This is a genomic window from Acinetobacter sp. P1(2023) (genome assembly GCF_028367635.1).
GTDB classification, from domain to species: domain Bacteria; phylum Pseudomonadota; class Gammaproteobacteria; order Pseudomonadales; family Moraxellaceae; genus Acinetobacter; species Acinetobacter pittii_E.
Genome location: NZ_JAQNDD010000007.1, coordinates 1 through 115343 on the forward strand (window position 1 = coordinate 1; position 115343 = coordinate 115343).

Below are 115343 nucleotides of genomic sequence, written 5' to 3' on the forward strand. Positions count from 1 at the left end.
GGGGCGTCGCCAAGTGGTAAGGCACCGGGTTTTGATCTCGGCATCCGTTGGTTCGAATCCAGCCGCCCCTGCCATCTATTTCATTACATACCAACCGCCAAGGGTGCTTCATGCCCAATCTTGTCGTTTTTAGTGGAAATGCTCATCCACAGTTCGCTCAAAAAGTCGTAAGTCACTTACATATCCCTCTAGGTGCTGCATCAGTCGGTCACTTTTCTGATGGAGAAATTTCAGTAGAAATTACTGAAAATGTTCGTGGTAAAGACGTATTTATCGTTCAGCCTACTTGTGCCCCTACCAATGATAACCTTATGGAAATCTTGGTTATGGCAGATGCTTTGCGTCGTGCAAGTGCTGGTCGTATTACCGCTGTTATCCCTTATTTTGGTTATGCTCGCCAAGACCGTCGTCCACGTTCTGCACGTGTGCCGATTACAGCTAAAGTTGTCGCAGACATGCTTACCACTGTTGGTATTGACCGTGTCGTGATGATCGACTTACATGCTGACCAAATTCAAGGTTTCTTCGATATTCCAGTCGACAACATCTACGGTACTCCTGCTTTGCTTGCTGACTTACGTCAACAACAACATGACAACCTTATGGTGGTTTCTCCTGACGTTGGTGGTGTAGTACGTGCGCGTGCTGTTGCCAAACAGATGGGTGACATCGATTTAGCAATTATTGATAAACGTCGTCAAAAAGCCAATGAGTCGCAAGTTATGCACTTAATTGGTGACGTAAAAGATCGTGATTGCGTTATCGTAGACGATATGGTTGATACTGCTGGTACATTGTGTAAAGCAGCTGATGCACTTAAGCAATTTGGTGCACGTCGTGTAGTTGCGTATGCAACTCACCCTGTACTATCAGGTAAGGCTATTGAAAACTTACGTAATTCAGTTATTGATGAACTGGTTGTGACTGATACCATTCCTCTTTCTGAAGAAGCATTGACCTTAGGCAAGATCCGTCAGGTTTCTGTTGCTAGCATGGTTGCTGAAACGATTCGTCGTATTAATAACGAAGAGTCTATCAGTGCAATGTTCGATAGTTTATAATATTGCAGCTTTTTCTAAACCCTAGCCTTGGCTGGGGTTTTCTATCACTAAACTGGTCGCAAGTTTAGTCTATTTAAACTTTAATGAGGATTTACTCATGGCAAACTTCGTATTAAACGCTCAAGCGCGTGCTGAAGACAAACAAGGGAAAGGTGCGAGCCGCCGCCTTCGTCGCGAAGCTTTAATTCCAGCTATCATTTATGGTGGCAATGCTGAGCCTGTAACTGTTACTTTAGAACTTCGTGAGCTTGTAAAAGCTTTAGAAAACAATGCTTTCTTTGAAGAAGTTGTAGAAATCAAAGTGGGCGACAAAGTTGAAAACGTTAAAATCCAAGCGTTACAACGTCACCCATCTAAAAACACTCCTATGCACGCTGACTTCAAACGCGCATAAGTGTTTAAAGGCGTAGATTAGTGTCAAATATTTCGCTAATTGTTGGTTTGGGCAATCCTGGTTCAGAATATGCCCAAACCCGCCATAATGCAGGCTTTTGGTTCATTGAACAGCTTGCTGATAAATATGGCATTACATTAAAAAATGATCCGAAATTTCACGGAATCAGTGGACGTGGTAATATAGAAGGACACGATGTCCGTCTACTTCTACCCACTACATTTATGAACCGTTCTGGACAAAGTGTAGTTCCATTTGCAAAATTTTATCAAATTGCTCCCGAAGCAATTTTGATTGCTCATGATGAACTTGATATGAACCCTGGTGTTATTCGCCTTAAAACAGGCGGTGGTCACGGTGGTCATAACGGTTTACGTGACATTGTCCCTCATATTGGTCCAAATTTTCATCGTTTACGAATTGGGATCGGACATCCTGGCTCCAAAGAGAGAGTTTCAGGTCACGTACTTGGAAAAGCACCAAGTAGTGAACAAAGTCTGATGGATGCAGCAATTGATCATGCCCTTTCTAAAGTGAAGCTACTTGTTCAAGGACAAGTTCCTCAGGCCATGAATCAAATTAATGCATATAAACCCACTTAAATTGTTGAACAATCATGCTTGCTATCTTGCTTTTTTAGGAGCAAAATGCGCATCAGCCACTTTGCCAACCGCAAGAGCTAAAGATTTCACCATAAGATCTACATCTTAGGTCTACTCAGGAGACGCTAGCCATGCTATCTCGTTTATTAAAATGCAAAATTCACCGTGCAGTTGTAACCCATGCTGAGCTTCACTATGAAGGTTCTTGTGCAATTGATGGCGTATTGATGGATTTAGCTGGTATTCGTGAATATGAAGAAATTCATGTTTGGAATGTGACCAATGGCAAACCTTCACGACTTATGCGATTCGTGGTGAAGATAACTCTGGCATTATTTCAGTAAACGGCGGTGCTGCACATCAAGCGGATGTTGGCGATTTAGTTATTATTGCTACATTTGGTGATTTCACCGAAGTTGAAGCAAATGCTCACAAACCACGTTTGGTATATGCAAACCCAGATAATACAGTCAACCACACAGCGAATTGCATTCCTGTACAAGTTGCCTAATTTAAAATTTAAAAATAAAAAAAGCCCGCATCGACGGGCTTTTTTTATTTTTATAAATCCTAAATAGTTCCTTCCCACCAATTCTTTTGTTTTTCACAATTTAAAGGTTGAAGCCCTTCCCCTCGCAAATCAGATAGAATCGCTTCGCCTTTAGGATTTACCTTAAATTCAGCATATTTAGCTTTTTCATAACATTGGGCCAAGCCTTCTGCAAATAAGAAACTCCGCGAGGATGGATATAAAGCCTGTAAACGATTTTCAGGATTTTTTAAAATTAATCTTTGCCCAGTAAATGAATTATTAGTATCTAGAATTGTACCAACTACACGATTTTGTGAATCCAATATAACTTTTGCTAGGATGGAAGAATGATTAAAAATCACCTGATCTATAGCCTCACTCTCACTTCCTGAAAGAGCTTTAAGAGATTGTAAATGTAATTCATAAGCCAGTGCCATATAGTCGCCTTGTAAGATTGAACGAGGATCAACTGGTTTAAGCTCAACGAAAATACTTTTACTATGGTGCAGATGCCATTCATTTTTGGCTACTAACGTTGCGAAAAATAACATCGTGGCTAATGCAAGAATTAGAGAAAAATACTTCTTCATTCTTTCTCTCCTTTAATAAGACCATTTTTATTTTCACGGTGAAGCAACCACGACAGAGCCAATAGAAAAACACCAGAAATAAAAATAGATAAACTCTTAGCTAGAAAAGTTATTTGTAGGTTGTAATAGAGCTGCCAGAACACTAAAACGAATACAGCTAAGCTAACTCCATAAACAATCCGATCTTTACTTTTTAATGCCCACGTTAAAATAGTAAACAATATGAAGATTTCGAAGTATCCCAATACAATAAGCAAAACGCCAAAAATTAAAAAAGCGAAAAAAGTGATTCCCTGAAGTTGTCTATATAAATGAAAAACACTAAAGCAAAGTAACCAAACACTAGGTAGAAAATATAGAACCCACCTATGTTGATCTATTGAATTTTCTGGAACGAGTCCCATAAAAGTATCGAAAAAAGAAGCGACTAGAATGACGACTAGCACACATAAAAAAATACTACGCTCATATAGAGCTAGTGACTTTCTCTTAGGTAAGAGCACCAAACTAAAAACAAAATAATTGAGCAAAGTTAAATTTAAATAGGTTTGATTAGAATGTATTGACCATAATGAATGGTCCAGTTGTAGCAAATAGATAAAAGCTATGCCATACGTAGCAAGCATTTGAATTGAAATAAAGAACCAATGCGGTTTAAGGAAATAACTAATACATAGAATAAAAATCTGCGCAATTAAAACCCATAGCATCTGATCTGTTTCTGAACCAAGGTGAAATAAGAAAGCAGTCTGTCCACTGATAAATAAACAATAAGCAAATTGTCGAAAGAAATAACGTTGCGATTTTTTTAAAAGCACGATAGCGAATGCTACAAAAATAATTCCAATGACTAAAGAAATAGTCTCCCAAAACACGAGCGTAAAAGCTGCAAGCGCTAAACCCGCAAGCCAAGCACCAATTGCCATTGGAATGATATAAAAGCGGCTTTGACGAAAAATTTTTATTAAAAGATAGCTAATCAGCGCAAACCAAATAAAAATAATGCCCGCAATCAATAAGAAGATGAACTCATTAGAATCTTTAAATAGATGATTAATCTCATCTACAAGCCATATGGTAACCGTTACACCAAGAACAGCAGCCATTAAACTGGCACATAATTGATCATCTTTTTTGAAGAAATAGTAAAAAGCAATTATTCCTGAACAGAAAGCAGAGATCAGATAAGGAATATTCTCATTCGATAAATATTGAATCATTCCAATGATTGAAATAACTGCAAACCAAGCGATAAAGACAAATCTTAAAGCACGATATTTCTTTATACATATCCAAAATTCTATAAGGCTTAATAAATTTAGAATGAATAGGTATAAATACGGAAATTTTTCTAACCAAAAAGTCTGCTTAAAAAATAAAAAAAGTGTAAGTTGGCTGGTAATACAAATTAAAGCGAAGATGCCAATATTCGGACGATATAACCACGGTAATAAAAGCAATGTCCAAATTAAAAAAAGCAAATAACTGTCTGCCCCAGTTTGATAAACTTGTCCAATTACAGCCAGACTTAAGCCTATCATCAAACCACAAACGCTATGTAAGGTCTGCCTAACCCCATCGCTTGAAGTATCTTTTATGCTAAACCAAGCTGTGACAACTAATATAGCGGGCGGGATAGCAAGTTGAATACTGTCTGGAAGCATCAACCAGTTAGCAGCAATTAAGTACAGAATACTTACCGCCATAAATACATAACTGAAAATATGGAGATGCTGAATAAATAAAGTATTCCTAAAGGATAATCGTCTCTAATCTGCATGAAAAACCTATTTTATTTATAATTTTCTATAAAAAACATAGCATTCACTTTTAAAACCAACAAGTAAGCTCTTGTTAAAAAACCTATTTCAATTTATGAAAATGCTTATTCATAATGAGACTTAGCATTCTACAAAAGCATCTAGCCAATTTTGCCAAGCGCGCTATAATAAAACCCATCGCTTCAGGGCGGGGTGTAATTCCCCACCGGTGGTAAAGTTAATTTTCATATATAAATTAACAAGCCCACGAGCTTAAATTGTATAATTTGAGCAGATTTGGTGAAACTCCAAAGCCGACGGTATAGTCCGGATGAAAGAAGACGACGAACTGGGATAAATCCGTTTTATTTCAGTGCCAGCCTGTTTTTACATCAGTCCTGAAATGTTCAACCGTATTTTTACGAGAGCGTTTCATTATGTCTAGCTTAATTCAACCAGAACTTTTTTTCTCAGCCCTCTCTCCTGCTGAACAACGTATTCAACAAGCATTAGAAGATATCCGTCAAGGCAAACCTGTCTTGGTTATGGATGACTTTGACCGCGAAAATGAAGCAGATTTAATTGTTGCAGCCGAAACTTTAACAGTAGAAACAATGGCACGTATGATCCGTGATGGTTCGGGGATTGTATGTTTATGCCTTACAGAAGAGCTAGCAGATCATCTAGAACTCCCTCCAATGGTTTCTCAAAACTCAAGTCAGTTTCATACTGCTTTTACAGTGACCATTGAAGCAGCTCAAGGTGTAACAACCGGCGTGTCAGCTAAAGACCGTTTTACTACCATTCAAACTGCAATTAAAGACGGTGCTGTCGCAAGTGATCTTAATCGTCCAGGCCACGTTTTTCCTTTACGTGCACGTAATGGTGGTGTGCTTACTCGTCGAGGTCACACTGAAGGAACAATTGATCTAGCAAGATTAGCAGGCCTAAAACCTGCTGGTGTGTTATGTGAATTAACTAACCCAGACGGTACTATGGCATCAGGCATTCAAGTTTTAGCATACGCTCAAACTCATCACTTAACTGTGATTACGATTGAAGAACTTGTTCAATACCGTCAACAACACGGTATTTAAATAAAAAAGGTTTGGCTTTAGATCAAAGCCAAACCTTCAAATTAAAATTTAATAATATTTAAGATACTTTCTTTTGGGTTGCCTGCCCTTCAACGTATTCCAAAAGTTCAGAAAATTGCGTAATCATTGCTTTTGGTTGTGCTTGAGCGAGCTCTTCAGGTGTTCCATAACCATAAGTTACTGCTACCGCCTCAATACTATTATGGCGTGCTCCTAAAACGTCATATTGACGGTCCCCCACCATTAAGCATTCTTCAGGGCTTAGTTGCTCACACTCAAGAATATAATGGATAAGCTCAGCTTTATTGGTCCGTTCACCTGTTAACTCACTACCGTAAATATGTACAAAGTATTGGCTTAATTCAAAATGGTCCAAGATACGTTTTGCATAAATCGTTGGTTTAGCGGTTGCGACAAATAAGCGATATCCCTCTTCTTTTAATGCACTAAGTGTTTGCGCAACAGATGGATATACCTCATTTTCAAATAAACCCGTAACCGAAAAACGCTCACGATAAGCAAGTAAAGCTTGTTCAGCTAAAGCATCATCTTGTGTGTCTAGAAGTTTCGCTAATGAAGCTTTTAACGGGGGACCAATTGTCCAGTCAATATTTAAATCGGCAGCCAATGGATAACCTAACTTATCCATTGCATAGCGAATTGAAGTATGGATTCCAACTTTTGGGTCTGTTAAGGTTCCATCTAAATCAATCAAAATATGTTTTATAGCCATTCAATCACTAACCCAGTAAAGTATTTAATTCAATTGGTCGAGAGTTTAATCAAACTCTCTTATACTAACGTAAATTTAAATTGAAAAGGAAATAACCGTGCGTCCAACCGTACTTTGTTTCTCGGGTTTAGACCCTTCAGGTGGTGCAGGTTTACAAGCCGATATCGAAGCAATTGGACAAAGTGGTGCCCATGCAGCAATTGCATGTACTGCCCTCACCATTCAAAACTCACAACAAGTATTTGGCTTCGAAGCAACCTCAAAAGAACTTTTATTAGCACAAGCAAATGCAGTGGTAGGTGACTTACCAATTAAATGCGTTAAATCTGGCATGCTTGGCACTACAGATAATATTGCTGCTCTAGCTGAATTTCTTCGTGCACATCCTGACTACCAATATGTACTGATCCTGTTTTAGTCGCAAACAGTGGTGGTTCTTTAGGTGATCAGGCAACTCTGGTTAAAGCTTTCGTTGAGCTTATTCCTCTAGCAACAATTATTACTCCAAATACCGTTGAATTACGCGCTTTAACAGGTATTACTGATTTAGATCAAGCCACTCAAAAGTTATTTGAAATGGGTGCTAAAGCTGTTTTAGTCAAAGGTGGACATGAAGATACACCAGATCATATTAAAAATAGTTTATACATTAACGGTGAACTGGCAGCGACTAGTACCTGTCCTCGCCTTGAAGGTGAATATCACGGATCAGGTTGTTCATTAGCTAGCTTTATCGCAGGGCGTTTAGCTTTAGGTGATTCTTTAAAAATTGCGGTACAACATGCTGAAACATGGTTATTCGGTGTTTTAAAAAATGCGGATACCCCTATACCAAACGGACAAAAGATTCCAAAGCGATTTTAAAAAGCACAAAAAAGGCGCTTAAAGCGCCTTTTTATTAACCTCAATTATTGAGGAATACGTAAAACTTGTCCTGGGAAAATCTCATCAGGATCTTTTAGCATTGGTTTATTTGCTTCAAAGATTTTTGGATACTGATTTGCATCACCGTAAACTTCTTTCGCAATTTTTGAAAGGTTGTCACCAGATTTCACTGTATAAAATTTACTTTCTGGTTCAGGCATTGCAACAGTCATCTGATCATCTACTTGTGCCACATGATCAATGTTCCCAACAATAAGAATAATTTTTTCTTTATCTGCTTGGCTTTTTACCTGTCCTTTAATAGTCGCGGTATCGGTAGTACCGTTATAGGTTACAGATAAGCCCTCTACCCCTAAGCCTAAACTTTTAATTAAACCTAATAATTTATTTGCAACTTCTTGTGCAGAAGGTTCTGCTGGTGTTGCCGGAGCTGGTTGTGGTTCTGCTGGAGCGGTATTTTTCTTACCAATACCTTTTACAAAATCAAAAAGACCCATCTTTTAGTCCTCATATTATTGTTTATAGTAAAGTCATTAAACTGACCTCTATTGTTATACTTCAAAAAAGTCATGCCTCTGCTATCAATTGAGGTTGATCTTGTAAAAATATGTATCTCTTAATTTTTTCTCTCATAAAAAAAGCCACCTTACGGTGGCCTTCTTTTTATTCAGCAATATGCGAATTAACCAAGTTTTTTAGTTACATAGTCAATTGCAGATTGAACTGTAGTGATTTCGTTAGAATCTTCATCAGGGATAGTGATGTCGAAGTCATTTTCGAAAGACATAACAAGTTCAACTAAATCTAAAGAGTCAGCACCTAAGTCATCCATAAAAGATGCTTCGTTTTTAATCTCTTCAGCTTTAAGACCAAGTTGTTCTGCAACCGCTTGTTTAACGCGTTGTTCGATATCGCTCACAGGAATTCTCCTCATTGCTTGTGGCGTTTAATTTGCCACTAGTTTAATTGAATATAAAAATTTTTAAAAGTTTATACATCGGCGTTAGGCCATGTATAAACCACCATTTACATGTAATACCGTACCGGTAATGTAACCTCTTTATCACTTGCAAGGAAACTCACCGCATTTGCGATATCTTGTGGCTCACCTAAGCGATTTAAAGCCACTTGATCACTCATTTTTTTGCGAATGTCTTCACTAAGTGCATCTGTCATTTCTGTTGCAATAAAACCTGGCGCCACACTGTTTACAGTAATTTGGCGGCTGCCCATCTCTTTTGCAAGGCTACGGCTGAATGCTTCAATACCTGCTTTAGCAGCAGAATAGTTCGCTTGGCCTGGGTTTGCAAAGTGAGCTACAACAGAACTGATATTAATAATTCGACCAAAACGTGCCTTAGTCATTCCCTTAAGCACACGTTTAGATAAACGATAAACTGCTTTCAGGTGAATGTTGAGAATGTCATCCCAATCATCTTCAGACATACGAAGCAACAAATTGTCTTTCGTAATACCTGCATTGTTAACTAGAACAAGTACAGGACCATAGTTCTGTTCAATATGAGAAACGACTGCTTCAATCTCATCGAGATTGCGCACATCGAGCGCCAAACCTGCACCTTGCTCACCAAAGCTATCACTTAACTTTTGTGCACCAGATTCAGAAGTCGCAGTACCTACAACAAAATAACCGTCTTGAATAAGTTGCTGGGCAATGGCAGCGCCAATACCCCGACTCGCGCCCGTTACTAATGCAACTTTGCGTTCTTGTGTCATGCAATTTTTCCTTCTGCCACTAAAACAGCATTTAGGGCATCTTCCATTTTGCTCTTACTATCAATAGAAAAAGCTTTTTCGATATTTGGTAAACGCTTTGCGAGATTACTCAATACTGTACCAGGACCACATTCAACAATGTAATGTATGCCTTGGTTTTGTAAAAACTGCATCGTATCTGTCCATTGTACAGATTGGTACAATTGAGCAGTTAACGCCTGACGTAATTGAGCAACATCGGTAGCTATTCCCGCGTTGACATTTTGTATTACAGGAATGGTAGGTAGCTCAATGGCAGTTTGTTCCAAAGCTTCTGCAAATTTCTCTGCAGCAGGTTTCATTAAAGAACAATGCGAAGGAACCGATACAGGTAAAGCAATTGCTTTAGCAGATTGTTCTTTTGCCAATGCCATAACTTGTTGTACAGATGCAGTACTACCCGCAATTACAACTTGGCCTTGTGAATTATAGTTTGCAGCTTCGACAGAACCCTCACCTGACGCACTCACAGTTTGACAAAGCTCAACCACTTTTTCATCAGCCAAACCAAGAATTGCAGCCATAGCCCCTTCCCCTTGAGGAACGGCACTTTGCATCAGTTTGCCACGCAAGTTAACTAATTTAACTGCATCTGCCAAGCTCATAGAGCTGCAGCCACCAATGCACTGTATTCACCTAATGAATGTCCTGCAAGATACTTAGGTGCCAGACCACCTAAATCAAGCCATACACGCCATAAAGCGATACTGGCAGTTAATAACACAGGTTGGGTATTTTCTGTTTGGTCGAGACCTTCACCACTTTGCGCAATATGCCACAGATCAAATCCAAGAGCATCTGAAGCTTCCGCAAAGGTTTGCCCGACCCCACTAAACTGTTCAGCTAGTTCAGCAAGCATACCGACTTTTTGTGAACCTTGACCAGGAAACACAAACGCAGTTTTTGTGGCTAAAGCTACTTGTTCAAGACGTTTAGCAGACATAAGAAATCCTTTTTTGGGTTTTCACTCATTTCTGGAGCGGAAATTTAACATGTTATTTATATATTTATAATTGCGAAAAACAACAAAAAAAGGGAGCTTTCGCTCCCATTTTTTCTATACTTAAGCATCACGCTTAATGCATATCATGCAATTATTCAGCATCAGCTGCTTTAGCGAATAATTGACGACCACGGTAGAAACCGTCTTTAGTCACGTGGTGACGACGATGAGTTTCACCAGTTGCTTGGTCTACTGTTAATGCATTCTCGGTTAAAGCGTCATGTGAACGGCGCATGTCACGGCGAGAGCGACTTTTACGGTTTTGCTGAACGGCCATGATGGCTCCTTACAAAGATCGAAAAAATGGATCAGAACAAATTCAGTTGTCTTATCTCACAATTATAACACAAATTATGAGTTAAGTTTACCCTTCAAACCTGCCAAAACATCAAACGGATTATCCCGTTTTTCTTCGACAACATTTTGAATGGTAGGTTGATGTTTATGTTCACAAGCATCATGCTTGGGAGATAAAGGCATCAACAATAACAGTTCATCTTCTAGTAATGCGAGTAAGTTAATCGAGGCAGGCGTATCATAATCGCCTTTCGTCGAAGACTCACTTTCACCTAAAACGATGAAATCAGCATCCTCATCCAAGCGCTCTATCAGTGACTCATCATCCACTAATGCAATATGGAAGTCTAAGACAAGAGGCATTTCAACAGGTTCCAAACAACGTTGGCACTCCATTGGAACTTTCGTGTCCATATGACCGTCCATCCACACAATGCGATGATATGCATCCATTGATAGCTTACAGTCTATGTTGATCAATTGATTATCAATTGATCCAACAGCTTCACGAGCGATACGAGCAAAGCGAGACAAGGGCAGTTGACCTGACCATGTAAAGCCTTGTTCAGCCCATTTAAACGGCTCAATCTGTGCCGGAAAGGTATTTGCTGACATAATTAAGGCGGCAATTCTACAAATTCATCGGTACTCTGTCAAAGATTAAGATACAATTTTGCACTTCTTTAGACAGAACTCGGGGTAAATTAAGCAATGCACCTGTTGCAGCCGCAACCTGAAGTTAACACTTCATTACTCGTTTGCACCCATTCAACCCATCAGAACACGCTTGTACCTGACCCAGTGCAACTCTCACCATGGTCAAGCTCAAAATCGGAGTCTGAGCAAGTTGATTGGCTTATTTTACACTTTAATCACTGGTTTTCCCACCATAATGTGACATTAGTTCGTGGAGATTTTGAACCAGAATATTTCCCTGCAACAAATAAAGACCCTGCCAAGATTCAATTTGCTCATGGTTTCTTTAATAGTGCCTTACATGAAATTAGTCATTGGTCTATTGCGGGTGAAAAAAGACGTCTATTACCAGATTTAGGATATTGGTATGCACCTGATGGTCGTACCCAAGAACAGCAAAGTTTATTTGAACAAGTAGAAATTAAGCCTCAAGCAATTGAATGGTTATTTGCACAATCTTTTGGCAGAAAATTTAGAGTATCTCTCGATAACCTGACAGGTGATAGCGGAGATGGCAAACTATTTAAAGATAATGTCTATGCTCAAGTGCAACGTTACTTTTCGGGTGAAGCCAAGCTACCCCGTGATGCAGCAGCATTTATTGATTTTATTTGCCAATGCACACGTTCAGGTACACCTTTACAATTAAATGAATTTAAACGTGAACTCCTTGATTAATTGACAAAAAAACTACGTTAATTGCTTGCCTAGGATATTTAAAAAGCCTAATAATTATTTTTAACACTGGCGTGATGGAGTCTCTAAAATATGATGCATTTACATGTACATCCTGAAAATCCACAGCAACGCCTCATTTCCCAAGCGGTTGAACGTATCCGAGCAGGAGATGTTGTGGTCTACCCTACCGACGCAGCCTATGCAATTGGGTGTCAAATCGGTAATAAAAGTGCCATGGAACGTATTGCACAGATACGTGGTTTAGGACCTAAGCATCAATATGCCATTATGTGCTGCGACTTATCAGATATTGCGACTTATGCAAAAGTTGATAATGCAACATACCGTTTATTGAAAGCGAATACACCAGCGATTACTACGTTCATTTTACCTGCAACAAGTGAAGTTCCTCGTAGATTGATGCATCCTAAAAAGAAAACGATTGGTTTACGTATTCCAAGTAACCCGATTTGTCAGGCTTTATTACAAGAACTTGGTGAACCGCTACTTACCAGTACATTAATTTTACCTGGCCAAGAAGACCCTCTAGATGACCCTTACGATATTGAAAATCAGCTAGATAAACGAATTGATGTATTTATTGACGGGGGTTTTGGTACGTTAACAAGTACAAGTATTGTCGATTTATCGGGTGAACATCCTGAGATTATCCGTCGTGGTGTTGGCGATGTAAGTGCTTTTGAATAAGCACTTACATTTTTTACCAATAGTTTAAAAAAATATATTATCACTCAAAAAAATACTCTTTATTTATTTTGGATTTTTTTTACACTTTAGTCGTTAAGTAATTTATTAAAAGACATAATTCATTTAGAATGATTTTCACTATCTGCTGTTCTTCTACTTACAGCTGTCTTTGACTTGAATAACAAGTCTCATGCTTTTGAAAATTCGCGTGGCTTATAATCGTAATGAATCAATCACTTCATCAATCCATGGAAGACGCTCCACACATCCGTGTTTTAGATGAGTGGCATGACAAGATTCCTGAAGATCTCTATATACCTCCAGCTGCATTTGAGATTTTGCTCGAGCACTTTGAAGGTCCACTAGATTTTTTAATCTATCTGATTCAAAAAAACGGTTTCGATTTAATCCAACTCGATATTGCACCTATTGCGACTCAATATTTAGCCTATATGGATAGTATGAAGTCTTTAAATATCGAATTAACGGCAGATTATATGGTGATGGCTGCTCTATTAGCTGACCTAAAATCTCGCCTGCTTTTACCGAAACCTACAATTATAAGCATTGAAAAAGATCCTAAGCAGGAACTCATTGATCGTCTTGAAACTTATCTACGTATTAAGCAAGCAGCTGAGCGTTTGGGACAAATGCCAATTCTCGAGCGTGACACGTTTAATGCCAATGTAAGTTTAGGTCATATCGCTCCTATTTATGAAGGCTACGATATTTCAGCGTTACATGATGCTTTGTTCTGTGTCTTTAATCGCCCAGAACCCGTTACGCATGTCATTGCTCAAGAACCTGTTTTACTAGAAGAACGTATTGCATATATTGAAGAGAAATTAGAGTCTGGCGACGTGTTAAGTTTTAAAGAATTACTCAATCCCCAACAAGGTCGTATGGGAATGGTTGTTACATTTATGGCAGTTTTAGAATTAACCCGCCAACAGAAAATTAAAATTATTGCCACTGGTATTGAAGCTCCCTTAGCAATTCAAGGGTCTTCACTATGAGTAGTTTTGAACAAAATAATAATGATTTGTCATTAGCTGACATTCATCACGAAGTTTTATTACAACTTGAAGCAATTATTTTTGCCAGTGACGCGCCTGTTTCAATTGCCCGCTTAAAAGAAGCATTTAATAATCAGTATAATAAACAACAGCTTCGTCAGCTTTTACAACAGCTCGCGTTATTACAGCATGGCCGCTCTATTGAGCTGATTGAAACAGCGCAAGGGTTTCGCTTTCAGGTAAGATCTAAATATCGTAGTATTATTGCGCAAATTTGGCCAGAGCGACCAACAAAACTGTCGCCTTCATTACTAGAAACCCTGGCTGTCATTGCTTATCATCAACCGGTTACCCGAGCTGATATTGAACAAATTCGTGGTGTATCTAATAATAGTCAAATTCTTAGAACACTATTTGACTGGAACTGGATTAAAGAAGCCGGTTTTAGAGATTTACCCGGAAGACCTGCGTTGCTAATTACAACGCCTCAGTTTCTGAATGCTTTTGGTCTAGCTTCTCTAGGCCAATTGCCTCCCCTACAGAACGCCAAGGAAGCCTTTATGGCTCTCGATGCAAATGCACCGAAATCATAAAGAGGTGGACTGTTGATCATTATGTCTAAGGTTGTGCTGTCATGAGTGAAAAATTGCAAAAAGTATTAGCGCGAATCGGATTAGGTTCCCGCCGATATATGGAAGAGGTTATTGCCGCAGGACGCGTGAGTGTGAACGGTCGTGTTGCCCAAGTGGGTGAGCGCATTGAACCAGGCGATGAATTACGCATTGATGGCCGTAAAGTTCAGTTTCAGATTGAAGACGAAATTCGTCGTCGTGTACTGATTTATTATAAGCCTGAGGGTGAAATCTGTTCACGTAATGACCCTGAAAAACGCCCAACCGTATTTGATCATTTACCACAAATCGCGAATGACCGTTGGGTAATGGTAGGCCGTCTAGATATTAACAGTACTGGTTTATTACTTTTCACGAATGATGGTGAACTTGCTAACCGCTTAATGCATCCATCTAATGAAATTGAACGTGAATACGCAGTTCGAGTAATGGGTGAAGTAACACCAAAATTACGCCAAAACATGGTTAACGGAGTAGAGCTTGAAGATGGTCCAGCCAAATTCGAATCATTCTCTGAAATTGGTGGTGAAGGTATTAACCGCTGGTATCAAGTGGTAGTGAAAGAAGGCCGTAACCGCGAAGTACGTCGTATTTTCGAATCGCAAGATCTTAAAGTAAGTCGTTTATTACGTACACGCTACGGTACTGTTATTTTACCACGCGAATTACGTACTGGCCGTTGGATGGAACTCGACAAAACCGATATCGACAACTTAGCAAAATCAGTTGAGTTAAAACCACGTCAAGGTACAGGTTTATTTGGTATGGCAAAACGTCGTACTGACCGTATGACTGAAAAACCAATGGCAGCACGTCGTGGTGGTTACTTACGTCAACAACGTCGCGATGATGAAAAAGAAGCACCTGTTAACACGGGCAACCAACGTAAAGCAACTGGTTTTAACCGTGGTTCAAAGAAATTCTAAACATTCATAAGATGTAAAAAAAACCGCTCAAATTTGAGCGGTTTTTTTTAGCCTGTTGAACTTAATTCATTTTTGCCAGTTCGATCCATTCAGCTTCAGGAAAATGAACAGCTAAATAATCTTTCAAATAATTTGAAGTATCTTGAGAAATTAATGGATCTTTTGATTCATCTTTTAGGTTATAAACCAAAGCCTTTAATTTCAATCCACGAGATTTAAGTGCTTCAAGACTAAGTAAAGTATGGTTAATACTTCCCAAACGTCCCGAGGTTACTAAAATAACCGGAAACTGGTGCTGAGCGACATAATCAATGGTTAGCAGATTGGTGGTTAATGGCACCATTAAGCCTCCTGCACCTTCTAACAATACGATTTCAAAACGCTCTACCAATGTTTGGGTCGCATTTTCAATTTTTTGAAAATCAATTTCTCGGTTATCAAGACGTGTTGCTAAATGAGGTGAAGCTGGGTAACTAAAGATTTCAGGCATAGTGAGCTTGTCATGATCTTCTTGAAACCAGCCTTGACCCATAATTTCACGGTGCTTTTCGATATCTTCAGAAATATCAGCATTACCTGTCTGAATGAGTTTTTGGGTAATCACTTTTTTACCCTGCTCAGTCCATAATTTTGCTAAAAATCCTGTTGCGTAAGTTTTACCAATTTCGGTATCAATCCCGCTCACAAAATAGATCTGGCCACTCATTTACTTCACTCTCCGGGCAATACAATAAATCGGGTGATATGTTAGGGAATATCCTTCGGCATGCTTAAACCGATCATAATCTTGATAAAACTGTTGTAACGTTTGCTTAGTCCAACGATGTTGAGCAGTTGCCGTTACCCCTGTTGCCTTTAAATGCTGCAACACAGCCTTAGGCGAATCAAAATACAGTTGAGTTTCTGACTCTGACAAATGCAAAATCTCAAAACGAGCCTGAGTTAAGGCTCTATTCCAATTTTCAACTGACCAATAACTTAAACCCTGTCCTGTTAGCTCTTTAATCTCTAATAAGTTTTTAGAACCAAATGTTGAAAAGCATAACCAACCTTGATCAACTAAAGCCTCATCACAACGTTCGAGCAAGCGCGGTAAATCTTGCATCCACTGTAAAGCTGAACCGGAAACAATCATATCGAGTTGCGGAGGAAAATCTAACGCCTCAACGTCTCCAATCAACCATTTCAAACTTTCGTGAGAACTAAAGTGCTGCTGCACATCTGCATACAGATCATTCAAAATTAACTCTTCGATTTGAAAAGATGCAGTAATAAGACGAGTTAAATTGCCAGAACCACAACCAATTTCAAAAACACGTGGCATCGTCCTTGGGCAAAACTGCTGGAGTAACCGTGTTAAATTTTGGCAAATTTGTTTTTGAACAATTGCTTGTTCTGAATAGCTTTGCCCTGCTTTAGCAAAACGCTGGGCAACCAAGTCTTTATTCAAACTCACAGAAAACTCACCAATTCTTCAAGTTCATGTTGCTGCACCATTGACGTTAAAGAAATACGCAAACGCGAACTGTTTTTAGGTACTGTGGGTGGACGCACAGGCATAGCATAAAAACCACTTTCCTGAACTTGCTTCGCTTTATCGATAGCAGCCTGACTTTCTCCAACAATGACGGGAATAATATGGCTGGTCGATGGGCTTACATAACCCTTTTGCACGACAGCTTGTTGAAGATATTGGCTAATGCTTTTTAAATGTTCACGCTGAGATTGAGCGACTAATACTTTTTGAAAAATAAAGTTTGCCCATGCCATCACAATCGGGGGCTGTGCAGTACTAAAAATAAGTGGGCGCATTTTATTAATGAGATAATCTTTAATAATTGGATCGCAAATAATGTAACCACCGACTGCTGCCAATGCCTTACCTAATGTACCAACTAAAAAATCAATTTCTTGAATGACATTGTATTGTTCAGCACACCCTAATCCTTGCTGACCACGCACACCGATTGAATGTGCTTCATCGACATACAACATGGTTTTAGCAAAACGTTTTTTGAGCTGGACTAAAGCGGCTAAATCCGTTTCATCCCCATCCATACTAAAAATACTTTCTGTGACCACAATGATACGTTCAATCTTTTCATCATCATGATATTTTTGGAGAAGTTGTTCCAAATGCTGTAAATCATTATGTCGATAACGTACATATTGGGTACCAGACAAACGTATACCGTCAATCATGCTTGCATGGACTAACTTATCTGCCAAAATTAAAGTTTTGCTATCAGCAACCGCAGGCAAAATACCAAGATTCATATGGTAGCCACTATTAAATAATAGGGCCGCCCGATCACCAAATGCTTTACTTAGGCTATTTTCTAACTGTTCATATTCTTCAAAATTGCCCGTTAATAGGCGTGAAGATGAAGAACTAAAATAGCTTCTTTCTAATGGATAGCTATCTAGAAACTCTTGGCGAAGATTAATATCAGCCGCCAACCCAAGATAATCATTTGAAGCCAAGTTAAGCATCGTTTTATTTTGAATCGTAATAAAACGGTCATGCTGCACATTTTGAGTAAAGTGTCTAAAGTTACCTTGTTGTTTTAACTCATCTAACTCGGCAGCAAAATGATCGAGCAATGACATCTTAATACGCTCCCTGCATCGTTTGAACAACCTCAACTAATTGTTCAAGCAAATCATTTAACTCTTGATGAGTGATGACATACGGTGGCATCACATAAACCAATTTTCCAAAAGGACGAATCCAGATTCCGCGGTCTACAAATTGTTGCTGCAAAGTTTTCATAACAACATTAAAGGTGAGTTCTACTACACCAATTGCACCGATCACCCGTACATCGGCAACATAATCAAGCTGACTTAAAGGGGTTAAATATTGGCTAAGCTGTTGCTCAATTCGCTCAATATTGGCCTGCCAATCTTGTTCAATTAACAATTGCGTACTTTTTAAAGCAACCGCGCAAGCAAGTGGATTGGCCATAAAGGTTGGGCCGTGCATAAATACTCCAGCTTCACCGCGACTAATGGTTTCTGCAACATGCTTTGTGGTTAAGGTAGCAGATAAGGTCATATAGCCACCTGTTAGGCCTTTACCTATACACATAATGTCTGGCTCAACTTGGGCATGCTCCCACGCAAAGAGCTTACCAGTACGGCCAAAACCAGTGGCAATTTCATCGAAAATTAAAAGCAGGTTATATTTTTCACAAAGTACTTTGGCCTGACGTAAATATTCAGGATGATAAAAACGCATGCCCCCTGCACCTTGTACAATTGGCTCAATAATCAGTGCAGCAAGATTTTCATGATTTTGCTGAATAGCTTGTTCTAGCTCAGCAATATCTTTTTGGTTCCATTCTTCATGAAATTTGGTTTGAGGTGCTGCTACAAAAAGACGGTTTGGTAAGCTTGTGCCAAAAATCTGATGCATGCCTGTTACTGGATCACAAACAGACATCGCATTCCATGTATCACCGTGATAACCAGAACGTGTGGTAATAAAATTTGTTTTTTGTGGTTGGCCTTGTGCTGTCCAAAACTGCACAGCCATTTTCAAAGCAACTTCAACGGCAACCGACCCCGAATCTGCATAAAAAATTTTGTCGAGGCTTGGCGGTGTAATTTTTAAAAGAATTTTACCCAACTCAATGGCAGGGTCATGGGTTAACCCACCAAACATAATATGTGACATGTTTTGTAATTGATCTGTCACTGCTTGATTGAGTTCAGGGTGGTTATAGCCGTGAATTGCACACCACCAAGATGACATACCATCAATTAAAGTCTTACCATCGTCGAGTTCAATCGTTGCCCCATAGGCACGTTTAACTTTAAAGGTCGGTAAAGGTTGGGTCATTGAAGTATAAGGATGCCAAATATGTTCTAAATCAAAATTATCGGTCATCCTATTTACCCTTTTACAGCAATTAAATCTCTCATTTAGCACATGTTAAACCTGTTAAGAATGAAAGAAAATTGCGAGATCAATCAAAGCTTATTAACTTTGCTGATGAATTGTTAAAAATTGGCAGATTTCTTCAATTGTTCGGTCTACTTCGAGGTATGGAAAAGCATGAGTAGCACCTTTTAGCACTTTATAACTCATGTTTTCTGTCACGATTTCCTCAAATTTTTCGATAATTTTGCAAGGAATGACATTATCTTGCTCAGCAAACAGGTGAAGTTGTCGGCCAGAATAGTTTTTTAAGTTATCTACCAAGTTTAATTGTTCAAGCATTTGCAAACCTTCTATTAAAAGTTCATTTGTTGGCGGATTTGCTATATTTTGAATATTTATCCAATCTTGTTTCGCTTGAGATGAGCCAAGTGTAATCAAATAATAAAAACGCTTTAACGTAGCTTGCGGGTTGTGAAAAAAAGAAGATTTAAATTGAGTGAATACATCTGTAGGCATTGCAGGTTGCCAATTATCGTTGGCAACGAAACAAGGATTTGAAGCAAGTGTAATTAATGTTTTAGTCTGCCCTGCTTGCTTATAAAAAATATCGACCAGTTGAGTTGCTAACTGTCCACCTAAAGACCAGCCTATGACTACATCAGTCCTAGCCACCAAGTCCAGCTGTGCTTGAAAGTTACCATCTAAAATATTAAAAATATTAATAAGTTGTGTCTCAAACCCTACTTTTTCCAAATGCAATTTAAGAGATTGCAAAGGTTCCACTCCTACTCCCCAACCTGTAATTAATAAAATTTTATTTTGTAACTTCATATGCCTATCCAAAACCGATTTTATAAAGATTATATAATAATATTGATTTAAAATATCTTTTAAAATCAATATTAAAAACAATTTCCAAATCATAAAATCAAGTATTTATAATACGATAATATTCTGAAATATATTGATAAATAAGACCTGCATTATTCATATTAAATATACAAAACTTTAATTATCTAAACATTGAAGCCAATCAAAAAACAACATACTCCACACTTCGCCTATAAATCCATTATGCAATGTAATTAATGTTAATACTTATGTTTTTTTATTAAAAGAAATGACTCATCAATTCATTTTAATGTTAGAAGAGTAATTATTGATCAAAAAATATTGGGAAGGCTAATATGAACAGTCAAAATACAATATCTGATGGGAGAGAAAAATATACATATTTTGTTACACCCAATCATATTATAAGTAATTTATCTTTAGATAAAAATTATTGTTTATTTTTGGATATTGATGGGACATTAGCACCCTTTCAAATTAATCCTGAGCATAGTTTTATTCCAAACACCACATTGGAAATTATAAAAAAAATTATTCAATTAAATATACCTGTTATTGCCGTAACAGGTCGTGATGTCAATACAGCTAGTAAACTCTTATATCCTATTGAAGTTCCAATTGCGGGCTTGCATGGTTTAGATATTTGTCTTAATTCAGATCATTATATTCGGCCAGATTTAAGTCAGATTAATTTTAAACAATTAAAACAAGATATTCAAAAATCTTGCGAACAATATCCCGAGTTATTAATTGAGGACAAAGGTTATTCTATTGCTTTACATTATCGCAAGAACCCAGATTTAGAAAATCACGCTATTAATATTATGCAACAGATTAGCGCTGATTATCCTCAATTAAAATTAAATAATGGAAAATTTGTTATTGAATTAATTCCTCATCAAGCTGATAAAGGTAAAGCAATTAAAACCATCTTAAATCATATTAATTTACCTTCTGTTTTACCTATTTTTATAGGCGATGATTTAACAGATGAATCAGGTTTTGTATTTATTAATCAACAATCTGGTCTCACGATTAAAGTGGGGTCCGGTGAAACACAAGCTGAATATAGATTAAAAGATATTGATAGTGTCGCTAATTTTCTTTTTTTATTTCAAAACAGAATAAAAAGCTTATATGTCAAAAATAGCCAAAATCAGAATGGAGAAAAAATATGTCTAAATTAATCGTATTATCGAACCGGATAAGTATGCCCTCAGGTAAAGCTTCAGCTGGTGGCCTCGCCGTGGCTGTACAAGACGCTTTGAATGATAGTAATGGCATTTGGTTAGGCTGGAATGGCCAGCAAATTACCGATAGCGAAGCGCCAGAGTTTGAACAAGCCTCTTCTCAAGGGATTGATTACATTACCTGCCCTCTTACCCATCAACAATATGCGCAATATTACTGTGGTTTTGCAAATAAGGTTCTTTGGCCAGCAATGCATAGTCGCGAAGATCTAATTGAATATGATGCGCAAGAATATAGTACCTACCAAAAGGTCAACCGTTTGTTTGCTGAAAAGTTAAAACAGCTTGCTCAACCTGAGGATCTGATTTGGATACACGATTATCACTTTTTTAGTGTAGCGCGTTACTGCCGTCAATTAGGCATGCAAAATAAAATTGGTTTCTTTTTACATATACCATTTGCTAGCCTCAATATCTGGCGCAAAATTCCAGTGGGCCGAGAATTAATTCAAGACTTGAGTCAATATGATGTTATTGGTTTACAAACCCAAATCGATCAAAATGCATGTATGCAGACTTGTCTAAACTTACTCGAAGCTCAGAAAATACAAAGTAACAGTATTAGCTACAAGAAACGTCAAATATTAATTAAGTCATACCCAATTGGTGTTCAGCCCGAAATTATACAAAAGCAAGCCCAACAAGAGCTGGCGACCTCTGCTGTGTTTAATTTTGAGGAAATACCACGTCAAAAAACAATTATTGGGGTTGATCGTATTGACTATTCGAAAGGTTTGCTCGAAAGATTTAATGCATTTGCAACCTTTTTGGAAACCAGTCCTGAATATCATGGTCTAGTTCGTCATCTTCAAGTTGCAATACCTTCTCGTACCGATATTCCAGCTTATCAGCGTTTATTCCAACGTTTTAAAACTAAGCTCGAGTTAATTAACGAAGAGTTTGCCCATGAAGACTGGCGACCTGTAGATTGCTGCTATGACACTGTTCAACACCATAATCTTATGCACATTTATCGCCATTCAGATATTTGCTGGATCAGTTCACTACGCGATGGTATGAACTTGGTCGCTAAAGAATATATTGCAGCCCAAGACCCAGAAAATCCGGGCGTACTCATTTTATCTAAATATGCTGGTGCTGCTGAGCAGATGTCTCAAGCCTTGATTGTTGATCCGCAAGATAGAGCAGCGATGATGGATGCTTTAAAAATGGCTTTAGAAATGTCTAAAACTGAGCGTATTAGTCGTTACCAGCAATTGATAGAAGGATTAACATCATCTGATCTTACCCATTGGCGAAATAATTTCTTGGATGATTTAGAAAAGACACCAACTTTACTCATGAAACCTCAGCGATTATTACAAGATAGTTATCAATCGATCTATCAGGTTTTATAAATCTAAATAAAAGAACATCGAGGAATTAAATTTCTCGATGTTCTTTGAGGATCTCTATTATTTATAAATTAATTTGTCTTTATTAATGTAAAACGGTTAAGTAAAGCAATGACAAATAGCAATACAGCTACGCCTGTTAAAACAGTACTTAAACCCGTCCATTCACCAATTAAACCAATTAAAGCTGGGCCGCTTAAAGAACCCGTATAGGCAATCGTTGATACTAAAGAAAGTGCAGCTGCTTTTGGCATATTGTTTTGTCGACCCACCCGAGAAAACATCACTGGTACAATATTAGAACAGCCTAATCCTAACAGTGCATAACCTAATATAACTACTTGCCAGACTGGCGCAGTCACAATAATAGCCATACCAATCGCAGCCACAATTGCACTATAAGTTACAATATTCTTTTCGCCCCATTGCTTAAGCAAGACATGACCTGCAAAACGTCCAGTGGTCATGCTAAGCGCAAAGAAAGTATAAGCTAAGCCAGCAAAAGCAGGGTTAAGCTGATATTTACTTGTTAAATAAATACCACCCCAGTCCATTGCCGCACCTTCTGATAAGAAGGCGATAAAACACATCATACCAATAAGCAAAATAATGCCATCGGGACGATAAAATTTTTTCGGTGCTTGAGTTGTATCTTCATGTGGCTTTTCATCCTGTTCAAAAGACGTTAAACAAGATGGAATCGCAACACCACCAATAACAAGTAAAATCATAACAACTGATAACGTACTCATTAATGGAGAAAGACCTACTGCCAATAATGCAGTCACAAGCATAGCGCCTGTTAAGCCACCCAAACTACACATTCCATGGAAGCTAGACATAAGAGCTCGCAAGCTATGCTTTTCTACAACTACTGCTTGTAAATTGATAGCTACTCCAAGACATCCTGCTGCCGATCCAAAAATAAACAATGCTACAGCCATGGTCACAATGCTGCTCCACATCGTAAGGCTAGGCAATAAAACCATTAACAGCATCAATGCCAAAGCAATTAATGGACGACATCCCCAGCGCTTGACTAAAGCTCCGGTCGCAGGCATAGCAATCATTGAACCAATCCCCATACAAAGCAAAAGTAAACCAAAATCGGCATGATTTAGGTTTAAACGTTGCTGTGCAAAAGGAATAAGAGGTGCCCAAGCTGCAGTCGCAAAACCTAAGCTAAAAAAGCTTAGTCGTGTTGCAAGACGTTGTGTGCTTAAGAGTGTAGCTGTATCTAAAACAGCAGGTTTGGTAAATAACATATTTCGCGAACTCACCATAAAATCATGGGCGATCCATACCAACCGATTTTCCATAGAAAAACCCTTGCCTCATTAAATTTCTAGGCAAGGGTTTTGTTGGCGAAATTATATCCAATTTCATAAAAAAAACAGGGGGTGTGATACAATTTTTCTGACTTTTTTGTAACTACCAAAGCCTTATATAGTAAGGCTTTGAATATGTTCAATTTGACAAAACTAACATTTAAGCGATGAGTTAGGTTTATTAAAATAAGCCAATAAAAAACCCAGTCTGAGCTGGGTTCTTTTATTAAATTTGAGATTGAATATAATTTTGTAAGCCAATCAACTCAATTAAACGTAATTGCTTTTCTAACCAGTATGTATGATCTTCTTCAGTATCTGATAATTGTTGACGCAACATATCACGGCTAATGTAATCGCCCTTCTCTTCACAAAGTTTGATACCTGTCGCCAACTTTTCACGAACGTGATATTCAAGCGCCAAATCAGCTTTTAAACAAGATACAACGTCTGTACCAACGTTGATATCTTCACGGTGCATGTTTGGTTTAGCACCTAAAAATAATACACGGCGAATGATCGCATCAGCATGAGAAGCTTCTTCTTGCATCTCATGATCAATACGTTCATAAATTTTATTTAAGCCCCAATCTTCATACATACGAGAATGGATTAGATATTGATCACGGGCAGCCAATTCTCCGCCAATGAGCATATTTAAATAGTCTATGACTTCTGGATTGCCACGCATAATAAATCTCCTATCGTATGAAAACTATTATGGGCAATCTTAAAAGTGATTGCAAAACAAAAAATAGTTAAGTTTATGATTTTTATCAAATTAAAATGAGAAACATACGCATTTGCAGTTTAAGTTATTTAAATTTTCTCTGCAAAAAGAAACGCTTGTCCGATTTATTAGTTCAGACAAGCGTTAAAATAAAGCATAAACCATCAATTTATAAATTTGTAACTAAAATCAATGGTTCTTATTTCGGTAGTTCTATTCGCTTAAAGTCTGCCCATAGCTCGCCATAAGTGATAAGAAATCAGTCTCATTCATAACTGCAATACCAAGTTTTGCTGCTTTTTCTAATTTCGAACCAGCCTTCTCACCAGCAACAACACATTTGGTTTTACTCGATACACTACCGCTTACACGTGCACCTAACGCTTGCAGCATTTGGGTTGCCTGATCACGAGTCATTTGCTCTAAAGTGCCTGTTAATACCCAACTTTCGCCATTTAACGGTTGACGTGTTGGTGCTGTTGGCGCATCCCAATGAATCCCTGCTGCTATTAGGCGATCCAGCACTTCAATGTTGTGTGGTGCCAAGAAAAAGTCAGCAATCCACTCTGCGGTAATATCACCAACATCTGGAGTTTTCTTTAAAGCTTCAACATCAGCAGCTTTAAGCGCTTCCAAAGTTTGGAAAGTATTGGCTAACATTCTAGCTGTTGTTTCACCCACTCCACGAATTCCTAGAGCATAAATAAAACGTGCAAGCGTTGTCTTCTTACTGGCTTCAATGGCATCAATCAGATTTTGTACCGATTTCTCGCCCATTTTTTCAATACCAAGTAAAGTTTCTCGGTGTTCATGCAAATGATAGATATCGGCCACATCTTTAAGTAAATCGAGATGTAATAAAGACTCTACCCAACGATCACCTAAACCTTCAATATCCATCGCCTTACGTGATACGAAATGGCGAATCGCTTCAATCCGCTGCGCAGCACAATATAGCCCACCAGAACAACGTGCTAAAGCTTCTCCTTCAGGCATCACAACTGGTGAAGCACAAACAGGACAGCTTTCTGGTAAATGTACAATTTCAGCGTCAGGTGAACGAAATTCTGGCCAAACTTTTTCTACTTTAGGAATAACATCGCCTGTACGGTAAACACTGACTGTATCGCCCACACGCACATCAAGACGATGGATTTCACCAATATTGTGTAAGGTTACATTAGAAACCGTAACACCACCCACAAATACAGGGTTTAAACGCGCTACAGGAGTCAAAGTACCTGTCCGCCCGACTTGCCAATCAATCTGATCAACTGTAGTTAATGCAGCTTGTGCAGGGAATTTATAAGCGGTTGCCCAACGTGGCTCACGACTTAAGAAACCAAGTTGTTGCTGCTGTCTTAAGTCATCAACCTTTACAACCATTCCGTCAATTTCAACTTGTAGATCTGGACGTTCTTGCTGAATTTGTTCGTAGCGCTGCTGTACTTCTTGAATTGAATCACACAGATATTGACGTTCCGCAATTTCGAATCCAAGTTTTGTGAGCCATTGTAGGCTGTCATGCATGGTAGTTAAGCCATGATTAGGTTCACATTGAGCGATACCGTAAGCATAAAATGCTAAAGGTCTACCAGCAGCAATATTAGGATCGAGTTGTCTTAAACTACCCGCTGCTGCGTTACGCGGGTTCGCAAATGTTTTATCACCTTTTGCTTCTTGGTCGGCATTGAGTTTTTCAAAGCCAGACTTTGGCATAAGTACTTCGCCGCGTACTTCTAACAAACGTGGAATTTCAAAATGATCTGAATGCAACACTTTAGGCAAATTACGAATCGTTTTAACATTCTGAGTAATGTCTTCTCCGGTTTCGCCATCACCACGTGTAACGCCACGTACTAAGACACCATTTTCATACCAGAGTGAAATCGCAAGACCGTCAAGTTTTAATTCGACTTCATATTGTACTTTTTGATTAGGCAAACGCTCTTCAACACGACGAGCAAATGCGAACAAGTCTTCCTGATTAAAAACATTCCCCAAAGAAAGCATCGGAACTACATGAGTCACACTTTGAAATTTAGAGAGTGCTTGTCCGCCTACTTTGGTTGTTGGTGAATCTGATTGAACAAGGTCAGGATATTGCTCTTCTAAAGCTTTTAACTGGTGAAATAAATGATCATATTCACTGTCCGAGATTGTCGGCTGATCCATGACATAGTAGGCATGGTTATGCTTTGCAATCAGTTGAATAAGCTGACGCATCTGTTCGATCACGGAAGTTGTTGCCATTATGTTATTCACCATAAAAAAGGGTGGAAATTTCTCCACCCTGAGCTGCGACTAGATATGTTGCAATTATCGCAACGAACGTAAAAAATTAAAACTAGGCAGTCGCCTGTGCCGGACGATAATCAATCACATGATGACGCCAGTGCTCTTTCAACTGTGGCGTAAATTCAAGATTATTTTCATCGTAAACTTTGCCATCGATTTCGCGAGCAATTAGACCCGCAATACTCGCCATCATATCAAAACCTGTCACGGCTTTACTGTTTGGAAGCGCAAGGAAAAATGCCAACCCTTGAACTTGTTCGGTAGATAAAGTTTCAAGATCAAACCCAGCTGGTCCATTGTCTGTCATACGCAATACAGAGAACATGAGTACACTCGGCTCATCCGTATTTTCATAACGATGGAAACATGACATTTCGCCGTAACGTAAACCATATTTTAACAGCACTTTAAGGGCTTTATCGCCAGACAAAGCACGACGAGGGTTTGGATACACATTTAACGCAATAATCTGTTCAGCCATCGCTAATGCACTTTCATCATCATAGCGTTGCTGTTCATGTAAATGTACATCCAGAATATTGCTCTCGCCTTCAAACTCAGCAATTTTGGCAGTTTCAATATTCGGGTTTAAACTCAACTCAGGCTCAGCTTTTTCGCTTTCAGCTTCCAGACTCTCTTGTGCTAAAGCTTCAGCTTCCGGTTTCATAGAAACTGCATCGACCAACTCAACTGAACCATTTGTGGTAATAGCAGAGCTTGTTACTTCTTCTTCAGTTTTAATTTCTTCTACAGAAGCATTTTCAACAACTGCTGGGGTTTGTTCAGTTTGAATTGTTTTAGTGGGTTCTACAGACTCAATTTCTGACTGTTTTGTTTCAGGTACTTGTGACGGTGCAGCTCCGCTTAAAGTCGGTTCTACTCGCTCAGCACTCGTCACTGCTACAGATTCAGCTTCAGTTTTTTCAAGCTGATCTCTTACATGCCTAGGTATAACCGGTTGATTACTATCAGGATTAATATGTAAATCACTATCTAATGAGGGTTCAGCATGGTTTGGCTTTTTTAAAATCATTTTTAAGCCAATTAGCATAATTATAATGGCAACAACGATGCCAATAATCGTATTGATTTCCATTCTATGACTCCGAAACTAACCCGTATTCTTTTGCCTGTTCTAAATCGACAGTGACTAATTTTGATGTACCCGGTTCAGGCATGGTCACACCCAACAAATCAGTTGCCATGGTCATCGCCAGCTTATTATGTGTAATGTAAATGAATTGTACATGTTCAGAAAGCTCTTTTACCAAATTACAATATCTCTGAACATTCGCATCGTCGAGTGGTGCGTCCACTTCATCTAATACACAAAACGGTGCCGGATTTAATCTAAATATTGCAAATACCAATGCTAACGCTGTTAAAGCCTTTTCTCCACCGGAAAGTAATGCTAGAGAACTATTTTTTTTACCCGGTGGTCTTGCCATCAGTTTAACACCAGATTGCCAGTCATCTTCAAGACTTAAACTCGCTTCTCCACCATTAAAGACCTTTGGAAACAGATTTTGCAACTCTTGATTAATTTGATCAAAAGTTGTCATAAACAACTTACGGGTTTCCTGATCAATGCTTTTCATCGCATCTTTTAGTTGAGTTACCGTATTTTCCAAATCTTGGATCTGGTGGCTCAGCTCATCAAAACGCTGAGAAACTTCCTCAAACTCTTGTGAAGCAGCAAGGTTAACTGCACCGATTTTTTCGAACTGTTTCTGTACTTTTTCCAGTTTTTGCTGATGCTCGGTTAAATCTATTTGTAAGCCTTTTTGAATCTCGGCATTTAGTTCTTTAAGCTGTTCTTGATAATGTTCACGGTCTGACTTAGCTGCTTGCCATGCTAACCGTTTCTGTTCAAGTTGTTCTCTAAGCTGCTCATCTTTTTGTTGATATTGATGACGCTGATCTGTCAGTATTTGTTGCTTTTCCTGCACACTATTGAGTTCAAGCTGCCACTCATTCCAGTTCTTTTGCAACTTTTCAGTTTGAGCAAATTGCTGCTGAAATTCTGACTCAAGGTTTGGTAACTCTAACTGAATAGGGTCAACAAACTTTTTCGCTTGTTCCATTTGAGCTGCAATTTGCTGATATTGGCTCTGCAAGAACGAGATATCTTTTTCAAGCAACTCAATCTGTTGAGTAGTCTGCGTGCTATTACGGCGTAAAATTTCACGTTCTTGCTGCTGATGTTGTAGAGCTTGTTGCTGTTCTTCTAACTGCTCTGTTAACTCTTCTACCCGAAATTGCAAAGTTTTATAGTCAGGTAAGATGGTTTCGAGCTTGATTGCCAATGCATGCAAATCAATTTCAAGATCGTCTTTTTGCATGGCATCTTCTTCAAGCTGCATGTCTAACTGACCAAGTTGATCTTTCAATTGCTGTTTTTGCAATAAAAATGCTTGTGCTGCGGTTTGTTGTTTAGCAATTTGTACATCCAGCTGTTGCAAGTCTTTTTGTTTTTGTTTCATAACTTGCTGTTTGTGCTGCACATCAGCCTGTAACTGCCCTAACTCATCCTTTTGCTGTACTACAATTTGATCTAATGCTTGTAATTCAGGTTGTTGCTTTTCAAGAGTTTGTTCAATTTCATCTAAACGAATACGATGGCTCAGCATACCTTGTGCACTTTGACTCTCGTCATCATACATAAGGGCAATCACCCAATCCTGCCCAACATGATAGCCATCTAAGGTCAAAATAGATTGACCATGTTCCAGCTGGTTTTGCTCACTCAAAGCATGAGCCAAATCTTGCGCAATCGCTACATTTGAAAATATTGATAGCTGTGGCGAAGCAATCCAGTCATTTAAACAGGCCAAATTCCCCTTAAATTTACTTATTTGCTCGGAAGGTTTTAACTGACGAGCAATTCCTTCCTGAAAGGCTTGTTCAGTTTCAACAATATGCGCCTGCAACCATTTTGCTAAAAACTTCTCAACAATCTGCGCATGCGGTTTACCTTGCTCAGTTAACTGTAGAGCCTGCATTAAACGTAGCGCATCTTGATGTTGCTTTGGACTTTGCTTTGCAACCAGCTGACTTAAATTTTTCTGCTCTGATAATAAAACCTGAATTTCGGTTTTCAGGGTTTGTTGTTGATTTTTACTTAACTGATGTTGCTGTTGAGATTGCTCTAAACTTAGCAATTGTTGCTCAATTTCAGTTTCAAGCGTCGCTATTTCGCCATATAACTGTTGTTGTAATTGCTCAAGCTCACCCTGCTCATCTTCATGAACGTGTGATTGAATTTGGCTTGCTTGATGTTGCAATGTTTCTTTTTGCTGCTCAAGTCGCTGAACATTTTTGCCCAACTGCTCAATTTGAGCTGACATCTGCATTTTTTGCTGCTGTTGTTTTTCAACCTGAGCTTTGATTTGGTCAAACTGTTGTTGTGCTTGTTTTTGCTGAGATTGTAAATTAGCAAAGTTTTGTTCAGCTTCAGTAGCTGTATACTCAATTCCAGTTAAAGCTTCGGTTTGCTCTTCTAGCTGATTATTCAGTGTTTCAAGTTGCAATTCAGAAAGCTGTAAACGTTCTTTAGTTTGAAATTTTTGCTGCTCTAACTGAACGAGAGTCGTACTATTTTGCTGGTATAGACTCTGTTTTTGTTCTAGCGTCATTTTTAGTTCAGACAGCTTCTTTTCAGCTTGTTGCCATTCTTGTTGTAGCGGTGAAGATTGCTGAATAAGTCGCTGAAATAAAGCACTGGTTGATTCTAAATCATGTTCAATTGTACTTAATTCTGAGCGGACTAATTTAAAGGTTTCGCCCAGTTCATTCATTTGAACTGTATATTCTTCTTGTAGGCGTACACTTTTATCTGCCTGAAAAGACAAAATTTCAATTTTTAGGGTACGAATCTGGCTTTCTAACGTTTTATATTGAACTGCCGCTTCTGACTGGCGTTTAAGCGTTTTAAGCTGCGATTTTAACTCAAGCGCAATATCTTCTAAACGTGAAAGGTTTTGCTCGGTATGTTCAAGATGTTGCAAGGTTTCGCGTCGACGCGCTTGATAGCGTGAAACACCTGCCGCCTCTTCAATAAACACACGCATTTCTTCTGGCTTGGCGTCCACTAAACGGTTAATCATGCCTTGTTCAATCACCGCATAAGAACGCGGTCCTAAGCCTGTCCCTAAGAAAATATCGGTAATATCACGACGGCGGCAACGAGTACCATTTAAGAAATATTCGGACTTTCCTTCACGAGTAACCTGACGGCGAACGGCTAATTCATTATAAGCATTATAAGAGCCGCCCAATTTACCATAAGTATTATCAAAGCGTAGCTCAACACTGGCCACACCAATGGGCTTGCGCTTGGATGTTCCTGTAAAAATAACATCTTGCATGCTACCACCACGTAGCTGACGGGCATTTGATTCACCCATCACCCAGCGGATCGCATCGATTACATTGGATTTGCCACAACCATTTGGACCAACCACTGCTGTGCGGTTCGCCTTAAAATTTAAAGTTGTACTATCTGCAAAAGATTTAAAGCCGGAAAGTTTTAAACTGCTTAAACGCATAATGCCCTAACTAGCGGCGTGAGCGTCTTGCCCAGGCCAATTCAATCTGTTTCATTCGTGTCAGCGATTCCAACACAAGGTTACGTAAGTGTCGACAAAAATCTTCCATAAATAAAGCGGCTTGTTGTGATTTTCGGATTAAAATTGCATCAGTCACGAGTTTAAATAATGCAAATGCTTCTTGCAGTTCACGCTTAGAGGTATTTAAGGTCAAAAAATAACTACGACGTAATGAAGGCAACAGCTCTTTATAAAACTTCATTAGATAAGGATTACCGACCATATCTTGCTGTTCAGCTAAATATTGGAAGACGCCATCATAAAATTTTTCGATATCACCTGCTTTAACATGCTCAAGAAGTTGTTCTAACAATAACTGCAATTGATCAGCCTCATGTGCACGCCATGTTTCACTCATACGTTGTACAATATGCCCCAATATCATCATATTTGTATCAAACAGTGCCTTAACTTGTTGTGCAGACATTTCTGAGACAATTGCCCCGCGGCGTGGAAATATCTCAATTAAATGAGTACGCTCTAATAATAATAGTGCTTCACGAACTGACCCTCGGCTGACGTCAAGTTCTTTGGCAATACGAAGCTCTTGAATACGTTCGCCTTCAACCAGTTCGCCACTAATAATCTGTTCGCTAATATATTTGACAATTTGCTCAGAAAGACTTTCTGTCTCTTCGAGATTCATAAATCACCCGCTACTTTTTATATGCATTAATCCATGCTTTTCTTTCGCATCCTTGTTTTTAACTGATCCCATCGATTAAAAACTATGTCATTGTCTGACAATTTCATTGCATTTTAAGCCAACTCATTTAAAAACAATACTAAAATCAGATGAATAAAAGCTTCGAATATTCTTATATTTTATTAATAAAAAAAGCTCAAATTTCTAAAAATTCAAGCCATTACATAATCTTCTTACTGAAATCTAATAAGTTAGTTTCTAGTGCATAATACCTTTATAAACAAAATAACTGCCGACCACGACTAGCAAACAAGCAAAGCATTTTTTTAACATTTGCGGTGATAGTGCATGAGCAACCTTTGCTCCAAGCTTCGCTGTGACAAAACTCATGATACTAATGCCAATAAAAGCATAGATATGTACATAACCAATCGTATTAGGCACTGAAATTTGTTCTTTCGCACCAAACCACATAAATCCAATCGCTCCTGCAACTGCGATTGGTAAACCGCAAGCAGCAGAAGTCGCAACTGCTTTTTGCATTACCACGCCATGACGATTTAAATATGGCACAGTTAAGCTTCCGCCCCCAATTCCAAAAATTGCAGAGGCAATGCCAATGCCGCCACCCGCCATAAATTGCATGAGTGTTGAAGGAAGCTGACGTGTTGGGTCAACAACGACATGTGCTCCTTTAAACATCCGATAAGCCATAAAAACTGCAAAAACACCAATAAGAAGTTGCAAATGCTGACCAGACATCAAGTCGGCAATACCTGCCCCTAAAAATGAGCCGATCACTAACCCAGGCGCTAAATTACGAAAAACAGGCCAAAGTACCGCACCCTTTTTATGATGAGCCGAAACAGAACTAAAAGACGTCACGATAATCGTTGCAAGCGATGTTCCTACTGCAATATGCATGATTACCGCTGGGTCATAGTTTAGCTGGGTAAAAACCACATAGAGGATTGGTACAATAATTAGTCCACCGCCCACCCCAAACAATCCGGCAGTAAAACCAGCAATTGCGCCAATGAGTAAATATATGATTAACTCCATAAATGTTTTACCACTCTGCTCATATTCAACATGGATTTAGAGACTCGCCAACTACAACAACTTTTAAGCGCAAAAAACCAGCTTCCAGAAGTGGTTTTATTAAAAGCAACCACAACTTCGACCAATGATGATATTCGTGAAATTGCCCAAAAAGGCATTACAACAGGCTTGGTTTGCAGTGCTCAACAAACTCAAGGGCGAGGCCAACATCAACGGCAATGGATTTCACCTGAAGGAAATATTTATTTAAGCACATTGGTGCAAACTCGAACACCCTTAGATGGTCGCTTAGCACTTGAAGTTGCTCTAAATATTCTACAAATACCGCAGTTACAACCTTTGAACTTGCAAGTGAAATGGCCAAACGATTTATATAGTACTCAAGGGAAATGGGGTGGAATTTTAGTTGAACCTCTTTCTCAGCATCAGGCTATTGTGGGTGTGGGTATTAATTTAAAAACACCACCAGTGACAGATAGCGATCAACCGATTACCTCTCTAGAAGATTTAGGCTTAAAGCAAATGAGTCGTCTTGAGTTAATTTCAGAGCTTTATGTTGCAATTCAAAATGCTGCTCGCTGGTTTGATCATGGCTGCTACAATTTGGCAGGACGTTTTAACCATCATGCGGCATGGATTAATCAGTTAGTTCAGTTCGAACATAGTCAAGGACTGGTACATGGTCGTTTTGTGGGGATTTCCAATGAAGGTGCGGTAATTATTGAAACACCAGAACCACAGCAGTTTTATCAAGGTCGTTTAAGACCACAGACCACTCAGTAAATAGGTGTTTTCTCCATGAAAAGTTTATGGCTTGATATCGGAAACACTCGTCTAAAATACTGGATTACTGAAAATCAGCAAACTATTGAGCATGCAGCCGAGCTACATTTACAGTCTCCTGCCGATTTATTACTGGGATTAATCCAACACTTTAAGCATCAAGGTTTACATCGTATTGGAATTTCATCGGTACTCGATACTGAAAACAACCAACGTATTCAGCAGATTTTAAAATGGCTTGAAATTCCCGTGATCTTTGCCAAAGTTCACTCGGAATATGCAGGCTTACAATGTGGTTATGAAGTACCAAGCCAACTCGGGATTGATCGCTGGTTACAAGTCTTAGCTGTAGCTCAAGCAGATGAAAATTATTGCATTATTGGTTGTGGTACAGCGCTCACAATTGACCTAACGCAAGGTAAACAACATTTAGGAGGTTACATTCTTCCTAATTTATATTTGCAGCGTGATGCTCTGATTCAAAATACCAAAGGCATTAAAATTCCAGACTCAGCTTTCGATAACCTAAACCCAGGCAATAACACCGTTGATGCAGTACACCACGGTATTTTATTAGGCCTCATTAGTACCATCGAAAATATTATGCAGCAATCTCCCAAAAAGCTGCTGCTGACTGGTGGCGATGCTCCACTTTTTGCCAAGTTCTTACAAAAATTTAATCCTGTTGTAGAAACCGATCTTTTGCTCAAAGGATTACAACAATATATTGCGCATTATCCTAAAGACTAAAATACAGAAAAAATAAAAGGCGCTATATGCGCCTTTTATTTTATGGATTTATTTCTTTTGGTCATTGTTACCAAAGAGTGGTCCCATTCCGCCGCCACCGCCGCCGAATTGCTTTTGCATATTGCCTAAAGAACGCATCATTTTGCTCATACCAGATGGATTCGCAAATTTCTTCATCATTTTAGCCATTTGCGCTTGTTGCTTAATAAGTTTGTTCACTTCAGCAACATCCATACCGCAACCTGCCGCAATACGTTTTTTACGACTTGGGTTCATTAAGTCCGGATTACGGCGCTCTTTAACAGTCATTGACTGGATAATAGCTTCCATCTTCTTGACTTGTTTTTCAGGGTTCGCTTGCTCAATTGCTTGCTGAATTCCTGCACCGCTCATGCCAGGCAACTTATCTAAGAAGCCCATCATGCCACCCATTTTTTTCATTTGCTCAAATTGCATCAGCATATCTTCAAAGTTGAAGCTACCGCCTTTTTGCAATTTTTTCGCCATTTTTTCGGCTTTTTCTTTGTCGATTTTACGTTCAACTTCTTCGACTAAAGAAAGTACGTCACCCATGCCTAAAATACGTTGAGCAACACGGTCCGGGTGGAATGGTTCTAAAGCATCAAGCTTCTCACCCATACCCAAGAACTTGATTGGCTTACCAGTAATGGCACGCACAGAAAGCGCTGCACCACCACGTGCATCACCATCAGTTTTAGTAAGAATTACGCCTGTAAGTGCCAAAGCATCATTGAATGCTTTTGCTGTATTTGCAGCATCCTGACCTGTCATGGCATCAACCACAAACAAGGTTTCAGTCGGCTTAACTGCTGCATGTAATTCTTTAATTTCGTCCATCATGTCTTCATCGACATGTAAACGACCTGCCGTATCGACAATCAACACATCAGCAAACTGGATTTTTGCCTGTTCAATTGCACGATTAACGATATCGATTGGCTTTTCAGAAGGATCTGAAGGAATAAAGCCTGCGCCAACTTCATTTGAAACAGTTTCTAACTGTTTAATTGCTGCCGGACGGTAAACGTCAGCAGAAACAGTCATTACTTTTTTCTTTTGACGTTCTTTTAAGAAACGTGCCAACTTGGCAGCAGTTGTTGTTTTACCTGCACCTTGTAAACCAGCAAGTAATACTACAACAGGAGGTTTCGCACTTAAATCAAGTGTTTCATTCGCCTCACCCATCATCTTGGTGAGTTCGTCATAAACAATTTTTACAAATGCCTGGCCTGGTGATAACTGAGTCATCACTTCTTGGCCCAATGCCTCTTCCTTAACTTTCGCGATAAATTCACGAGTTACAGGTAACGCGACATCGGCTTCAAGAAGTGCCATACGTACTTCACGTAAGGTATCTTTAATATTGTCTTCGGTCAGCTGCCCTGAGCCAGTAACATTTCTTAAACTCTGTGTGAGTCGTTCTGTTAAGGTATCAAACATTGCAAAATCCGCTTAAAATGGCTAGTTGCAAAAAAATCTTTCTCGAAATAGAAAATTTATGCATAGAATGCTATAGGATACTTTAGTTCGCAGCGAATTTATATCTTATATAGATGAATTAATCCTGAAAAAGGTTTGACATGATTAGCCTCTCCTTGGTTTACACAATTTTGGCACTCATCGCATATACCACTTCTTTCTGGTATCTGTTTATTCGTTTAATGTCAAAACGTGAACCAAACCCATGGTTATTTGCATTTGTCGTAACATTGGCACTGCTACTGCACGGTACAGTTTTATGCCATGGCATGCTGACTCCAGCCGGAATTAACTATGATGTTTTTAATTTAGTCTCTTTTACATCATGGCTTATGTTGTTGTTAAGTTTAATTTTTAGTACTTTTCGTCCGATTGTACCGTTAAATTTATTAGGCATTCCTGTAGCGGCCATTGGTCTTATTTTAGGTTTTGCCTTTAGTCGACCAGATCAATTTATTGAGCAACATTCGCTAGGTCTTGATACTCATATTATTCTTTCACTTTCGGCCTATGCAGTTTTACTGATGGCAACCATACATGCGATCTTAATATGGTTCCAAAATCGTGAACTCAAAAAGAAACAAAAAAAACGTTTCTGGGTCAATTTACTCCCGCCGATTCAGGCAATGGAATCTTTACTATTTGATCTGATTATTACTGGTTTCATTTTATTAACTATTGCGCTTGCATTTGGTTTTTTAACAATTGATAGCTTCTTTGCTCAGCATCTCGCTCATAAAACCGTATTTAGTATTATTTCTTGGTTTATCTATGGCTCATTATTGATCGGCCATTACAAACTCGGATGGCGAGGTCAAAAAGCGATTCGCTTTACTTTAATCGGTTTCGTGCTTTTGGCGATTGGATTTATCGGTAGTAAATTTGTACTCGAGATGATCTTGGGTCGCTAGATAAATTAAAATTTAATCGATACTAGACAGCGTTATACATATACCGTATAACGCTGTTTTCGTTTTACTCAGGTGACACAGACTGTGAAACTCATACTCGCTCCAATGGAAGGTTTAACTGACCCGATCATGCGGGATACACTCACATCTGTTGGTGATTTCGACTGGTGTGTGACCGAGTTTATTCGCGTTACAGACAGTATTTTGCCAGACCATATTTACTATAGTTTTTGCCCAGAATTAAAAAATGACGGTAAAACAGCAGCTGGTACACCTGTTCATGTTCAGTTCTTAGGGAACAACCCAGATATGCTGGCAACAAATGCAGCAAAAGTTGTTGAATTAGGTGCACCTGCAATCGACCTTAATTTCGGCTGTCCTGCAAAAACCGTTAATCGACATCGTGGTGGTTCAGTACTTCTTGATGAACCAGATGTGGTACATCTACTCATTAAAGCTGTTCGAGATGCAGTACCTGCACACATTCCTGTTTCAGCAAAAATGCGTTTGGGTTATCTCGATGAAAACCACACCATGGAAAATGCCCATGCAGTTGAAGATGCTGGTGCAAGCTGGTTAACCGTACACGCTCGAACTAAAGCAGATGGCTATACGCCACCCGCTTATTGGGAAAAAATTCTGCCTATTAAAGAGGCTTTGAAAATTAATGTCATTGCTAACGGTGAAATCTGGACCAATGCTGATGCTAGGGCTTGCCAGCAACAATCTGGCTGTGAAGACCTCATGATTGGCCGTGGTGCGGTGACTACTCCAGATTTAACCCAATGTATTCGCCAAAATATGGATGAAGCACTATTTACTTGGGAACAACTCGTTGACTTACAAATTCGATTTTTAAACGGTCAGGCAAAAACAGAAATTGGAATGGTAGGTCGTTATAAGCAATGGTTAGGTATGATGACCAAAGCCTATCCACAAGCAAAAGAATTATGGGACCAAGTGAAACGTATTAAAGCTTTAGAGGAAATTGTTCAACAATTAGAACACACCAGATCAGACAATATTTAACTCGGTATAGCCATAAAAAAGAGGGCGATTATTTTCATAGTCGCCCTCTCGTATTTCAGGTTAAGCTATTTTTCTTTTTTAAAAGCCGCTTACTTTCATTTTAAAGTCAGTTACAGAAACGCCAGTGACACCAAAACTGCCCATTGAGCCATTAGGTAAATTATTAAATGTTGTTGTATTTTGGCTCCCTATATTTCCTAAAGTGACATTGTTAAGTGAAGCATCAAATTTACTAGATGCGCCTGTATTTCCAAAAGTTAATCCAGTCGAATCAACACCTGCATAAAACCCATCTAACACAAAACCGGTTGAGGTATTTGTTCCTGCAAATTTAAACCCAAATGTTGCACCTGTATTATCGGACACTAAAGTAATTGGACAACCCGCGATAGCAGAACAAATAGATTGAATTGCCCCACCAAATTTAACCATGACGGACTGCGCAGCATGGCCAAGTTGAATATTTAAGCGGGGTTTATTGGTTTGTACAAAGTTAATATCTAGATTTCCAGTAGAACGGATCAGTTCTTTTACACCCGTATTTACTGTCGTTCCCGAACTAAAAATTGATTTGGGTGCATAACTTGTTAATGCATAATCGGATGGGCTAGATAAAGATACACTTGGGGCTAAATAAACTGAAAAAGGTAAAAGTCGAATACCGTTTACATCATTCCCCATAGATATAGCTAAATTTAAAAACGGATTTCCACCACCAGCATCGGCATCCATTGCAATATTAAAAGAAGGATTACCCGATACAGCAGCCTTAATAAATTCTATGCCAGGAACTGGATTAGTAGAGTTTCCCGCAATGACAAAACCAGCTTTACTGTTATAAGACGTTGAGGCAATACCGTTAGTATCAATGAGAGCGACTTGATTAAATTTAACGCTATCGGCCTGAATGCCTAAGGTTAAGCCATTTTGGCCAGTCGCTGCTGCAAGGCTTTGATCATCCAAAGGTTGCATTGCAAAAACACTTGAACTACTGGCAAGTAGCAGCCAGAACCCTATATTTTTATTCTTCATGTCGCTCTAATCCTTAAGAGACAAACGCTTATTATTTGTTCAGACTATCAGAATAATATTCAAGTACAAAGCAATTATCTCTATAACCCGACGAATGCAAATCCAATCACACTAAAATAAAATTTATATAAAAAAGCAGCGATTAACGCTGCTTTCTTTAATTAGTTAAAAGCCCCATTTCTAGGCACAATACTAAAGCTACTATTTAAACGTCCACCAGTAATTGCAAGCTCACCTAAACGTGCTCCAGCTCCTGTTGAAGGCGGGTAGAAATTAATATCTTTAACACGTAATGCGCCATCAATACTCTTATCAGGGTTAAAATAAACCGCCGTATTTACCCCAACTTTACCTAAACCGCTTGTTGTATCTTTACCCACAACCAAAGCAGTATTAAACGCTAGCTTTCCGGTAATATTATCAAAGCCAATTGCAGAACCATCAATCGGATCACTAATTTGAACTGTATTTCCAGTTGCTGTCGCCGGCATTGTGAAATCGCCGAGTACAGTTAAAGCACTACCATCTGCAATAGAACTATTTGGAACGATCGATAAGTTAAGATCGCCACCTAAACGTAGTTTTAAACCAAATAAAACATCATTATTTTTGGCAAAATTATCGATAGGTGAAGTACATGAACCTGTCGCTGGACAAGTTTTATATTTAGCACCTGGTAAATAACCTGCTGCAATTTCTGTTGATAAAGCAAGTAGCATCTCTTTTAAACTAACATTTAGGCTACCATTTTCTAAACCAATAGTTCCATTGCCTTTGAGGAACATGTCGATATTACGTAAGCCCATGTAATAATCAGTAGGACTACCGCCATTATTAGCATTTGGAGAACCATCAATTAATAAAATTGAGGTTGTTTTGGTCCCAGTCGCATCACGTCCGGTAGTTCCAGCAGCAATACCAAAACCTAAACGCGAAGTCGTTCCAGATGTAGCCACAACATTTCGAACAGGCTTACCATTTGCATCTTTTGTATAATAATAAGCACTATTTGCAGGTGCATCTAAACCATATACAGCAGCGTTAGCATTCAAATTATAAAAAGGTAAGGCTAAGCCCCACTGGTTATTTGCACCGTTGTCTGCAAACTGATTGGCAGCAGCGACATTCGCACTTGTCGTAAAACGACCGCGTCTTGAAAATGCTTGAAACTCTGCTCCACGCATCGCAAGAATTAAGCTAAATGGATTAGTCACCGTATCACGATGAATATTATGCTGATAATCAGCAGCTGTAGTTAAAGTACCCGACCCTAAACGAATTGCATTTAAAGTCGCGTTGTTTGGCATTAATAACGTTTTTGTATCAGCGAGATTTAGATAAATATTTCCGCTGTCGAAATAACCGCGCGTAGCAGAATTAAGACCTGTTAAATTACCAAATTCGAACCCATAAGCATTCAGACCTGCTCCACCAATTTCTAACGTGGTTGCTTTACCATCTGAACCTAGCATTGAGTCATTATCTTTAGTGAACTCACCTTTCATACGAAAGGCAATTCCAGAATTACCTAAAATGCTATTACTTGAACTGGTACCTGAAGCGGTATTTGCCGTACCTAATATTGTTGTATCTGACGTACCATCCATACCACGGACTTGTAAATAACTATTTACCATACGTCCGCTAGCACCTAAACGAATCAAACCTTTTGCATTTTGTGGACTATTGGTTGCATCTAAAGCATAAGGATTAGTTTTATCGACATTGGAACTTAGCATGACCTCAATATTCAGGCCTGAATTAGTTACTTTCCCACTGCTATCTACATATGTACCTGCAGTTAAACCAGAAGCTGAATCTGCTACACGGTTAAAATCAACATAACCATAGGTACTATTCGGCGTTTGCCCTACGCTAGCGACGTTAGTTCCAGTATTTGTCTGTAAAACTACGCCACGAGTTGGGTCAATCAACATTGCCCCTTTACCAACAAAATTAAAGTTAAAATTTCTTAAAATTAATTGATTTAACTGGCTGCGCGCATCCACTTGACCTAGATAAATATTGGCATTATTAATACCGAGCGTCATGCTTGACTGACTATTTGCGTTAAATAGACCGTCTTGGGTGGTGAGTGCCAAATTTAGTGGAGAAGTTGTTTGAATAGCCAACTGCCCCATTGTCGGTGAGCAAGTAGCAGAGTTATTACATACTTTAAAACTATTTACAGTAATGAGTGATGGACTGCTTTGCATAGAAAAGTCGAGTCCAGTTTTACCCGTAGTTGGATTGCTCCCTACATCTAACCGATAATTTGTACTTAAAGGTTGACTAGATGCATTACTTTTTTGAACTTTTATCCCGCCTGCTTGTGCTCTTAAGACCTGATCAGCACTGCTAGATGTACCTGCATGATCATCCCAGTAAGCATTATCAATATTGATTTCATTGAACGTCGTTTGAATCGAAATTCCATCTTGTCCATTAACAGCACTCAAATCAGCATCTGTTAAAGCTTCTAAAGCAAAAACATGTCCGCTCACTAACAACATGCTGGTTGTTAATGCGTTTAAAATAAACTTTGAGCTGTGATTTTCTTTATTTTTTTTCATCACTTCAGTTCCTTTGAAATCTACATTAACCTTAACAACGAGGATGGCTGCCATCACAGCTAAAGACCATGACTTTTCCTTGAATAGCCAAGTTCCCATTCATCATCAAGCCCATAAAACCAGTTTCACGTCCATGGTCATATGCCGATGGTGTCGCTGTAGCAACTTGCTGGTTCGCACTATTAGCAGTCGCTGCATAAGTTGGCTTTTTGAAATATGCATAATCATACATATTTGCGCTCGACCCTTGCGCTGTTGTTGAGCTGGTAAAGTTATCTTGCTCAATTGATAAAGCATTAAAACCAAAGTTACGAATTAAAATTGGCTGTGCTGCACTAAAACTCAGTTGAATCGCAGGCTTAATCATTTCAGTATTGTTTTTATCCAAATACTTTAAATCAGCGCCATCCAAACCCATTTTTTGAATATTTAAAGTGCCTTGTACACCTTTAAATACAAGCCAAAGTTTATTACCACTATCACTATTTTCAGCCCAACCACTTGGTTTCGACGGATCTGCCTGTACAAAACGTTTGTTAATTGCCAACCCGATATGACAGAACTCTACATTCTCACAGACACCTCCACTACCGTTGTCAAATACACCGTTAGCCGTCTGGTTTAAATTAAGCATTAAAGATAAATCAGCACCTGCTTGGCCATTTATGGCCTGTAATGCATCATTATCTAAAGTTTGTAGCTCTGCATGAGTGACGGTTGCACAAAGAGCGAGGATTAAGGTACTTATTTTTTTCATATTACGCTCCTCCTCTTATAGGCCTTTAGTTGTTAATTTAAGGTGTTGAATTAATACACCATCAATAACAGCTGAACCTAAATTATTTATTGGGCTAGAATTTATAACAGGAGTTGGCGCCTGATTTAATGTTGGAAAAGTTGTACCTGTCATTCCATTATTAGCGCCAATTAAATTATTTACTTCGTTATTTGCTGCGGTTAACCAAACAGCTGAAGAGTTTGCCCAAACACGGTTTGCTATTGAACCATACATAGGCGTAGTTCCAGAAGTGCTACTACAACCAATAGTTGTAGAGCAGGTAGCATCAGCAGGCTTTGTTGTTGGAGCTAAAATTGCCCAAGGTGTAGAACCATTATTATATTCCCACTGATATAAATATCCTGTTGTACCAGCACCACAAATAAATAGAGTACAACTATAAGACTGAACCCACGTCTGAGTATTTACTCCACGTTGTTTATAATGCACTTCAGTCATCTGATTTGAAGAAGTTGTTCGTGAAACCGTACCAGAATTTAACTTACCAAATGAAATACCCACTGCTCCTTCATCTGTTGAAGCTCTTAGAGTTTTTCCACCATCCTCACTAAAGGCAGTACCAATGGTAATACTACTGTGTGTCGCATTATAGCCTTGGTAATTTTTACCGCCTAAAGTTAGTTGGTCACCACATTGATAAACATTACAAGTTGAGCCTTTATAAGAGGTATCCGCACCGCTATAGTCTGTATAAATTTGTTTATAAATTTCTGGCTTATTCGCAATACGGGCAATTTCTAAACTAAAGTTTTTACCATCAGAACCTAAAATCAAAGGCTGATATAAAGTACCTAATACAAGATTAATATTTGGGTTATAAAGGTAAACACCCTCGTTAGCATCAAAAGTAGGTGCTACGCCACCATTAATTGCAGGTGTAATAAGATTTCCACTATCGCTCGTTTCACGTGTACTCAAACGTAAAACTCCAGCATTCGATAAACCTGAAGCATCCCACGTTTTTGTGGCGGTTTTACTATCTGTACGTGTACGTTTTTCTACATAATACCGACATCCCGCTGAGGTACCAAAACTTCCTGTTCCACCATTATTACAATCACCTGTTGTGCTTGTACTTAATGTTGAATTGGCGCCTGCATGAATAAGAGTCCACGGAGAAGTAGTAGATCCCTCTGTTAGAGAACTCGTAGTAATAGCCTTAACATCCTTGCTGTCCCCGCTATTCAAACGTATAACTCCAGCAATCCCCAAAGTATTATTATAAAAAGGGCTCATGCCTCCACTAGTTGTGGCTCCACCTAAAGTTTGAAATACCTGTAAACGACTACCATTTAGACTAAAATTATTCCAAATCCCCTGTAGACGAAGACGATTTGCCCGTGTTGCATCAGTACTTGTACCAATTAAACCATTTGAGTCGCCATAATTAAATTGATCTGCTGCCCCATTTATTTTATTCGGATTTCGAACGAAGATATCGGACCATAGACCTAGCTTCAACTTATAAGCATCTATACCCGCCGTATCTTTTGTTCCAATCTCATATAAAGGCGCTTCCAAAGCTAGATAGGTTAATTGACAAGTAGGATCAGTCGCACCTGTACAGTTATTTGCACTAAAATTCGGCACTGAATTTTCAGTGGCAACTTTAAATATCCAAGGGTTAACAGCTGTACCCCAACTTGAAATTGCGGCAGCCGCATCAGTAGAGGCAATACGGGTGTTAGTATTATTATCAGATTTAGAAAGAGCTAAGCCATAAAGATAAATATCAGCTTTACCCACTGCACGGTCACCTGAATCAACCGAACCGTTTTTATTGGTGTCTGCCGAAGTCATACTTAATGGACCTACAGGTACATAATTGATATAACCCGTATCTTTAGTGCGGTCGGTTAAAATTTGGTTTGTAGTTTCATTCGCTCCAGCTCCACGAAATACCATATAAGTATTTTGAGGCAAAATAGCGATACCTTCACCAGTGGTTTCACTTAAACCTGCATCAGAAAGTTCTTCAAGAGCAAAACTTGGCTGGCTTATACAAAGCCCGATTAAACTTGCCAAAACGGTTTTTTGAAACCTTACCGTATAATTAAGTGTAGTCATCTTGACCTTCCTGTTTATACGATGCCGCGCACCATATTTATTTTTCTTTAACAATCCTTGATGCTAGGTGAATTTTTCCTTTTCCCCCTAGACTAGAAGGCAAATCTAAATAGATATTGCCAACCCTTCCACATTTCCATTATGCGCAATATTTGCACGAATGCAAAAAAAAGAGCTTAAAAACTTACTTTTCCGATGAATGCAAAATTTAAACTACACATTCATACTTAGCAGAACTTTAAACTTCCGTAGCAGTTTGGAGCAAAAGACTGGTTAGCCAATTGTAAATTCTGTAATTCTAGTACTGCTGGTCTCGCGTTTGATAAATCCCTTGTTCCAACATTAAAATCACCACCAATACAATTTACAGCCAAGAAACCACAGTTTAATGGATTCTGGGTTAATTCTTTGCTCACCTCAGTAAGGGCATCTCTAATAGTATCTGTTTTAATAACGACACTATTAGTCGGGTCAATTCGACCAATATCTATTGGATTTGATAACTCTAGCCACCAACCACGCATTGCTGTTGATACTGTTCCAGGCCAACGTATATCCTGTCCCTGCATCGATAATGATAATGGACTACCACTCAAATTAATTTTATGGATATAACCTAAATTTTCTAACAACGGCACTGTTACAGGTAAATTATTAATGGTCCCGCGAAGATTACCATTTAACGTAATTCCTCCAAGGATATCAACATCAGCTGCCAATGTACCCGACAAGTCAATCCCATTGACTATAGCAGAGGCTAATAAATTTACACTGCTCATCCGTTGTCCGGATACGATTGATTGTGGTAATGATAACTGTGCTTTTTGTGTAGGAGACAGTGTTATATCATAAGATTTAGTCTGGAAATCAAGATTAAATCCTGCTCCCAATGCAATTTCACCTCTAGCTTTACCTGTAATTGCCTGATTAACACCACAACCCGCAGGAGATGGATAGACGCCACAAGCAGGACTACCTGTTTGGGTAATGCGTGCAGCCTCAACAGTCGCCGCACCAACTTGGGGTGCTACTACCATATAACCACTTAAACTATTAATACCATTTGGTGTAGCTGAGTTTTCTGAACCAATAGTTAAAAGCCCCTCAACTGCTTCAGCACTCAAGCGAATACCAGCTACTTCACGAGTTGATGCACTATTTGGGTTTTTTATTGCCAATTCGAAAAAAGGATTTGTCAGTTTAGCATCGCTTGCCACCCGGCCCTCGCGTGTATCTGCTATACCACTTAAACTAACATTATCAAAATCAATATCACAGCCGCCTGCACCATTTACCCCACCACAACCTAACTGTAGTTTACGAATATTGGCATTAATTTCTAACTCGGCCTCTAAACCTAATTTATAAAATCCTACATTACTATTGCTATCACGCAATTTTTCCAGATTTGCAGAATCATTAGGTGCAATATAAGACATACTCATCAAGGCTTGGCCCCGAGTTGCTGATAGTTCCGAATCTGACATAGGAACTAATGTCGAAGCAGCATAAGCTGAAGAAAAGCATAAGCTTCCGAGTGTTAAGAGCGCTACTCGAAGAGACGTAAACTGTCGCATGGCCGACCTCCGTATCCGTGGGGGCATAATCCTGTTTAATTTCTTTTTATTTGGCCTATCTACATTTGATTATGTATTTAACTAAACATTATCAAAGAGAGCCTATATCTACTCTATTTGCTTTTAAATTCTGTGATACAGAGCAAAAAACAAATCAATCATTGATCATTTTATATCATTTTTTACAAAAGAAAACTGTCGTTTATCATAATTCCGATAAACGCTTCTCATAAAAATTTTATGTATAAAATTGGGCCACCTCAGTGACCCATCATTATCAAAACTATTATTCAGCTAAGAAAATTATGTTTTAGGAAGTGTAACACCTGTTTGACCTTGGTATTTACCACCACGGTCTTTATAAGAGGTTTCACATACTTCATCACTTTCAAAGAATAGCATTTGCGCTACGCCTTCCCCTGCATAAATACGTGCAGGTAAATTAGTCGTATTTGAGAATTCTAAAGTAACGTGACCTTCCCATTCAGGTTCTAAGGGAGTCACATTTACAATAATACCGCAGCGAGCATAGGTCGACTTGCCTAGACAAACAGTCAATACATTGCGAGGAATACGGAAATATTCAATTGTACGTGCTAGAGCAAAGGAGTTTGGCGGAATAATACAAACGTCAGATTCAATATCGATAAAACTTTTGTCATCAAAATTCTTTGGATCGACAATTGCAGAATGTACGTTTGTAAAAACCTTAAATTCACGGGCACAGCGTACATCATAACCATAGCTAGAGACCCCGTAGGAAATCAACTTTTCACCATTTTCATCAAAACGGACTTGATTCTCTGCATAAGGTTCAATCATGCCGTGTTTTTCGCTCATCTCGCGAATCCAACGATCAGACTTAATAGCCATGTATTTTCTATCCAAAAGGTAATTTCATTGATTGCGACGTACTTTAACGTAAAAAAGCAATTATGAAAACAACGCTTGAGCTACTCTTCTCGATAAGAATAGCTCAGCTGTACATTTAAAGGTTCAGTAAGGCAGAATAACTAATTGGAATTGAAAAGCTGACCAAAACAAGAGAGGCCGTTCTTTGTAAATTAGTTTGATTTAACCAACCCACTTTCTTAGATGCTAAAACCGATCCCAAGAAGATCCAGAACAATGCAATTGGGGTAATAAGTGCTAAATAAGCCATCATATGAATTAAATAAATATGAAAATTACTCCATGCAGCTACCGGAAAAATAGCTGAAGCAAAGAGTAAGGCTTTGGGATTTAATAAAGTTGCACAGAATAATTCACGAGCACGAATCGTAGGCTGATTTAATTCAACTTCTTGATTTGCCGTATGCCATAACTTAATGGCTAAGAAAATAATATAACAAGCACTCAATAGCTTTAGAATAGGCGGCAGCATTGGTAGTGTGCTAGACACTTTTCCAATCAACATTCCCCATGCAGAAATAGAGATCACGTAACCCAAAACTTCTGCTGGAATAAGTTTTACTGACTTCCTTAAACCTACTTGCACGCCCGAAGAAGCGAGTAGTGTATTGGTTGGACCAGGAGTAAGTAAAATTGTGGCTACTAAGCCAATAAAAAGCCATGAAATCATTGAATGACCTCACAATATAGTCATCTCAGATTAATAGATATCCTGTTACAAGGCAAAAGGTAATTGTAAGACAAAATTTTTAAAATTATTTTTACTATCTCAATAAAATTTATAAAAACAAATATTTATAAAATTATTTCAAAAAGTAGAAAAGAAAACTTTACGGTCAGTTGTGATGCTTTTCAAATAGATTACGCATTAAGTAACATAAGTATTTTTATTTTAAGTCTATTTTTCCATCAAAAGTCTTTATAATAAAAAATATATTGTAATGGTAAGTTTAAATTTTAAGCTTTTAATAAGTTTCAATTCTTATATTATTTCTGATTTTTTATATAGAGCACCGCGCTCTACTACCTTAATGATTATGGCAAAGCACTTTTTTCAATCTTGGCTTCCCTCCCCCGAGAAAGTTTCGAATATGAAATTTCTAAGGATTTTTGGTCAAAAGACCCTTAATCCTGTGCTTTGGTATGTCAATCGAAAATCGATTACACGAGCTGTTTTTGTTGGAACTTTTTTTGGTTTACTTCCTATTCCTTTTCACAGTGTATTTATTGTGATGGCGGTCTTATTATTCGAAGTCAATTTACCCATTAGCTTAATGCTCGCTTGGTTAAGTAATCCTCTTACTCTAGTTCCGATTCTATATATTGGTTTTTGGTTTGGTGCGCATATTTTTCATGTGCATATGATCAACAAGGAAATGTTACTAGGTGTATTACATCAAATTTCTCGCTGGATCACTCATTTCGGCCATGGTCATATTGATTTTAGTCTCGCGAAAATCTTGATGACAGGTCTAGTCGTAGAAGCTTTTGTATTTGCCGTTATTTTATATATATGCACAGAAATTTTCTGGCGTTGGATGGTCATAAAAAACTGGAAAAGTAGATATCGTCATAAAAAGCAAGAAGAGGTTTTATAAAAACCCCTCTCTTCTTGCATAAGTTTAAATCATCATTTTGGTAGTTTTGATTTCATATACTCTTCAGCCACATTAAGTACATACTCTTGGCAAGCCTCTCCCGTACCTGGGTCATAAGCTCCATTATTGGTAATATTATTAGATAAGATTCGAATACCGAGGAAAGGGACATTAAATTGACTTGCGATTTGTGCAACAGAAGCCGCTTCCATTTCCTCAACAGAAGTGCCATAACGCTGATGGAAAAATTGAATACGATCTAGCTCATTATTCCAAACATCTGCTGAACCAATCGTTCCTTCAACAACCTCGCCTTTATCATAACGAACTTTATGGGCCGCCATTAATAACTCTTGGTCACCTTCAAATTTGCGTATTGCAATAGGCTCTGGATCAGATTCATCTGTTGGCAAAACATCAAAAGCCTCATTCCATGTGAGTGAGTCTGAACCAGCACCTACTGGCTGTTTAGGCGTTCTAAATGCTCCAATATTGGTTGCATATTTTCCTAAAACAATATCGTAAACATGTAGATCTGGGTCGTGTCCACCTGCTGTTCCCTGATTAATAATCGCAATCGGTTTATAACGTTCAATAGCTAAAGCCGTCGCAGCAGCTGAGTTACTCATCCCCATACGGGTTTTCGAAATAATCATTGGATAACCGTTATAAGTCCCCTTCCAGAAGGTCCATCCCCCTACTGTTTCAACAGTTTTATTTTCTAGCTTTGAAGCCATTCTTTCTGACTCTACTGGCAAAGCACCCTGAATAATAATCGGCTGTAATTTCTGTTTTTGTTCCTGAACGGTTGGTGTTTGTGAGACGGATGAGTTGTCGTCATTACATCCAACTAAAAATAAAGCGCTACATAAACTGATTACGCCAAAAGCACATTTAAATTGCATTTTTCACCTGTTTCTTTGAAAAAGAAGCGTAAAGTAGCAATCTGCATGCCAATTACAAGTTTAGCTTTGTTATTAGGTTTCAGTAATTTAATTTTTTATTTTAATCAGATGATAAAAAACCCGACTTAAAGCCGGGTTTTAATAAATTAGAAAATACGCTTATCATCACGTGCACGCTGAGGAACTTTCTCAATCTGTTGCCACACCGCTTTAGCAATATCGATATAGCTATCAGCTGCGTCATCCATTACAACCACACTCGGTTTGCCCTGATCCGCATGTTCACGTATTTGAGCATTTAAAGGCAAACGGCCTAGCAATGGAATATGGTATTGCTCGGAAAGCTTATCACCACCACCGATACCAAAAATTTGCTCTTCATGCCCACAGTTTGAGCAAATATGAGTCGACATGTTCTCAACAACACCTAATACCGGAATGCCAACTTTATTAAATAATTCAATGCCTTTAGTCGCATCAAGTAAAGCAACATTTTGTGGCGTAGTCACGATGATTGAGCCAGTCACTGGAATACGCTGTGCAAGCGTCAGCTGAATATCACCAGTACCCGGCGGCATATCAATCATGAGCACATCTAAATCTGGCCAAAGCGTTTGGTTAAATAATTGCATTAGAGCGCCTGTAGCCTTCGGTCCACGCCATGCAACAGGTGTGTTGTTATCGCCAGTAAGATGCCCAATAGAAAGTACAGCCATACCATAAGCATCTAACGGTACAAAGTTTTCACTTTCAATAAGTGGCGTTTTACCTGCATTGCCTAGCATTGTCGGAATACTTGGGCCATAAATATCAGCATCCAATACCCCAACTTTAAGTCCCATTTTTTGCAAGGCAAGTGCTAAATTAACAGTAGTTGTCGATTTACCAACACCGCCCTTTCCTGATGAAACTAAAATAACATTCTTAATGCGAGGATGAAGTGGAACATCTCTCTGTTGCGGAGCAGCTTTTTGAATCGGTGGATTATTTGGATCAGGTTCTGATTTAGGTGAAGCATCAAGTACAGGAGGTAAGTTCGAACTTCCTTGTGCAGGACGCTTTTGTTGAACTACGTGTAAGTTAAGTTCTTCTATACCGCACTTTTCTAATGCACCAGCTAAGTCATCATGGATTTGCTGCAAATGCTCTTTTTCATCAGGAAATGTATTAATCGTAAGTTGTAACACACGACCCTGAACTTGGAGCTGGCTAATGCGATCTTTTAAAGCATCTTTTGAATGCGGTAATAAATAATTCTGGAGTACGGTTTGGATTTCATCTTCTTTCACTTCTTGTGCGGGTGAAAAAACGGACTTTAATGAAGAAAGCCAAGACATATTGTTTACTCCAAAAACAGATCATTACAGCTTAATGGAGATAGTGTAACAGTATTGCTCCGCACTCGCTCACCTTGGGATGAATAATTACTAACTTCACATCTCATCTTTTAGGTAAGGAGTACGGATTTTAGTTTAAAACAACTTATTCAGCAGAATCATGATTCTTTAGCTTGTTTAATTTATCGGTTGCCGTTTTCTTTAACTCATCAAGTTTTGCCGTTGCTTGAGTTTTCAACTCATCCAATTTGGTAGCAGCTTCTTCCTTTAATTCCGCAGCTTTGGCTTTAGCATCGTCAAGTTTATGGGCTGCCTCTGTACGTAAATGATCAAACTTGTCTTGTAGAGTATGCTGAGCATCCTCAAGTTTGCCTTTCAAGTCGTTTGCTTTATCTTCAAGAGCCTCTTTACCAGAAGCTTGCTTCTCTTTTACATTTTCCTTTAAATCGTCCAAAGCTTTTTCACCTTGTACTTTTGCATCGGCTGCTTTTGCCTTTAATTGGTCTACTTTATCTTCAACTGCTTCTTTACCAGCAGCTTGCTTCTCTTTTACATTTTCTTTTAAATCATCCAAAGCTTTTTCACCTTGTACTTTTGCATCAGCCGCTTTTGCCTTTAATTCGTCTAATTTATTTTCAGTAGTCATCGTTGTTATCCTCATAGTTAATTAAAAAAATTACTTGAATAAGTTATTAGTTATACATCGTTATGGCTTATTTTCTGACCGTAACTGCAATTTGAAACAAAGACAATACAGGAAGATTCAAATATTTTTTGATTTGTTTATCTGTTCTAAAGAGAAACATTTCTGAGCAAAAATCTATTTTAGTCGAAACCTCTTACGCCAAGCCCAAGATTATTAATCTTTGCTTATCTCTGTGCATCAGTTAAAATCTTCCACCTTATAAATACGAATGAGAGAATGAAATCCGTGCGTAAAATTTTAGTCACTAATGCCCTCCCTTATGCTAATGGTCCAATTCATATGGGTCATTTACTCGGTTACATCCAGGCAGATATCTGGGTTCGTGCCATGCGAGCAATGGGTCATGATGTGACTTATGTATGTGCGGATGATGCTCACGGTACTGCCATCATGCTACGTGCCGAAGCAAATGGTATTAGCCCAGAAGAACAAATTGCGAATGTTCAAAAAGAACACATCCGTGATTTTGACGGTTTTGGCGTACATTTCGATCATTACGATTCAACGCATAGCGATGCTAACAAAGCACGCTCAACAGATATTTATATTAAGAATCGTGAAGCTGGAAATATTGCAGTTCGTCCTGTAACTCAATTATTTGACCCAGAAAAAGGTATGTTCTTATCTGACCGTTTCATTAAGGGTACGTGCCCCAAATGTAAGTCAGAAGATCAATACGGCGACTCATGTGAAGTCTGCGGTACCACTTATAATGCGACCGAGTTACTTAACCCTCGTTCGACTTTAAGTGGTGCAACACCAGTTGAAAAATCATCAGATCACTACTTCTTCAAACTTCCTAACTTCGCTGAATATTTGCAGAAATGGACCCGTGATGAAGGACGCTTACCTGTTTCGATTGCAAACAAACTTGATGAATGGTTTGAAGCTGGTTTAGCAGACTGGGATATTTCTCGCGATGCCCCTTATTTTGGTTTTGAAATTCCCGAGGCCCCAAACAAATATTTCTATGTTTGGGTAGATGCCCCAATCGGTTATATGTCTAGTTTTGAAAACTACATCAAAACTAAACGCCCAGATTTAAACTTTGATGATTTCTGGAAAAAAGATAGCCAAAACGATGTTTATCACTTTATTGGTAAAGACATTGTTTATTTCCATGCTTTATTCTGGCCTGCAATGCTTGAGGGCGCGAACTACCGCACTCCAACTGGCTTGTTTGTAAACGGTTTCTTGACTGTAAATGGCCAAAAAATGTCTAAGTCACGTGGTACTTTCATTAAGGCCGAGACTTACTTACAGCATTTAAACCCAGAATATTTACGCTATTACTTTGCTTCTAAGCTTTCAGATAAAGTTGAAGACTCTGACTTGAACCTTGATGATTTTGTTCAAAAAGTAAATTCAGACTTAGTTGGTAAAGTTGTCAATATTGCTAGCCGCTGTGCGAAGTTCATCAATAGCAACTTTAACAATACTTTATCTACTGACTGTGCAGAATCTGACCTAGTACAAAGTTTTATTGATGCAGGTGACTCAATCGCGGCTGCTTATGAAGCACGTGAATTCTCTACAGCTATTCGTGAAATTATGGCGCTAGCTGACCGTGCAAACCAATATATTGACGAGAAAAAACCTTGGGCACTTGCTAAACAAGAAGGTCAAGAACAACAAGTTCTTGATGTATGTTCGGTTGGTATCAACTTATTCCGTCAATTAGCTGTGTACTTAGCTCCAGTTCTGCCAACTTTAGCTCAGCAAGTTCAAGATTTCTTAAAACTTGAAAGCTTCGATTTCGAGTCACGTAAACAAGTTCTTTTAAGCCATGAAATTGCGCAGTTCCAACCTCTTATGCAGCGTGTTGATCCAAAAGCTGTTGCAGCTATGGTTGATGCTTCTAAAGAGTCTTTAGGTGCTCCTGCTCCACAAGCAACTAAAGCAGCGAAAAAAGAGAAATCTGCCGAGAAAAAAGCAGCTCCTACTCCAGCAGTGGGTGAAGCTGAAATTATTGGTATTGAAGACTTCTTAAAAGTTGACTTACGTGTTGCTCAGGTTGTTGAAGCAGGTACAGTTGAAGGCTCAGATAAATTACTTCAACTTACTTTAGACGTTGGTGAAGCTGAACCACGCAATGTATTCAGTGGTATCCGTAGCCAATACGCACCAGAAGACCTCAAAGGCAAATTAGTCGTGATGGTTGCTAACCTCGCACCACGTAAAATGCGTTTTGGTATTTCAAACGGTATGGTACTTGCTGCTGGAAATGGTGAAGGTATTTTCATTATTTCTCCAGATAGCGGTGCAAAACCTGGCGATAAAGTTTCTTAATCTAGATTCATAAAAAAGCTCCCTAAATTGGGAGCTTTTTATTTTGAATATCTAAGTTTTAAACAAGCACAAATAAACAAATTTAAATTACGACCATCGCCACCCTTCACAAGGATTATTAAACAAAACATGTATGTTTCCTAATTCCTCATTTGTTAAATAACCATTCTTATTTTCATCCAAATAATTAAATAACTCTGTTTGCTTGTTTTCACCTTGAAAGCGTTTATCGCTCGGCCAGTTGTACGGATAGAAATCTTCAACCCTTTGAAATTCTTTTAAACTATACATTCCATCATGATTTACATCGTATTTTTCCTGAAAAAGCTCCCAATCTAAAGAGGCAGGTTCGCAAGCACTTACCACATTAAAAATGCAATAAATGATACAACCTACCAATAACTTAATAATTGGATTGCTCACGATTATTGGCTTGTAAGTCGGAAATCTTATAGTCTTTTTCGTGCACAGGTGTACCAACAATACTCATGGTCCGTTCATTTGCTGGTTGCTGCTTGCTCATCGTTCTCATCTCACATCCTGTAGTTAAGATGAGAAAAACTACAGAAATGCTCACCATTAGTTTTTTCATAACGTGATCCTCATTTCTTTTTGTTTTATTTATTAAGTTACCACTTTTTAAACGTTTAAGTGCCAAAAAAGATATTTTAATTTGTATATATTTTACGCAAAAATAAAGCCAGACTTTAATTGTCTGGCTTTTTATCTTTTAGATATTTTAATTAAACTTTATTTACTTGAAAAAGATAAGCTTTAAACCTAGTAGAGTAACAATACTCCCAGCAACTCGATCAACGCCAGTTTTTGCTTTCAAATACATTTTTCTAGGTTTTTCTGAAGATAACAGCATTGCCACACATGAGTACCAACCAGCATCAATCATAAAACAAATCACTGGTAATGCGACGTAGTAATAATTTGGGATTTCTTTTGGCAACAAGGCAGTAAATACACTGGCTAATACAACAGCGATTTTTGGATTACTTAACTGGGTAATTAAGCCATATCGATATGCTTGTTTATAAGTCATTTTCGATTTGCCGTCGTTTTCCATCGCAATAGGTTCTTTGGCATGTTTAATAATTTTAAAAGCTAACCAAAGCAAATAAAGCCCACCACCAATTTTTAAAATTAAATAAGCAGAAGGTACCGCCAATAAAACTGCTTGTAATCCCATAACTGCTAATAAACCAAAAAGAGCTGCGCCAGTCCCCGTTCCTAATGCTGTAAACAACCCATGTTTACGTGATTTAGAAATTGAATTTTGTGCTACATAAATAAAGCTTGGCCCAGGACTTATTGCTCCAAGCATCAATGCCATAGCAATTGAAAAAAGAGGAATAAGGGACTCAAACATTGTATTGACCTAGCATCATGCAATTGCGCGGTATTCTAACAGCTTTTTATGACGCATATAAAAATAGCGAAGATATAAATGATGAAAATTGAATTTTCATGTTTTTACAATTTATATCTTCACAACGGACAAAAATGTCCGTTAAATATATAACCTTTAAAACTCTTCAACCAGTGACATGAGTAAACGTCAAAAAATTGCTGCCCAGAATCGGGATGAATTACTCAATGCAGCCGAAGAATGCTTTCGCATTCATGGTATTAACGTCCCTCTACAGGTTGTAATTGATCATGCTGGTGTCGGCAGAGCAACGTTCTATCGTAACTTTGGTGATCGTAAAGCTTTAATTAGCGCCCTTTTAGAACGTGCGATTACACAGTTAGAGCAAAAAGCAGCTTATTTTCAACAATTCGAGGATGGCTTATTTCGTTTAATTGAAGGACATATTGGACAACTTCCTAAGCTTGCAATTTTGCAAGATTTTTGGAGAGTGATTGATCGACAAGATCCAATTATGTTAAAAATTTATGAACGGCGGAATAATGCACTTAACCCACTGATTGAAAATGCGATAGAACAAAAATTGTGCCGAGCTGATCTAACTGCTGATGACTATGCAATGGTCACTGCAATGTTGGGTTCTTCATTTCAAGGACATGAAACAGAAGAACAGACTCGCTTAGCAAAACGAGCAATTGAATTACTGTTTCAAGGTATTCAAATACAAAAAATTCGAGGGATAGAATGAGTAAAACGCCTCGTTATTTAGAAACACCACCCGACTGGACGCCAGAAGAACAACCGACTTTACCAGGTTCACCGGCAGCTATTGCACATTCTGTACCTAAACGGTTTATTTATTTTTTTATCGGTTTATTTGTCGCTCTTTCAGCAAGCTTAAGTAATGGTTTTATTACGGCGAATTTACCTTTAATTCAAGGTGAGTATGGACTGACGCCTTCCGAGGCTGCTTGGCTACCTGCGGCCTATGTTATGGCAAACGTTAGCTCAAACCTGATTTTATTCAAAGCCAGACAACAGTATGGACTGAGAGTATTTTCAGAAATAGGACTCGTGATTTTTATTGCGGTTCTGGTCTTACATATTTTTGTGCATACCTATGAAATGGCGCTATTTGCTCGGGTTGTGGCCGGTTTAGCTGGCGCGCCACTGAGCTCATTAGGCATGTATTACACCATGCAAGCTTTTAAAAAAGCAGACATGGCAAAAGGAATATATATCGCCTTCGGCTTTCAGCAACTCGGCGTACCATTGGCTTGGATTATTTCTCCATTTCTTGTAAATACAGACAGTTGGTCTGTTCTATATACATTTGAGCTCGGCTTAGCACTTTGTTGTTTAGCCATGGTTGTTTCATTGAAGTTACCACGTAGCTTACGAATTTATGTTTTTGAGAAGCAAGATTTTTTTACCTTTGCTTTACTCGCTCCCGGCTTTGCCTGTTTATGTATTGTGCTCACACAAGGCCCAATTTTATGGTGGTTTAATAGCCAGTGGCTTGCTTACGTATTAATTGCAGGTTTTAGCTTAGTTGTTCTTGGGTTGCTCTATGAACACTATCGTGCCAATCCATTAATTATGACGCGTTGGTTAGGTGCTGCTTCAACCTTACGTTTCATTTTTGGTGCTTTTGCTATTCGGCTTTTAATGTCAGAACAAAGCTATGCAGCGGTTAACTTCTTAAAAACAATGGGGATGGGTCCAGACCAATTTGTTCCACTCTATGTTGTCATCTTGGTAGGAATTTTAAGTGGAACTCTTTTTAGTGCCCTGACTTTTTCACGCGAAAGGATTATTTTTCACTTACTTTTTGCAGAGTTTTTAATTTTAGTTGCCTGTGGACTAGATTATCACCTAACCAGTGATGTCCGACCTGTGAATTTCTTTGCAAGCCAATTTTTAGTCGGCTTTGCTGGTGGTTTATTTATTGGCCCATTACTGCTTATTGGCTTTGCACAGACACTTGCTAAAGGTCCATCTTATGTAGTCACCTTTATCGTATTATTTTCTGCAACCCAAACTTTCGGTGGTCTTGTCGGGTCTTCATTCTTTTCAACCTATCAACAACATCGTACGCAAAACTATCAAGCCGAGATAATTAAAGATTTAGAACAAGCAGACCCTCTAGTCGCTCAAAGACTCTCTACCTATCAACACAGTGCATCAGTTACTACGACTGACCCAGCATTACAAACCGCTCAATCCATGCGTTCGCTTAATCAAGTGGTCACTCGTGAAGCCCAAGTGCGTGCCTACAATGATGTAATCGCATTAAACGGTATTTTTGCTGTCGCACTACTCTTGTGGGGTGGTTTTAATATTGCACGAAGTAAATATTTACAACGTAGAGGAATTAGCCGTCCTTAATGGCTTTCATTATTGATGAAATAGAAATTGAGATTGATATATGTCAGATGATCAAAACAAACCGGAACAAACCCCTGCTCAGGCACCTACCAACGAGCCAACACCTGCACCTGCAAGTAAACTGATTCCGACAAAACGCTCAACTTTATTATGGATGTTAGGTGTTCTTATTGTCGGTATTTTAGTGATTTTATGGGCATGGAGAATCGGACCTTTCGCAACGAGTGTTCAGCAAACTGACAATAGTTATGTAAAAGGTAAGACAACGATTTTATCGTCACAAATTAATGGCTACGTAAAGGATGTAGTTGTTAAGGACTTTGACCATGTCAAAAAGGGTCAAGTCCTCATGCATATCGATGCCACTACTTACGACCAAAAAGTAGCGCAAGCGGCCTCAGGTGTTGAACAAGCTAAAAATACTTTAGCCAATCAAACCCAGTCCATTGCTCAAAAACAAGCTGATATTGTGGCTGCACAAGCCAAAGTTGAACAAGTTAGAGCTCAATATGATCTCTCTTTAGCCCAACTTAGACGCTATCAACAGTTAGGAAATAGCGGAGCGGCCTCTAAATCTGAACAAGATAAAGCTGCTGCAGATGCTGAAAATAACCTTGCAGCACTTAAACAGGCAGAGGCTAATGTTTTAGTTGCCAAAGAAGCGCTTAAAACGGCACAAGTTGCAGAAGCAGGTTTAGAAGCACAAGTTTCCAGCGCTAAAGCACAATTAGATCAGGCACAAACTACCAAGGACTACAGTGTCATTGTTGCTCCAATGGATGGACAACTTGGTGAGGTGAACCCTCGTGTTGGGCAATATGTAGCAGCAGGCTCCCAATTACTCTACCTCATCCCACAGCAAACTTGGGTAATCGCTAACTTTAAAGAGACCCAAATTGCTAATATGCGAATCGGTCAAAAAGCATGGTTCACAGTCGACGCCATGAAACATAAAAAATTTACAGGGCATGTTGAACAAATCTCACCTGCCGCGGGTTCTGAGTTCAGTGTGTTAAAGCCTGATAATGCAACAGGAAACTTTACCAAAGTGGTTCAACGAATTGCGGTACGTATTACCATTGATCCAAATCAGGAAGGAATGGAACATTTACGCCCTGGCATGTCAGTGGTTACTTCTGTCGATACAAGTTCGTAAACAGCTTTTTAAAGCTCTATTTAAAAAGCTACAATGTGATCAATCATTATTTTTCTCAATTTCTAATGTTTGATCACATTGCCCAGCCTATCTCCTGCCAACACATTGAACTCCCCTCATCTGTTCATCTCGACATTAAGCGATTAGATTTAGTTCATCCTCAAATTTCGGGTAATAAGTTTTTCAAATTGAAATACAATTTGCTTGCTGCAAAACAACAAAATTTATCAAGTATTTTGACTTTTGGTGGGGCTTATTCCAATCATATTGCCGCAACTGCCTATGCAGCTCATCTTTTTGGTTTAAAAAGTATAGGCATTATTCGTGGAGAAGAGTTAGCTGACAAACCTCTTAATCCAACCTTAGCAAGAGTCCAAAGCTTAGGAATGCAGCTACATTTTGTCTCACGCCATGAATATCGATTACGAGATGATGCCAACTATCTTCAACAGTTACACCATCAATTTCCTGAAACTTTCATTATTCCTGAAGGCGGTACCAATGAACTGGCAGTTCAAGGTTGTCAGGAAATTCTCAGTCAAAGTGATTTAGAGCAATATGATGTAATTTGCTGTGCAGTCGGAACTGGCGGAACGATTTCAGGGCTCATTGAGCGAAGTGCATCGCATCAAAAGGTTTTAGGATTTTCGGCTTTAAAAGGTGATTTTTTACAACAAGAAATTCGGCTGTGGACTAAAAAACAAAATTGGTCGCTCACAGATGCATACTGCTGTGGCGGATATGCAAAAACCTCACCCGAGCTATTGGCATTTATAGAAAATTTTGAAGAGCAGCATGCCGTACCACTGGAACCGATCTATACGGGAAAGATGATGTTTGGTCTGTTTGATCTTATAAAAAATAATTACTTTGCTGAGGGAACTCGCATTCTGGCAATCCATTCTGGTGGTTTACAGGCAGATATAAGAAATAAATCACATCAATAACTTACTTATGTTCAGGTCGTATTATTCCCCACAGCGGTAAATGTCTTTAGCATGACTAAGGCTCGGCATGATAGTATATGCCCCTTTTAAATTTTCACGATTAATCGAGAATCTCTTATGTCTAACAGTCATGTCGATGTCATTGTCTTAGGTGCAGGTGCTTCTGGACTCATGTTGGCCGCACATGCTGCTAAACGAGGACGCTCGGTTTTAATTTTAGAAAAAGCCAATAAAATTGGTAAAAAGATTTTAATGTCAGGTGGCGGTAAGTGTAACTTTACTAACTTGTATGTAGAGCCTGACAACTATATTTCTCACAATCCACACTTTGTTATTTCTGCCCTATCACGCTATAGCAACTGGGACTTTATTGGTTTGGTATGTGATTATAAAATTGCTTATGAAGAACGAAAACACGGACAGTTATTCACGCTAAATGGGGCTAAAGAAATTTTAGAAATGCTGGTGAGTGAATGCAATAAAACCAACAATGTTGATATTCAAACCCAATGCGAAGCTGTCCAGATTGATCCATTAGAACAAGGCGGTTTTACTGTACACACAAACCAAGGTCGGTTTAGTTGCGAGTCATTAGTGGTGGCTACAGGGGGCTTATCTATTCCGACTCTCGGGGGATCTGGGTTTGGCTATGAACTGGCACAAAAGTTTGGACATCAGGTTTACCCAACTCGTGCAGGTTTAGTGCCATTTACCTTTTCAGATCATATTAAAGAGGTCACTACACGCCTAAGTGGTAATGCTTTAGATGTGACCCTCAGTAGCTCGAAAAATAGCTTTACTGAAGCATTATTATTTACGCATCGTGGTTTAAGTGGACCAAGTTCTTTGCAGCTTTCAAACTATTGGAACTCGGGAGAAAGCTTCAAAATTGACTTTTTCCCAAGCCAAGATTTAGCAACTTATTTAAAAGATAAAAAGAAATCGCAACCCAAAGTTCTATTACGTACCCTTCTTAGCGAGTTTACCGCGAAAAGTATTATCCAAGAGTTACAGCAACTCATCTGGAGCGAGCAGAGCGAAACAGCGATTGGTAATATCAGTGATGCACTGTTAGATCATATTGCCGAGCAACTACATGGTTTTACTGTCAAACCATCAGGTACAGAAGGTTATCGTACTGCCGAAGTTACTTTAGGTGGAGTGGATACAACTGAAGTATCTTCCAAAACAATGGAAAGTAAAAAGCAAAAAGGACTGTTTTTTATTGGCGAAGTACTTGATGTGACTGGCCACTTAGGAGGTTATAACTTCCAATGGGCTTGGTCTTCCGCTTATGCAGCAGCACAATATGTTTAAATGACATAGAAGCTAATTTGATGCTTTCGAATCATTTGATGAATTTTCAGAATTACGCGTATGAGTTGTTGTCTGTTTTGATGAATTAGATTTGTTAAAGACAAATTTATAAGCACTTGCTAAAAAACCTACGGTAATTCCCGCAATGACAATCGGTGCTAAAAAACGACCTGGTTTCTTCATCGTATTTTCCTCACTTATTTGTTTTTATAACGGCCAAAAAAGGACGACCACTCAATATAGAGTGGTCGAACTTATCACAAAAATCAAAGATTTTTTGTACTGTTTATCTGAAAATTAGTTTCATCTACTAAATTTCGTCATTTTCTCCAGTAGAACCAAACGGTTTATTTACTGGTGGTTGTGCTGGATTTACTTGCGCAGAATCAGCGGGTTTTGCGTCAGATGACACCGTTGAAGGTGAAGTTGTAGTAGTTGGTGCAACTGTAGATGTTGACGAAGTAGTCGTTGCAGATGAACTACCAGCAGATGGAGTGCTCGTAGCAGTATTAGTAGAAGGTGGTTGATACAGAGGATTTGGTTCATTCGCTTCTTTTTTAGCTTTATCTAACAAATCACTCAATAGTCTTTCAGCTGGTTGACGACCACCTAAACCAAATGCAAGAGCGAAAGCAACTGCAACTGCGCCTAGAGTTAAACCAAATGCAAGATTAACGATTGAATCCGCAATACCCATCGCTCTTAAACCAAGCGCAAGTACTAGACCAATAATTAGCACACGAACTAAACTACCCAACCAACGCGAGCTATTATATTCACCACGTTGAACTACGTTTGCCACAACATTGGCAAGCCAGAAACCAATAACCAAGATTACTGCGCCCAATAGAATGTTTGCACCGAAATGGATAAACATTGCGATTAGACCACTAATCTGATCGAAACCAAGACGATCCGCAGCTTCAGAAACTGCAAACAGCATCGTAAAGAATACAATTAGCCAGCCAACTGCATTAGAAACTTTAGTTTCACCTAAAAAGCGTTGTACATCTAATTTTGCAGGAATTTCATCAACACCTGTACCTGCAATTAATTCAGCGACTAAGCGGCCAACAAAACGAGAAACAATATAAGCAACCAGTAGAATTAAACCAGCAGCAATAATATTTGGAATTGCCTGCAAGATTTCATTGAGCATTGCTGTCGCTGGCTGAGAAATTGTCTCAATGCCTAAAGCTTCAAACGCCACAATCAACGTGGTAATAATGATAATTGCAAAAACAAATGAACCTAAGAATTTGCCTACGTTAGAGCTTTTGAAAAGACCAATTTTTTCAGCTTGAGCCTGAACACCTAAGCTATTTACCAAACCTTCAACAATACCGCGTACAATTTTTGCCAAGATATAACCAACAAAAACGATAACGCCAGCAATAAAGATATTTGGTAAGAACGCTACGGCGTCATTTACCATATTTTGAACTGGAATCAGTAAGCCTGTTAATCCTAGTATTGAAAGAACAATCGGAAGGAAAAGTAACAATACAAGCCAGTAAAGAATTTCACCAATATTTTGGCTAATTCCACCTACACCCACTTCGCTGCTTAACTTATCATCGAGTTGAGTTCGCGATAAGACATTGGTCACCCCTGCTCGCACCAGTCGAGCAACGATCCAGCCAATAAAACCTACCACAACAGCAGCAATAATATTTGGAATATAGACGAGTACCTGATTCACCATATTGCTGAACGGGCCACTTACTCCACTAATGTTAAGCACATTGAGAGCTGCGACAACAGCTAAGATTAAAATAAACCAGAATACGACTTTTGAAATAAGGCCTTCTATATTTGGAGTACGCCCAGTCGCTGAAGATAATTTTGCATTGGTATTTACTTTTTGCAGAAGTTTTTTAACACCTGCCGCAACCAATAAAGCAATTATCCAGCCTACCAATAAGATGACGATTGCAGCTAAAATAGGATGAAACTGATCCCAGTAATACATCGCATCAAACTGAGCGCCGCGAGGCCCATCAAAAAATTCATTCATATTGTTATGTCCTCAATTGTTATGTTCTTTTCAGTGCTATCAATAATGAAAAACACTTTTCGTTGTTAAAAATGACGATGAATGCGGTCTATCTCACCTTATGTTTTGAATATTTTCTAATCAACACAGTTCTGCATAAATACAACAAATTGATGCAAAAGGTTGCAAAAAAAGCCTTCAGGTCACGTCCTAAAGGCTTTCTATAAAGATATACTGGTTAGCTTATTACCCTTTATAAATATTCAAATCTGAAGTGCTCTTAATGACATGTGGTGTGGCCTCATGTTGAAAAGCGGCTTCTTCTTTAGGTGTTTTGCTGTGATCAGCAACCATGTAGACGATCAATGCAATAAGAAAAAGCCCAACAATAATTAAAATGTAAACTGGCAATCTTCTTTTTTTCGCAGTTTCTTCAGGACTCGTCACATGAGGTGGTTTTGAAAAATCATGCATCTTCTTTCCCCTCTTCTTTTATCATTAACTTTATAATCATCATAGCAATTTGGTTTGTTGCATTGTGTGAAAAAGCATTATGCTAAGGTGTCTGTAGTTGCAAAACTCTACTATTAAAATCATAAAAACAGTATAAAATTTAGGCGAAATTATTTTAACCTTTAAAAATAATGATGAGTTATGCCCGAGCTTCTTCAATGTTCTATTTGTAATACAATATGTTTTAGCGCTCACTTTTTATAAAATAGGCTATAATAAGCCCCCTTGTTTTAAAGCTGCTCTATTTTATGATGTATCGTCAGCAAAACGTAACACTTGATCTCGACACTGACGTCACACATCAATGTTATTTACATCAGACGAGAGACGAACATCTCATTGGTATTATTGAATTTAATAAACCAAGTTATGAACTCAAATGGGGTGATTTAGAGTATTTTCGTCGCCGTACTGAAGAATTTTCCGTCATGCCGTTTCCTGACTGCATTAATGCCATGATTGTTGATATTCGTAATATCAATATTTTTTTGGACAATGAAGTTCCGATTTTACCTTGGCGTTTGCTTGAAGAAGACTGCCCTGTTCGCTTAGTTGTCCCTCAAGATCGTTTGGAACATTATGCAGGTCTTTTTGAACCAACTTGGCTTTCAACTGATGTAGATAGTGCAATCGCAGAAATTCGCGAATTTATGGATATGTTTGTCCACTAATAAACATATCCATAAAATTAATTTTTAAGTAATTCCAAAATAAGATTTATTACCAGTAATTTTCTACCGCAATATTTCCCTCACCTCGACGATTCATCGTCAAACCACGTCGTTTTAAAGCCTCTTTAGTGTCATCTACCATTTGCGGATTTCCGCAAAGCATGACATGGCTAGTGGCAGGGTTCAGTTCTATACCAGCAGATTTTTCTAGTTCACCATTTTCAATCAAAATTGGTAAACGCTCATGTAACGGTGCAGATGGATCACGGGTAATAATTGAAATAAATTTAAAACCATTGTGCCCTTCTCCAAAAGTTTCAGCAATCTCTTGAATACGATCGACATACGCTAATTCAGCTTCAGTACGGACACTGTAAACCAAATTAATCTTTTGATAATTAGTCCAAGTTTCAAAGTCTTGTAGCATCGATAAAAATGGAGCTAAACCTGTACCTGTTGCCAGTAACCATAAATCATGCGGTAGAGGTTGTTGATAGCGAGCTAAGGTCAAATAGCCATAAGGTATTTTTTCTAAGTAAAGCTCATCATCTACTTTTAGATGTTGAAGATTTGATGTAAATGCACCATCGGGCACTACAATTGAAAAGAATTCAAGCGTTTCATCAAATGGTGAGGAGACGACCGAATAAGCACGAACAACAAGCTCATCTCCAACTTTCAGCCCAATACGTGCAAATTGCCCAGCCGTAAATTTAAAATGTGCAGGGCGAGTCATGGTGAAACTGAAAAGAGTTGGGGTCCAACGGTGTACAGATAAAACTTTTTCTACGCTAAATTTTTCAATTGACATGATTTCAACGTGGCATGAAATAGTGCGCTCATGTTAGCATGACAGCCGAAATAATGAATACTTTTAAACGTTAAGGCTGTTTAAACATGCGCATGACATTACGCCAGTTGGCTGTTTTTGTAGCAGTCGCTCAAGAAGGAACTGTCACTAAAGCCAGTGATGCGGTCAGACTGACGCAAAGTGCAGCAAGTATGGCTTTAGCAGATTTAGAGGATGGCCTTGGTGCTCCTCTATTTGATCGTTTAGGTAAACGATTACAGCTTAATGATTTAGGTCGCTTTCTATTACCACAAGCCCTAGAAATATTAGGTCGCTGTGAAGCTTTTGAACAAGCTGCAAAAGGTGAATTGCAAAGCATTGATTTACGTATTGGGGCCACTTTAACGATTAGTGATTACCTCATGCCAGATTTAATGGCAAACTTTTTACAGCATCATCCTAAAGCGCATTTGCAATTACAGGTGGGCAATACACGCCAAATGATTGAAGCAGTTAATCAATTCCAACTTGATTTAGCTTTAATTGAAGGATCATGCCATTTACCTCAGCTCCAATGTATCCATTGGCGTGATGATGAGCTTGCAGTATGCTGTTCCCCAAATCATCCATTAGCACGTTTAAATAGACCTTTAACAGCTCATGATTTTCTTCAAGTCGAATGGATTTTACGTGAAGAAGGTTCAGGAACGCGTGAAGTGTTTGATAACGCTATATTGCAAGATCTACCAGACGCAAATATTCGCCTCACCCTAGGTCACAATGAAGCAATCTTAAAAATCGTTGCTGGCGGTTTAGGTATGTCATGTATTTCTAAACTTGCTATTGAACCCCTAATTGAAAAGGGACAATTAGTAATTTTAGATACACCATTCTGGCAGCTTACCCGTCCACTTTATATGTTGGTACACCGTCAAAAGTATCAAGGCCCTGGTCTGAAAGCATTCTTACAATTTTGTGAAGATCAGGTTTAAAACCTGATCTTTTCATTCATTAACGTCGAAAATTTGACAACAATTCGCTTGTGATCGCTTTATTGTGATCCGCAATTTTATTTTTCTTGGTTTTCGCAGGATTTGGGTCAACACGCTCAATTTTGATCGCTTTAAATTTGCCCTGATTATCCGCGGCAAGAAATCTTACTTTTTCATTTCTTTTCGGTTCGCCCTCTGATGCAGGGAAATCAGAAATATGAAAGAAAATATCTCCTTCAGTAGTTTCAATAAAACCAAACCCTTTATCAGGGTTATATTGTTTTACCCATCCAGTATAAAACTCTTGCTTCATGATCTTTCCCCTACTTTTCCAATCCAGTTGTTGCGGTAAATAAAAAAGAGACTCACGATTCCGTTTTAAAATTATACGGTTTAATGAAGTCTCTTTTTATTACGATTTCAAAAAATTAATCTTTTTGTACACTACCAAAAATTTTATCGCCAGCATCGCCCAAGCCAGGAACAATATAACCTTGTTCATTTAAGCCATTATCAATAGATGCTGTATAAATTTGCACATCTGGATGAGCTGCTTCAACTTTAGCAACACCTTCTGGAGCGGCAACTAACACCATAACACGGATATCTTTACAACCACTTGCCTTTAACACATCAATAGCAGCAACTAAAGAATTACCTGTTGCCAACATTGGATCAATAATCATCGCAAGACGGTTAGCGACATCTGGAACTAATTTTTTATAATAAGTACGAACTTCTAATGTTTCCTCATTACGCTCAAGACCTAAAACACTCACTTTTGCGCTTGGAATTAGGTTAAGTACACCATCCAACATACCAATTCCGGCACGTAAAATCGGTACAATCGTTATTTTCTTACCAGCAATACGCTGTGTAGTAACAGTTCCAGCCCATCCATCAATTTCGCAATCCACAACTGGTAAATCTTTTGTTGCTTCATACGTCAATAACATAGTCACTTCCTGAGCAAGCTCACGGAAGTTCTTGGTACTGATATCAGCACGACGTAACAAACCTAATTTATGACGAATAAGTGGGTGACGAATTTCTTGAATGGCCACAGATGTTACCTAAAAATATAAAAACGTATTTATTATAATCTTTTTTTAATGCTCAATAAAAAAAAGCCTCCAGTTTTGGAGGCTTTTTTGTACACCAGACTTACTGTTGTGAAAGCATGAAATGTAATGGAGATAAAATTTCTGCTTTTAATGCCAAATTAATCATTGGATCTGGGTAAACACCCAAAATAATAACCAATGCAGCAGCAGCCAATACCATTAAACCACCCACTTTTTGTCCCCAATGAGCATCTGCATCAATACGAGGAGTTTCTGGTGGTGTCATATACATTACAACCATCACACGTAAGTAATAGTACAAACCAATACCACTACCCACAATAATCATTGCAGCTAAGAACCAGTGTTGAGTTGTTACAGCTGCCATTACCACCAAGAACTTACCAATAAAGCCTGCTGTTAATGGAATACCAGCCAAAGACAACATCATGACTGTTAAAGTTGCTGTAAGTACTGGACGGCGCCAGAACAAACCACGGTAGTCTGCAAGACTTTGTGCTTCATCTACGTTGTTATATGGGCTAGACATTAACGCTACCGCACCAAAGGCACCGATAGTTGTTAATACATAAGACACCACATATACAGTTACACTGCCCAAGCTTGCATAAGTCATGCTAATTAAAGCAATTAACAAATAACCAAAATGAGCAATAGATGAATAACCAAGAATACGTTTTAAGTTAACTTGACGAACAGCGAGTAAGTTACCAACCAAAATCGACAATACAGCAATGATTGTCAAAATAGTTACTAACGAGTTCACCATCATTGCGCCCGAAGCAAGCATATAGCGCACGAATAAACCAATTGTTGCAACTTTAGCAGCAGTCGCTAAGAAAGTTGCCATTGGTGCTGGCGCACCTGCATATACATCCGGTGTCCATTTATGGAACGGCGCAAGCGACAATTTAAATGCAACAGCAAAGATAATAAGTGCTAAACCTAATAACACCATTGGCTGTTTGATTGCTTCAAATAATGCTTGTACAGAATCATAGAATGAAAGCGAACCAGTATATGCATAGATATATGCCATACCCATCAACAACATTGCAGAAGCTGTTGCTGAAAGTACAAGGTATTTAATACCCGCTTCAAGTGAATTACTACGTTGATACGTATAAGCAAGTAAGCCATACACAGGAATCGACATTAACTCAAGGCTAATGAAGAACGACGCGTAGTGAGAACTTGCAACCATCAACATTGCACCTGCTACTGAAGCAAGTAACAAAAGGTATAACTCTTCGCGGTTGTCTTTATAAGTTTCGATATAAGCGTGAGACAAAGTACAACAAGCCAATGCCGCAATCAAAATCATAAATTGATAGAACATGGTAAATGGGTCAACCATAAACATGCCCATCACATTTGCCGGTACAAATTTACCGCCAAATACTGCAAATAAAATATAAAGTGCAGCGAGGTTTAAACCAACAACAGAAGTCGTTGCGATTAAATTATGATTACGCTTAATAGAAATTAACAACATGACGACGATTGTTGTCAAAGCAACAATCATCACCGGAGTTAAAGGCATAAGCGTAGAGTATGATACTGTGAAGTTCATGATTATTGGATCTCCACATGGTCAAGTTGAGTAGCTGTTTGCTGAACAGTTTCAACGACTTCTTGTACTGGCACATAACTATTGACCAACCACTGCATGCTTGAATGAGATACATCCAAGAATGTTTGTGGGTAGATACCAAGCCAAACGAGACCAATCGCACAAATCATCAAAATACCAACTTCACGAGCAGATAAGTCTTTCAATGGACTAGTGTAATGTTGCTTTTGTTCAGGATTTGGTTCACCAAACAAAGCACGGTGAATCAAGATCAAGCCATATAAACCTGCGAATACGAGGCTGATAGAAGCAAGAATCGTGAAGACAGGATATTTATTAAATGAACCCATCAAAATCAGGAATTCACCAATAAAGTTACCTAGACCTGGCACACCTACAAGAGCAGCAACGAAGAACATTAAGAAAAATGGCAAGTACTGAAGCTGGCCACGAAGACCACCCATTAAACGTAAATCACGTGTATGTAAACGTTCGTAGATTTGACCAGACATAATGAACAATGCAGCTGATGACAAACCATGTGCCAACATCATGATCATTAGACCTTGGAAGGTCAAAATGTTACCTGCGTAGATCGCAAGTAAAATAAAGCCCATGTGTGAAATCGACGTATACGCAAGTAAACGTTTCATGTCAGTTTGCTGATAAGCACACCATGCGCCGTAGAAAATACCAATCAAACCGAAAATAATCGCAATGTCTGCAAATTGTGCAGAAGCTGTCGGGAAGAATGGAATAACAAAACGAAGTAAGCCATACGCCGCTGTTTTAATCAAGATACCCGCTAAGTCTACAGAACCTGCTGTAGGTGCTTGAGCATGCGCATCTGGTAACCAACCGTGTAATGGGAATACTGGTAACTTCACCGCAAAACCGATGAAGAAACAGATCATGAAACCGTATGCTAAGCCTGCAGGTAAGTGGTTAGCTACAGCTAATAAATAGTTGTAATCGAAACCGATCATGCCTGTCATCATGTAGCCATAAACCACAAGACCAAGGATACCGATTAACATCACTAGACCAGCAATCTGCGTGTAAAGGAAGAACTTAGTCGCAGCGTAAACACGTGAACGACCGTTTGAACCTTTATGACCCCATAACGCAATCAAGAAGTAGATTGGTACAAGCATCATCTCCCAGAAGAAGAAGAACAAGAACAAGTCAATCGCTAAGAATACACCGATAACGCCACCTAAACTCCATAAGAGGTTTAAATGGAAGAAACCAACGTTCTTTTGAATCTCTCCCCATGAACAACCAACAGCAAGTACACCAAGTAACGCTGTTAATAACACCATGAGTAAAGATAAACCATCCACAGCTAAGTGAATGCCAATACCGAGTGATTGAATCCACGGTAAATAGAACTCAGCAGACCAAGTTGGGATTTTAGAACCCAACTCGTAGCTATAAGTTCCACTTTGCCAAAGCGCAAGGCCTAAGCCCAAAGTAATGAGCATACCAATTAAGGCAATCCAGCGTGGCAAAGTTTTGTCGAGCTTATCGACTAACCAACAAATAAAACCGGCAATGAACGGAACAAGGATCAGCGCGGGTAAAATTAAATTGTTTTCCATTTTATTTCCCCACTACCTGAATAACGATCAAGATCATCAATAACACCACTACACCGAGTGACATGCTTGATGCGTATTCACGCAATGAACCTGTTTGACGTGAGCTTGTAAAACTGTTTCCGCCTTTCACAAGTGCAGGAAGAACCAACCACAAACCGTCAATCGGATCACGGCCAAAGATTTTGGCGAAGAATAAATAAGGTTTAACAAAAACGATGTCATACAACGCATCAAAACCAAAAGCGGTACGGCAAATATGTGCCAAACCTGAACCCAAACTTGTTTGAGCAAATGATTTCACTGCACCGTAAGCAAATGTAAATAATGCTATACCAACAACTAGACCAACTAGCGCAATACCTACCGCTAAATGCTCTGCCCCATGCATGCCTTCTACAAATTGTTCAGCTACATGGAATTCAGGAATTTTTGCAGTATTCAGAATACCTGCTACTGGTGCTTTTAAGATTGCACCTACAAAAGTAGACAATACAGCTAAAATACCCAATGGTGCCCAGTAAGTTGCACCTTTAATTTCATGGTAAGGCGTGTTTTCTTGACCAAAGAATACAACCCAGATTAAACGGAATGTATAGATTGAAGTCAGGAATGCACCTGCTACACCCACCCAATATAAGGTGTGATATAAAGCAACTGATTGACCTTGTACCCAAACTTCACCAAGAATCGCATCTTTAGAGAAGAAGCCGATAGTCAAGAATGGAATCGCTGCTAATGCACCGCCACCAATCGCGAAACAAGCAAACAGGAATTTGTTACGTTTGAACAAACCACCCATTTTGAAAATGTTTTGCTCATGATGGTAAGCCAAAATAACCGCACCAGAAGACAAGAATAATAATGCCTTAAAGAATGCGTGAGCCAACATGTGGAACAAGCCAGCTTGATAAGCTTCCGCACCTACAGCCATAAACATATAACCCAACTGACTCATTGTTGAGTAAGCCAAAATACGTTTGATATCTGTTTGAACAAGTGCAGCAAAACCTGCAACTAACAAAGTTACCGCGCCAGTTACTGAAATGAATTGCATCACTTCAGGAGCAAGTTCAAATACGCTGAATAGACGACAGCATAAGTACACACCAGCCGTTACCATTGTTGCAGCGTGGATCAATGCAGAAACAGGTGTTGGACCTGCCATCGCATCTGCCAACCATGTTTGCAATGGAATTTGAGCAGATTTACCGGCAGCACCTAAGAACAACATTAATGCAGTCCAGATGGTAAGTGATGAGCTCTTCGTCATTACTTCTGCTGCGTGTTCAACGATGTACTGAGTATTTAGCGTACCAAATTGTTGGTAAAGCAAGAATAGAGCAATAAGCAAGAATACGTCACCAACGCGGGTCACTGTAAACGCTTTGATCGCTGCCCAACCATTTGCAGGGTTTGCATAATAGAAACCGATCAGCAAGTAAGAGCAAAGACCTACGCCTTCCCAACCCAAGAATAACAACGCCAAGTTGTCACCCAATACAAGCACAAGCATGCTGGCAACGAACAGGTTGAAATAAGAGAAGAAACGCGCATAGCCCTCTTCACCACGCATGTACCATGACGCAAAGATGTGGATTAAGAAACCAACACCCGTGATCATGCCCATCATGAGTAAAGATAAGCCGTCTAGATGTAAGCTAATGCCAGGGGCAAAACCGCCAACATTGAACCATGTCCACAAGTTTTGAACAAAAACTTGCTGACCACTCGTGGTAAATGCCATTCCAGCAATGAGTGCAAATAATGCAGATAAACCTACAGAACCTACACCAATAACTGCTGCAACGTTTTCAGAGAGTTTGTCTCGTCCCGCCGCCAATAAAATAAAACCGATTAGCGGAAATAATACTGTTAGATATAAATAACTCATCCGCGCATCTCACTAGCAGCATCCACATCCAAATGATGGAAGCGATGATAGAACTGAAGGACAATCGCAAGACCGATACATGCCTCTGCTGCTGCAAGGGTCAAAATCAGGATGAACATTACTTGCCCATCTGGTTGTGCCCATACGCTACCCGCAAGAACAAATGCCAATGCTGCAGCATTCATCATGATCTCAAGGCTCATTAACATAAATAATAGGTTGCGTCGCACCATTACACCGTAAAAACCGAGTGCAAAAAGGATGGTTGCAACAATCAAACCATGTTCTAAAGGAATCTGGCCCATTATTCTTTTTCCTCTTCTGCACCTGGTTCACGTTTACCTAAGTGGTATGCTGCAACAAGGGCTGCTAGCAATAACATCGCGGCAACTTCAACCAATAATAAATAGTGAGTAAAGAGTGCTTGACCAACGACTTTTGGTCCAATCACTTGTGCCCCAAGCGGTGCTGAAATAGTAGTGTATTCACCACCAAGCATCCAAACTAAAAGCAAGCCGAGTAAGAAACTCATGAGTGCTGGATATGCCCAAGCATCTGAAGAAAGCCATTTACGTTCTTGTTCAACGGTGTGTTGACCTAAATTCAACATCATCACCACGAAGACAAACAGAACCATAATCGCTCCGGCATAGACGATGATTTCAAGAGCACCTGCAAAAGGCGCCCCCACGATCATGAAAATACCAGCAACAGCAAGCAATGAAACAATTAGACTAAGTAAAGCGTGTACAGGGTTCGTGTTAGTCACTACACGAACCGTAGAAACGATGGCCACGAGTGCCATCAAATAAAACGGCCACATCATGGTAATAGACTCCGTACATCGATTGGTGCACTTTCTTTTTGTGCTTGACCTTTCTCTTTACCGTTAATCGCCATACCCGTTACACGGTAGAAGTTGTAGTCTGGATATTTGCCCGGACCTGAAATGAGTAAGTTTTCTTTCTCATAAACAAGATCTTGACGTACGTATTCGCCTAACTCGAAGTCTGGTGTGAGCTGAATCGCAGTTGTTGGACATGCTTCTTCACACATACCGCAGAAAATACAACGTGAGAAGTTGATACGGAAAAACTCCGGATACCAACGACCATCTTCTGTTTCTGCTTTTTGTAATGAAATACAGCCAACTGGACATGCAACCGCACATAGGTTACATGCTACGCAACGCTCTTCCCCATCAGGGTCACGCGTTAATACGATACGACCACGAAAGCGTGGCGGCACAATCTGTTCAGCCGGAACTTCTGGATATAAAATCGTGTCACGTTTACGCGTTGCATGGCTAAATACCATGAGTAACGTACGTACAATTGATCCAAATCCAGCTAGAAATTTATACATTTTGTACTCCCTGCTGTCCTAGGCCTGATTCATCAGAATCACAGCACCAGTCACTAACAAGTTGACCAACGCCAATGGCAAACAAATTTTCCAACCAAAGTTCATGACTTGGTCATAACGTGGACGCATTAAAGAACCACGTGCCAATACAAACATCATTACAAAGAATGCTGTTTTAATCACAAACCAGAATACTGGCGGAACAAATGGAATTTCTAAATTGAATGGTGCTAACCAGCCACCGAAGAATAAAGTCACGATCAATGCAGAGATCAGTACTACGTTGACATATTCAGCAACGAAGAACATACCCCATTTCATACCACCATATTCAACATGGTAACCTTCAGCCAATTCTTGTTCTGCTTCTGGTTGGTCAAATGGATGACGGTGAGTTACCGCAACACCAGCAACCACAAAAATCAAGAAACCTAAGAATTGTGGAATAACGAACCAAACATCACGTTGTGCTTCAACAATTTCACGAAGGTTAAATGAGCCTGCAATTGCAACCACACCCATCAATGAGATACCCAAGAACACTTCATAAGAAATGGTTTGAGCAGCCGAACGTAAACCACCAAGCAATGAGTATTTGTTATTTGAAGCCCAACCACCAAACAATACTGCATAGACAGCAATACCGGCCATTGCCATGAAGAACAGCAAGCCGATACTCATGTCGGCAACACCCAGTGAAGGACTCACTGGGATTACCATGAACGAAAGAACCGCTGTTGCCATTGCAACAGCTGGTGCTAAACGGAATGTAAGTTTGTCAGCAAACTTTGGTGTCCAGTCTTCTTTGAACATGATCTTGAGCATGTCGGCAACGATCTGGAACATACCACCAGGACCAACACGGTTTGGACCATAACGGTCTTGCCACCAAGCAAGTAAACGACGCTCAATAAAAGACATCAACGCTGCAACTAAAACTACAACAAGCAAAATCACAACTGCTTGAACGACAGCGTAAGCAATCGGCCAGTTTTCAGCCCAAAGTGGCGTTTGACGTATAATTTCTTGATTCATGAATTACACTCCTAAAGCCACTGAAACAGGCTCAGCTAGTGACACCATTGGTGCTAAACCAACTGGGTAACCAATATAACCTGTAGGTAAATATTCAATTACTTGTACCGGCAAGCTCACAGTCGTTTCGCCTGCTTTTACCGTAATGCGTTGACCTTCTTGAAGGTTCAAACGAGTTGCATCTTGTTCGCCCACTGCAAACACAGCTTCAGGAATACGAGTTTCCATTGCAGGTGTTTTAATCGTGAATTCACCAGAACCAAAAATATGATGCATTGGTACTAAACGGAAACTTTCAGGGTTTGCAACAACCGGCACTGGAGCAACATAGCTACGTGCAGGGCGTTTTGCCAAGCGATCGAATAAACGAACACCCGAATCACCACCTTTTAAGTGACCACCGACTTCATCTTGGTATTTGTTCCAAGATTGTGGAGAGTTCCAACCTGGAGCCCATGCAAATGGTACTAATGATGATGCTTTTTGCGGGCCAACATAACCTTCCATTGAGAATGTTAATGCTGAATCAGGATCGGTAGGCTGTTTAGGCTCATGAACCGATAACGGCGCACGCATTGCTGTACGACCCGAATAACGACGTGGTTCACGCGCGATTTTTAAGCCATGTACACGGTAACCAGCATCAGGTGCTACATCTTGGATAGCTTCGAGTACTGGTACATTTTTCACGATGCTTTCAATTACATCGTCAAGCAATGTCCAATCTATAGCCTTACCTTTAATGCCAGTTTCAATGGCATGTAACCAACGCCATGATTCTTTAATTGCGTATTCAGGTTTGTAGTAACTTGGATCGTAAACTTGATAGAAGCGCTGTGCACGACCTTCTTGGCTTACAACAGTACCATCACCCTCTGCAAAGCTTGCTGCTGAAAGAACGATATCAGCCTGTTTCACAGTTTCAGTTTCACTGTGATCAAGCACAATTACTGTTTCAGCTTTATCTAATGCAGCTTTTACTTGTGCAGCAGGTAAACGACGGAACAAGTCATTTTCAACAATAACCAGTGTGTCGTAGTCTTGAGCAAATGCTTGTTCAAGGCTTAAACCACCAAACAATGCCAAGCCCATAGAGTTCACTTCAGGAACTACAAGACTTAAACCAGCTTTAGAACCTAAGTTCTGAGTTAACTGTGCAGCAGCTTCCATAATAGAAGCATCTTGCAAGCTTGTACCCGCAATAATTAATGGTTTGTTTGCTGCTTTTAGAGTGTCAGCAATGGTTTGAGCAAATGCTTTTGCATCTTCATCTAAACCACTTACAACTTCACCACTCACTGCCGCAGCAACTGCAAAGCCTAAACGCGCGATGTCATTTGGAGAAGCAACAACTTCACCAGTTGCAATGTCAGCAAGACGAGTTTGAGTTGCAGCTAAAATGTAAACCGGAGATTTTGCTTCTTGACCAATACGTTGTACAGGCTCAGCTAACCAATCTGGTGTACGTGTTTTTGCAGCCATTTCGCGTGCTTTGTTTTTCGCAGCTTGGCGAACAGACAATGCCATGCGAGGTGCAGTTTGAGTTAGGTCTTCACCTAAGATCAGAACAGCATCATAGCTTTCAATTTCACGCATGTTCGGGTTGTAAATACCCTCGGTTTGCATGATAGATGCAGCAAGTTCAACAAGCTTTTGCTCTTTTTGTGCAATACCAGTTGAGTAATTTGCCTGACCTACGAGCTCACGTAATGCGTAGTTTGATTCCAAGCTTGCGCGAGGAGAACCAATACCCAAAACTTTTTTGCCTTGAAGCTTCGCAATCGCTTGATCGAGAGCTTGATCGACAGAAACAGTTGCAACAGTTTCGCCATTACGGAACTGAGGCTGACGTGGACGGTCTGCACGGTTGACATAACCTGTGCCAAAACGACCTTTGTCACAAAGGAAGTATTGGTTAACCGAACCATTAAAACGGTTTTCTACACGACGAATTTCACCATAGCGTTCACCCGGAGAAATATTACAACCAGAAGAACAGCCTTGACACACGCTTGGTGCATACTGCATGTCCCACTTACGGTTATAACGCTCTGAATGAGTCTTATCAGTGAATACACCTGTTGGACATACTTCAGTCAAGTTACCAGAGAATTCAGACTCTAAAGTACCTGATTCCGGACGACCAAAGTAAACACGAGATGCATTGGCATATACGCCAAAATCTGTACCGCCTGCATAGTCTTTGTAGTAACGAACACAACGGTAACAAGCAATACAGCGGTTCATTTCATGCGCAATGAATGAGCCGAGTTCTTGGTTGTAATGCGTACGTTTTGTAAAACGATAGCGACGACGGTCATGACCTGTCATTACAGTCATATCTTGTAAATGACAGTGACCACCCTCTTCACAAACTGGACAGTCGTGCGGGTGGTTGGTCATCAAAAATTCAACAATAGATGCACGGAAATCCGTTGCTTCTTTGTCTTCAATTGAGATATAGGTATTGTCAGATGCTGGTGTCATGCAAGACATGACCAAACGACCACGCGTATCTTCTGGATTCGCATATTGCGTAACAGCACATTGACGGCAAGAACCAACCGAACCTAAGGATGGATGCCAACAAAAATATGGGATGTCGATGCCCAGACTCAAACATGCTTGTAGCAAGTTTTCCGAGCCGTTGACTTCATACGATTTTCCATCGACATGAATTGTAGCCATAGTCGAATTCCTTAAGCTTGTTCTACGTTGCTGGTTTGCACGACAGGACGATTCGTCACTTTCGCTTCAAACTCACCACGGAAATGTTTGAGTGCGCCCATAAGCGGCTCCATCGCACCTGGTGCGTGGGCACAGAAAGTTTTACCGATCCATAATTTACGAGTTAGTTCTTGTAAATGGTCGATATCTTCTTTCTTACCTTCGCCTGCTTCAAGTGCTTTAAGCGCTTTAACAGCCCATGGCAAACCATCACGGCACGGTGTACAGAAACCACATGATTCACGCGCAAAGAACTCTTCTAAGTTACGAGTGAGCGATACCATACATTGAGTTTCGTCTACCACCATTAACAAACATGTTCCCAAACGAGAACCTGCTTTCATAATCGTGTCCGCATCCATTGGTAAATCAATGGTATCTGCTGGTAAAAAGTCAGTTGAAGCACCACCTGGCAACCATGCTTTGAGCTTTAAGCCCTCACGCATACCACCTGCATGATCTTCAATGACTTCACGTGCAGTTGTACCAAACGGCAATTCCCAAAGACCTGGGAATTTAACTTTACCCGATGCACCATAAATTTTAGTGCCTGGATCTTTTGATTTACCAGCTGATAAACCGATATACCACTCTGGTCCACGAAGCATGATTGCTGGCAAGTTGTTATAAGTTTCAACGTTGTTCACAATCGTCGGACGGCCCCATGCCCCTGCAACTTGCGGGAACGGTGGCTTAGTACGAGGGTTAGCACGACGGCCTTCAAGCGAGTTAATCAATGCAGTTTCTTCACCACAGATATAACGCCCTGCACCCGTATGTACATGCAGATCAAAATTCCAGCCAGAACCTAAGATGTTTTCGCCTAAATAACCTTTAGCACGAATCTGTTCTAACGCTTCATTTAGATATTGAGCAGCCTCGATGTATTCACCACGGATAAAGATATAACCTTGTGTTGCTTCTAAGGTATAACCCGCAATTAACATGCCTTCGATCAATTGATGTGGAAGTTTTTCCATCAACAAACGGTCTTTAAAGGTACCCGGTTCCATTTCGTCGGCATTACAGATCAAGTAACGTGGACCACCATCATTTGGTGCCATCAATGACCATTTAATACCCGCTGGGAAACCCGCACCACCACGACCTTTTACAGTTGCAGCTTTAATGACGTCTAACACTTCAGCAGGTTTCATGCCTAATGCTTTTTTAAAGCCTGCATAACCTTCAAGTGCTTCGTAATCATCAGCACTACGTACCGCTTCTTGTTTGCTTAAACGCCAAGTGAGCGGATGAGTTTCCGGATTACCGTCGCCATAAATTGGTTTTGGTTCAGTATTCATACATACTTCTCCAATAACTGTTTAATTGATGTCACTTCGACTAAACCGTGAGTATCTTCATCAATCATTAAAGTTGGGCCTTTGTCGCAGTTGCCTAGGCAGCAAATCGGAAGCAGCGTAAAACGACCATCTGGCGTCGTTTGACCATACTGAATTCCTAATTCGCGCTGGAATGCTTCAGCAAGTGTTTCTGCACCCATCAAGAAGCAAGCAATTGAGTCACAAAGCAAAATCACGTGACGACCTACCGGATGGCGATAGATACGGTTGTAAAATGTTGCAACACCTTCCAAATCAGCAACACTCATCGACAACAACTGTGCGATAGCATTCATCTGAGCGTCATCTACCCAACCATTACGGCGCTGTACGCATTTCAATGCATCCAAAGAGGCTGCACGAGGGTATGGATAGTGACCAATGTGATGTTCGATATCGTGGATTTCTTCTGCAGTCAAAATCCCTTCAACATTCACACGTGGTTTTTTATCAGTCAAAATCATCATTATGTGTTACCTCTTAGCGATCCACGTCAGCCATAACCACGTCAATGGTCGCCAGATAAATGATTAAGTCAGATACTAAACTTCCGTTAATCACTGACGGCATTTGCTGTAAGTGAGTAAACGTCGGTGTACGAATACGAGTACGATAACTCATGGTCGCTTTATCTGAAGTCAAGTAGTAAGTACTTGCACCTTTAACCACTTCAGTCATAAATGATGACTCGCCCGCTGGCATGACAGGACCCCATGAAACGCTCAAGAAGTGCGTAATCAAGGTTTCAATATCTTGTAATGTCTTATCTTTCGGTGGTGGAACAGCCAATGGATGATCCGCTTTGTATGGACCAGAAGGCATGTTATCCAAGCACTGTTGAATAATTTTTAGCGACTCGGTAATTTCACGGAAGTGAACAAGCACACGTGCATAAGCATCGCCTTCATACTCAACCGGCACATCAAAATCGAAGTTTTCATAGCCGCTGTATGGACGATATTTACGTACGTCAAAATCGATACCTGTTGCGCGTAAACCAGTACCAGTTACACCCCATGCGAGTGCAGATTTGGCATCGTATTGTGCAACATTACGCGTACGACCAATAAACACAGAGTTTTTCAATGCTGCTGTGTAGTATTCGTTTAAGCGTTTAGGCATCCACTCTAGCAATTCTTTAACAAGCTTTTGCCAGTTGTTTGGAAGATCGTGTGCTGTACCGCCAATACGGAACCATGCTGGATGCATACGGTAACCCGTAATTGCTTCAACAATGTCGTAAACTTTTTGACGGTCTGCGAACATATAGAATACTGGTGTCATACCACCGGCATCCTGAATTGCCGTACCACAGAATAATAAGTGGTTATTGATACGGAACAATTCGTTCAACATGACACGAATCACTTGCGCACGTTCAGGAACTTTAATACCTGCCATTTGCTCGACAGCCATCACATATGGCATGTTTTGAGCACAACCACCTAAGTAGTCAACACGGTCAGTATAAGGAATGAAAGAATGCCATGTTTGACGTTCAGCCATCTTTTCCACACCACGGTGGTGATAACCGATATCAGGTACACAGTCCTTCACTTCTTCGCCATCTAACTGCAATACAACACGGAACGCACCATGTGCAGATGGATGGTTAGGACCCAAGTTCAAGAACATAAAGTCTTCATCAGCGTTACCACGCTTAAGACCCCAGTCTTCCGGCACAAAACGTAAGTGCTCTTGTTCAAAGTCTTGTTTCGCTTTGTCTTGCATGTACGGCGTATATTCTGTCGCACGTGCTGAGTATTCTTTGCGAAGCGGATGACCTTCCCAATACGTTGGCAACAAAATACGACGGAGCATTGGATGCCCTTCGAAATTGATACCGAACATATCGTAAGCTTCACGTTCATACCAGTTGGCATTTGGCCAGATATTTGTCGCTGTTGGAATGTTAAGATCATTTTCGTTCAAGGCAACCTTGATACGAATGTCACTATTACGCTCAAGCGATAATAAATGATAGAACACAGTAAAGTCAGATGCTGGTAAACCATCACGATGAACACGTAAACGTTCATCCATCGCAGATAAGTCAAATAGCATTACATACGGACGTTCCACTTTACGTAGGAACATAAGGACTTCTTGCACGCGTGCGCGCTCAACCCAGACTGTTGGAAACTCTTCAAAAGTCGCCTGCACGTAAAAGTTCTCACCAAACTTGGTTTTGAGCTCTTCTACGATTGCAAATGCTGGGCGTGAATCAACTGCTGTTGACTCTGGCATAGCAATGTCAGTTTCAGCCATTGGCTTGGCTTCCTATTTAATACAAATTCTGTCAATTTTCTCGATGAACATATCAGTTAGATATGTCAAAACACCGTCAAAAAATTATTTAATCTCATCCATAGAGCGTAAGTTTTTAACGGCAATACGCTGTGCATTCTTACGGTCACGTTCTGGCATCATCTTTGGCTTATACACTGGCTGAAGATCATCACCGATCACGGCAGAAAGCGGGCGTCGCTCTAATTGAATCTGGTCTTGTAAAAGCATTAAAGCTTGAATTAATGCTTCAGGACGAGGCGGACAACCTGGGACGTACACGTCAACAGGAATAATTTTGTCTACACCTTGTACTACTGAATAGATGTCGTACATACCTCCAGAGTTTGCACAAGCACCCATCGAAATGACCCATTTAGGCTCTAACATCTGTTCATAAAGACGCTGAATAACTGGAGCCATTTTTACGAAACAGGTCCCTGCAACAATCATCAAGTCAGCCTGACGAGGTGAAGCACGGATAACCTCTGCACCGAAACGTGACAAGTCATGCACACCTGTTAAGGTCGTTGCATATTCGACGTAACAACATGAGGTACCAAAGTTAAATGGCCACAAGGAGTTTTTACGTCCCCAGTTTACTGCTGTATGCAAGACATCCTCTAAACGAGTCATGAATACGTTTTTATTCACTTCCTCTTCAAGTGGATCCGTCACAATTTGACGTTCTTGCAATGGGTATTGATCAGCATCCGGATTCGCGCGGGTCAGAGTATATTTCATCCCGACTTACTCCTTTTCAGATGACAATGCAGGTGTAGTTTTTGACTTAACACGACCTGATGATTGAGCTGGAATCTGGCCTGTAGGGTCAGTTACGAGCTCTTCAATAGAATTAAAGCGTGTAATTTCAGCAATGTTCATTGTTGGTGAACCGATTTTAATCGCCTCACCTGCTGATTTACGGCGATCTGCTGGCGACCAACTTAGAGCACCTACAGAGAAGGCATAAACAAGCGCAATCAATAAATCAACGACAAAGATCACAACAGTGGTATATCCCAACCACCCTACTTCACGCACAGAAGTAGACCATGCATAGAGGTAAAGAGCCTCTAAGTCGAAGACAACAAAGAAAATTGCGACTAAATAAAACTTTGCAGACAGGCGAATGCGAGCGCCACCAGCACTCACGACACCTGATTCAAACTGCTCTTGCTTAGCACGTCCCCACGATTTTCCCCCGAGAAGTAAGGGAACTGTGAGCATAAAGACGCAAAGAAATGTAACGCCGATCACGAAGGCGATAATCGCCCAGTCGTATGGAGTAATGGCACTCATGCGGGGATAACTCCTGGCAGGCCTATTTATTTAACAAAGAATGTATGTATTGGCCTTCAAATACACCAAACACAAAATTAATCCCGCCAATTGTACCTGATTTCTAATTTCCCATGCTAGTTGAAGCGTCTTAGTCTTTCGGATGATTTTCCCAACAAAACTATTCATCTATGTGTTGTAAGGGGGGTTTCACCGCACATAATCGGTTTATTTAATAGTTTCTTTATTTATGATGATTTTTTTCATTTTTTAATTTTAGAATATTTACACAGTTCATCGACTATTAAGTTTTAATAACTTACTTTTTTATAATATTAGTTTGTTTTTTATTGTATTCAACTTCTCCTCTGAATTATGATGAATGTTTAATCATGCATAATATTTTATTACTCTTAGATAAGAGTATTTATCATTAAGGGCAGCTGATGCCATACTCACTTCGTGAATTTTCACCTTTCTCCTTTTTAAAATATTTTCTCCTGTTTAGCATCATTATTGCAGTATGTTGTTTCATTGGCATCGCATCTCGCCCTTTAAGTTTTCTCGCGTTTTTTTGGCCTGCCAACTCGGTTTTACTTGGCTTGCTCATTCGCTTCCCTAACACACGTCGACTAGGCACATTTTTAGGTGCATATAGCGGCTATGTTATTGCCGATCTATTTCAAGGCACGCCCTTTGCTCTCACACTCGTTTTAACAACTTCAAATTTTCTTTATGTTGTTACTACGTTTGCGCTCTATATGTTTTTTAATCAGCATATTAAGGCAGCCTACCGAGGCTATTCTTACCTCTTTTTATTTGCTCTATGTGGAGTCGGTAGCGTAGTAGGCGGATTATTTGCAGCAACTTTCGTGCCTATGTTTAATACTAAATTTATGCTGGGCGGTTTGTTGGATGAATTCGGTTATTGGTTCACTTCTGAATTGCAAAATGCTTTGCTTCTTTTACCTATCATATTGAACCTACCTCAATATAGTCAGGTAAAGCATTACTTTTCGAGAAGTCGTGGGTTACAGGCAACCGACCTTTTACCTTTTGGGGCTGTTTTGATTTCCATCGCAGCCAGTTATTATGACTCCGGTCCCGGTTCACTACTCTATCCCATTGCTGCGCTTATCTGGTGCGCTATTCGCTATAAACCTATTGTTGTTGCACTCATTACGAGCCTCACCAGCGCCTATATTATTTATCATGTTTCCGGACATTACCTTTTGCTCTATCCGAATGAGTATTTCAGCAATACGATTTCAATTCGTATAGGGTTAATCATGATGACGATTGCCCCTCTGACGGTTTCGAGTATCAGTGTTTTACATTCAGAATTAATTCAGAAGCTTCAACATGCGATTGCACATGATGAGCTGACCTCTAGTCTTACTCGACGCCAGTTTTTACAGTCGGTCAGATTACTTCAAGAAAAAGTACAAAAAGAAAATAAAACCTCAGCTTTTTTCATGTTGGATGTCGACCATTTCAAACAAGTCAACGACAACTACGGTCATCAAATCGGTGATCGGGCGCTACAGACTTGTGTCACCACGATACAAAATATTTTGCATCCTCATGATTTGTTGGGCCGCTTGGGCGGTGAAGAATTTGCCATTTTTATTGCAGATACCAGCAAGGAAAGTGCTTTTGAACTGGCAGAACAAATCCGAATTAAAATTAGCCAGCAACCTATTTATATTTATGGCAAATTACCCATTTTCATACAGGTGAGTATTGGTATAAGTTTATATTCCCCATCGTCCCATAGAGCGATTGAGAGTTTGTTTAAAGAAGCAGATGACGCTTTATATCAAGCAAAACGCCAAGGACGTAATCGGGTTTTTATCTCTTTATAATTTTTTCATTTCATCATCTAGTGTAATGAATTTTATACAATAAGCTGTGTTTTGCCATGTATGCTAATAACAGATAATAAGGAGAAAAATGCATGACTCTAGAATATACGCACAAACCAAATTACTACTTGTTTGCACAGCTACTTGTGCGACATATAGAAAGCTATATTCACAAACATCCAGATGCTAATAATGCAATTTTTGACTTGCGGGATGTCTATGAAATATTTAGACAGGATTTTGCGTCAACCACAACAAACCTAGAAGGTATTTTGCATATTGCTGATGAATATAAAATAGAAACAATTAATGGAGACCAACCTCTTATTCAAAAATACCAGATTGATGCAAAAAATAATTCGTTACTGATCGACTTTAATTCCGATGCGTTAACCAGCTTAAGAAGCGGAAAACCTATTTTGGAACCAGATGCAACTCGACTATAAATAACTCAATAAAAAAGCACCTTATGAAGGTGCTTTTTTATTGGCTTTTAAAGGAGGCTGTTTAAAGCGTTTTGCTGGCCACGTCATGATAAAGCGAGCGCCACCCAAGCTTGGGCTTTCATCGACTTTAATTTCACCACCAAACCAATACGCAATACGACTTACAATAGACAACCCCAAACCATAGCCACCTGACGCACGCGTACGGCTATCATCTAGACGGGCAAAAGCTTCAAATACTCTTTGACGGTCTTGTTCAGGAATACCGGCACCATCATCTTCAACACACACAAACGCCATGCCATCGCTATGAATGCCACCGGTAATTCGAACTTTATTATCGCAATAACGAACCGCATTGCCTACCAAGTTTTGAACAACACGATGTAAATAACGACGCTCTGCATCTACTTTTACATAAAGAGGAGGAGCAACCAGTTCAATTTCTTTTTGCGTTTTTAAAGCTTCAGTTTCGACAGCAACCTGATCCAACACATCAAATAAAGTAATTTCATCGAAATCTAGTGAAGGTGTACCCTGCTCTAGTTTTGCATAAGTCATGATTTCATCAATTAAAGTATTGAGTGCTTCAATATCTTTATCAATCATATCGACCTGATGCATACGATGATTGTAATCATCTTCTTCAGCCAACATTTCTGTACCAAAGCGAATACGAGCCACAGGCGTTCTAAGCTCATGAGATACTGCCCTCATTAACTCACGCTGAGCTTCAATTAAACGCTGAATATGATCAGACATGTTGTTATAACTTGATGCCAAGTTTGCCATTTCGTCACTTCCTTCAATAGGAACACGCAATGACAAATCACCAGACTTCATACGGTTTAATGCATAACGTACTTGGCGAATTTTACGCTCTAGCGGCAAGATCAACCCATAAACGCCTAGACTCAACAAGAATAAGCTAAATAAGGTAATCCCTGCTGAAAGCTGCAAAGGCATCCAGTTAAACATCGGCACCGGTCCAAGCACGAGAACCTGTGTAGGATGATTCGGAATTGGAGATACGATTGAAATGGTTGTACCGCGAACTGTTGCACTATCTTTGTACAACATAACGCTTTGATCTTGGCGTAAACGACCAATTTGCTCAGAGTCCAAATTAACGTCTTGAATATTGTAGATATTAATTGGATAAGAGAAATGTTTTTGAATCTTGGCAAGATATTCTTGTTCTTGCCCCGGATAAAACATTAAATAATCAAGTACAAAAATAGGGAGAGCCTTCATTTGGCGCTCACTAATCTTGTCGACTTTTATAGATAGATAATGCTGTGGGTCGTCACGCAAGCCAATAATGATATACGCAATACTATTACTGGCATCGTAACGGACAACAGACTTTTGAGCTTCGATTCGTTTTTTCTCGGTACGAGATAACTCAACCTTGCTTGCATCAGTATAGTAAATTGGAAGTTCCAATAAATCTGATGCGTCTGAAACCCAGTCTATTTTCTGTTGTTTCCCCGGTTGTCGAGCCACCCCTTCACTAATGACATAAGAAATACCATCAGTTAAAGATTCTCGGTATTCTTGTGCCCGTTGATAATTGATGATTTGTACAAGCAAATAACCAAATACAGCAACCAAAACAACAAGAATTACCAGTCCCGCATAAATTCGCAGGAATATACTGTGTTTAAACACTCGATCAACCTTATAGGAAGTTTATTCCGACCTTATAACCCGTTGGTTTCTTTAACGAACAAGTAACCTTTACTACGTACTGTTTTAATACGCTTTGGATTTTCAGGATCATCGCCAATTTTTGGACGAATACGTGAAATACGGACGTCGATTGAACGGTCCTGACCATCGTATTCGATACCACGTAAACGTTCGAAGATATCTTCACGCGATAAGATACGACCAGCATTTGATGCAAGCAACCATAATAGGTCATATTCTGCGCTGGTGAAGTCAACAAGTTCACCATTTAGCGTTACAGAACGACCGCCATTGTCGATGACAAGGTCATCAAACTCGATACGCTGTGCAACTTCATCTTCTACAGTTTTGTCTGTGCGACGTAAGAGTGCACGGATACGCGCTAAAAGAACACGCGGTTGAACAGGTTTAGCGACATAGTCATCTGCGCCCATTTCTAAACCAAGTACCTGATCCATATCTTCTGTACGTGCAGTCAACATAAGAATCGGTTGATGATAATGTGGACGAACTTCACGGCAAACAGTTAAGCCATCGGCACCCGGCAACATGACATCCAAGACCACTAGATCTGGTTGTTCACTAATAATACGACGAATTGCACGGTTACCATCAGTTTCTACACCAACCTCTAAACCGTTGCGAATTAAATATTCTTGAGTTAAACGCGCTAAGCGCTCATCATCTTCAACGATCAGAATCTTTGGTAACTTTTCTTCTTGGCTCATATCATTGCCCCTATAAATCTCGTTTCATGCATCTTAAAAATCTTGCAGATACATTCGTTTATCATTTGCAATATACACACGTTTACATTGTAAACAAGTAGGCGTTCACCAAACTGATACATGACAATCGTATTTTGTTGCATTTTATTAGCCTTTGAATTTTCACGTGTTTTTAAGATTTATTTATTGTTATTAAATTTCATATTCTATTCATATTTCCAATGTATGAATATTAAACAAATTATTTCTCTGTTTAGTTTAAATTTATTTAAGTGTTTGTTTTTTGAGTTATCCACAAACTTATCTATAAGTGTTTTTTAACAGCTTTGCTATGCTATCTCCCATCAAATCATACAGATAAAAAATTACTAAAAAGTCAAGATTGATCTGCTATGAAAAATCCCGTATCTTGTGTTGAAAATAAACTTTAACTACTAAGTCTTGTGTTTATCCCTCAAATATCGTGGCATGTTTTTTGCTCGGTTCAAACGGTCTATGAACATAACAAAAGTGACAATGGAGCTATGCTGGCATGAGCGTAATTACTTCGACTCCCGGTCAAATTCAGGTGATTAAACGCACTGGAGATGTTGCTGCATTTGATGCAGAGAAAATTTCAGTTGCGATTGGTAAAGCTTTTCTTGCTGTGGAAGGTCAACAGAGTTCGGATTCTAGCCGTATTCACGACCGTATTACCCAGTTGACGGAAATGGTCTTAAATACTTTTACTCGCCGTTTACCATCGGGCGGTACGATCCATATTGAAGAAATTCAAGATCAAGTAGAACTTGCTTTAATGCGTACTGGGGAACAAAAGGTTGCCCGCGCTTATGTGATTTACCGTGAACAACGTGCTAGCGCTCGTCAGCAAACGAACTCAAACCACCACCCTACTTTACAAGTTACCGACAAAAACGGTCAGCTTCAGCCACTTGATTTAAGTGCCTTGCAAGCAACTGTTTCTAAGGCAGCTGAAGGTTTGGAAGGTATTGACGTTCAAGCCATTGTGGATGAAACCGTTAAAAACTTATATAACGGCGTAAAAGAAAGTGATATTGCCACAACAATGATGATGGCAACACGTACTCGTATTGAACAAGAACCAAACTACACTTACGTAACTGCACGTTTGCTTTGTAACGAATTAGTGAGCACTGGTTTAACGTTCTTAGGCTTATCAACAGATACACCTGAAAACAATGCACTTGAAGCATTCTTGAAAAAAGGTGTTGAGCTTGATTTGCTTTCACCTGACTTGCTTGACTTTGACTTAGAAAAATTATCAGCAGCAATTCAGCCAGAACGTTCTAATCAGTTTACCTACCTAGGTTTACAGACTTTATTTGACCGTTACTTCATTCACTCAAACGGCGTTCGCTTCGAATTACCACAATTATTCTTCATGCGTGTGTCGATGGGTCTTGCACTCAATGAGCAAGATAAAGAAGAACGTGCAATTGAGTTCTATAACTTATTGTCTAGCTTCGACTACATGGCTTCTACGCCTACCCTGTTTAACTCAGGTACATTACGTCCACAGCTTTCAAGTTGTTACTTAACAACAATTGGCGATGACCTTTATGACATTTATGGCGCAATGCGTGATAACGCGATGCTTTCTAAATGGGCTGGTGGTTTAGGTAATGACTGGACACCTGTACGTGCCTTGAACTCTTATATTAAAGGTACAAACGGTAAGTCTCAGGGTGTTGTTCCATTCTTGAAAGTTGCGAACGATACAGCTGTTGCAGTAAACCAAGGTGGTAAGCGTAAAGGTGCTGTGTGTGCATACTTAGAAACTTGGCACTTAGACATCGAAGAGTTCTTAGAGCTTCGTAAAAACACGGGTGATGACCGTCGCCGTACTCACGACATGAACACTGCGAACTGGGTTCCAGACTTGTTTATGCAACGTGTATTTGAAGATGGTGAATGGACATTATTTACTCCTTCTGAAACTCCAGACTTGCACGACTTAACTGGTGCTGAATTTGCTGAGCGTTATGCTTACTATGAGTCTGTAGCGAAAGAAACTAACATGCTACATAAGAAAGTACGTGCTAAAGATTTATGGCGCAAAATGCTTTCTATGTTGTTTGAAACTGGTCACCCGTGGATCACATTCAAAGATGTATGTAACTTACGTTCACCACAACAACATGTTGGTGTAGTTCACTCATCTAACTTATGTACTGAAATTACCTTGAACACAAATCAAGACGAAATTGCAGTATGTAACTTAGGTTCGATCAACCTTGTACAACACGTTCAAGGTGGTGTGTTAGACCGTGAGAAGTTAGCTCGCACAATTAAAACAGCAGTACGTATGCTCGATAACGTGATCGACATTAACTACTACGCTGTACCACAAGCGAAAAACTCGAACTTGAAACACCGCCCTGTGGGTATGGGTATCATGGGCTTCCAAGATGCTCTATATGAAATGGGTATTGCTTACGGTTCAGACGCTGCTGTTGATTTTGCTGATGAATCAATGGAAGTAATTAGCTACTACGCAATTGAAACTTCAAGCAACTTGGCTGTTGAACGTGGTGCTTACTCAACATTCAAAGGTTCATTGTGGGATCAAGGTATCCTCCCAATCGACTCTTTAGAAATTGTTGCGAAATCTCGTCCAGAGCGCATGTTCGAAGTTGACCGTACTCAACGTTTAGACTGGGACACTTTACGTGCCAAAGTTCAAAAAGACGGTATGCGTAACTCAAACGTGATGGCAATTGCTCCAACTGCAACCATCTCTAACATTTGTGGTGTTTCTCAGTCTATTGAGCCAACATTCCAAAACTTATATGTGAAATCTAACTTGTCTGGTGAGTTCACTGTTATTAACCCATACCTCGTTCGTGCATTAAAAGAACGTGGTCTTTGGGACACAGTAATGGTGAATGACCTTAAACACTTTGAAGGTTCAGTACAAAAAATTGCTCGTATTCCTGAAGAATTAAAAGCAATCTTTGCTACTGCGTTTGAAGTGGATACACGTTGGATCGTTGATGCTGCATCACGCCGTCAAAAATGGATTGATCAAGCTCAGTCGCTTAACCTTTACATCTCTGGTGCAAACGGTAAGAAACTTGACATCACTTACAAGATGGCATGGTTACGTGGCCTTAAGACGACTTATTACCTCCGAGCTTTAGGTGCAACTTCTGCTGAAAAATCTACAATCAACACAGGTGCTTTAAACGCAGTTAAACCTGCGACTGTTGAAGCAGCGGCGGTTGCTGCCCCTGTTGTAGAAGCGAAGAAACCAGAAGCAGCGGTTGAAGAAGAAGGCTTTACTCAAGCAGCTCCAGTACCAATGGCTTGTTCAATCGATAACCCTGATTGTGAAGCTTGCCAATAACATTCAATAAAATTGCTCTTTTTCACTAAAGAGCAATTTTAAAAGAGGTAAAGATTATGCTTTCTCATCTCAGCCATAACTATATGCTTGGTGTTGGAGTTTTAATCTTTGCCTTTATTTTCTTTTATATGCCGATGGTTTACGCATTTATCACAATACGTAAGCAGCAGCGTAAACAAAATAAGTTGTAGTGAGTAGAGACCAAAGGCCCAAAATTTGGTCATGCATCAATAAAACTTAATTTTGTTTACACATTAAAAGCGTATAGTAGGGACATCTTCGTTTAAGAGATGTCAAATATAGATATATACAACGAAGAGAGAACAAAAATGTCTATCCTTAGTTGGGACGATTTTGAAGATGATTCGCAAAAACCGACTGCACCTGAACACAAGTCTGCGCCCGTCCAATCGGAAAAAGCGTCAGATTCGCAGAATGTATCTACTGCGCAGCCATCATCGCCGAGCGTGGCAGCTCCACAATCCGCTGGAACCCATTCCGTGCGACCAACAGTTGCCTCCGATACAGTGGCTAGAGCCGCTCAAGCCTTAGAACATTTAGACGTTGCCCCTGGCCTTGAAGAGCTAGAAATGGGTGCTCAACGTGTTCAAGTTGACGACAAAGCAATGATTAACTGTCGTGCGGACTTGAACCAACTTGTTCCATTTAAATATGAGTGGGCTTGGCAGAAATATCTTGACGGGTGTGCAAACCACTGGATGCCTCAAGAAGTTAACATGAACCATGACATCGCGCTTTGGAAGTCTGAAAATGGCTTAACCGAAGACGAGCGTACTATTGTTATGCGTTCTTTAGGTTTCTTCTCGACTGCGGACTCTTTGGTTGCAAACAACTTGGTATTGGCGATTTACCGTCATATTACTAACCCTGAATGCCGTCAGTACATCTTGCGTCAAGCGTTTGAAGAAGCAATTCACACTCACGCTTACCAATACTGTATCGAATCTTTAGGTATGGACGAAGGCGAAGTCTTCAACATGTACCGCGAGATTCCATCTGTTGCACGTAAAGCAGCTTGGGGCTTGAAATATACTCAATCTTTAACTGACCCTAATTTCCACACAGGCACACCTGAAAATGACCAGCGTTTACTTCGTAACCTGATCGCATTCTACTGTGTACTTGAAGGGATCTTCTTCTACTGTGGCTTTACTCAAATTTTGAGTATGGGTCGTCGTAACAAGATGAACGGTGTTGCTGAGCAGTTCCAATACATCTTGCGTGATGAATCTATGCACTTGAACTTTGGTATCGACATGATTAACCAAATCAAGATTGAGAACCCACACCTTTGGACTGCTGAGTTCCAACAAGAAGTGGTTCAAATGATTGTTGAAGGTACAATGCTTGAAATCGAATATGCACGTGACACAATGCCACGCGGTGTATTGGGTATGAACGCAAGCATGATGGAAGAATACTTGAAATTCATCTGTAACCGCCGTTTATCTCAGTTAGGTTTACCAGAGCAATTTGCTGGTGTAACGAACCCATTTGCGTGGATGTCTGAGATGATGGACTTACGTAAAGAGAAGAACTTCTTCGAAACTCGCGTAACAGACTACCAGACTGGTGGTGCGTTAAGCTGGTAAGTCTAACTTATCAACGAAAAACGACAATTGAAATTTCCCTAGCGACAATTGAAATTTCCTTGAAAAAAAGCTATCTCACAGTAGATAGCTTTTTTCTTTGTTATTCGAAATGTGTAACTATATTACGTACTACTTATAATGCGTCAAACATAAAATCTGTAGGTAAATTTCGGATTTTTATCTTGGCTTAATATGAATATATCAATCTCTAAGATCGAAAGATTTATAAATAGATAGAATAATAAGTATCATATAAACCATTGAAATTAAAATAACTTTACTTAAATTTATAATTTCAATAATTTATTCTTGCTACCCACTCCTTCAACTATTTTAGAAACAATACTTGATATAATTGAATCCTCAGTATTCTTTTTATGGATAATAATAATTTCACGATAAAGATCTGGTTGTTTCAGATCAATAATATTAATATTTTTTTCTTTTAATTTATTCATTCCAATATCTGGAATCAAAGCTACACCTAAGTTTTTTTCTACCATTCTGATGATTGCTTCAATTTCATCTACCTCAATGATGTCATTTGTTTTTATTTGATTTCTATTTAAATAGTTTGCTACAACTTTCCCCCCAAATGAAGAATAGTCATAACGTATAAACGGATTATTTTTCAAAATTTCAACAGGGTGTTTTTCGTGAATATCAATTGGGGTAATAAGAAGAATAGGCTCTTTTTTTAAGGTGTAATAACAATAGTCATCGGAAACTTCAAAATTAGGCTTAATGATAATCGCGAGATCTATCTCATTTTTTCCCAGCTGATGGAATAAATTGAATGACACTCCTGGTATAAGTTTAATTTTTGCTTTAGGGAAATATTTGAATAGTTCTTCAAGTATTTCTGGCAAAATATTTGATTGGATTGAAGCGATTGCTCCTATCTTAATCTCACCTGTGAAATCTGCCATACATTCGGGTTGTTTCATCTTATCAACAAGATCAAAAACTTGTTCAGCTAATGCAAGTACCCGTAAACCTTCACTATTAAATTGAACAGTTTTCCCATTTCTTTCAAAGAGCTTAATCCCCAAATAAGATTCTAAAGATTTGATTTGTGCACTGACAGCTGCTTGAGTAAGCCCCACATTGTTACCTGTAGCACTAAATGAACCATATTTTTTAATTGCTATAAGGGTTTTGAGCTCATGAAACATACTATCTGCATTCCATTAAATGATAAAACCTATCCTTATTGAAATTATACACTTGTTAAATTTATATAGATAAGTATCACTTAGTGCGATACTTATCTTTGGCTTTAATTTTCAGTTACAGTATTAAAAGACTCTAACCTCTTCGTTTTCCACTTTGCTACAACTAGTGGCGCAATAGCATTTCCAAGAACATTTAATGTTGTAGTACCACTTTCAATAATTCTAAAAATACCAGCAATTAACGCAACACCTTCTAATGGTAAACCAGCTGTAGCTAAAGTCGCAGATAAAATCAAAATTGCAAAACCAGGAACACCTGCTGCCCCTTTAGATGTTAAGACCATAGTCACAACCAATAATGCTTGTTGGGAGATAGTCAAATCTATTCCATATAATTGAGCGACGAAAATTGTAGCTACACCTAGGAAAATTGATGCTCCATCTAAATTAAATGCATATCCCATTGGTACTACAAAACTTACAATACGGCGTGGAACACCATAGTTTTCGAGTTTCTGCATTAATTGCGGCATAACAGCAGCAGACGCACCAGTTGAGAAAGCTAGAATGAGCTCATCTTTAAAATATTTAATAAGGTGAAATAAGTTTTCTCTTATATACAAACACACAGCACCTAGAACAAAAATAGCAAATAAAGCTAAGGCTAGATAAACGACTCCAATTAATTTCAATAATGGTAATAAAGAACTGAAGCCAAAAGTGGCAACTGTCGCGCCGATCATACCAAACACACCAATCGGTGCATAAGCCATGACTAAACTTACAAGCTTGAACAATGCATCTGATATTCCCTGTAAAACTCTTATTACAGGTTGGCTTTTTTCTTCAGGAATTTTGTTTAATGCTAAGCCAAAAAGAATCGCAAAAAATAGAATTGATAGTAGTTTGCCTTCATATAGAGCTACCACAATGTTTTCCGGCACGATATTTTTTATAATCTGTAGAGCGCCTTTGTTCGTATCTGTATGTAGTACTACAGTTGAGTGTGCCATCCCAGATATATCTGTTCCAACCCCAGGTTGAAAAAAGTTGGCCAATAATAAGCCCCAAACAATCGCAAGGCTTGTTATTGTAAAAAAATAAAGGAGAGAACCCGCACCCATTTTTCCAAAAGACTTATTATCACCTCCTCCTGCGATGCCTAAGATCATGCAACACAATACAATAGGTACAACGACCATTTTCATCATATTAATAAAAATATCGCCTAACGGTTTTAATATCTCAGTGCTTACCCAAACTTGATGAGTTGGATTTACATTAAAATACCACCCGACTAAAATACCTAAAAGAAGACCAATTAATATTTGCCATACCAAAGAAATACTTTTCATAAATCATCCTTGTTTCTACATGTCCTCAAAAAAAGGGATACAAATAATATTCGTATCCCTCATTACTTTATTTTGCAAAAAGCTGAGTCATATCTTTAAATGCTTTAAATTCAAGCGCATTACCACACGGATCAAATAAAAACATAGTTCCTTGTTCGCCAACTTTACCTTTGAAACGTACATAGGGTTCAATCACAAACTTTGTACCTAACGACTTTAATCTTTCAGCTAAAGTTTCCCAATCTTCCCAATTTAGAATGATTCCGAAATGCGGAGCAGGTACATCATGACCATCCACAGAATTAGAAACAACTTTTTCTTGATAATCCATTTTAGGATGTTCATGAATAACTAATTGATGTCCGAAGAAATTAAAATCAACCCAGTGATCACTAGATCTTCCTTCTTCTAAACCAAAGACTTCACCATAAAAATTTCTTGCAGCGGGCAAATCATAAACTGGGATAGCTAAATGGAATGGTGCTAAACTCATAAGAACCTCTATTAAATTGACTTTTGTCTTAAATAAAAATTTAAAATAGAAAGGTTTTCCGAGTTAAAAATCTAAAACTTTAGATTCTGTCTTTACTCGTATAATCCTTTATACCTGAATAGGAATTTAAGATAATAAGAATATTTTTAATCTTATTTACTCACATCCTTTAAACAAATTAATGCTATATAAAAAAAAGCGTATTTAGAAACAAAAATATTTTCTCAAATTAACAAATTATTCCTATATGCAACCTAAGTTACTGTAATAAAATAAATTAAATAAACGATAATAATTATCAAAATCATACATGCATATAATATTTTTTTATCTATTTAATAAAAAAATATTGTTTATTATATTTTTATTTAAAAACTATAATTTAAAATTTAATGAACCACTATGACCTTATATACTTGGCTCTTATTCCTATCTACTATTTCTGCACTATCAGCAATACCAGGCCCCAATATGGTATTCGTTTTGAATACAAGACTAAGCCAAAATTTAAAAGAAACTATAATATCGGTTGCAGGGTGTTTATTCGGAGTATTAATCTCAATTACAGCATGTTGTATTACACTCTTATTTTTAAGCAATTTACAAACTATCTTTATTAAATTAATTAATTTATTTGGAATTATCTACTTATTTTTAATTGGAATAAAACACTTAAAGTATAAAACAGAAAAATTAGAAAATGATAATGTATCAAAATATAAAAAACGTGGAAATTTCTTTATAAACGGTTTTTTTATAGCTATCAGCAACCCTAAAACATTACTTTTTATTATTTCATTTTTTCCTCAATTTATTAATTCCAACTCACCTCTGCTTCCCCAATATTCAATACTGATTTTTACTTTTGTTGTTTGCGAATTTTCTTGGATGCTAATCTACATTTGGGGTGGTGAAAAGATTAAAGTGTTAATAAAAAAACCAAAATTCTTTTATTTATTTAACAAAATAATTGGTACCTTTTTTATTTTATTTTCAATATCTTTAATATCTCTAACTTTAACATGATTAAAATATTTACTGTATTGGTACATAAAATATGCCAATACAGTAAAATTACAGCTAGACTAAGGTCCTTTATTTACTTTAAGTCCTTGGCCTATAACATAAAACTGTCCACCAGCAATATAATGTAAAGTTTTCAGTTCTATCGGTACGTCATCAAATTGCCAGTGACCATCTTTAAAGACACGATCATCAGCCCAAGCACTAACCACCTCTCCAATGAAAAGATCATGAGCTTCTTGATTGTGTGGCTCTGGAATTAGTTTACAGAGTAGCCAAGCTACACAACCTTCGACTAAAGGAGTTTGAAAACCATCTTTGTAAAATAGCTTTACACCAAATTCATTCAATTTATTTGGGTAGTCTTTTAGACTTTCACTTCCAACATCTACAACCATTTGAGCCTGCTGTGCAACAGGAACTTGTAATGCAAACCATCCACTTTGTTCAACTAAAGAACGTGTAAATACCATTTTATCTAAAACCACTGTGACTTTCGCTGGAGAAAACTCCAATGCACAAGCCCATGAAGCAGCCATCACATTTTCAGTAGATTGATGTTTTGCAGAGACCAACACAGTTGGTCCATGGTTCAATAAGCGATATGCTTTTTCTAAAGGTACAGATTGAATTGCCATATTATGCTCAATATTTAAATATCAACTGTTTTCCACTCAAGGTCATCTTTAAGTGGAGGTAAATAGGATAAACGGCTCATATTTTGTTGCCACAGATTATTAGGAATACGATAACGATCAGCTTTATGAGGATCTATTGCTAAAACAATTTCGCTCTCGCGCCCATTCGCAATTAATGTTGCAAGATCAGGATTCATCATTACTGCTTTACCAACTGCAATAAATTCAGCCCATTTAGTTTCATATGCATCTAATATCTGATCTGCACTAAATAAACTTCCGACACCAATTAATGGAAGCTTACCTGCAATTCTCTCATGTAGAAGTTGCATACGAGTTAAGCTTACATCTGCTCCCCTACGTGCTTTTTTATAAAAATCCCAAAGAGATACGTGTAAATATTGAATTGGCTTTTCTACTAAGGCGTCAATTAGAGCAAATGTATCTGCCATTGTTAAACCTTGCTCTCCTGGTTCTTCTGGCGAAAACCGATACCCAATTATGAAATCATTAAATCCATGTTTCATTTTGACAGCATGTACAGCATCTATAATCGACAATGAAAAACGCATACGTTTTTCAATACTGCCACCCCATTCGTCTGTGCGACGGTTTGATTGTGCTGAGTTAAATTGTTGAATTAAATACCCATTTGCACCATGAATCTCAACACCATCGAAACCCGCTTGAATAGCTAAATCAGCAGCATTTGCAAATGCTTCGATTAAGTTATTGATTTCAGAATGTGTGAGTTCACGTGATCCAGATTGTAGATCTTCTGATGGAGCAACCATTTCTGCACCATTCAACAATTCATTAATGCTGAGCTTACCTCCATGATGGATTTGTAAAATTGCTTTTGCACCTTGAGATTTAATCAAATTAGCAACTGCTTTTAAACTAGGTAAATCTTTATCGCTAATGGCCTCAGGCTGACCTACAAATGCTTTACCCTCAGGTGAAACTAAGGTCGCTGCACTAATGAAAAAGCCAAAGTTTTCTGCACGTCCTTGAATAAAAGCACGCTCTTCTTGGCTCAGACTTCCGTCATCATTAGAAGCAAAATGTGTCATTGGAGCAACGACTAATCTATTTTTAATCGTTACCCCATTATTTAAAGTATAGGGTTGGAATAAGGGAGAGTATTTCGGATTCATCATATTCATCTTCAATTTAAAAAATCTTTGAACTTAATCTTTGCTTTAAAAGCATTAAACAGAAACGTAAAACTTTACGAGGAGACTTGATTGAGCGCATCTATAATTGGAATGTCACCATCAGCCATCGTAATTACCTGACCAATCGTATTTGGAGCATTTAAAATACCTGCAAGTGTTTCAACGACATTATCAATACTGTTACTAAGAGGCTCAGAGACATTAATCTTGATTCGGCCACTACCTAATTTTTCTTGCAATGCACCTGGTTGAAGGATAGTAAAATCCAAATTACTTTGATGAACTAACCAATGATCTGCGAAAAATTTTGCAATATTATAATCAGTGATATTCTGTAAGAATGATTCACCCCAGCGTTCTGGTTGTAGTGCAAAAACTGAGCTCAACATTATAAATCGACGAATACCAACAGCTTTCGCAGCTTGCATCACTTTCACTGCACCAAAAGCATCAACTTGAAGAAGATTTTTTCCTCTAGAACCTGCAGTGAAGTAAATTACATCTATATTTACAGATTCAAAACGTTGAATGATTTTTTGCAAATCAGCTAGCAAATCCAATTCAAAAAACTGGATAGAAGGATTCGTAAAACTCAATGAATCTTTGCGAGCTCCCGCATAAACTGAGTGCCCCATTTCTGCCAATGTATTGACCAAATGAGAACCCACTCTTCCATTTGCACCAACAACAAGAATATTCATAGATACACCTTCATGATAAAGTGATTAATATCCAACCCTGAGTAAAAAGCATCGCTTCTCCACCTCACTTCTTGTAAGAATTGGAAAAGCGAAAGATAGATAGTGATTACCAATTTTGACGCGTTGGAGAAATGATTAAATCATTCACAGTGACATTTTCAGGTTGATTAAGTGCATAGACTACAGCACGTGCTACATCATCTGGATCTATAGCAATTTTGTTGAGCTCTTGTGCTGCCTTACGGCCTTCAGGATCAGTGACTTTGTCTGCCCAGCCTGTATTAATAACACCAGGACTAACTGTATTAACTCGGATACCATGGTTAACACCCAAATCTTTACGCATTGACTCAGTCATCGCTTGTACAAAAAACTTTGTTGCACAATAGATCCCCGCTGCTGGATCTACTTGATGCCCAGCAACTGAATCCATATTCAAGATTTGTCCAGACTTTTGCTCAAGCATAATTGGTAATACGCCTGCTATTGCATTCAAATAGCCTTTGATATTGGTATCAATCATTTTGTTCCAATCATCAATTGCTAAATCGCTCCAATATGAAAAAAGCATAAGTCCAGCATTGTTAATAAGAATATCAACAGAGCCGTAAGTATCTTTAGCAAATTGAGCAAGCTTTTTAGCGTCATCAAGGTTGGTAACATCTGCTACAAAGCCTGTGATTTGATCACCATGCTTTGTTACTTCATTAACTAGTTCATTAAGACGTTCTTGATTTCTTGCAACCGCTATAACTTTAGCTCCTTCAGCCGCCAACATTTTGGCAGAAGCTTTGCCAATACCTGAAGAGGCTCCAGTAATAACGATTACTTTGCTTTCTAAATAATTCATGCCCCACTCCAAATATTAATTGGTTGAATGGGTATGATAAATTTTACTAACAACAGTCCACTTACCTTCTACTTTCAATAAGTTAAAGAAGTCTGTAAAGCAAAATCCTGAAATATCATTAGTATCTATACGTGCACTTGCAGCAGTGCCAACGATATCAATATTTACGATTACACCTTGGGCATCTGGTGATGGATTAAAATCACGATCAATCACTTCGAATAAACCTTGGATAGGACCACCAATAAGTTTATTGTCAGCATCAACACCAAAGATAGTTGCTTGTTCATTAAAAGCAGGTTTCATAATGCTGCTATCTGCTTGTTTACCACCTTGATTATATTTATTTAATACTTCAACAATTGCATTGTATTCAGTAACATATGTTGGTTTAGACATCTTATATTTTCCTACTTAAGTATGAGAGTTCAGTCGTGGACAACAACATTCGCTTTTAGAAAAGAATGCATGTTCAACTGTTATGAAAATACTAGAGCAACCACTGTTATAAATATAATTATAGAATCGTATATACAATATTAATCACATTAATATCTCTTACAGTTAATACTCTATACAAAGATCAATTAAGGGCTGTTATAGGGATTTGCTCACTGATGATGTTTTCGCTTTTCAGTTCTACCCAAAATTCATAAGGTATTATTTTCGAGAAAGATTGGATATTAGTAATAGTTTCTTCTTTATTTTTAGCACCGAAAACTAAAGATGTAATTGCTGGATGGCTTGCTGCAAATTGCAAAGCTGCTGTGGCAAGAGATACATCGTATTTTAGACAAATGGCTTGAATTTTTTGTATTTTAGAGACGATTTCAGCAGGTACTTTTTTATAATTATAACTAGCTTGTGAAGTATTACCTAAGGCAAGTACACCAGAGTTAAAGATTCCAGCAGCTAAAATTTCTACATTAGATTCGGATAGCTTTTTTAAATCTTCATATGAGTTTTTATGATCTAATAAAGTATATTGACCAGCAATCAATGCACAGTCAATTTTAAACTCTTTAGCTACTTCTAAAACAATTTCAGTTTCGTTTACACCTAGTCCAACTGCTGAAACATCCCTATTCCTACGCAATTCTTCTAAAGCCTTAAAGCCACTTTCACAAAATTGATTCCAAAATAGTTCATCTTTATCTCCATGCCATTTTTTCCCCAGATCATGCACTAACAATAAATCAATATGATCCAATCCAGTACGTTTTAAACTATCTTCGAAAGATGACATTACCCCATCATAAGTATAGTCATAGTAGTAATCAGGATAATTTAAGTACCAAGACGTATTTTTAGAATAAAAGCCTTGTGATTTTAAAACACGTCCAACTTTGGTACTGACAAGAACACTCTTTCTGATCTCTAACTCATGTAGAGCGGTACTCAATGTATATTCAGCGCGCCCAAATCCATACATTGGTGCACTGTCAAAGTATCGAACACCCTCATGATAAGCTGAATATATAATTTCTTTAGCTTGATCAAAGCTAATTCCGCGATCATAACCAATCTGAACTGTACCTAATGCAAGTTTACTCATAGGTAATGAACAATCACCAATAAATTTTGATGAGGTTTTTATCATTGTGGTGGCTCTTTAAAATTGGAGCTTTGCATAATAGAAAAGGCTTTGTTATAAATATAATTATCAAAATATATACATACTATAAATATGGCTAATATCAATAATCTCGATTTAAACTTACTTAAAGCTTTAGATGCATTACTAGATGAGAAGAATGTTACACGTGCAGCAGATAAATTAGCTTTAACCCAACCTGCTGTTAGTAGTATGCTCAACCGACTAAGAGATCGTTTCGATGATCCACTATTTGTTCGAGCACCATATGGCATGGTTCCAACAGATAGAGCTCTTGCTTTAGCTGAGCCTTTAAAAAAAATATTAAGTGAAATTGAACTATTAGTACAACCGCCTATCTTTAATCCAGCAGAACTAGAAACCACTTTCAGAATTGCTGCAACTGATAACGGTATGCATTGTGTAGGCGTACCCGTAACATTGGCTTTAAATAAGATTGCACCAAAAGTCAAAATAGCACTAATGTCAATTCATGGTCGGAATGTCGAAGCCATGCTGATGAATGGGGAACTTGACCTTATTATCGTAGGTGAACCAACAGTTCCTTCGAGCCTACGTTCACGGATAATCCATAAAGAAAACTATGTATGTATGATGCGAGAAAATCATCCATTAGCTAATCAAGAACTTGATATAGAATCATTTTGTTCATTCAATCAAGTATTAGTTTCATATGATGGAGGTAAATTTACTGGCGCTACAGATGTTGCATTAGAGAAGATTGGAAAAAAGAGAAATGTAGTAATGTCTATTACAAGCTTTCTTTTATTACCAGAAATTCTTAAAAATAGTGATTGGATTGCTGTCGCTCCCCATCATTTATTAGAGAAAGATTCGGGTATTATTTCAAAGAACCCACCTATTGAAGTTGGTGGTTATAATAAGTTAATGGCATGGCATGAACGAACTCATCATGACCCTATTCAACGGTGGTTTAGAGATTTCATTTTAGAAATATGTCAGTATTAATTTCTTAAACTATCTTTTCTTATTCTATTAAATTAATTAAAAATAAATTTTAAAATACGTCTTAACAAAATCTATTTAATAACAAGAATAATATTATTAGTTCAATTCCAGAAGGTAATTAATTTCATATTATAAACAACACTAAAATATTAATTTAACATTTTATTATTTATAATAAAAACATTTAATTAATATTAATAATTTCAATAACTTAGTTGACATTGATGTATTTTTAAACTAACTTTAAATTATCTCTATAACTTTATAGAACTGTAAGAGATGAAAACAGCAAATCAAATACGTAAGGAATTTGAATCAAGAGGTAAGAGTATTGCGGAGTGGTCAAGAGAAAATAATTTTTCTGAACATCTCGTATATCAAGTCTTACTCTCTAATCGTATACCAAGGCGCGGTAAAAGCCATGACATCGCAGTAAAACTCGGATTAAAAGAAGGGGAAACTAATGAGTAATAATAGTTATAAAAAACAAAACGGACTATAAAGTCCGCTTTGCCTAGTTAGCATCTAATGATACCACTAAGTGAGATTTTTAGTATCTCTAGATGCGACTAAATAGTCAAGTCTTCGCTTTAATTTATAGAGCGTATTTAACACATCTATCAAAAAGATGTATAGGAGATATTAAATATGGGGTTTAAACCAAATGTTCGCAGGAATATCAAGATTGAGAAAAATCTGTTTGAACAAATTAAATGTGCTTTTCACTCGCCTCCTTCGCTCTCAAATCAATTCTTTGCAGTTCGAAACATATATCACGGCAGCTTTGGCAAACGAACAGCATACTTCTCGAGTATAAAAAATAATGGGGCGTTATCACTTGAAAGCCAACTAGAACTTGGGCATGCAATAGAACTGGAAAGACTTAGCTCGATTATCGCATACCGCACGCAAGCAATAAAAATTGAACTGGGAAATAATAGTCATGCATTTCCAGATTTTTTGATATTGAATAATCTTAAGCAATATGAACTACATGAAATCAAAGAAAGTCTTGACTCACTGTCAGATGGACAAATAGAAAAATTTAATCAAATTAAAAAATACCTTAAAAAATTGGATATTGAATATAAGCTTTTGGATTACAGGCATATACCGACGTTAAGACAACGGCAACGATTGCTAGCAATGTATCAATCAATAAGAACACATCAACTATCAGATGAAAGAATTGAGTTAGCAAAAGAAATCCCTTTTCCTAAGCGTATGCCATTAGAGCATTTGTATTCTTATTTTGAAAATTATGATTACTCATATGAAGACCTAAACTATCTCCTTTTTTATAGACATATCGGCAGAAATAATATTAAAGAAATAAATATTTTGGAGAAAATCTAATGGATAGTTTATTCATATCTCCAACAATTGGCATGCGTTTTATCTATAAAAATAGAGAGTATGAAGTTACTTTTCTTTTGATAGATAAATTTCGAATTACAACAGTCCATGGTGGTATAAATAGTTACTGGTCGATAGATAAAATCAATTCACTTTACAGCAAAGGAGATATTAAAATAATTTATGAAAACAACTCTATTCTTAAAAATCCAAAAGATATTAATACAATAAAAAGAAGGCTTTCATATGTTCATGAATCTTTAAAAAAAGGAAGGAGATGTCAATCGAAGGAAAACTTAGAAAGAACAATAAATGTAATTTCAAAAAAGATCAATGATCCTAATCCTCCTACAACTCGAACTTTATCTAAATGGATTAAAATATATAGATCAGATTCGTATGATATAAAATGTTTAATTGACAATAGAAAAGGGAATTCAACAAAAAGAAAACCAATTTATATTATTGAAGCTTTATATCATGTATTAAAAAATGAAAATAATGCGGCATTAATTAACACTGCAAAAGATTTAGAAAGTCATATTTATGAACAACTAGATGAAAAAAATATAATTCACTATGAAAATGATCATTATTCAATTCGATCAATTCAAAGATATATGAAAAAATTTAGTGATCCATTTTTACAAAAATTGAGAAAAAATGGAAATCGGTATGCACAACTATATGTTCGAGCCTCAGCAATGAGTCAAATAAGCGATGGTTTATTACACGTAGTAGAGATTGACTCTCATAAATTAGACATCATTGCGTTGGATGATCAGACTTTTGAAGTTATTGGTAGAGCGTGGATAACACTTGCTATAGATAGATTCTCAAGAGTAATTGTGGGATTCTATATCTCGTATTTACCCCCTTCTGCTTTCAGCTCTCTTCAAACACTTAAAGATATGATTACACGCCCAGCGAAACATGAGATGGGCGGAATTCCTGCCGCCATAATTCCCGATAACGGCTCAGAAAATATTAATAATTCATTTTTTAGATTATGTTCATCACTCAATATTACTATTCTACCCGCTCAATTTCGAACTGGAAATAATAAACCGTTCGTTGAAAATTTTTTTAAAAATATGACAAATAGTTTGATTAAAAAAATTTCTGGCACGACTTTATCTGACCCCGATGAAAGGGAAGAATACGACTCAAAAAAATATGCAAGCGTAACATTAGAACAACTAAAGAATTATATTCCGAATTGGATCAATATATACCATAAAGAACTTCACAGAGGTATTAATAGAGTTCCTCAAGCTTTGTGGAATCAAGAAGCAAAAAAATATACCCCTAAAGGCATATCTCACGATGAAGCAGATATATTATGCCGTACTCTATATTTAAGAGATATTAACAATGGAAGAGTTTTATTCGAATATATCTATTATTATTCACACGCTTTAAAAACACATGAGTTAAAAGGTGTTAAACAGGCTCAAATTCTAGTAGATGAATCGGACTTAAGCTATGTTTATGTTCTTATAAACAATGATATTTGTATAAAAGCAGAATCAACTCAAAAAGAATATACTGACTGCTTGTCTCTTAGTGAACATAAAGCTGTACGTGAAATAAAAAATAAATTAAAGCTTAATGACTTAGAGGAATATCCAGAGAAGAATAATATATATGCACGAATTAAATTAAGACAATTTATTCAAAGCGATATAGAACTTAATAAATCAAGTAAAAAGAAAAGAAATCTAGCTAAAGTAATAAAAGAATCAAATATTGAGTTTAATCAAGAAGAAAAAATAGATACTAAAGATAGTTCTTTGAAAAACAATGAAATTATAAGTTTTGGGGATTTTGAAAGATTCGGATATGAAGAATTGGAGATTGATCATGAAATCTGATTTATATGAAAAGTTAGCAAAATTGGATAATTGTATAATTCAGCATAATCAATATAGAAATGCCGTGTCAGGAATTATTGATTGTTGGCAAAGAACAATTGCTTCACCGAACAAGGCAACAAGTTGCATGTTAATTGCTGAGGGTGGTCTTGGTAAAACTACAATTTGCAAAAAAGTTCTACAGAGTTTTAGTTCTAGTCTAGTCGAATATAGTGATTATTCTATTCGCAAGAATCCTGCATTTTATATACAAATCCCATCGGGAAGTACGATCGATTCACTTACAACATTAATGCTGCATAAGCTCAATGATATCAATCCAAGTAGCGGTACACGAAGTGACCGAGCCTTTCGACTAAAAACAAAATTAAGTGAGAGCTGTACTGAATTAATAATTTTTGATGAATTTCATCATATATATTCGACTCAAAGCTCCAAAATGAAGTTTAGTAAATCAAATGAAAATATTGCGAATTGGATCAAGACTCTGAGTGATGAAAATAAGATATGTATTTGCCTAGTTTCTTTACCCGATTATGTTGAAATCTTTGAAAGAGACAGTCAACAAAGTCGTAGATTCAAAAATAAATATTTCATTCATCCGTTATCAATAAAAATTAATTCAAAAAATGTTCATATGAAACCCTTCTTAACAGAAGTTGATGGATTTATTCATAAAAAACTTAGGCTTAGCTCTTTAAAATTATCAGATGATTCAATGGTTTTAAGAATATATATAGCAACGGCTGGTTATCATGACTACGTAATGAGTTTAGTAAAAGAAGCTATAAAATTTGCCCTAGAAGAAGGCAATAATACATTAAAAATTGAACATTTTTCGATGGCCTGGGAAATGGATATCACAGCTTATGTGCGGCTATGTGAACGAAACCCTTTCGAAATGCAAATCAAAGAACTAAACAATTTTATGAACTAATGGGAAAGATTTGGAAATGTCTTTAATTTACATCCCCATCCCGAATGAAGATGAATCAGCAGCAAGTTTAATTTTACGTGCAACAGAAAAAAACGGTTATAGAACCTCTACAAGCTTTATCTATGCTTATAACTTAAAAGTGCATACTAAAAGTTTAAATGCTTTCTTTGCAAATCGAGAAAAGTTCCGAGTTCTACTTAACCATCTTGAATTAGACTCTGACTATGAAAAACTTGCCCCTCTGAGTGTTGGCCCGACAAAAAGACATTTAAAAGAACTTACCAATCAACTGTTTCCAGAAAACTTTCTTAGCGCAGATGCAACAAAGCTCTGCCCTATCTGTATAGCTAATAAACATTATCTTAGAAAAACTTGGTTATTTAAGCACTTAACACTATGCATTGAACATAAGACAAAGCTCATATCAGAATGTCCGAACTGCGGCACACTCATGACAGCTAATAGACGTGCTGTACATTTGTGCTATCACTGTGAATATGATTTTAGAGAACAGAAAAGCAATGAATTAATTAATTCTGTTGAACTAAAAGCGAATGAATGGTTTATAAGTTGTTTAGAAGCAAAATCGTTAATTAATTTAAATAAAATCAATAAATTATTTAACACAATCAACTCAACCAGAATTTTATATTCGAATATTCAAATTTGTCTTCCCGATATTGTTTTAGCTTATTATTATTTTAATAATAAAATTGAATACCAGAATTCAATTTTAAAGATAGCTCTAGACAATATTAATATTATTCACCCTCGCTTACTTTTAATTTATTTCATTGCATTTGAAAAGAAAAATTCCGAAAGTCTCTACAATATACTTTCAGAATTATCTAAAATTAATTTTATTACAGATACTTCTGAATATTTCTTCTCTCGCCGATTAGCTTGTATTGCCTTAAATTTATCTGCATCTACTTTACATAGAAATTATCTACCAGACTTGAGTTCCACCTCAAAAATATCATCAAAGATTATTGAAGATATCCTAATAGGTAAGAAAAAAAAGATAAACCCCAGTGTAATTGAACATGATAAATATTGTGATATAAAGCAATTATCTAAGCTGTTAGCTATCAACTATGATCTGGCGAATAAACTATTTTATCATTCAAATATCTTTCAAGTTGAATCACTAAAACTTGGTTCTAAAACAATTAAAGTTATAAAACTTAAGGATTTATTGAAATTTAATAAGAAGTATATTTTAGCAAGTTGCTTTGCAGAAGCATTAGATATCAATCCAGCCATTATTTATAAGCGGTTAAAATTTATCAATATTCTTCCAGTATACGGTCCAGAAATAAATGAGATACCAATAAATATCTATTTAAGAAAAGATTTAGAAAATATTACTAAAGAGCAAATTTTAGATATCATTACTTATGAAAGAAGAACAGAGAATAAAAGTTTCATGAAATTCAAATTACAACTTGAAGTTCAATATATTTGCGACAGACTTAAAATCAATAAAATGCAGTTTAACAAATTAGTAAAATGTGGATTAATCGAAAAATGGGATTATAAAGAACATAAATGCTTCTTTAATCGAAGCAAAGTAAATAATATTTTTAGACTTACAAATAGTAATGATCATTTAACTATTGATGAGACTAGAGAAGTTTTACAAGTCTCTAAAAACTGGTTTTTCAAGTATTGGGTAACCACGGGTTTTATTGAAGTAATTGATCTTTGCATATGGCGACTCGTGTCAAAACAACAAGTAGAAGAAGTTCTAAAAATTAAAGAAATTTATTTCACTGGTGTAGAAGCGAGCAAATTTCTTGGTATGCAAAACTCGCATGTCACAAATTTAGCATCTCAAGAGATCATTACCCCTGTTTATCTTGGCAAAGGTCCTAAAATTAGGCTTTTTAAAAAAGAAGATATCTTTGCTCTTAAAGATGAATACTCTAAAACCAATTATCTAGATGATCTAGCAAAGACTTAAATCTTTACCAGATCACATCTGAAACTTTTATTTAGAGTAGTGCATAAGGAGGAACTGGATGTATTAAGCCTCTTTTTCTCCATCTATTCCCATTTACTAAACTATCAAATGACACTCCATTTGACAGAGTAAGATCATCCGCATGATCAGAAACAATAATCTGGGGCGAAAAACCTTCTTTTGCCTCAATTTCTTGACAGTAAATTGATAGTCTACTAAACAGATTCTCTACTGCTTTGATATCTTCATCAATCTCACGTTCACTCGCAGAACGATTTTGCTTATCTAGAGCTTTTTGTTGATCGAATGTCTCGGAATTATCGCGCTTAAAGTTTGGGAAATATACTTGTGTTGGCTGATCCAAAAATAAGATAGTTGGAATAGCACACTCATGACCTAATTCTGCGAAATATTTATGTAATGCTAAAAACAGTGTCACATGGCTGTAAAGCCAATTCGCTCCACTCCCCATTGATCTTAAATAAATCTTTTCATTATCAGTTTCATGGTAAAGGTCAAAAGTCTCAAACGAAAAGTGCAAGTTAATTGGTCTATAGCTATCCTCAAACTCGAAATATTCACCAATTTCCTTCATGTATTGATTTACTTTAGCTGATGCAGCCTCTAAATCTTTTTTTACATTGTATTTCTCTAATTTTTCCTCAACTTCTTTAAGCCTTTTACGTAAGCCTGTAACTTGTTCGTCTAGCTCACTTTCGTTTGTAGAATTCAGAGTTTCCAACATTACAATTAAATTGGCTTTAGTTTTTAAAATAGTTTCATACAAGCTTTTTTCTTTTTCAATTTGCTTTTCTGTAATTTCAATTTTTTTAACCTGATCACTTAAATAATTCACCTTCTCGGACATTTCTTCAATCTTGCGATTAACGTCTGCCAATGAAGTTTGAAATTTTGCTCTCATTGGTCGTAGTGAAGTTACATTATGAGAAATTTTAGTAATAGCATTCTGTAGTTTTTTAGCACTATCACTTAATTGATGTTGCTCAGTTTGACAAAAAGGACATGTAATTGTTGCGATATGAACTTTATCAGGTGCAGTAAATTTCTGACTATTCTCAATAAATCTATCTTCTTCTCTTATATGATGATTTATTGAAGAAGCTTGTCTTTGCAGTGCCCTTAGCTCGGCTGTCTTTGCATTCAAATGTTTTTTGAGTTCAATATAATACTCGGTAGAAGCATTAGAACTGTGAACAATACGTTCAGGTACAATTAGGCGCTCTAAAGTATGTATTGCTTGTTGAGGATTCCATAAAACTTGGTTAATTGGAATCAGTTCCTCACGACTTCCCATCAATGAGTATAAATAATCTAACATCGGAGCAATGTGTTCTTTATGCTTCTCTACTACCTTTTTCTTCGCGTCTTGTTCACGCTTCAAACCATTCAATTGAGATAATAATTGTTCGCGCTCTTGAGAAAAGATGAAGAAATCTTGATCAACGAATCCCAGAAACATTTTGATGTGATCAATAATCTGATCGCGTTTTTCTTTTTCATCAAATCGATAAAAAAGAGCATGCTTATTTGCAATCAAATTCTGATGTTGAAGCATAAATGAGGTAAAGCTACGTATTGTAGGTGTAGGTGATTTACGATTAGAACGTTTTTCTCTCCCAAATAATGATTCATCAACATCATTAATTATTATGAAATAACTACGGAGGCTCTTCTTAAAATCTTCAATCGGCCTAAAATAAGAGTCATCAAAATAGCCTTTATTTATAATTTCTGTATCGTAACCCTCTACTTTTCTTAGGAATGCTTTATTGTTCATCGCTGGACGACGAGCGATAACAATATGATGCTCTTCTATTTGTAAATATACATAATATGTATCAGCACTTTCAGTAATTACACCTTTGGGTACCGTATATTCACTACTTCCAAAGCAATAATCAAAAATTTCAATGAGAGCACTTTTACCCGTTGAAGATTTTCCTGTTACAACATTTAGACCCTGTTTAAATCGAACAACATGCTTCCGACCTAATTTGTCCAACACACCCAGTTCATGTATAAAAGTTTTCATCGTGGCTGAACCCCTAAAAAATCATAAATTTCGACAACTGAATAATCACTTAATAAACGAGCTAGAAGAGTTGCATTCTTCTGAACAGTAAAGGACTGAGTATTATAGGTATTGAAAATAAGCGTTAAATTATCACTATTAAAATCTAACCATTCATTGGCTAAACAATAATATATTGTTTGTTCTGTAAGATTTTTGAATTCATCAATTCGTTCTTGTAGATCAAAAAAATCCTCTCTTTTTTTAAAAATAGTCCAAAGCGTACTATTTTTTTTAATATTTTTTAATCTTTGAGAGAATATAGGGTGACTACATAACGGTATAACCAATTGAGAAAGCAAAAGATTATTTTCTTTAGGCTCTAAATTATTATAAAAACTAGCAATATAATCCCCATACTTGAATGGATTATAGTGAATGGTGTAGATATCATCAATAATACTACTCATGGTTCAACTTTCCATTTCAAAACTTGTTTCTCGTCATCCATAGCATCATGAATAAGACCATTTTTATATTCTATAGGAGGCAAGTGACCATCAATTGGTAGTGGAGTTTCTACCATTGTTTTATTATAAAAAAGCTTTGAAGATTTTAACAAATCAACTGCTTCTAACTGTGCAGTTGAGTAGTTAATTTTTAAAATTTTAATAACTTTTTTTTGATAATCCTTTGTTTTAGCCGCATATAAAGGATGTTCATGCAACTGTTCAGTTAAAGAGTTCTGTAGTTCAATATAATTACTAATTGCTTCATCAACACAAGAGTGATGATCAATATCATGTATCTTCTGAACGAATAATTTTGTTTGATGAACTTCTAGTTCAGTATCGGTAGCTTCATATCCAATAAATGGAGGAAATGTAAAATCCTTTTTACAGTAAGTTGCTGTAAGTTCTTCACATTTTGCATCAAAATCCTTTTTTCTCACTTCCCACGATGTTTTGCCCGCCAAATTATAAACAAAGCCGATTAGACCATCCAAATAACGTTCTTGATTATTCTTTGGAATACCTATAGGACGTTCTAAAATAGTTCTCTTTATTGCTTCATGATCATCGGCCTCTATATAAAGATTAACTTTCGCGATGACTTGAATTAGCTTATTAGAGTCCGTCTCCATCACTTCTTTTTGGAATGTAACTACTGCTTTAGGTTTTTTTGCCTCTAACTCATCTTTAGTACGTTCACTGTATATTTCTTGAAGTACATTAAAACGTTGTTGAGCATCTAAGGTATTCCAATCCTTAAATCGGGTTGTAACCCCAAATGGCTGTGTTGTATGAAGAACTAAAGCTCCATATTTTTCATGTTCAAATTTGGGGTCTAACCAGTTTTTTAAAGTTTTCCAAAAATTTTCATGATGATCACCTAGAGTATCTGCATAGTTTTTTACCTCAATTTGGACTGAATTTTCAGGTTTTTCACCCGACACACTCACATCCCCATCTCTTTCAAAAAAAATAGACTGATCACTTTCTAAAGAAAAACATTTATTAATTCCGATTAAAAATTGATAATGAAATGCTAAAGCTGTAGTCAATGCTGCATTTTTTGTAAGGCCTTTACTCATGCTCTACCCGAATTTAATCTCATGAATACACAATTAATATTAGCTAAGAATGATTTGTTTATTTTTAACTAGTCTGAATCTAGCTCAATCATTTTCTAAGCGCGAGTATACAATAGATTAAAAAAAAATCAGCTAAATTTTCATTCTCAGTAAAAATGAAGGTTCATTTATAAATATTTATCTAGAGATCAATATCATTCAATACAGATTTAATAAAAAGAACTTTAGTTTCCAGTTCAACTATTCTCTTAGAAATACATCGATCATATTTATGTAAGAAATTTTCAAAGTCAGGATGTTTATGGACAATATCCTGAATAAGAATTTGTTCTACCTTGTTTCTCTGCAATGATTTTTCAATAATATTTTGCTCGGTAAGTAATACTGCTTTTATTTTCTCTTGCTGAATATTTTCCTTATGTACTTTAAGTCTAAGAGCCTCACTATATCTATATATCCTATTGTTCTCGGCTTTCTTTTCACGCTTTAAATATTTACACTCAACCAAAATAGCTAGGCCTCTGTAGATTAACTGGCGGTCCTGATCTCCCATGTTTTTTCTTTTATCAAAAATGGCTTGGACGAAATCATTTGCTCTCCAATTCAATATTTCATTACTCTCAAGGATTTCAAAAAATTCATGGTAAAAGGGTAAAGTCAGTTTAGACATACAGATATAAGATCAACAAATGAAATAGAAAATGAACAATAGGCTACTTAGCCAAAGTATAGATAAGCGTAGGAAAGTACTAGTCTTTCCTACGCTTTATTAAAGTTTAAACCCTAGTAAATTAACGATATGTCCGAATTAAATTATTTTCCAAGTAACGATTGGTATAATTATTTTCAAACCAACGCATCATATCTGCACCAAAGTAAATATTGGTGTATATACGGCTATCGACTCCAATTGCTGAGATGGTTTGCCAAGAACGAGTCATAATCGCAACTGGACTACCCTTTTTATCAAATTCAATTAGAGCTGGATCTACATCATAACGATTAGATGCACCATTAAAGGCTGTAATCGCTTGTCTTAAATTATTATTCAATGATGCATTTACATCTTTTTTATATAAGCGAACTTCATTACCTCTAGCTAATGCCTGCTCAATAAAAAGTTGTGCAGCCAAGTCCTTTTCTGAAACATAAATACCATTATTAATTCTACGGTTTGCTTCTGAAAAATTAGCTTGGTGAGTAATATATTTTTCTAGAAAGATGGCATCGAAAGTTCGTTTCTCTAATTTGTACTTATCCTTTAATAAAGCTGAGTTTAGAGTGATGACGTTATTATTGCCTTGTGAAGAAAGTACCAAGAACTTATTGCGAATATTTTCATCTCGCATATCGTTCCAAACCTTAACTGTACCATTACTCACCCACCCATCATAAGCTTGAACTCCTTTTGAAATAGTTTTTACGGTTGAATTTGCAGCTTCCTGCATTTGTTGGCAACCAACTAAAGTCAAACTGAAAAAGGTAATTATACTTAATGGAATTTTGCTCATTTTTAATTCACTTATAACATTAAAAATGAGGATTATAATCCGTGGACTATTAATCCGCAAAAAATAATAGTTCTATTCTTTATGTGAATAGAATTTATGCAAGATTTATCTATAAAAGTTGGACAATTAATTCGTAAAAAACGTAAAGAGAAAGAAATCAGTCAGGAAAAATTGGCATTACTCTGCAATATAGATCGCAGTTATCTAGGCCGAATTGAAAGAGGTGAGGTCAATATTACGATATTAAAACTGTACGAAATCTCTAATATTTTAGATGCTGATCCTAAAGAGTTGTTACCTGATAATTAATGTAAAATTTTTAACTGGATTTAAAGTAATATTTATTAATTCTTCTCTGCAAACAGCGCTTCAATTTCATCCCAATCAGGTAAAATATGCTTCTTTTGCACGACTTCAAACTGTAATCCAACTTCATCCAGTAGACGTTCAAAGATATCAAAAGACCCTGTAAAACGACCATTCTCAATTTCAGATATGGTTGTTTTGTTGATTCTAGTTAATTCAGATAGTTTCTGTTGCGTATAGCCTTTGCTTTTTCTTGCTTCTTTTACTTTTTCACCTATCTGGCCTCTATGCGCCATCGTATTCCTCTCATACAAAGTTAGCTATATGGCTAACATTCTATAAATAATGAATAAAGTTAGCTATATAGCTAACTTTAGAAGTTCTATTGATCTATATCTCCGAGTGCCTTATTAGAAAACAGGAATGAATATTTCAAAAGTATTAGTTTTAAAATCTGTTGATGATTACACTCTTCAACCGCTTTACAAGAGAAAAGACTATGTTTACTCATTACCTATCCCATTCTAAAGGACATATTTTTGTCGTAGGTGATATCCACGGTTGTTATTCTCTTCTAATGCAGAAATTAGAGGAACACAATTTTAACTTTGATAATGATTTGCTCATATCAGTGGGTGATCTAATAGATAAAGGTCCCGAAAATATCGATTGTCTAACCCTTATCAACCAACCATGGTTCACTATGATTCGGGGGAATCATGAGGAAATGTGTATCTTAGGAAAAACTGATCTTAGAATTCGGGATATACACTTAAGGAATGGTGGTGAATGGTTCTACTCATTACCACAAAATAAACAATTAGAAATTTCTTCTGCCTTTTCTCAACTTCCAATTCTTATAGAGCTAAAAACCTTTAGCAAAAAAATTGGCTTTGTTCATGCAGATATAGATTGCAATGATTGGGAGTTATTCAAGAAAGACGTTGAGCAAGGTAATTATCAAATATCTGGACTACAGTCATGTTATCAAAAAGCGCTATGGGGCCGAGATCGTATTCGTAACTATTGTGAAGATCATGAAACTGTCCGAAATATAGATGAAGTCTATCTAGGACATACAATCGTAAAAGCCCCTATCCAGCTAGACAATTGTTTTTATATCGATATCGGCTCATTTTGGAGCAAAGATCTATTTATAAAAAAACTCACTTGAACAATTTTAAAGTGCTAAAAAAAGGAAGTTTCAATTGTCGTTTTAGCAAAATAAGGAAGTTTCAATTGTCGTTTTATGCACATTTCAATTGTCGCACCAAATTCTAAGTCATTGATTTATATGTACCACCAAGGAAGTTTCAATTGTCGTTTTTCGATCAAATCAAAAGAGCCGCTCTATTCGAGTGGCTTTTTTATTATTAAAATTATTTAATTTCAATAAATTCAGATTAATATTCAAACCATTAAAATATATTTTATAATTTTAAAAACAAATAATATAAATATAAGAATATTTTATAAATATAGAAATTCTCTTGTTTAAAAAAAAAGATTTTTTAATACTTTAAATTAAGGTGTCGGCTGACCCAATTTAGTTTTTA

Annotated in this window: 107 protein-coding genes, 5 pseudogenes and 1 riboswitch; of the genes and pseudogenes, 40 read left to right on the plus strand and 72 right to left on the minus strand. The window is 38.0% G+C overall.

Annotated elements, in window-relative coordinates; genetic code table 11:
- The first annotated feature begins 110 nt into the window (after positions 1-110).
- The 4 genes and pseudogenes from POD11_RS11595 to panD all read left to right on the plus strand — a co-directional run bounded on the left by POD11_RS11595 (position 111) and on the right by panD (position 2568).
- Positions 111-1061, plus strand: a complete 951-nt coding sequence (locus POD11_RS11595; RefSeq protein ID WP_002120445.1) for a ribose-phosphate pyrophosphokinase — start codon at positions 111-113, stop codon at positions 1059-1061.
- Positions 1062-1158: 97 nt separating this feature from the next.
- Positions 1159-1455 (plus strand): 50S ribosomal protein L25, encoded by a 297-nt coding sequence (gene rplY, locus POD11_RS11600; protein ID WP_016142033.1) that lies wholly within the window; start codon positions 1159-1161, stop codon positions 1453-1455.
- A 20-nt stretch (positions 1456-1475) separates the two neighbouring features.
- Positions 1476-2057, plus strand: a complete 582-nt coding sequence (gene pth / locus POD11_RS11605; protein WP_016142034.1) for an aminoacyl-tRNA hydrolase — start codon at positions 1476-1478, stop codon at positions 2055-2057.
- Between the two features lie 131 nt (positions 2058-2188).
- Positions 2189-2568 (plus strand): annotated as a pseudogene (gene panD / locus POD11_RS11610) (aspartate 1-decarboxylase).
- Between the two features lie 59 nt (positions 2569-2627).
- On the opposite strand, the gene POD11_RS11615 reads toward panD, so the two are convergent.
- Positions 2628-3179: a GDYXXLXY domain-containing protein gene (locus POD11_RS11615; RefSeq protein ID WP_262457253.1), complete on the minus strand. Its 552-nt coding sequence runs from the start codon at positions 3177-3179 to the stop codon at positions 2628-2630.
- Positions 3176-4959 (minus strand): annotated as a pseudogene (locus tag POD11_RS11620) (DUF2157 domain-containing protein). The gene POD11_RS11615 and the pseudogene POD11_RS11620 overlap by 4 nt, the downstream one beginning before the upstream one ends.
- A gap of 176 nt (positions 4960-5135) precedes the next feature.
- A riboswitch (FMN riboswitch) is annotated at positions 5136-5286 on the plus strand.
- Positions 5287-5376: 90 nt separating this feature from the next.
- Between POD11_RS11620 and ribB the strand changes: the two are divergent.
- Complete coding sequence (gene ribB, locus POD11_RS11625; protein ID WP_262457256.1) at positions 5377-6036, plus strand: 3,4-dihydroxy-2-butanone-4-phosphate synthase; 660 nt, start codon at positions 5377-5379, stop codon at positions 6034-6036.
- A gap of 58 nt (positions 6037-6094) precedes the next feature.
- Here the strand turns inward: ribB and POD11_RS11630 are convergent, their stop codons facing one another.
- Complete coding sequence (locus POD11_RS11630; RefSeq protein WP_262457257.1) at positions 6095-6769, minus strand: HAD-IA family hydrolase; 675 nt, start codon at positions 6767-6769, stop codon at positions 6095-6097.
- A 97-nt stretch (positions 6770-6866) separates the two neighbouring features.
- Between POD11_RS11630 and POD11_RS11635 the strand changes: the two are divergent.
- Positions 6867-7633 (plus strand): annotated as a pseudogene (locus POD11_RS11635) (hydroxymethylpyrimidine/phosphomethylpyrimidine kinase).
- A gap of 44 nt (positions 7634-7677) precedes the next feature.
- Here POD11_RS11635 and lysM read toward each other — a convergent pair.
- The 6 genes and pseudogenes from lysM to POD11_RS11665 all read right to left on the minus strand — a co-directional run bounded on the left by lysM (position 7678) and on the right by POD11_RS11665 (position 11345).
- Positions 7678-8151 carry a peptidoglycan-binding protein LysM gene (gene lysM / locus POD11_RS11640; RefSeq protein WP_262457259.1) on the minus strand — a complete coding sequence of 158 codons (474 nt, stop codon included), beginning with the start codon at positions 8149-8151 and terminating at the stop codon, positions 7678-7680.
- 185 nt (positions 8152-8336) lie between these two features.
- Positions 8337-8573, minus strand: a complete 237-nt coding sequence (gene acpP / locus POD11_RS11645) for an acyl carrier protein (RefSeq protein ID WP_001279871.1) — start codon at positions 8571-8573, stop codon at positions 8337-8339.
- 84 nt (positions 8574-8657) lie between these two features.
- Positions 8658-9391, minus strand: a pseudogene (fabG, locus tag POD11_RS11650) (3-oxoacyl-ACP reductase FabG).
- Positions 9388-10373, minus strand: a pseudogene (gene fabD / locus POD11_RS11655) (ACP S-malonyltransferase). The pseudogenes fabG and fabD overlap by 4 nt, the downstream one beginning before the upstream one ends.
- Before the next feature lie 151 nt (positions 10374-10524).
- Positions 10525-10710, minus strand: a complete 186-nt coding sequence (rpmF, locus tag POD11_RS11660) for a 50S ribosomal protein L32 (protein ID WP_000290730.1) — start codon at positions 10708-10710, stop codon at positions 10525-10527.
- A 74-nt stretch (positions 10711-10784) separates the two neighbouring features.
- Positions 10785-11345, minus strand: a complete 561-nt coding sequence (locus POD11_RS11665) for a YceD family protein (protein WP_002120393.1) — start codon at positions 11343-11345, stop codon at positions 10785-10787.
- Positions 11346-11441: 96 nt separating this feature from the next.
- Here POD11_RS11665 and POD11_RS11670 point away from each other — a divergent pair, with 96 nt between their 5' ends.
- From POD11_RS11670 to rluB, 5 genes are all read left to right on the plus strand, one after another.
- Positions 11442-12104, plus strand: coding sequence for an elongation factor P hydroxylase (locus POD11_RS11670; protein WP_262457260.1), 663 nt, complete (start codon positions 11442-11444; stop codon positions 12102-12104).
- A gap of 90 nt (positions 12105-12194) precedes the next feature.
- On the plus strand, positions 12195-12812 hold the full coding sequence (locus POD11_RS11675; RefSeq protein WP_016142045.1) for an L-threonylcarbamoyladenylate synthase: 618 nt from the start codon (positions 12195-12197) through the stop codon (positions 12810-12812).
- Positions 12813-13036: 224 nt separating this feature from the next.
- On the plus strand, positions 13037-13828 hold the full coding sequence (locus POD11_RS11680; RefSeq protein ID WP_031945544.1) for a segregation and condensation protein A: 792 nt from the start codon (positions 13037-13039) through the stop codon (positions 13826-13828).
- Positions 13825-14421 (plus strand): SMC-Scp complex subunit ScpB, encoded by a 597-nt coding sequence (gene scpB / locus POD11_RS11685; protein WP_016142047.1) that lies wholly within the window; start codon positions 13825-13827, stop codon positions 14419-14421. Before POD11_RS11680 ends, scpB begins: the two co-directional genes overlap by 4 nt.
- Positions 14422-14462: 41 nt before the next feature.
- Complete coding sequence (gene rluB / locus POD11_RS11690) at positions 14463-15386, plus strand: 23S rRNA pseudouridine(2605) synthase RluB (protein ID WP_016142048.1); 924 nt, start codon at positions 14463-14465, stop codon at positions 15384-15386.
- A gap of 61 nt (positions 15387-15447) precedes the next feature.
- On the opposite strand, the gene bioD is transcribed toward rluB, so the two are convergent.
- From bioD to POD11_RS11715, 5 genes are all read right to left on the minus strand, one after another.
- On the minus strand, positions 15448-16092 hold the full coding sequence (gene bioD / locus POD11_RS11695; RefSeq protein WP_262457262.1) for a dethiobiotin synthase: 645 nt from the start codon (positions 16090-16092) through the stop codon (positions 15448-15450).
- Positions 16093-16842, minus strand: a complete 750-nt coding sequence (gene bioC / locus POD11_RS11700; RefSeq protein WP_262445936.1) for a malonyl-ACP O-methyltransferase BioC — start codon at positions 16840-16842, stop codon at positions 16093-16095.
- Positions 16839-17996, minus strand: coding sequence for an 8-amino-7-oxononanoate synthase (locus POD11_RS11705; protein WP_262457263.1), 1158 nt, complete (start codon positions 17994-17996; stop codon positions 16839-16841). The genes bioC and POD11_RS11705 overlap by 4 nt, the downstream gene beginning before the upstream one ends.
- A gap of 1 nt (position 17997) precedes the next feature.
- Positions 17998-19278 carry an adenosylmethionine--8-amino-7-oxononanoate transaminase gene (gene bioA / locus POD11_RS11710; RefSeq protein WP_262457264.1) on the minus strand — a complete coding sequence of 427 codons (1281 nt, stop codon included), beginning with the start codon at positions 19276-19278 and terminating at the stop codon, positions 17998-18000.
- A gap of 93 nt (positions 19279-19371) precedes the next feature.
- On the minus strand, positions 19372-20103 hold the full coding sequence (locus POD11_RS11715) for a hydrolase (RefSeq protein ID WP_262457265.1): 732 nt from the start codon (positions 20101-20103) through the stop codon (positions 19372-19374).
- A 356-nt stretch (positions 20104-20459) separates the two neighbouring features.
- Here POD11_RS11715 and otsB point away from each other — a divergent pair, with 356 nt between their 5' ends.
- A complete protein-coding gene (gene otsB, locus POD11_RS11720) occupies positions 20460-21311 on the plus strand; it encodes a trehalose-phosphatase (RefSeq protein WP_262457266.1) in 852 nt (283 codons plus the stop codon).
- Positions 21299-22732 (plus strand): alpha,alpha-trehalose-phosphate synthase (UDP-forming), encoded by a 1434-nt coding sequence (locus POD11_RS11725; RefSeq protein ID WP_262457267.1) that lies wholly within the window; start codon positions 21299-21301, stop codon positions 22730-22732. Before otsB ends, POD11_RS11725 begins: the two co-directional genes overlap by 13 nt.
- Positions 22733-22800: 68 nt before the next feature.
- Here the strand turns inward: POD11_RS11725 and POD11_RS11730 are convergent, their stop codons facing one another.
- From POD11_RS11730 to POD11_RS11760, 7 genes are all read right to left on the minus strand, one after another.
- Complete coding sequence (locus POD11_RS11730; protein WP_239967543.1) at positions 22801-23994, minus strand: MFS transporter; 1194 nt, start codon at positions 23992-23994, stop codon at positions 22801-22803.
- Between the two features lie 289 nt (positions 23995-24283).
- A complete protein-coding gene (ftn, locus tag POD11_RS11735; protein ID WP_001214863.1) occupies positions 24284-24748 on the minus strand; it encodes a heteropolymeric bacterioferritin subunit Ftn in 465 nt (154 codons plus the stop codon).
- A gap of 252 nt (positions 24749-25000) precedes the next feature.
- Positions 25001-27040 (minus strand): NAD-dependent DNA ligase LigA, encoded by a 2040-nt coding sequence (ligA, locus tag POD11_RS11740; RefSeq protein ID WP_238515678.1) that lies wholly within the window; start codon positions 27038-27040, stop codon positions 25001-25003.
- 94 nt (positions 27041-27134) lie between these two features.
- Positions 27135-28181 (minus strand): cell division protein ZipA C-terminal FtsZ-binding domain-containing protein, encoded by a 1047-nt coding sequence (locus POD11_RS11745; protein ID WP_239967494.1) that lies wholly within the window; start codon positions 28179-28181, stop codon positions 27135-27137.
- 1 nt (position 28182) lies between these two features.
- A complete protein-coding gene (gene smc / locus POD11_RS11750; RefSeq protein ID WP_262457268.1) occupies positions 28183-31632 on the minus strand; it encodes a chromosome segregation protein SMC in 3450 nt (1149 codons plus the stop codon).
- A gap of 10 nt (positions 31633-31642) precedes the next feature.
- Positions 31643-32338 (minus strand): GntR family transcriptional regulator, encoded by a 696-nt coding sequence (locus POD11_RS11755; RefSeq protein ID WP_016142060.1) that lies wholly within the window; start codon positions 32336-32338, stop codon positions 31643-31645.
- A 258-nt stretch (positions 32339-32596) separates the two neighbouring features.
- On the minus strand, positions 32597-33400 hold the full coding sequence (locus tag POD11_RS11760) for a sulfite exporter TauE/SafE family protein (protein ID WP_262457269.1): 804 nt from the start codon (positions 33398-33400) through the stop codon (positions 32597-32599).
- 30 nt (positions 33401-33430) lie between these two features.
- On the opposite strand from POD11_RS11760, the gene POD11_RS11765 reads away from it, so the two are divergent.
- The gene (locus POD11_RS11765; protein WP_262457270.1) at positions 33431-34183 is read left to right on the plus strand and encodes a biotin--[acetyl-CoA-carboxylase] ligase; all 753 of its coding nucleotides are present in this window, start codon (positions 33431-33433) and stop codon (positions 34181-34183) included.
- A gap of 15 nt (positions 34184-34198) precedes the next feature.
- Entirely contained in the window at positions 34199-34933 is a 735-nt protein-coding gene (locus POD11_RS11770; protein ID WP_262457271.1) for a pantothenate kinase, read from the plus strand.
- Positions 34934-34981: 48 nt separating this feature from the next.
- Here the strand turns inward: POD11_RS11770 and ffh are convergent, their stop codons facing one another.
- A complete protein-coding gene (gene ffh / locus POD11_RS11775) occupies positions 34982-36394 on the minus strand; it encodes a signal recognition particle protein (protein WP_016142064.1) in 1413 nt (470 codons plus the stop codon).
- Between the two features lie 140 nt (positions 36395-36534).
- On the opposite strand from ffh, the gene POD11_RS11780 reads away from it, so the two are divergent.
- The gene (locus tag POD11_RS11780; RefSeq protein ID WP_262457272.1) at positions 36535-37344 is read left to right on the plus strand and encodes a cytochrome C assembly family protein; all 810 of its coding nucleotides are present in this window, start codon (positions 36535-36537) and stop codon (positions 37342-37344) included.
- Positions 37345-37428: 84 nt separating this feature from the next.
- Positions 37429-38373, plus strand: coding sequence for a tRNA dihydrouridine synthase (locus POD11_RS11785; RefSeq protein WP_262457273.1), 945 nt, complete (start codon positions 37429-37431; stop codon positions 38371-38373).
- Between the two features lie 78 nt (positions 38374-38451).
- Here POD11_RS11785 and POD11_RS11790 read toward each other — a convergent pair whose 3' ends face one another.
- From POD11_RS11790 to POD11_RS11820, 7 genes are all read right to left on the minus strand, one after another.
- Positions 38452-39405, minus strand: coding sequence for a DUF6160 family protein (locus POD11_RS11790; protein WP_262457274.1), 954 nt, complete (start codon positions 39403-39405; stop codon positions 38452-38454).
- 161 nt (positions 39406-39566) lie between these two features.
- Positions 39567-41978, minus strand: coding sequence for a DUF6160 family protein (locus POD11_RS11795; protein ID WP_262457276.1), 2412 nt, complete (start codon positions 41976-41978; stop codon positions 39567-39569).
- Between the two features lie 31 nt (positions 41979-42009).
- A complete protein-coding gene (locus POD11_RS11800) occupies positions 42010-42735 on the minus strand; it encodes a DUF6160 family protein (RefSeq protein ID WP_262445964.1) in 726 nt (241 codons plus the stop codon).
- Positions 42736-42750: 15 nt separating this feature from the next.
- Positions 42751-44844 (minus strand): hypothetical protein, encoded by a 2094-nt coding sequence (locus POD11_RS11805; RefSeq protein WP_262457277.1) that lies wholly within the window; start codon positions 44842-44844, stop codon positions 42751-42753.
- Between the two features lie 227 nt (positions 44845-45071).
- Positions 45072-46421 (minus strand): hypothetical protein, encoded by a 1350-nt coding sequence (locus tag POD11_RS11810; protein ID WP_224993293.1) that lies wholly within the window; start codon positions 46419-46421, stop codon positions 45072-45074.
- Between the two features lie 303 nt (positions 46422-46724).
- Complete coding sequence (gene dcd, locus POD11_RS11815; RefSeq protein WP_003653416.1) at positions 46725-47294, minus strand: dCTP deaminase; 570 nt, start codon at positions 47292-47294, stop codon at positions 46725-46727.
- Between the two features lie 115 nt (positions 47295-47409).
- Complete coding sequence (locus tag POD11_RS11820) at positions 47410-48003, minus strand: LysE family translocator (RefSeq protein WP_016142072.1); 594 nt, start codon at positions 48001-48003, stop codon at positions 47410-47412.
- A 361-nt stretch (positions 48004-48364) separates the two neighbouring features.
- On the opposite strand from POD11_RS11820, the gene POD11_RS11825 reads away from it, so the two are divergent.
- Positions 48365-48931, plus strand: coding sequence for a DUF2062 domain-containing protein (locus POD11_RS11825; protein WP_262457278.1), 567 nt, complete (start codon positions 48365-48367; stop codon positions 48929-48931).
- Between the two features lie 32 nt (positions 48932-48963).
- Here POD11_RS11825 and POD11_RS11830 read toward each other — a convergent pair whose 3' ends face one another.
- The 3 genes from POD11_RS11830 to POD11_RS11840 all read right to left on the minus strand — a co-directional run bounded on the left by POD11_RS11830 (position 48964) and on the right by POD11_RS11840 (position 51819).
- Entirely contained in the window at positions 48964-49836 is an 873-nt protein-coding gene (locus POD11_RS11830) for a 5'-methylthioadenosine/S-adenosylhomocysteine nucleosidase (protein ID WP_262457279.1), read from the minus strand.
- A 146-nt stretch (positions 49837-49982) separates the two neighbouring features.
- Positions 49983-51173, minus strand: coding sequence for an iron-sulfur cluster carrier protein ApbC (apbC, locus tag POD11_RS11835; RefSeq protein ID WP_262457280.1), 1191 nt, complete (start codon positions 51171-51173; stop codon positions 49983-49985).
- Between the two features lie 145 nt (positions 51174-51318).
- Complete coding sequence (locus tag POD11_RS11840; protein WP_239967472.1) at positions 51319-51819, minus strand: hypothetical protein; 501 nt, start codon at positions 51817-51819, stop codon at positions 51319-51321.
- Positions 51820-52104: 285 nt separating this feature from the next.
- Between POD11_RS11840 and metG the strand changes: the two genes are divergently transcribed.
- Complete coding sequence (gene metG, locus POD11_RS11845; RefSeq protein WP_262457344.1) at positions 52105-54168, plus strand: methionine--tRNA ligase; 2064 nt, start codon at positions 52105-52107, stop codon at positions 54166-54168.
- Between the two features lie 87 nt (positions 54169-54255).
- On the opposite strand, the gene POD11_RS11850 is transcribed toward metG, so the two are convergent.
- From POD11_RS11850 to POD11_RS11860, 3 genes are all read right to left on the minus strand, one after another.
- Positions 54256-54591, minus strand: a complete 336-nt coding sequence (locus POD11_RS11850; RefSeq protein WP_410374408.1) for a calcium-binding protein — start codon at positions 54589-54591, stop codon at positions 54256-54258.
- Positions 54572-54760: an NF038215 family lipoprotein gene (locus POD11_RS11855; protein WP_016142079.1), complete on the minus strand. Its 189-nt coding sequence runs from the start codon at positions 54758-54760 to the stop codon at positions 54572-54574. The genes POD11_RS11850 and POD11_RS11855 overlap by 20 nt, the downstream gene beginning before the upstream one ends.
- A gap of 162 nt (positions 54761-54922) precedes the next feature.
- Positions 54923-55546 carry a LysE family translocator gene (locus POD11_RS11860; RefSeq protein WP_002120398.1) on the minus strand — a complete coding sequence of 208 codons (624 nt, stop codon included), beginning with the start codon at positions 55544-55546 and terminating at the stop codon, positions 54923-54925.
- Between the two features lie 178 nt (positions 55547-55724).
- Here POD11_RS11860 and POD11_RS11865 point away from each other — a divergent pair, with 178 nt between their 5' ends.
- The 5 genes from POD11_RS11865 (at position 55725) to POD11_RS11885 (ending at position 61354) form a co-directional block, all read left to right on the plus strand.
- Positions 55725-56294 carry a TetR/AcrR family transcriptional regulator gene (locus POD11_RS11865; protein ID WP_239967468.1) on the plus strand — a complete coding sequence of 190 codons (570 nt, stop codon included), beginning with the start codon at positions 55725-55727 and terminating at the stop codon, positions 56292-56294.
- On the plus strand, positions 56291-57934 hold the full coding sequence (locus tag POD11_RS11870) for an MFS transporter (protein ID WP_016142081.1): 1644 nt from the start codon (positions 56291-56293) through the stop codon (positions 57932-57934). Before POD11_RS11865 ends, POD11_RS11870 begins: the two co-directional genes overlap by 4 nt.
- 40 nt (positions 57935-57974) lie before the next feature.
- Positions 57975-59090 (plus strand): HlyD family secretion protein, encoded by a 1116-nt coding sequence (locus tag POD11_RS11875; RefSeq protein WP_262457281.1) that lies wholly within the window; start codon positions 57975-57977, stop codon positions 59088-59090.
- Between the two features lie 65 nt (positions 59091-59155).
- Positions 59156-60037 carry a 1-aminocyclopropane-1-carboxylate deaminase/D-cysteine desulfhydrase gene (locus POD11_RS11880; RefSeq protein WP_262457282.1) on the plus strand — a complete coding sequence of 294 codons (882 nt, stop codon included), beginning with the start codon at positions 59156-59158 and terminating at the stop codon, positions 60035-60037.
- Positions 60038-60154: 117 nt separating this feature from the next.
- The gene (locus tag POD11_RS11885) at positions 60155-61354 is read left to right on the plus strand and encodes an NAD(P)/FAD-dependent oxidoreductase (RefSeq protein WP_262457283.1); all 1200 of its coding nucleotides are present in this window, start codon (positions 60155-60157) and stop codon (positions 61352-61354) included.
- 12 nt (positions 61355-61366) lie between these two features.
- Here the strand turns inward: POD11_RS11885 and POD11_RS11890 are convergent, their stop codons facing one another.
- The 3 genes from POD11_RS11890 to POD11_RS11900 all read right to left on the minus strand — a co-directional run bounded on the left by POD11_RS11890 (position 61367) and on the right by POD11_RS11900 (position 63824).
- A complete protein-coding gene (locus POD11_RS11890; protein ID WP_016142085.1) occupies positions 61367-61537 on the minus strand; it encodes a hypothetical protein in 171 nt (56 codons plus the stop codon).
- Between the two features lie 127 nt (positions 61538-61664).
- Positions 61665-63371, minus strand: a complete 1707-nt coding sequence (locus POD11_RS11895; protein ID WP_262457284.1) for a mechanosensitive ion channel — start codon at positions 63369-63371, stop codon at positions 61665-61667.
- 225 nt (positions 63372-63596) lie between these two features.
- Complete coding sequence (locus POD11_RS11900; RefSeq protein WP_005803268.1) at positions 63597-63824, minus strand: hypothetical protein; 228 nt, start codon at positions 63822-63824, stop codon at positions 63597-63599.
- A gap of 290 nt (positions 63825-64114) precedes the next feature.
- Here POD11_RS11900 and POD11_RS11905 point away from each other — a divergent pair, with 290 nt between their 5' ends.
- A complete protein-coding gene (locus POD11_RS11905) occupies positions 64115-64534 on the plus strand; it encodes a hypothetical protein (protein ID WP_171067949.1) in 420 nt (139 codons plus the stop codon).
- Positions 64535-64583: 49 nt separating this feature from the next.
- Here the strand turns inward: POD11_RS11905 and POD11_RS11910 are convergent, their stop codons facing one another.
- Positions 64584-65345 carry a ferredoxin--NADP reductase gene (locus POD11_RS11910; protein ID WP_262457285.1) on the minus strand — a complete coding sequence of 254 codons (762 nt, stop codon included), beginning with the start codon at positions 65343-65345 and terminating at the stop codon, positions 64584-64586.
- Between the two features lie 86 nt (positions 65346-65431).
- Between POD11_RS11910 and gigC the strand changes: the two genes are divergently transcribed.
- Positions 65432-66316 carry a LysR family transcriptional regulator GigC gene (gene gigC, locus POD11_RS11915; protein ID WP_009393857.1) on the plus strand — a complete coding sequence of 295 codons (885 nt, stop codon included), beginning with the start codon at positions 65432-65434 and terminating at the stop codon, positions 66314-66316.
- Positions 66317-66335: 19 nt separating this feature from the next.
- Here gigC and POD11_RS11920 read toward each other — a convergent pair whose 3' ends face one another.
- From POD11_RS11920 to ndhC, 15 genes are all read right to left on the minus strand, one after another.
- Complete coding sequence (locus POD11_RS11920; RefSeq protein WP_005803269.1) at positions 66336-66629, minus strand: cold shock domain-containing protein; 294 nt, start codon at positions 66627-66629, stop codon at positions 66336-66338.
- A 115-nt stretch (positions 66630-66744) separates the two neighbouring features.
- On the minus strand, positions 66745-67380 hold the full coding sequence (gene upp / locus POD11_RS11925) for a uracil phosphoribosyltransferase (RefSeq protein WP_002120045.1): 636 nt from the start codon (positions 67378-67380) through the stop codon (positions 66745-66747).
- Positions 67381-67480: 100 nt separating this feature from the next.
- Positions 67481-68974, minus strand: a complete 1494-nt coding sequence (nuoN, locus tag POD11_RS11930) for an NADH-quinone oxidoreductase subunit NuoN (protein WP_016142090.1) — start codon at positions 68972-68974, stop codon at positions 67481-67483.
- Positions 68975-68976: 2 nt separating this feature from the next.
- Positions 68977-70575 carry an NADH-quinone oxidoreductase subunit M gene (gene nuoM / locus POD11_RS11935; protein WP_002120006.1) on the minus strand — a complete coding sequence of 533 codons (1599 nt, stop codon included), beginning with the start codon at positions 70573-70575 and terminating at the stop codon, positions 68977-68979.
- Between the two features lies 1 nt (position 70576).
- Entirely contained in the window at positions 70577-72466 is a 1890-nt protein-coding gene (gene nuoL, locus POD11_RS11940; protein WP_224993317.1) for an NADH-quinone oxidoreductase subunit L, read from the minus strand.
- A complete protein-coding gene (gene nuoK, locus POD11_RS11945) occupies positions 72463-72771 on the minus strand; it encodes an NADH-quinone oxidoreductase subunit NuoK (protein WP_000529822.1) in 309 nt (102 codons plus the stop codon). The genes nuoL and nuoK overlap by 4 nt, the downstream gene beginning before the upstream one ends.
- Positions 72771-73289 (minus strand): NADH-quinone oxidoreductase subunit J, encoded by a 519-nt coding sequence (gene nuoJ, locus POD11_RS11950; RefSeq protein WP_014205902.1) that lies wholly within the window; start codon positions 73287-73289, stop codon positions 72771-72773. The genes nuoK and nuoJ overlap by 1 nt, the downstream gene beginning before the upstream one ends.
- Positions 73289-73831: an NADH-quinone oxidoreductase subunit NuoI gene (nuoI, locus tag POD11_RS11955; RefSeq protein WP_002120012.1), complete on the minus strand. Its 543-nt coding sequence runs from the start codon at positions 73829-73831 to the stop codon at positions 73289-73291. Before nuoI ends, nuoJ begins: the two co-directional genes overlap by 1 nt.
- 18 nt (positions 73832-73849) lie before the next feature.
- Positions 73850-74866 carry an NADH-quinone oxidoreductase subunit NuoH gene (nuoH, locus tag POD11_RS11960; protein WP_004703499.1) on the minus strand — a complete coding sequence of 339 codons (1017 nt, stop codon included), beginning with the start codon at positions 74864-74866 and terminating at the stop codon, positions 73850-73852.
- Positions 74867-74869: 3 nt separating this feature from the next.
- The gene (nuoG, locus tag POD11_RS11965) at positions 74870-77554 is read right to left on the minus strand and encodes an NADH-quinone oxidoreductase subunit NuoG (RefSeq protein ID WP_262457286.1); all 2685 of its coding nucleotides are present in this window, start codon (positions 77552-77554) and stop codon (positions 74870-74872) included.
- A gap of 11 nt (positions 77555-77565) precedes the next feature.
- Positions 77566-78897, minus strand: coding sequence for an NADH-quinone oxidoreductase subunit NuoF (nuoF, locus tag POD11_RS11970; protein WP_002120030.1), 1332 nt, complete (start codon positions 78895-78897; stop codon positions 77566-77568).
- On the minus strand, positions 78894-79403 hold the full coding sequence (nuoE, locus tag POD11_RS11975; RefSeq protein ID WP_003653477.1) for an NADH-quinone oxidoreductase subunit NuoE: 510 nt from the start codon (positions 79401-79403) through the stop codon (positions 78894-78896). Before nuoE ends, nuoF begins: the two co-directional genes overlap by 4 nt.
- 13 nt (positions 79404-79416) lie before the next feature.
- Positions 79417-81204, minus strand: a complete 1788-nt coding sequence (nuoC, locus tag POD11_RS11980; protein ID WP_002120052.1) for an NADH-quinone oxidoreductase subunit C/D — start codon at positions 81202-81204, stop codon at positions 79417-79419.
- Positions 81205-81288: 84 nt separating this feature from the next.
- Positions 81289-81966, minus strand: a complete 678-nt coding sequence (locus POD11_RS11985; protein WP_002050353.1) for a NuoB/complex I 20 kDa subunit family protein — start codon at positions 81964-81966, stop codon at positions 81289-81291.
- 6 nt (positions 81967-81972) lie between these two features.
- The gene (ndhC, locus tag POD11_RS11990) at positions 81973-82524 is read right to left on the minus strand and encodes an NADH-quinone oxidoreductase subunit A (RefSeq protein ID WP_003653481.1); all 552 of its coding nucleotides are present in this window, start codon (positions 82522-82524) and stop codon (positions 81973-81975) included.
- Between the two features lie 425 nt (positions 82525-82949).
- Between ndhC and POD11_RS11995 the strand changes: the two genes are divergently transcribed.
- A complete protein-coding gene (locus POD11_RS11995; RefSeq protein WP_262457287.1) occupies positions 82950-84368 on the plus strand; it encodes a sensor domain-containing diguanylate cyclase in 1419 nt (472 codons plus the stop codon).
- A 92-nt stretch (positions 84369-84460) separates the two neighbouring features.
- Complete coding sequence (locus POD11_RS12000) at positions 84461-84814, plus strand: hypothetical protein (protein WP_016142094.1); 354 nt, start codon at positions 84461-84463, stop codon at positions 84812-84814.
- 21 nt (positions 84815-84835) lie between these two features.
- Here the strand turns inward: POD11_RS12000 and bfmS are convergent, their stop codons facing one another.
- Genes bfmS through POD11_RS12015 form a run of 3 tightly spaced genes read right to left on the minus strand, consistent with a single transcriptional unit; the run spans position 84836 to position 87413 of the window.
- Positions 84836-86485, minus strand: a complete 1650-nt coding sequence (bfmS, locus tag POD11_RS12005; RefSeq protein ID WP_016142095.1) for a sensor histidine kinase BfmS — start codon at positions 86483-86485, stop codon at positions 84836-84838.
- 32 nt (positions 86486-86517) lie between these two features.
- Positions 86518-87234 carry a response regulator transcription factor BfmR gene (gene bfmR, locus POD11_RS12010; RefSeq protein ID WP_000076440.1) on the minus strand — a complete coding sequence of 239 codons (717 nt, stop codon included), beginning with the start codon at positions 87232-87234 and terminating at the stop codon, positions 86518-86520.
- Entirely contained in the window at positions 87231-87413 is a 183-nt protein-coding gene (locus tag POD11_RS12015) for a hypothetical protein (protein WP_031945548.1), read from the minus strand. Before POD11_RS12015 ends, bfmR begins: the two co-directional genes overlap by 4 nt.
- Positions 87414-87766: 353 nt before the next feature.
- Between POD11_RS12015 and POD11_RS12020 the strand changes: the two genes are divergently transcribed.
- From POD11_RS12020 to POD11_RS12030, 3 genes are all read left to right on the plus strand, one after another.
- The gene (locus tag POD11_RS12020; RefSeq protein WP_002120003.1) at positions 87767-90601 is read left to right on the plus strand and encodes a ribonucleoside-diphosphate reductase subunit alpha; all 2835 of its coding nucleotides are present in this window, start codon (positions 87767-87769) and stop codon (positions 90599-90601) included.
- A gap of 56 nt (positions 90602-90657) precedes the next feature.
- Positions 90658-90792, plus strand: a complete 135-nt coding sequence (locus POD11_RS12025) for a hypothetical protein (protein WP_002120013.1) — start codon at positions 90658-90660, stop codon at positions 90790-90792.
- Between the two features lie 138 nt (positions 90793-90930).
- The gene (locus POD11_RS12030) at positions 90931-92214 is read left to right on the plus strand and encodes a ribonucleotide-diphosphate reductase subunit beta (RefSeq protein ID WP_016142096.1); all 1284 of its coding nucleotides are present in this window, start codon (positions 90931-90933) and stop codon (positions 92212-92214) included.
- A 287-nt stretch (positions 92215-92501) separates the two neighbouring features.
- On the opposite strand, the gene POD11_RS12035 is transcribed toward POD11_RS12030, so the two are convergent.
- From POD11_RS12035 to POD11_RS12045, 3 genes are all read right to left on the minus strand, one after another.
- Positions 92502-93389, minus strand: a complete 888-nt coding sequence (locus tag POD11_RS12035; protein WP_262457288.1) for a LysR family transcriptional regulator — start codon at positions 93387-93389, stop codon at positions 92502-92504.
- Between the two features lie 104 nt (positions 93390-93493).
- Positions 93494-94744 (minus strand): cation:dicarboxylate symporter family transporter, encoded by a 1251-nt coding sequence (locus tag POD11_RS12040; protein WP_262457289.1) that lies wholly within the window; start codon positions 94742-94744, stop codon positions 93494-93496.
- A 67-nt stretch (positions 94745-94811) separates the two neighbouring features.
- On the minus strand, positions 94812-95237 hold the full coding sequence (locus tag POD11_RS12045) for a VOC family protein (RefSeq protein ID WP_262457290.1): 426 nt from the start codon (positions 95235-95237) through the stop codon (positions 94812-94814).
- Between the two features lie 402 nt (positions 95238-95639).
- Between POD11_RS12045 and POD11_RS12050 the strand changes: the two genes are divergently transcribed.
- On the plus strand, positions 95640-96263 hold the full coding sequence (locus POD11_RS12050; RefSeq protein WP_262457291.1) for a LysE family translocator: 624 nt from the start codon (positions 95640-95642) through the stop codon (positions 96261-96263).
- Between the two features lie 59 nt (positions 96264-96322).
- Here POD11_RS12050 and POD11_RS12055 read toward each other — a convergent pair whose 3' ends face one another.
- The 6 genes from POD11_RS12055 to POD11_RS12080 all read right to left on the minus strand — a co-directional run bounded on the left by POD11_RS12055 (position 96323) and on the right by POD11_RS12080 (position 101227).
- Positions 96323-96898 (minus strand): flavin reductase family protein, encoded by a 576-nt coding sequence (locus tag POD11_RS12055; RefSeq protein ID WP_262457292.1) that lies wholly within the window; start codon positions 96896-96898, stop codon positions 96323-96325.
- A gap of 14 nt (positions 96899-96912) precedes the next feature.
- Positions 96913-98055 (minus strand): NADH-dependent flavin oxidoreductase, encoded by a 1143-nt coding sequence (locus POD11_RS12060; protein ID WP_262457293.1) that lies wholly within the window; start codon positions 98053-98055, stop codon positions 96913-96915.
- A gap of 74 nt (positions 98056-98129) precedes the next feature.
- Positions 98130-98777: an SDR family oxidoreductase gene (locus tag POD11_RS12065; protein ID WP_262457294.1), complete on the minus strand. Its 648-nt coding sequence runs from the start codon at positions 98775-98777 to the stop codon at positions 98130-98132.
- Positions 98778-98883: 106 nt separating this feature from the next.
- A complete protein-coding gene (locus tag POD11_RS12070; protein ID WP_151821800.1) occupies positions 98884-99627 on the minus strand; it encodes an SDR family oxidoreductase in 744 nt (247 codons plus the stop codon).
- Positions 99628-99642: 15 nt separating this feature from the next.
- The gene (locus tag POD11_RS12075) at positions 99643-100026 is read right to left on the minus strand and encodes a nuclear transport factor 2 family protein (RefSeq protein WP_262457295.1); all 384 of its coding nucleotides are present in this window, start codon (positions 100024-100026) and stop codon (positions 99643-99645) included.
- A gap of 184 nt (positions 100027-100210) precedes the next feature.
- Positions 100211-101227: an aldo/keto reductase gene (locus POD11_RS12080; RefSeq protein WP_262457296.1), complete on the minus strand. Its 1017-nt coding sequence runs from the start codon at positions 101225-101227 to the stop codon at positions 100211-100213.
- Between the two features lie 87 nt (positions 101228-101314).
- Between POD11_RS12080 and POD11_RS12085 the strand changes: the two genes are divergently transcribed.
- The 6 genes from POD11_RS12085 to POD11_RS12110 all read left to right on the plus strand — a co-directional run bounded on the left by POD11_RS12085 (position 101315) and on the right by POD11_RS12110 (position 108344).
- Positions 101315-102211: a LysR family transcriptional regulator gene (locus POD11_RS12085; protein WP_262457297.1), complete on the plus strand. Its 897-nt coding sequence runs from the start codon at positions 101315-101317 to the stop codon at positions 102209-102211.
- A 279-nt stretch (positions 102212-102490) separates the two neighbouring features.
- On the plus strand, positions 102491-102682 hold the full coding sequence (locus tag POD11_RS12090; protein WP_000844969.1) for a DNA-binding protein: 192 nt from the start codon (positions 102491-102493) through the stop codon (positions 102680-102682).
- Positions 102683-102859: 177 nt separating this feature from the next.
- Positions 102860-103567, plus strand: a complete 708-nt coding sequence (locus tag POD11_RS12095) for a hypothetical protein (protein ID WP_262457298.1) — start codon at positions 102860-102862, stop codon at positions 103565-103567.
- On the plus strand, positions 103567-105441 hold the full coding sequence (locus POD11_RS12100; RefSeq protein ID WP_262457299.1) for a transposase: 1875 nt from the start codon (positions 103567-103569) through the stop codon (positions 105439-105441). Before POD11_RS12095 ends, POD11_RS12100 begins: the two co-directional genes overlap by 1 nt.
- Positions 105431-106378 carry a TniB family NTP-binding protein gene (locus POD11_RS12105; protein ID WP_262457300.1) on the plus strand — a complete coding sequence of 316 codons (948 nt, stop codon included), beginning with the start codon at positions 105431-105433 and terminating at the stop codon, positions 106376-106378. Before POD11_RS12100 ends, POD11_RS12105 begins: the two co-directional genes overlap by 11 nt.
- A 16-nt stretch (positions 106379-106394) precedes the next feature.
- Entirely contained in the window at positions 106395-108344 is a 1950-nt protein-coding gene (locus POD11_RS12110) for a TniQ family protein (protein WP_262457301.1), read from the plus strand.
- Between the two features lie 31 nt (positions 108345-108375).
- On the opposite strand, the gene POD11_RS12115 is transcribed toward POD11_RS12110, so the two are convergent.
- The 5 genes from POD11_RS12115 to POD11_RS12135 form a co-directional block, all read right to left on the minus strand.
- Positions 108376-110397 (minus strand): DUF3732 domain-containing protein, encoded by a 2022-nt coding sequence (locus POD11_RS12115; protein WP_262457302.1) that lies wholly within the window; start codon positions 110395-110397, stop codon positions 108376-108378.
- On the minus strand, positions 110394-110846 hold the full coding sequence (locus tag POD11_RS12120; RefSeq protein WP_262457303.1) for a three component ABC system middle component: 453 nt from the start codon (positions 110844-110846) through the stop codon (positions 110394-110396). Before POD11_RS12120 ends, POD11_RS12115 begins: the two co-directional genes overlap by 4 nt.
- Positions 110843-111970, minus strand: a complete 1128-nt coding sequence (locus tag POD11_RS12125; RefSeq protein WP_262457304.1) for a hypothetical protein — start codon at positions 111968-111970, stop codon at positions 110843-110845. Before POD11_RS12125 ends, POD11_RS12120 begins: the two co-directional genes overlap by 4 nt.
- A gap of 181 nt (positions 111971-112151) precedes the next feature.
- Positions 112152-112640, minus strand: a complete 489-nt coding sequence (locus tag POD11_RS12130) for a hypothetical protein (protein WP_262457305.1) — start codon at positions 112638-112640, stop codon at positions 112152-112154.
- Between the two features lie 121 nt (positions 112641-112761).
- Positions 112762-113481, minus strand: a complete 720-nt coding sequence (locus POD11_RS12135) for a hypothetical protein (protein WP_262457306.1) — start codon at positions 113479-113481, stop codon at positions 112762-112764.
- Between the two features lie 96 nt (positions 113482-113577).
- On the opposite strand from POD11_RS12135, the gene POD11_RS12140 reads away from it, so the two are divergent.
- A complete protein-coding gene (locus POD11_RS12140; protein WP_191015675.1) occupies positions 113578-113790 on the plus strand; it encodes a helix-turn-helix domain-containing protein in 213 nt (70 codons plus the stop codon).
- A 35-nt stretch (positions 113791-113825) separates the two neighbouring features.
- Here POD11_RS12140 and POD11_RS12145 read toward each other — a convergent pair whose 3' ends face one another.
- The gene (locus tag POD11_RS12145; protein ID WP_262457307.1) at positions 113826-114083 is read right to left on the minus strand and encodes a helix-turn-helix domain-containing protein; all 258 of its coding nucleotides are present in this window, start codon (positions 114081-114083) and stop codon (positions 113826-113828) included.
- 203 nt (positions 114084-114286) lie between these two features.
- On the opposite strand from POD11_RS12145, the gene POD11_RS12150 reads away from it, so the two are divergent.
- Positions 114287-114961 carry a metallophosphoesterase gene (locus POD11_RS12150; RefSeq protein ID WP_262457308.1) on the plus strand — a complete coding sequence of 225 codons (675 nt, stop codon included), beginning with the start codon at positions 114287-114289 and terminating at the stop codon, positions 114959-114961.
- Positions 114962-115343: the final 382 nt, after the last annotated feature.

Coding starts and splice junctions, on each gene's coding strand:
- POD11_RS11595 (WP_002120445.1), top strand. CDS start 111: ATGCCCAATCTTGTCGTTTTTAGTGGAAATGCTCATCCACAGTTCGCT.
- rplY (WP_016142033.1), top strand. CDS start 1,159: ATGGCAAACTTCGTATTAAACGCTCAAGCGCGTGCTGAAGACAAACAA.
- POD11_RS11615 (WP_262457253.1), bottom strand. CDS start 3,179: ATGAAGAAGTATTTTTCTCTAATTCTTGCATTAGCCACGATGTTATTT.
- ribB (WP_262457256.1), top strand. CDS start 5,377: ATGTCTAGCTTAATTCAACCAGAACTTTTTTTCTCAGCCCTCTCTCCT.
- POD11_RS11630 (WP_262457257.1), bottom strand. CDS start 6,769: ATGGCTATAAAACATATTTTGATTGATTTAGATGGAACCTTAACAGAC.
- lysM (WP_262457259.1), bottom strand. CDS start 8,151: ATGGGTCTTTTTGATTTTGTAAAAGGTATTGGTAAGAAAAATACCGCT.
- rpmF (WP_000290730.1), bottom strand. CDS start 10,710: ATGGCCGTTCAGCAAAACCGTAAAAGTCGCTCTCGCCGTGACATGCGC.
- POD11_RS11665 (WP_002120393.1), bottom strand. CDS start 11,345: ATGTCAGCAAATACCTTTCCGGCACAGATTGAGCCGTTTAAATGGGCT.
- POD11_RS11670 (WP_262457260.1), top strand. CDS start 11,442: ATGCACCTGTTGCAGCCGCAACCTGAAGTTAACACTTCATTACTCGTT.
- POD11_RS11675 (WP_016142045.1), top strand. CDS start 12,195: ATGATGCATTTACATGTACATCCTGAAAATCCACAGCAACGCCTCATT.
- POD11_RS11680 (WP_031945544.1), top strand. CDS start 13,037: ATGAATCAATCACTTCATCAATCCATGGAAGACGCTCCACACATCCGT.
- scpB (WP_016142047.1), top strand. CDS start 13,825: ATGAGTAGTTTTGAACAAAATAATAATGATTTGTCATTAGCTGACATT.
- rluB (WP_016142048.1), top strand. CDS start 14,463: ATGAGTGAAAAATTGCAAAAAGTATTAGCGCGAATCGGATTAGGTTCC.
- bioD (WP_262457262.1), bottom strand. CDS start 16,092: ATGAGTGGCCAGATCTATTTTGTGAGCGGGATTGATACCGAAATTGGT.
- POD11_RS11705 (WP_262457263.1), bottom strand. CDS start 17,996: ATGTCATTGCTCGATCATTTTGCTGCCGAGTTAGATGAGTTAAAACAA.
- bioA (WP_262457264.1), bottom strand. CDS start 19,278: ATGACCGATAATTTTGATTTAGAACATATTTGGCATCCTTATACTTCA.
- POD11_RS11715 (WP_262457265.1), bottom strand. CDS start 20,103: ATGAAGTTACAAAATAAAATTTTATTAATTACAGGTTGGGGAGTAGGA.
- otsB (WP_262457266.1), top strand. CDS start 20,460: ATGAACAGTCAAAATACAATATCTGATGGGAGAGAAAAATATACATAT.
- POD11_RS11725 (WP_262457267.1), top strand. CDS start 21,299: ATGTCTAAATTAATCGTATTATCGAACCGGATAAGTATGCCCTCAGGT.
- POD11_RS11730 (WP_239967543.1), bottom strand. CDS start 23,994: ATGTTATTTACCAAACCTGCTGTTTTAGATACAGCTACACTCTTAAGC.
- ftn (WP_001214863.1), bottom strand. CDS start 24,748: ATGCGTGGCAATCCAGAAGTCATAGACTATTTAAATATGCTCATTGGC.
- ligA (WP_238515678.1), bottom strand. CDS start 27,040: ATGGCAACAACTTCCGTGATCGAACAGATGCGTCAGCTTATTCAACTG.
- POD11_RS11745 (WP_239967494.1), bottom strand. CDS start 28,181: ATGGAAATCAATACGATTATTGGCATCGTTGTTGCCATTATAATTATG.
- smc (WP_262457268.1), bottom strand. CDS start 31,632: ATGCGTTTAAGCAGTTTAAAACTTTCCGGCTTTAAATCTTTTGCAGAT.
- POD11_RS11755 (WP_016142060.1), bottom strand. CDS start 32,338: ATGAATCTCGAAGAGACAGAAAGTCTTTCTGAGCAAATTGTCAAATAT.
- POD11_RS11760 (WP_262457269.1), bottom strand. CDS start 33,400: ATGGAGTTAATCATATATTTACTCATTGGCGCAATTGCTGGTTTTACT.
- POD11_RS11765 (WP_262457270.1), top strand. CDS start 33,431: ATGGATTTAGAGACTCGCCAACTACAACAACTTTTAAGCGCAAAAAAC.
- POD11_RS11770 (WP_262457271.1), top strand. CDS start 34,199: ATGAAAAGTTTATGGCTTGATATCGGAAACACTCGTCTAAAATACTGG.
- ffh (WP_016142064.1), bottom strand. CDS start 36,394: ATGTTTGATACCTTAACAGAACGACTCACACAGAGTTTAAGAAATGTT.
- POD11_RS11780 (WP_262457272.1), top strand. CDS start 36,535: ATGATTAGCCTCTCCTTGGTTTACACAATTTTGGCACTCATCGCATAT.
- POD11_RS11790 (WP_262457274.1), bottom strand. CDS start 39,405: ATGAAGAATAAAAATATAGGGTTCTGGCTGCTACTTGCCAGTAGTTCA.
- POD11_RS11795 (WP_262457276.1), bottom strand. CDS start 41,978: ATGAAAAAAAATAAAGAAAATCACAGCTCAAAGTTTATTTTAAACGCA.
- POD11_RS11800 (WP_262445964.1), bottom strand. CDS start 42,735: ATGAAAAAAATAAGTACCTTAATCCTCGCTCTTTGTGCAACCGTCACT.
- POD11_RS11805 (WP_262457277.1), bottom strand. CDS start 44,844: ATGACTACACTTAATTATACGGTAAGGTTTCAAAAAACCGTTTTGGCA.
- POD11_RS11810 (WP_224993293.1), bottom strand. CDS start 46,421: ATGCGACAGTTTACGTCTCTTCGAGTAGCGCTCTTAACACTCGGAAGC.
- dcd (WP_003653416.1), bottom strand. CDS start 47,294: ATGGCTATTAAGTCTGATCGTTGGATTCGCGAGATGAGCGAAAAACAC.
- POD11_RS11820 (WP_016142072.1), bottom strand. CDS start 48,003: ATGATTTCATGGCTTTTTATTGGCTTAGTAGCCACAATTTTACTTACT.
- POD11_RS11825 (WP_262457278.1), top strand. CDS start 48,365: ATGATTATGGCAAAGCACTTTTTTCAATCTTGGCTTCCCTCCCCCGAG.
- POD11_RS11830 (WP_262457279.1), bottom strand. CDS start 49,836: ATGCAATTTAAATGTGCTTTTGGCGTAATCAGTTTATGTAGCGCTTTA.
- apbC (WP_262457280.1), bottom strand. CDS start 51,173: ATGTCTTGGCTTTCTTCATTAAAGTCCGTTTTTTCACCCGCACAAGAA.
- POD11_RS11840 (WP_239967472.1), bottom strand. CDS start 51,819: ATGACTACTGAAAATAAATTAGACGAATTAAAGGCAAAAGCGGCTGAT.
- POD11_RS11855 (WP_016142079.1), bottom strand. CDS start 54,760: ATGAAAAAACTAATGGTGAGCATTTCTGTAGTTTTTCTCATCTTAACT.
- POD11_RS11860 (WP_002120398.1), bottom strand. CDS start 55,546: ATGTTTGAGTCCCTTATTCCTCTTTTTTCAATTGCTATGGCATTGATG.
- POD11_RS11865 (WP_239967468.1), top strand. CDS start 55,725: ATGAGTAAACGTCAAAAAATTGCTGCCCAGAATCGGGATGAATTACTC.
- POD11_RS11870 (WP_016142081.1), top strand. CDS start 56,291: ATGAGTAAAACGCCTCGTTATTTAGAAACACCACCCGACTGGACGCCA.
- POD11_RS11875 (WP_262457281.1), top strand. CDS start 57,975: ATGTCAGATGATCAAAACAAACCGGAACAAACCCCTGCTCAGGCACCT.
- POD11_RS11880 (WP_262457282.1), top strand. CDS start 59,156: ATGTTTGATCACATTGCCCAGCCTATCTCCTGCCAACACATTGAACTC.
- POD11_RS11885 (WP_262457283.1), top strand. CDS start 60,155: ATGTCTAACAGTCATGTCGATGTCATTGTCTTAGGTGCAGGTGCTTCT.
- POD11_RS11890 (WP_016142085.1), bottom strand. CDS start 61,537: ATGAAGAAACCAGGTCGTTTTTTAGCACCGATTGTCATTGCGGGAATT.
- POD11_RS11895 (WP_262457284.1), bottom strand. CDS start 63,371: ATGAATGAATTTTTTGATGGGCCTCGCGGCGCTCAGTTTGATGCGATG.
- POD11_RS11900 (WP_005803268.1), bottom strand. CDS start 63,824: ATGCATGATTTTTCAAAACCACCTCATGTGACGAGTCCTGAAGAAACT.
- POD11_RS11905 (WP_171067949.1), top strand. CDS start 64,115: ATGTATCGTCAGCAAAACGTAACACTTGATCTCGACACTGACGTCACA.
- POD11_RS11910 (WP_262457285.1), bottom strand. CDS start 65,345: ATGTCAATTGAAAAATTTAGCGTAGAAAAAGTTTTATCTGTACACCGT.
- gigC (WP_009393857.1), top strand. CDS start 65,432: ATGCGCATGACATTACGCCAGTTGGCTGTTTTTGTAGCAGTCGCTCAA.
- POD11_RS11920 (WP_005803269.1), bottom strand. CDS start 66,629: ATGAAGCAAGAGTTTTATACTGGATGGGTAAAACAATATAACCCTGAT.
- nuoN (WP_016142090.1), bottom strand. CDS start 68,974: ATGAACTTCACAGTATCATACTCTACGCTTATGCCTTTAACTCCGGTG.
- nuoM (WP_002120006.1), bottom strand. CDS start 70,575: ATGGAAAACAATTTAATTTTACCCGCGCTGATCCTTGTTCCGTTCATT.
- nuoL (WP_224993317.1), bottom strand. CDS start 72,466: ATGAGTTATTTATATCTAACAGTATTATTTCCGCTAATCGGTTTTATT.
- nuoK (WP_000529822.1), bottom strand. CDS start 72,771: ATGGGCCAGATTCCTTTAGAACATGGTTTGATTGTTGCAACCATCCTT.
- nuoJ (WP_014205902.1), bottom strand. CDS start 73,289: ATGTGGCCGTTTTATTTGATGGCACTCGTGGCCATCGTTTCTACGGTT.
- nuoI (WP_002120012.1), bottom strand. CDS start 73,831: ATGTATAAATTTCTAGCTGGATTTGGATCAATTGTACGTACGTTACTC.
- nuoH (WP_004703499.1), bottom strand. CDS start 74,866: ATGAATCAAGAAATTATACGTCAAACGCCACTTTGGGCTGAAAACTGG.
- nuoG (WP_262457286.1), bottom strand. CDS start 77,554: ATGGCTACAATTCATGTCGATGGAAAATCGTATGAAGTCAACGGCTCG.
- nuoF (WP_002120030.1), bottom strand. CDS start 78,897: ATGAATACTGAACCAAAACCAATTTATGGCGACGGTAATCCGGAAACT.
- nuoE (WP_003653477.1), bottom strand. CDS start 79,403: ATGATGATTTTGACTGATAAAAAACCACGTGTGAATGTTGAAGGGATT.
- nuoC (WP_002120052.1), bottom strand. CDS start 81,204: ATGGCTGAAACTGACATTGCTATGCCAGAGTCAACAGCAGTTGATTCA.
- POD11_RS11985 (WP_002050353.1), bottom strand. CDS start 81,966: ATGAAATATACTCTGACCCGCGCGAATCCGGATGCTGATCAATACCCA.
- ndhC (WP_003653481.1), bottom strand. CDS start 82,524: ATGAGTGCCATTACTCCATACGACTGGGCGATTATCGCCTTCGTGATC.
- POD11_RS11995 (WP_262457287.1), top strand. CDS start 82,950: ATGCCATACTCACTTCGTGAATTTTCACCTTTCTCCTTTTTAAAATAT.
- POD11_RS12000 (WP_016142094.1), top strand. CDS start 84,461: ATGACTCTAGAATATACGCACAAACCAAATTACTACTTGTTTGCACAG.
- bfmR (WP_000076440.1), bottom strand. CDS start 87,234: ATGAGCCAAGAAGAAAAGTTACCAAAGATTCTGATCGTTGAAGATGAT.
- POD11_RS12020 (WP_002120003.1), top strand. CDS start 87,767: ATGAGCGTAATTACTTCGACTCCCGGTCAAATTCAGGTGATTAAACGC.
- POD11_RS12025 (WP_002120013.1), top strand. CDS start 90,658: ATGCTTTCTCATCTCAGCCATAACTATATGCTTGGTGTTGGAGTTTTA.
- POD11_RS12030 (WP_016142096.1), top strand. CDS start 90,931: ATGTCTATCCTTAGTTGGGACGATTTTGAAGATGATTCGCAAAAACCG.
- POD11_RS12035 (WP_262457288.1), bottom strand. CDS start 93,389: ATGTTTCATGAGCTCAAAACCCTTATAGCAATTAAAAAATATGGTTCA.
- POD11_RS12040 (WP_262457289.1), bottom strand. CDS start 94,744: ATGAAAAGTATTTCTTTGGTATGGCAAATATTAATTGGTCTTCTTTTA.
- POD11_RS12045 (WP_262457290.1), bottom strand. CDS start 95,237: ATGAGTTTAGCACCATTCCATTTAGCTATCCCAGTTTATGATTTGCCC.
- POD11_RS12050 (WP_262457291.1), top strand. CDS start 95,640: ATGACCTTATATACTTGGCTCTTATTCCTATCTACTATTTCTGCACTA.
- POD11_RS12055 (WP_262457292.1), bottom strand. CDS start 96,898: ATGGCAATTCAATCTGTACCTTTAGAAAAAGCATATCGCTTATTGAAC.
- POD11_RS12060 (WP_262457293.1), bottom strand. CDS start 98,055: ATGAATCCGAAATACTCTCCCTTATTCCAACCCTATACTTTAAATAAT.
- POD11_RS12065 (WP_262457294.1), bottom strand. CDS start 98,777: ATGAATATTCTTGTTGTTGGTGCAAATGGAAGAGTGGGTTCTCATTTG.
- POD11_RS12070 (WP_151821800.1), bottom strand. CDS start 99,627: ATGAATTATTTAGAAAGCAAAGTAATCGTTATTACTGGAGCCTCTTCA.
- POD11_RS12075 (WP_262457295.1), bottom strand. CDS start 100,026: ATGTCTAAACCAACATATGTTACTGAATACAATGCAATTGTTGAAGTA.
- POD11_RS12080 (WP_262457296.1), bottom strand. CDS start 101,227: ATGATAAAAACCTCATCAAAATTTATTGGTGATTGTTCATTACCTATG.
- POD11_RS12085 (WP_262457297.1), top strand. CDS start 101,315: ATGGCTAATATCAATAATCTCGATTTAAACTTACTTAAAGCTTTAGAT.
- POD11_RS12090 (WP_000844969.1), top strand. CDS start 102,491: ATGAAAACAGCAAATCAAATACGTAAGGAATTTGAATCAAGAGGTAAG.
- POD11_RS12095 (WP_262457298.1), top strand. CDS start 102,860: ATGGGGTTTAAACCAAATGTTCGCAGGAATATCAAGATTGAGAAAAAT.
- POD11_RS12100 (WP_262457299.1), top strand. CDS start 103,567: ATGGATAGTTTATTCATATCTCCAACAATTGGCATGCGTTTTATCTAT.
- POD11_RS12105 (WP_262457300.1), top strand. CDS start 105,431: ATGAAATCTGATTTATATGAAAAGTTAGCAAAATTGGATAATTGTATA.
- POD11_RS12110 (WP_262457301.1), top strand. CDS start 106,395: ATGTCTTTAATTTACATCCCCATCCCGAATGAAGATGAATCAGCAGCA.
- POD11_RS12115 (WP_262457302.1), bottom strand. CDS start 110,397: ATGAAAACTTTTATACATGAACTGGGTGTGTTGGACAAATTAGGTCGG.
- POD11_RS12120 (WP_262457303.1), bottom strand. CDS start 110,846: ATGAGTAGTATTATTGATGATATCTACACCATTCACTATAATCCATTC.
- POD11_RS12125 (WP_262457304.1), bottom strand. CDS start 111,970: ATGAGTAAAGGCCTTACAAAAAATGCAGCATTGACTACAGCTTTAGCA.
- POD11_RS12130 (WP_262457305.1), bottom strand. CDS start 112,640: ATGTCTAAACTGACTTTACCCTTTTACCATGAATTTTTTGAAATCCTT.
- POD11_RS12135 (WP_262457306.1), bottom strand. CDS start 113,481: ATGAGCAAAATTCCATTAAGTATAATTACCTTTTTCAGTTTGACTTTA.
- POD11_RS12140 (WP_191015675.1), top strand. CDS start 113,578: ATGCAAGATTTATCTATAAAAGTTGGACAATTAATTCGTAAAAAACGT.
- POD11_RS12145 (WP_262457307.1), bottom strand. CDS start 114,083: ATGGCGCATAGAGGCCAGATAGGTGAAAAAGTAAAAGAAGCAAGAAAA.
- POD11_RS12150 (WP_262457308.1), top strand. CDS start 114,287: ATGTTTACTCATTACCTATCCCATTCTAAAGGACATATTTTTGTCGTA.